The sequence below is a fragment of the Planktothricoides raciborskii GIHE-MW2 genome (genome assembly GCF_040564635.1).
Classification (GTDB): Bacteria; Cyanobacteriota; Cyanobacteriia; order Cyanobacteriales; family Laspinemataceae; genus Planktothricoides; species Planktothricoides raciborskii.
The window spans coordinates 4,213,009-4,328,351 of record NZ_CP159837.1; the positions used below are offsets into that span (position 1 = coordinate 4,213,009).

The following is a 115,343-nucleotide window of genomic DNA, read 5'->3' on the forward strand; positions in this document are numbered from 1 at the left end:
GTGACAGAAGTTGTCACCAATGTTCCTGATTCTTCCGTGGGAATGAGCCAAAATTTATCGGAGCGTGATGAGCAGATCCTCTCTGGATTTACGGGTAAACGCATTTTAATTGTGGAAGATCAACCGTCTAATCAAATTTTGATGGCTGAGTACCTAGAATCCTTGGGATATTTAATTGAGTTGATTTGTGATGGACAGACAATGGTGGAAACCATTGATTCAGAGCTAATCACCGAAGCATCTTTGCCCGATTTAGTCTTGATGGATATTCAATTACCACAGGTTGATGGGTTGGAACTGATCCGCCGAATCAAAGCTCATACCCTGTGGCAACGAGTCCCCGTGGTGGCAGTGACGGCTTTGGCAATGACCGGCGATCGCGAGCGCTGTTTGGCGGCGGGGGCAGCCACTTATTTGAGCAAACCGTTTAAGCTGGCTGAATTATCATCAACAATTGAATCGATTATCGATCGCAATTCACCGTAAATCCCAGTCACTTTATTGGTTATTTGTCCTGATGTCCGCCAGCCAGAAAAGTTGAATATTTGCAAGTCTGTCCTCGGCTCACCGCTCACAAATAACCAATAACCGATAACTGATAAAAATATGTCCCCTTTAATTTTGCTAGTTGATGATGACCCAACAAATTTACTCTTACTCGAAGAGTTATTAGGGTCTGAAGGCTATCACACTTGTTCCGCTAATTCCGGGATGGAAGCATTAGAAATATCTGGGACTCAAGTCCCAGATTTGATTTTATTGGACGTGATGATGCCTGATATGGATGGGTTTGAAGTATGTCGCCGTTTGCGAGAAAATCCTCAATTGCAAAGTACACGGATTATTTTTCTCACGGCGTTAGATGATGAAGCTTCTCAAATTCAAGGGCTAGAAAGTTTGGCAGATGCTTATTTCACCAAGCCGATTAGTTCAAATTTATTGTTAGCCAAAATATCCAGCTTGTTGCAGTTACAAGCCATCCGAGAAAAACAGCAAGCAGAAAAAGTTAAACCTCAGTTTGATTTGGCTTGGTCGGTGAATGCAGAATTAATCGAAAAGTTTCGTTTGTTTGTACCGGAGCAATTTCTTTGTCGGATTGCTCCTGAAGGGGTGGATTCAATTCGGTTGGGGAATGCCTTAGAAGAAGAACTGACAGTTTTATTTTGTGATATTCGCGGATTTACGGCATTGGCTGAATCCCAGGAAGCTTTAGCAACTTATGAATGGTTGAATGCTTTTTTTTCTCAAATGAGTGAGGCGATCGCTGCCAATTATGGATTTATTGATAAATATCTCGGTGATGCAATTATGGCTGTATTTGACCGTCCGGTATTTCATGGAATTGATGGGACTAATGCAGCCGTAGCGATGGCCTATTCTTTACAGAATTTTAATCTAAACCGGCACCAATTTAATCTAGAACATCCCCTGAAAATCGGGATGGGAATTCACACAGGCAAAGCAGTGATTGGCACCATTGGCTCAAATTCGCGGATGGATTCAACGGTGATTGGCGATGCGGTGAATACCGCATCTCGACTGGAAGAGTTAACCAAAATTTATGGCTGTGAAGTGATTGTCAGTGAGGCGGTAATTAATCAGATTTTTCAGTCTGGTTTGGCGGAAACTGTCTATGTGCGATCGCTCGATTGTCTGGTAATCCGAGGCAAAACTAACTCGATGAAAATTTATGAACTGTTGGGCAATCACCATGTTATTGTAGATGCACTTAAAGTAAAAAATAAAGCTTTATTTGAAGCTGCAATAAAATTTTGGTTGGCACAAGATTTTCCCCAAAGTATGGTCATTTTTGAGCAAGTTTTACAGGAAAATCCCCAAGATGCGATCGCCGAATTTTATCTTCAACGCTGCCGCGAACAACTTACTTAAATTATAGATAACCAGCATTAATTATCAATAATTATTGCTGCTTGTTCTAAAATTTGTAGAGACACATCTAAATTAAGAAACCAGATAATCAACCAGAAACGACCAGAAACAAAAACCATGAACAGAAAAATTATCCTCGATACAGACCCAGGGGGCGACGATATTTTTGCCTTATTTTGGTTACAAAGTTTAATCAAACAAGGGATCGCGGAATTGGTTGCTGTCACCACCGCTGGGGGAAATGTCAGTGCTGAATATACTTTTAGGGCTGCTAGTAAAATTATCCACTTAGGTGGATTAAATCAAATAGAAATTGGCCGAGGAGTTCCGGTCAAGACTGGGGAAATTGAAGATGCTGCGGCGATTCATGGAATGGATGGTATGGGCAATCTTTCTCAGACATTACCCAATGGCATTCATCGGTTTGATACCGCCCGATATTCTGATGAGATTATCGTAGAAAAGCTGAACCATTTTCCGGGGGAAATTACCCTAGTAGCGATCGCGCCTTTAAGCAACTTAGCTTCAGCAGAAACCAAAAGCCCCGGTATCTTAAAAAAAGCCAAAGAAATTGTCATCATGGGCGGGGCATTTCAGCACCGAGGAAATATCACTTCCCAGGCTGAATTTAATGTTGCCTACGATCCAGAAGCTGCCGCAACCGTCTTAGGCAGTCGGGATGATATTGTGATGATCACCCTGGATGTCACCCATCAGTTAATTTTAACTAATTTAATGGTTGAAACCATCACCGAGAAAAACCCAAAATCCGCAATTTCTCAGTTTATGCGGGCTTTATGCCAATTTATGACAACTACTTGTTTAAGTTATCGAGAAACCGGGGGAATTGAGGGTTTTTTAGTCCACGATGCGGCCACGATCGCCTATTTATTTTATCCCGAAACTTTGCACTTTCAGCGGGCAAAAGTTGAGATAGAAACTCAAGGCAGTTTCACCCGTGGACAAACTATTTTAGATCGCCGACATCTCCCCAAGCAATCGGTGAATGCTTGGGTATCTTCTCAAGTGGACGCGGTGAACCTTTTGGCTATTTTGATGGAAGATTTAAAATTAATTTGTTGATTGTTGATTGTTGATTGTTGTTTGGTATTTGTTATTTGTTATTTGTTGTTCGTTGGTCGTTATTTGTTGACGGTTGATGGGTACGGGCGAGAGTGACCAATCAACCATAGAATCCCTACCCATCAACCATCAACAATCAACCATCAACAAATAATAAAATTATTTCTCATCCAAAATAATCACCCCAGTCCATTCATTAGGAATATGCTTGATTTGAGACATTTTCTCACATTGGCTAATATAAAATTGAGCGGCTGGATCCGCTGGATTTATAGTTAAGATATCTTGGAAGATTTTTTTCGCGGATTTAAACTGTTTTTGCTCATACAAGGATAACCCTTCGGCAAAGTCAATTTTTGTTTGTTCTTTTAGCTGTTTAATTTCCGGGCGATCGCCATCAAAAATTTCCACCACCCCCACCGGCTGTTTTTTGCCTTTCACTTGCACTTGCCCCAAAAATCGACATTGATATAAAATCGGACGCTGCAAATTTTTCCAAGTTTGCTCGCTAATTAAAATCGAGGCGCCGTAAAGTTTAGTTAAACTTTCCAACCGTGAGGCTAAGTTAACCGCATCAGAAATCACGGTACTTTCCATCCGTTGTGATTCGCCAATGGTTCCCAGCATCAGGGTGCCCGTATGTAAGCCCACACCGATCGCGATCATTTCTTGACCCTGCGCTTGTTTTTCCCCATTAAATTTGGCCACTTGTTCCAGCATAGCGATCGCTGCTTGTACTGCATCATCAGCGGTTTGGGGAAACAGGGCCATCACCGCATCGCCAATATACTTATCAATAAACCCGTGGCGATCGCGAATCACCGGCCCAACTCGCTGCAAATAATCATTAATAAAATCAAAATTTTCCTTCGGAGTCATGTGTTCTGACAACGTAGTAAATGCCCGAATATCAGAAAATAAAATTGTCATCTCTTTCTGCACTTGGTCGCCCAACTGCACATCAATAATGCTTTCCCGTTCTAGAAATTGCAAAAATTCATAAGGTACAAACCGACCATAAGCAATATTAATTTTTGCCAAGCGCAAATGGGTTTTAATTCGGGCCAAGAGTTCATTCTTGAAAATCGGCTTAGTTAAATAATCATTCGCCCCAGATTCCAAGCCAATCACCAAATCAGACACTTGATTTTTAGCGGTTAACATCACCACCGGCAACTCCGTAGCCGGAAATTTTTGCCGCAATTGTTGACAAACCTCATACCCGGTCATTCCGGGCATCATCACATCCAATAAAACCAAATCAGGCTTAAACCCTTGTCCAATCAAATCTAAAGCTTCGGTGCCACTAGAAGCCCACACCACCTTATAATTTTGCACCGAGAGTTGATTCACTAACACCTGTAAATTCACGGGTTCATCATCGACAATTAAAATCTGGAAATGCTGATTTTGAAAAGCTGCTTCGGGAAACTGTTCTAAATCCACCACCCGATCTAATAAATTAGAGTCCATTAAATTGGATTGCCCTGAATGGTCTACCAGCCGTTCCACCCAAGGTAAACTTTTAGAGATGGTTTCTAATTTTTCCCGAAATAGAGGAACATCTTTTCCGGCTGTGGTTGCTTCTGCTTGACTGATGGGCAAGGTAAACGTAAAGCGCGAACCCACTCCAACCGTAGATTCTACCCAAATTTGACCGCCGTGGAGTTCTACGAGTTGCTTTGTCACCGCTAACCCTAACCCGGTGCCGCCATATTTTCGGGCAGTAGATCCATCGGCTTGTTCAAACTCTTGAAAAATTATGCTTAACTTATCTTCAGCAATGCCAATTCCTGTATCAGAAACCGTAATAGCCAGTTGAGGATTTCCCGGAGATGATTCGCTAGATGATTCACTGGTTTCTGGGATAATTTTTGCCGAAACTTCTACCACCCCACTTTCCGTAAACTTAATGGCGTTGCCGATTAAATTATAGAGAATCTGTTGTAAGCGATTTTCATCCGCCTCAATCGGTGGCAGATCCCGACTAATCTGATTAATCAGTTTCAGCGATTTTGTTTGAATCAGTGGTTGACATATCTGCAAAATTAAATCGGTAATTCCTCGGATACCTACAGGTTTAATTTGCAGTTTAAGTTGCCGATGTTTGAGTTCAGAAAAGTCCAGCAGATCATTGACTAATTGCGAGAGTCTACGGCCACTAGAAGCAATCATGGATAAGTTCGATGCCTGAATATCTGTTAGGGCACCTGTGGCGCCATCAATCATGGATTCAGCCAGACCAATAATCCCATTCAGGGGGGTACGCAGTTCGTGGGAAGTATTGGCTAAAAATTCATCTTTTAACCGATCTAGTTTTTGTAATTCTAAATTCTGGGATTCTAATTGTTTGGAATAAGTTTTTAGTTGAAAATTGGCTTGAGAAAATCGCGATTCTAAAATCAATCCCAAGCAGCCAATAAAAATAAACATTCCCCAGGGGTATAAGGTATAGTTGATGATATACAACCCTTCTGCATCCCGGAAAATATCGTGAACGGCACAAAGCAATAAAATTGTAAATCCGACGTTAAATAGTCGGCAGTCGCGATCGCCTTTTACCGAGGAGTTAATCACATGAATGATCAAAATCGACAATCCGACTAAAGCCAAAACATAAAAGACTTTTTTCAGCAGGAATCCGTCCACTAAGTTCAATACTTCTAGCCCGAAGGCAATAACGGCAAATCCAGCGTGAATTTGCCATAGTTTAGTAATGACTTTTTTGTACCCTGAACCAAAAATATGTTTGTAGAAATTATAGAAAAATACCGGAATAGCGTATAAGCTAAGGCTGCGAATATTATATAATAATATCGGCAATTTTATTAGTAAATAAATGGTTTCTGTATAAACAAGCAGTTGCAAGGCGATCGCGATCGCTGCAAAACCAAACGGTAAATATTCTTGGTGATTTTTATTTTTAGCCAGAATAAAAAGCGCAAAAATACCCACAGCAAGTAGAAAAAAACCTAAAACTAAATTATCAATATCTTTCCATAGCAAATCTTCTAAATGCTGTGATGGATTTCCGATTAAAATTTCATCATAATTAGCGATGATTATGGATTCAGTGTTAGCAACATTTAGCCTAAAAAATAAAGTTTTATTTTTTAAATAATTCAGCAATAAAATCGGCAGTTGATATTGATATATATCAAACTTAAATTCTCGTAAGGCTGACATGGGGATAAAGTCTTTAGCCAGTAATTTCGACCCTAAATAAATATCCGCTTCATAAGGCAATCCTCGCAGATAAATACTGGCATACCGCCAAACATTGTCGGGCAAAGGAACCTGCACCCAGACGGTTTCCACATTCGGCGGTTTAGAAATTTTTTCCTTCAGTTTAAATGACTGCCACTCTTGGGGAGAAGTATTGCCATTTTTCAGCGTCCAAATGGGCACCCCCGCATCATTCAAGGGAGAGTCACCCCAACGATACTTCCATCCGTCGGTTAAGGGTACAGCCTGGGGTTGATTACTGGGGTTTGCCCAGAGGCGATCGCCCATTCCTCCCCAGCATAATACCAGGAGTACACTGGCGAAAAAAGCACAAATGCTCAAAAATAGTTGGCGCTGGCGACCCATTAAAAAAGTCATAGATGCAACCTTGAAATTTACGGAGGTTTACCGATATTTTTTAATTATAATCTATAAAAGATTATACCCATTTTCTGCAATTAAATAAAAGTAGACTAAAAAATAGGCAGTAAATGCCTAGGTCAATTCAGGGTTTTTGGCTTCACCTTTCTGGAAATAGTCCACAACTGCTTGGGCGATCGCCTGCGATCCATCTTTAGCCAGCACATTAGATGTTTTCGGTGGTTCGGGGTCTTGGCGCAAAAATTCCCATTCGCTCTCAAAAAACTCTGCGGGGGTAATAATTTGATGGAAACCGTAGTTTTTGATACCCGAAATCAGTAATGGTGACTCGGCAAAACCTTCTCGCAACAAAGAAACTAGAGGCACTTCTAAGCGTAAAGCTTCCGCAAAGGTACTATATCCGGGCTTAGAAATAACCCGCCCACAAACGGGCATCAAATCCACCGGGCGATATTGATTACCGCTCACTTTCACCAAATTAGCTAAATCTGGGGCTTGGGGGTCAAAGGTGATAAATTGCCAGTCGGAAAACTGGCTTAAATTTTCATAAGGAATCCCCTGTAAGCCCAATCCGCCAAAGGTCAGTAAAATTGTCTTTTCTTTGGGGGCTGTCAAGGCAAATTTTTCCCGAATTTCGGCAGCAGAGTAGCGCGGATCGCCCCCAGTCAATCCCACTTCTGTGATTTGGGGAAACGCACTCATCGGTTCATGCAGCGGTAAACGAAATAGGCGATCGCACTGACTAAAACATTCGCCAATCCAATCAGCCATTGCCACAAATTCACCACCCCAAGGACGATAAATAAAATCCCAGCCAAAATTGCCCATCATCCAACAGGGAATTCCTGCGGCTTTAGCCAAAGGCGCCACTAAAGGGGGAATATCTGCCAAAATTAACCCCACCCGATTCAGTCGCAGAAAATCAATTTCTGAAGCAATTAAATAATTTTGTTTTTGGCGAATTTCTTTTAACTTCTGCAACGTCGCTGCTAAATCCATGTTCACACTATCACTTTGAATCACCCCCACATCAAACCCACGAGGACGCACAATAAAATCCCCAGGAATATAATTTTCCAGTAACCAACGGGGCGACGTTGTGACCATAATCAGCACAATTTCTGGATTCAACTTTTGAATTGCGGCGGCCACCGATGCCGCTCGCACCGCATGACCAAAACCATGATTCGTGACAAAAATTGATAAAACGGGTCTAGACTGTGACATTGACTTGAAAAATTATAATTTTACTGCTATAATTATAGCATTTAAACAAAAATAATCTAAAAAATAATCTAATTTTTAGATTATTTGGGACATTTTTACGCTGAATTTATGGTAAAATAAACTAGCTAATAATTGGCTAGTTATGCCAATGAAGTAACTGATTTTTTGGAGAAATTTTATGTATCCTTGGCCTAGTTTAGTCACGGTTCTGGCTTTATTAATGTACTTTGTGGTGACAATCAATGTGGGCAGAGCCAGAGCCAAGTATGGGGTAAAACCACCGGCTATGTCTGGAAATCCAGAGTTTGAGTGCGTAGTCAGAGTACAGCAAAATACCCTGGAACAATTGATTATATTTTTACCCGCTTTGTGGATATTTTCTCTGTTTATTAACGAGATTTGGGCCGCATCCGTTGGGGCAGTTTGGATTCTTGGCCGAATTTTGTATGCTTGGGGTTATTATCAAGCCCCGGAAAAACGCTTTGTGGGTTTCGGCATGGCTTCCCTGGCTACAATGGCGTTGCTGGGCGGGTCTTTGTTCGGAACGGTGATGACTGCGGTGTCCAGTTTTCAATAATTAGTTGTTTGTTGTTTGTTGTTTGTTGTTTGTTGTTTGTTGTTTGTTGTTTGTTGTTTGTTGTTTGTTGTTTGTTGTTTGTTGTTTGTTGCTGGTTGTTGGGTAGGGATTCTTTGGTTATTTGTTGTTGGTCAGGAAAAATTGGTAATTATTGATTGGTAATGATTAATTTATCTTTGGTAGTTACTGGCTAACCAATAATAAATAACCAATAACACATAATATCAAATTACGAATGATAAAACACATGAACCAATATTTTTTGTCAAAATTGCGATCGCTTTTAAGTATCAGTCTGTTTATTTTTCTGGTAAGTTTTATTGGCTATTCTTCTTGGCAGTTGTTGAATGCGCTGATTGGGAAATTTTCCTAAAAGTTGTTTTTTCTAGGGGTTATTGTTCTAATTACAGAGGTTTTGTGGATTCCCGCCTGCGCGGGAATGACAGTTTTTTTTGTCCTTCATAACTCTGACAATTGCTATAAAATTTGCCCGTAATTTCCGTCCCGAATCTTGATAGAATCAAAAAGTCAATCTCTGCCAGTAATGTAAGGAAAGTAAAGTATGGCCGATCCGATTACCAAAACCGTGAGCGATCGCATATGCAAACACATGAACGAAGACCATGCTGATGCAGTTTTAATCTACGCTCAAGCCTTTGGCAACTTACCCGCCGCCACCGCAGCCACCATGAATTCTATTGTACCGGAAAGCATGGACTTAGTGGCTGAAGTCAACGGAGAAACTGTGCCAATTCAAATTAAATTCGATCATGTCCTCCAAGACTCGGAAGACGCGCATCAAACCTTAATTGCCATGATTAGACAAGCGCGTCAACAGGCAAAATAGTTGGTTGTTGGTTGTTGGTTGTTGGTTGTTGATTGTTGATTGTTGATTGTTGTTTGTTTTTACTGTTGGCCCTTTACGAACAACTAACAACCAACTAACAACCACCAACCAACAACTAACAACCAACAACCAACAACCAACAAATCAATTAATTCCCGGTTTTCACACAATTCATCATGCGTAAAGTTGCCGCAGCCGCATAGTTGCGTTGGGCGGAACTATTCGGGAAAAATGAACTGCCGGTTTCATTCAACGGTGAAGCCACTTCACAATAAGAAGACATTTGACCAATCAGAGTGGACGCCCAATGCCCCGACGTATCGGCAAATCTGGTGGCGGTTCGGGTAGAAGTTAAGGCAACCGTAGCCCCTTTGCGAGACTTGGCGAACTCGGCGGCCCGTCGCAAAATTGCCATCAGTTCAGCACGGGTCACAGGTTGACCGGGCTGAAATGTCCCGTCGGGATAGCCGGTAATAATATTGTTATCGCGAGCAAATTGAATTTTTGCCGCACTCCAACGGGTAGACACCACATCTGGATAAGGTCTGACCGTGGCTTGAGTGGGAACTGAGATATTGGTTCCGGGAATCTTTTGTAAAGCTTCGACCACCATTGAAACCACTTGTTCGCGAGTCAGGGTTTCTCGTGGCTTGAAGGTATTGTCTGGAAAGCCAGAGATAAACCCTTCACCGATCGCCTGGGTAATTTCTTGGGCATAAATATCCCCAGTAATATCAGCAAATCCGGGGGTCGGAGTCGGAGTCGGGGTCGGAGTCGGGGTCGGAGTCGGGGTCGGAGTCGGAGTCGGGGTCGGGGTGCTACCAGCCACAGCCGCTAGGGTTTGGTCGTTGGTGACATAGACATGACCGAGGGTGGTGTTTTCGTAAGTTCTTTTGGTAAAACGCCAACCGGAATTCAGAAAAATTTTCATTGCCTGACTGGAAAGGCCGAAGGTTCTGCCAATCACCACTTCTGGTTGGCTGGCAAGACGGGACATCCCTAGTAAATAAACCTCACTGCCTCGTCGTACTGCTCTTAAGCTGTAATTAATTCCCAGGTCTTCATCAGCCATTCTAATTGAGTAGCCGTTACTGTCTAAACTGCGTCCGCAAATGCCCGTAAAGTCAAAGGTGAGCAGCAGTAAGTTGACGGTGACTGGGCTAGATCCGCTTTCGCTCCAGCAGCTTTTGGCGGTTGACTGCTGTTCGATAATCACTAGGTTGTAGTTCCCATCAGCACGAGGCTGGGCTACGGCAATGAAGCTATTTTGATCGACTTCTTTTTTGCCAAAAATCGATTGGGCGAAGCCCGGAAGCGCTACCGCCAGGGTTAAAAAGGTTGCGGTAGCGACTTTAGTAATGCCAGTAATGCCACTCTTAATTTTCATGGTCTTGTTTTAAGTAAATGAACTCAGTGTAATCGTGTATTAATCGTGTAGGTTGGGTCCACCGTCCACAAAACCCAACCCACAATTTTAAGTTTGCGCTTAGATCCCCGGCTTTTTGGCACAGCCGGAAACCTAAACTTGTTACTTAGCCTAACCGCTCCTTACCGCAGCGGCAGATTTTAAACTTGTTAATTTAGCCTACAACCAATTTCCCACTAAAACAAAAGCCGCCCAGTAGTAGGGATGAGAAAATTCTGGATTTTGAATCATGGCTCGTTGTGCGGCACTGAGGGCTTCGGCTTTGGTTTGACGACGGCCTAATGTGAGATTTGTGGTGACGAGTTCTTGATAAAATTGACTCATTAGTTCGGCGGTGGCTTCGTCGCTGACATACCACAGGGATGCTAGGGTGCTGCGGGCTCCGGCGCGGACGGCAACTCCCGCGAGTCCTAGGGCAGCGCGTTTGTCTCCCACGGCGGTCTGACAAGCACTGAGAATGAGTAATTCAATGGTGGCTCCTTGGCGTTCTTCTAAGCGCAGGAGGTTGTCTAGTTCGTTGGCGTTGATGCGATCGTCCCAGGTGAGGACAAAGGTGTCTTCGGCGTTGGAGGAAAATTCCCCATGAGTGCCGAGGTGAACGATGGGAAATTCAACTTCCTGGAAGATGGTTCTAAAATTCGGTTCGGTGAAGGATTCATTCAGGAGTTTATTGGTGTTGATTTTTTGCTCGATCCGGTCAAATTCGATCGCCACTCCAGGCAGGGCTGGGAAGCCTTGGCGGGCTTCGGTGAGTCCGGCAGTGAGGGCTTGGAGTTCTTCTTGGGCAATGGGTTGGGGGGGAAGGAGTTGTAGACCCGGAGTCAGACCAATGTTGTATTTTTCCGTGAGATATTTTTCTCCGTCATAAAGGGCGGAGATCGGGCTGCTACGCAAGGCGCCGTCTAAGACGAAGACTAGGGTTTTGATTTGGTTGGCGGCTAGGTCGGCTTCAAAGGGCCGAATTAACCAGTCATAGAGTTGCTGGGAGAAGGGGAGAAAGTAACGGACGCTGCGCCGTCGCCAAGGGGCGGTGAGGGCGTTCCGCATTTCTAGGAGGGTCTCTTCCACTTTTTCTTGGGCAACTGGGATGCTGTGACGGTGTAAGGGTTGTCCGGGAATGGTGACAATCACTTCTAGGCGATCGGGCAAAATAATCGGATAGAATACCGCAGCGGTTGGGTCTACTTGGTCAATTTGTACAGGTTTTGTATCTAAGCAAGCATCTTGAAAGAAGTTATCAAGTTCGGCCAGTTGTAACGCTTCAATCGCTTCACGAGCAATGATTAAGTCAGCCTGTGTCACCTCTTGATTCGGGGCTAATAATAAGCTGACCATTTCTCGGTAAACAGGTTCAACGGTTTCTTGAAATGAGAATTGGGCGTCGGAACTCATGGCCACTAAATCGCCGCGCAAAGATTGCAAGGTTTTGACAGACGCTTGATAAGAGATGATCGCTTTTTCCCGTTCTCCTTGGGCGCGGAGAATTCGGCCTGTTTGCCATTGCCATTGATAGGCAATATCATCGGCATTAATGGCTTGAGCAATGAGCAAGGCTTCTCTGGTGGCGGTTCTGGCTTCTTCCCATTGCTCATTTTGTTCATATAAATGTCCCAAATATCCTAGGGCATAAGCTTCGCCTCTTTGATCCCCTAACTGCCGAGATTCTTGAACTGAGACGGCTAATAGTTCGGCAATTTCAGATAATTTAGTGATTTGTTCTTTATCAGTGATATTTTGATTATTTTTTAGATCGATTAGCTGCAATGCAAAATTAATTTGAGCATAATTTTTTTGTTGAGATTTTGGCAGTTTTTCTAAAGTATTTTTGATGTTATTCGTCAAATTAAATAGAGATTCATTAGGTTTTGTTTGGCGGATTAATACGCGCATTTCATTTAGCTGAGATTCTATAATCACTCTGGGGTTATCAGAGGTTTGAGTCGCTTCTTGATAAAATTTTAATGCGGCGTCATCATCGTGGTTGAATTCTGCGTTATTTCCCAGGCTGATTAGCACTCCAGCAATCATGTCTTGATTGGATTTTTTTTTGGCGATCGCCAAACTTTGCTCTAATATTTTTGTGGATTCAGGTAATTTTCTCACTACTCTGAGCCCTTCGCCTAAACTTTGCAATGCTTGGGCTTTGACTAAGTTATCCGGTTCTTCGGCTAACACTTGTTCCATTGCGATTAAGTTTTCCAGGGCTGTGCGATAAAGTCCGAGCGATCGCAGGGCTTGGACTTGGGAAATTTTGGTGCGAATCGAATTTTGAATATCTCCAAGGCTGTCATACAGATTAACGGCTTTTTTCCAAGTTTCTTGGGCATCTTCTGCATTTCCCGAATAGTATTCTAGTTTACCCTTCACCTCTAAGGCTTGAGCAAAAATTTGGATATATTCTCTATTGGCATTTAACTTAGGTGCTGCACAATTAATATTTTGACAAATAATTTCTAAGCTTTGCTGAACTGAGTTTTCGGCTTTAGTCAATTCCCCATTTTCTAGATAAACTAAGCTGAGATTACGGAGAATTCTGCTTTGGTTGAAATCGTCTTCTAATGCCGCATATTGATTGGCTAAATTTTCTAAAATTTGAATTGTTTGGTGGAAATTACCTTGTTGATATAAAGCTTCGGCTTGGGCTTCTCCTTCCAGTGAAGCGTTGAAAAAACTCTGAAAATTTTCTCTAAAATTTTCTCTAATCGAATTGTGCATCGATTCTCTGGCTACAGATTGATGGATTCCTATGTTTAACCCTAAAGAAATGGTGGCCAACAAAATCCAAAGTGAAGTAGGTTTCATATTTTTCCTAAGATGATTTTTCTTCTTGTTTATGCTTAAGTTATTTGTAATTAATTTAGTTGTATCTTTCGCTTATGGGAAAACTCCCCGAATAATGAGTAGCCAGTAACAAATAACGAAATGCTGCTGATGAAGTAACATTTGTAGTTTAGCGTAAGCGTGAGAAAATCAGGAAGTTCTGCTTATAGAGTGGATAAATTAATTATTTGTTGTTTGTTGGTTGTTGGTTGTTGGGTAGGGATTCTTTGGTTGTTGTTTGTTACTTGTTACTCGTTATTCATTATTTCTTGTTTGTTATTTGTTTTTAGTTACTTGTTGTTGGTTATCTGTTGCTTGGTGTTTGTCTTGTTTAACTTATGACAAATGACCTGTAACCTATAACCAATAGCTGCCAACGAATGACAAATAGCAAACAACTAACAACTAACAACTAACAACTAACAACCAAAGAATCCCTACCCAACAACCAACAACTAACAACTAACCACAAATATGGAGTAAATATCAGTCATGCAATTTAAGAATCGTCAAAATTGGTGTATCGAACACGATGATAAAGTTTACTGGATTAGCCGCAGTGTAACGGTGTTGCCAGTGGTATTATTTGTGCTGTCTGGGGATGAAAGACAGCGCATTTTTGTCCCTTTAGGCAAACGGGGGAAAGATTTACCCGATGAAGTGGGTAAGTGGGGTCTTCCTGGGGGCTATCTGGATTGGGATGAAACCGCAACGGAGGCGGTGATTCGAGAAACTTATGAAGAGTTGGGGCTAAATTTACTGGAAATTCGCGATCGCTGTGACAAGTTTCACGGGAGTTTTGATCACCCTTATTTGGTTAAAAGTCTCCCCAGAGGGAAACAAAATGTCACGCTTTTATTTGCCCTGATGTTTTGGGTGGATAGTTTACCGGAACTGTCACCGCAAGTTTCATCCGGGGAGGTGGAAGAGGTGAAATGGGTTGATTTAGCAACCGCCTTGCAAACTGATTTGGCTTTTCAACATCATATCGTGATTCGCGATTGTTTGCAAGAGCAATTGGCGATAGATTTTGATGGATTTTGATGGATTTTGATGGATTTTGATGGATTTTTAATTTAATACAAGTAAAGGTTAATTGTCTGTGGATTTTCAAAAAATTAGCGAACTGTTGAACCAAGGGCGATCGCAGCATGAAGCCGGACGACGGCAGGAAGCAATCCAATTTTATCGTCAGGTGCTTGACTGTCAACCGCATAATTTGGAGGCGTTGAATAATTTGGCGATCGCCCTCAAACAAGAGAAACAATTTACCGAGGCGATCGCCTTGTTGCGACAAGCATTAACCATTGAACCAAATGCCCCTTATCTCCATAACAATTTAGCCAATATTCTCTGGCAAGAGAATCAGCTAGAAGCCGCGAAAGCCCATTATCAACAAGCTTTAACCGCTAATCCCAATTATGCGGATGCTTGGTATGGGCTAGGTAATGTATTCGCCTCTTTAGGTGAACTAGATCGGGCGATTAACAGTTATCAACAAGCATTAAGCCGTAATCCTAATTATCCCGAAACTTATAATAATTTAGGCAATGTGCTGCAAGCCCAAGGGAAGTTAAAAGAGGCATTAAATTGCTACAAAAAAACCCTAGAACTGAATCCAAATCATCCGGGTGCAAGGTGGAATCAAGGGTTTACTTTATTATTAGCTGGTGACTTACAACGGGGTTTTACAGAGTATGAATGGCGCTGGCAAATGCGGGGCGGCAATTTTCGTTCTCCCCGGAATTTTCCCCAACCCCTTTGGGATGGTTCAGACATATTGGGCAAAAGAATTTTATTACATTGTGAACAGGGATTTGGGGATACAATCCAATTTGTTCGTTATGTGGATTTAGTCAAACAACGGGTAGGGGAATTCGGGCGAGTAATTTTAGAATGTCCTAAGCCTTTGTTCCGATTATGCGAATCGCTGCTGCGTTTGGATCAACTAATTCTTGAAGGTCATGCTTTACCAGAGTTTGATGTTTATGCTCCGTTGATGAGTTTGCCGCGAATTTTGGGGACAACTCTGGCAACTATTCCCGCAGATATTCCTTATTTATATGCGGAAGATATACCCACCAGCTTCTATTTGTTCAAGAAGGAAGCAGCGGTGAGAGAAGTTCCGCTGAAAATTGGTATTGTTTGGGCGGGTAATCCTTTTTATCCAGGCGATCGCAGTCGTTATCGCGCCTGTTCGCCCCAGCATTTTTTGCAGTTATTGGATTATAAAATAGCGGCGAATCTTCCCATTCAGTTATATAGTTTGCAAAAGGAAGTCACCGAGGCAGAATTATCTCTTTTATCGGCTAATAATATCCGAGATATTGGCAGTAAGTTGAAAGATTTTGCGGATACGGCAAATGCGATCGCGCCCTTAGATTTAGTGATTAGCGTCGATACAGCAGTGGCCCATTTAGCTGGGGCAATGGGTAAACCTGTCTGGGTTTTATTGCCTTTTGCCCCAGACTGGAGATGGATGTTAAATCGTGTAGATAGCCCTTGGTATCCGTCAATTATGCGGCTATTTCGCCAACCTAAACCGGGAGACTGGGAGGGGGTATTCGATCGAGTGAAATTGGCTTTAAAAGATTTAATTAATCCGACTGGTAAAGGCGAAGTATTTGGGCAAAAAATAGATAACTCACCAGCGGAAATTAATCGCCATAATGCTTCCCCTTTAAAAAGTTTGCATATTCCTGGTTTGTCTGCGGATGAAACCGAAAGCGATCGCCTGCATAAACAAGGAGTAAGTGCTTATCAAGCGGGGAATTTATCAGAGGCGATCGCCTATTATAGCCAAGTGTTAGAAATTAACCCGAATTATGCCAAAACCCATAATAATTTAGCTGTTGCTTTAAAACAGCAAGGAAATTTATTAGAAGCGATCGATCATTATCGTCAAGCGGTTAAATTTGGTAATGCCAGTGAATTACCCTTACCCACAATTTATCATAACCTAGCCGTAACTTTAGAAGAAATCTGCGAATTTGCTGAGGCGATTAGCGCATACCAATCGGCAATTAATTTATCTCCAAATTTTGCCGAAGCCCATTATAATTTAGCCCGCTTATTAGAAAACGCTGGTCAGACAGAAGCGGCAATATGGCATTACCGAGAAGCCATCAAATATCAGCCCAACTTTGCCCAAGCTTATAGTAACTTAGGCAATATATTGAAAAATATTGACCAATTAGCGGAGGCAATTAACTGTTATGAACAAGCCATAGCTATTAAGCCCGATTATGCCGAAGCCCATTGGAATTTAGGCATTAGTTTATTAATTACCGGAGACTTAAGATGGGGTTTTGCAGAGTATGAATGGCGGTGGGAAACCGCAGATTTTCCGCGCCGTTCTTTCCCGCAACCGCTTTGGGATGGCACCCCATTAAACGGCAAAACAATTCTATTATATAGTGAGCAAGGATTCGGCGATCAAATTCAATTTATCCGCTATGTTGCCTTAGTTGCCCAACAGGGAGGACGGATAATTGTTGAATGTCCGCAACCTTTAGCCCGCTTATTTGAAACGGTTCCTTGTGTCCAGCAAATTGTGATTAAAGGAGAACCTCTACCAGAATTTGATTGGCATTGTCCTTTAATGAGTTTACCTCATATTTTCGGCACTACCTTAGAAACAATTCCCACGCAAATTCCTTATTTATTTCCCCCGATCGTCATCCCCCTCTTTTTGCAGGAAGGGCTAACACCTGTCATTCCCGCGAAGGCGGGAATCCAAGAAAGTCAGGGCGGCGAAGCATTCGCGGCTTTAAATTCCGAAGAAAGCAACAATTTTAATCGCGAATGCTTCGCCCCTACACCTGTCATTCCCGCGAAGGCGGGAATCCAAAAAAGTCAGGAGGGCGAAGCATTCGCGGCTTTAAATTCCGGAAAAACCAACAATTTTAACCGCGAATGCTTCGCCCCTACACCTGTCATTCCCGCGAAGGCGGGAATCCAAAAAAGTCAGGAGGGCGAAGCATTCGCGGCTTTAAATTCCGAAGAAAGCAACAATTTTAATCGCGAATGCTTCGCCCCTAAATCTAATTTTCAAATCGGCATTGTTTGGGCTGGTAATCCCAATCATAAACAAGATGCGTTGCGTTCTTGTGATTTGAGATATTTTTTACCATTGCTGAATTTACCAGAGGTTAAGTTATATAGTCTGCAAAAAGGCGATCGCGTTAAAGATATAGAAACCATAGCGTCGGAAATAAAAACCGATTTATGTAATATTGAAAATTTAGATAGTCAGTTAAATGATTTTGCGGATACTGCCGCTATTGTTGCCCAATTAGATTTAGTCATCACGGTGGATACAGCGATCGCGCATTTAGCCGGGGCAATGGGTAAACCCGTCTGGTTATTATTAGGAAATCATCAAGATTGGCGCTGGATGCAAGAGAGAGAAGATAGTCCTTGGTATCCCACCATGAGACTATTTCGGCTGTCAAAATCCGGTGACTGGGATGAGTTATTTCAGCGAGTTTTTGCTGCCATAGAAGCAACCCTGACGGAATGGCGCAATTCTCCAGATAGCTATGAAGTAGAGGGAAAAAATTTACAGCAAATTATTGCCCAGCAACCGGATTATGAAGAAATATCCGATCGAGGACTACCACGGGAGGATGAAGCGCGATCGCCGGAGGATCGCCCCTACAATTTATCACCAATTTATGCACATCTTACATCATCAACACCTATGAATCTATCATCTAATAGCCGGTTAAGACTAGGACTAGGTTGGCAATTAAGTCAAATGACTGGCTGGGGAATTTATGGGATGAATCTCACCCTACAATTATTAAAATCTCCCAGCGTTAGTTCTGGATTTTATCCGGTTCTGTTAACGCCCCCGGCCATAAATCCAGCGGAATTAAATCCCTTATATCGGGCATTATTACAGCCAGTATTTAGCAATTATCAAAAACTGCAAGAATTAATTTCCCGGAATCCGGGGAAACAAATTGCCTGTGATTTTCCCGTGATTCATGCCTTGGGCAAAAACCTGACTAGCTTAGATATTCCCAGGGGCAATAAAAATATCGGCGTTATTTTCTTAGAAGATACCAATATGACCGCAGAAGCGCGTCTAAATGCGGAAAAATACGATCTGATTATTGCTGGTTCTACCTGGAATGAAAAATTATTAAAGTATCACGGAATTAACCATGTTTGCACCGTGCAACAAGGCATCGATCCGACCATATTTCATCATGCACCAAAATCAAACTTATGGAGCGATCGCTTTGTAATTTTTTCCGGTGGAAAACTAGAATTTCGCAAAGGACAAGATATTGTCATTGCTGCATTTAAAGAATTTCACCGCCGCCATCCTGAAGCCTTACTTATCACTGCATGGCATAACTTTTGGCCGCAATATATGCAAGGCTTAGAACAAGCAGGCAATGTAGTTGGATTGCCCGAAGTTGGGGAAAATAACCAAATTAAAATTGCGGAATGGTTAATCGCCAATGGCTTACCCCCAGATTCATTTATTGACCTAGGAATAGTTCCCAATCATCAAATCGGCCAAATTCTCCGAGAAGCGGATGTAGCAATTTTCACCAGTCGTTGTGAAGGGGGAACAAACCTCGCAGCAATGGAAACTATGGCCTGTGGAATTCCCACTATTTTATCAGCAAATACCGGCCACTTAGACTTAATCCATGACCACCATTGTTATGCCTTATCTCGTCAGCGTCCAGTGCAACCCACCCCTCATTTTTTTACTGGGGTAGTTGGGTGGGGAGAGTCTGAAGTCAGTGAGGCAATTAGTGCCCTAGAAAGAGTCTATGTGAATCGTCGAGAAGCCCAACAAAAAGGCTTAAAAGCTGCCAAGTTTATGGAAAACTGGACTTGGGAAAAACAAGTAAAACGGTTTTTAGCCAAAGTTGAAGATATTTTATAGCAATCCTATTTCAATCGTAATATTTTTGTAGGGGCTTTTCCCAGGCGGTGGTTGCCCCGCAGCGTCTAGGGGTAAGCTCACCAAACCAAACCCTTTACCCCTACAATTATAGTCATTTAGGATTGCTATATAGCGATTGTCATAGTTATGAAGTACAAAAAAAATTTGTCATTCCCGCGAAGGCGGGAATCCAGAAAACTTCTGTAATTCGGACAATAACCGCTATATAGTCGCAACGATAAATAAACCGGGTTTCTGCGACAATTGCGGCAACAACAGCAAAAATTATGGAAAGAAACCCGGTTTCTCTATTTATACCATTTACAAAAATTTATAATAAGTATTTATATTGTAGGGTGGGCAAAAATTCACCATCATATATGGTAGGGTGCGTAAAATTTTTTGCCCACCCTACGGACTCTCCCAAAAAGGGAGAGGGATTTAGGGTGAGGGCAATGTTTTAAGCGAATGGCGAACAAGCTGTATCTGAGGTTATTTTCAGGAGTACAATCAGATTAATTCCTACAAATTATTGAAGCCATGCGCTGTCTCAATTGTCACACCGAGGGAATTCTCCCGCAAGCTCAATATTGCTTTAAATGTGGCGTTCACTTGCCGACCCTGCTGCGAGATGTGCTGCCTACTGGGACTCGTTTAAAAGCGGATACTTATGAAATCGACTATGCGATCGGTCGGGGTGGGTTTGGTATCACCTACCGGGCTCATCATACGATGCTGGAACAGACCGTAGCCATTAAAGAATATTATCCTCAAGAATTAGCCCACCGCCAGATAAATAACGGCGACCTTTCTGTACCCCAAAATAAACAAGATATCTATCAACGGTGGTTAAATCGATTTATTCGCGAAGGGCGGATTTTAGCGAAACTGAATCATCCTAATTTGGTGCGAGTGCAAGATTTATTTGAAGCTGGGGGTACGGCTTATCTGGTAATGGAATTTTTATCAGGAAAAACCCTGCGGCAAGAATTAGACGATCGACCGAATAAAAAGCTATCTCCTCAACAAGTGACAGAAATTGTCACCTGTTTAGTTGATGCGTTGGCGCTGACTCACGGCGCTGGAGTTTATCATTTAGATATTAAGCCGGATAATATTTTATTGACACCAGAAGGGCGAGTGATTTTAATCGATTTTGGGGCAGCAAAGCAAACAAATACCACGAATCAAACCCACAGCACTCGTGCTTTTACTCCTAACTATGCGCCAATGGAAATACAAGTTCCCGGTCAAGTTGTTGGCCCAGAAAGCGATATTTTTGAGTTGGGGATGATGCTGCATGAAATGCTGACGGGTACTCTACCAGAACCGGCACTCGGTCGAATGATTGGTAAAAATTGGCAAGCGAATTTAAGCGAACCTTGGCAGAGTATTGTCACGGCTGCTTTGCATTTGTCGCAAGAAGAACGACCGAAGAATATCCAGCAATGGTGGACAATAAAACCAGCCAGCAATTCTGCCCCTACGACCCCCGATCATACCGATTATTATCAGCAAGCAGTTGCCCATTTAGACCGTGAGGAATACCACGAGGCTATTATCTATCTGAATAAAGCGATCGCAATTAATCCTAATTTTGCCGAAGCTTATAGTCAAAGATGTTTTGCCCATTGGAAGCTTGAAGCGTATCAACTGGCATTGGTCGATGGTAATAAAGCCATTGAAGTTAATCCTAATTTAGCTGAAGGGTATAAAAACCGGGGTGTTGCTTACGATAATCTAGGTGAATCTGAAAAAGCGATCGCAGATTACACCAAAGCCATTGAAATTAATCCCCAGTTTGCTTCTGCCTACTCTAACCGGGGTCTTGCTTACGGTAAATTAGGTGAATATAAAAAAGCGATCGAGGATTGGACTAAAGTAATTGAAATTAATCCCCATTTTGCTGATGCCTACTTCGGCAGAGGTATTGCTTACAAGAAATTAGGTGAATCGCAAAAAGCGATCGCGGATTACACCAAAGCTATTGAAATTAATCCCCAGTTGCCTGGTGCCTACCGCAACCGGGGTGTTGCTTACCGGAAATTAGGTGAATATAAAAAAGCGATCGCGGATTACACCAAAGCCATTGAAATTAATCCCCAGTTTGCTAATGCTTACTTCGGCAGGGGTATTGCTTCCGATAATCTAGGTGAATCGCAAAAAGCGATCACAGATTTCACCAAAGCCATTGAAATTAATCCCCAGTATGCTGATGCTTACTACAACCGGGGTGTTGTTTACGGTAAATTAGGTGAATCTGAAAAAGCGATCGCTGATTGGACTAAAGCCATTGAAATTAATCCCCAAGATGCTGATGCCTACAATAACCGGGGTATTGCTTACGGTAATTTAGGTGAAGATGAAAAAGAGATAGCCGATTACACCAAAGCGATTGAAATTAACCCCCAGTATGCATCAGCATACAAAAACCGGGGTATTGTTTACCGGAAATTAGGTGAAAATGAAAAAGCAGAAGCAGATTTTCAGAAAGCTGATGAATTGCGGAAAAAATAAATCTTGAATTCAAAGAAACCGGGTTTCTGCCAAAAATATTGATTGTATCGCTAAATCGCTCAAGAAACCCGGTTTCTATTCCCCTGCCAATTCTAATCTTATCATCAATTTTGTAATCCTCTAAAAAATCACAGAGTATCTGGGTCAATATTTAATTCCCGCAATTTCGCCGCTAACTTCGCCGCTAATTCTTCTGGAGTAGGGACTAAGCTATTATCAGCAGTAAAATAGCGTAATTTCCCCTCATATACTCCCAAGTATAACTTGAGTGAATCACTCCATAAATAACCCAACTCATTCGGTTCTATGGGCTGATATTTGCCATCAACTAAATGAAAGCCTGCGAATTCTAAGCTGTATGGGTCAAACCAAAAATAATCCGAGGTACGAAAAGTGTCTTGATAACGCTGTTTCTTCAAATCTCTATCAGTTTTAGCGGTACTGTCCGAGAGAATTTCCACAATAATATCGGGATATTTTTCCTCTTCTTGCCAAACTACCCAACTTTTGCGGGGGGGATAACGGTGAGTGCCAATTACCACAAAAAAGTCTGACCCTCTAAAAGCCTCGGATTTCTTTTGATTGGGACTATAGTAAATGGTCAGGTTTCCCGCAGCAAAAAAATCATCCCGGTCTTGCCATAACCATTCTAAACATTGCATCAGTATGATAATCTGGAGTAGATGTAGTTTACTTTCCAAGGGCGGTTCATCACTGTATAAATCACTCCCTGGTATTATAACATTTTCGGAGATAATTGTCGGTTGTTTTTCTTGAGCAATTGTCATGGTTGATTACCTTTTAATTATAAACTATCTGGGTCGATATTTAATTCCCGCAATTTCGCCGCTAACTTGGCATTTTTTTCTTCAGCCCGCAGTTTTTCTTGTTCAAACCGCAGTTTTTCCTGTTCAAACCGCAGTTTTTCCTGTTCAGCCCGCAGCTTTTCCTGTTGGGCTAACTCTTTTTGCTGTTTTTCCCATAAAGCCGCTTCTTCTGGAGTCGGGACTAAGCTATTATCAGCCGTAAAATAGCGCAATTTTTCCTCATATACTCCCAAGTATAACTTGAGTAAATCACTCCATAAATAACCAAACTCATTCGGTTCTATGGGCTGATATTTGCCATCAACTAAATGAAAGCCTGCGAATTCTAAGCTGTATGGGTCAAACCAAAAATAATCCGAGGTCTGAAAAGTGTCTTGATAAAGCTGTTTTTTCAAATCTCTATCAGTTTTAGCCGTACTGTCCGAGAGAATTTCGACGATCAAATCGGGATATTTTTCCTCTTCTTGCCAAACTACCCAACTTTTGCGAGTTCGGTCAGGCTTAGTATTCAGTACCACAAAAAAGTCTGGACTTTTAAAATCTTCTGATTTCTTTTGATTCGGACTATAGTAAATGGTTAGGTTTCCGGCAGCAAAAAAATCATTCCGGTCTTGCCATAACCATTCTAAACATTCAATCAGCAGCATCATTTGCCGCAAATGTAGGTTACTTTCCAAGGGAGGTTCATCACTGTATAAATCACTCCCTGGTATTATAACATTTTCGGGAATAATTATCGGTTGTTTTTCTTGAGCAATTGTCATAGTTTTTGGGTATATTAGTTGACTACAAGCATTAACACTGATATTATTTATTATAGTGGGTATTCGGAAAAGTTGCTAGGAGCAATTCGCTTTAGCGATCCGCTTCGCGGAATCGCCCAGCGTCCAGGACTGTGGAGAAACCGGGTTTCTGCGATAATTTTGGCATCGTAACGGATTAACTTTGCCAAGAAACCCGGTTTCTTGGCATCGAAGCCGAAATTTGAATAAACCGGGTTTCTGAACCGCCCAGAAGAAACCGGGTTTCTTAGTTCAAGAATTATAAACTTTCCATAATAAGTTGGACAATCAGGCCACCAATTAAGGCAATTTAAAATAAGGGAACATAAACCATTAGTTTTACGCCAGTCGTTGACCAAGTAAAATTTGAAATCACGACTAATCATTTTTTGAGAATTAAAATTAACAAAATATGCTAAAATAAAATAAACTATCATTAGATCATAAATCAGATCATCAGATTCACGATGTTTGAACAGTTATCATTATTTTCTCCAGAAACCCGCGATTCGCGGCAGCGATCGGCTTTGCCGAATCGCACCAGGTCTTTTCACACAAATATCCAAGAGTCTGGTTTTGATTATCAAGAATTAGACATCGGCGATATTACCTTCAAAGGCGGACAAGTGGAATCGGTGCATAGATGGTATCGTCTAACTCCCAGCTATTCCCCCGGTTTAGTCAGATTTTTGCTCAAAGAATTGGGCATTTCCAGAAATCATTTTGTCCTCGATCCCTTTAGCGGTCGAGGCACCACCGCTATAGAATGCCAAAAACATGGCATAAAAACTATCGGCATTGAAATTAACCCAGTGTTAGAACAAGTGGGCAATAAATCTCTAAAATGGGATACCAGCCATCTAAATTTATTGGCAAAATATATCACGGAAGTCTCTAATTTAATCGAAGCTTATAAAAATTTAACCATCGAAGAGGTAGTCACGGAATTTCAAACCAGGATTCCGATTATTCATAACGTTTTTAGATGGTGGCAAAAGCCTGTGCTGAAAAACCTAATCATCTGCCGCGAAATTTTAGGAAAAGCAGAATACTTTCCCGTGCAGGATTATCTATGGCTGGCGGTAAATAAAGCCTGTTTAGACTGCGCCAATATTCACAGAAATCATCCCACAATAACTTTTGACGACAATCATCAAAGAGACATTGATGTTATGGAAGAAATTGCCAATAATTTAAAAATAGTTTATGATGATTTAATTAACCTAAATGCAGAACAAAGATTATTTTCACAACTCAACTCAATTCGCTTAGGCAATTCAACGGATGACTTAAAAACACTAATTAAGCATCCCGTTGATTTTGTCATTACATCACCGCCTTATCCCAATCGGTATAGCTACGTTCATCAAACTAGACCCCAATTACACTTTATGGAAATTTTAGAGAATGTTGGACAAGCTACAGAAATTGACTTAAAGGCGGTGGGAGGAACTTGGGGTCGGGCGACATCTATTTTGCAAAATGAATTGCTTCCGGTTCCCCGTGAGATAAAACCCTATCTTTGCTATTATGAACCCCTCCAAGAACAAAGTATTTTAATGTGTAATTATGCCACCAAATACTTTATTGATATGTGGAGACATATCAAATTACTCCAGCAGGTTAAAAGTAAAAATTTTCGGGGGGCTTATATTGTGGGAAATTCTAGACTTTCCGGGGTAGAAATATTTACGGAATCTATCTTAGGCAAAATTTTTGCCCACGAAGGGTTTGATGTGGAAAAAATAATCTGTTTTCGCAAGCGAGGGGGCAAAAAGCGATTGTATGAGACGGCTGTTTGCATTAGAGGATAGAAAGAATATTATCGATTTCTTGAGTCAGAATAGTAGAATTATTCTGCAAAAAGTTGTAAAGGTTAAAACCCGTAATTGATTCGACTAAGTTGAAACTGGAAATTCCTTCGTAAAGATGCCAACTTTTAGATAACCGGGCTAAAGGACTTCTCAGTGATGTGTTACAAAAAACCAACATGACAGGTAAAATGTCATAAGACTTCAATGCTAATGACATATCATAATCAGCTTGAATTCTCTTGGAATCGCCAATTTGATAACAAGAGCGAACTTCAAAACCGATTCCTTGATAAGACATCCAATCTTGAGGAATCCGCTGATTAAACTTATTTTTTTTGATTAAACCATCAGTAGAACGCTTTTGAATTCGTTCGCCAATTTGAACATCTACGCTGAAATACAAATCATTTTCATCTAAGTCAAAACTTTGTTTCAAAAGATAGCCAAACAAAGCCTGATACATATCACCCAGCTTACGATGTAGAGATGTGATCAGATTTCCGCCCACTCTGGCAATAATATATCTCTCATCGTCTAACCCTAAAGCACTAAATGCCGGATCCCGTGAAATGAGTTGTTGAAATTCTTCTCGACTATTGACACCCTGATAACTTTTGTAGGGGTCAAACTCTCGAACTTTGCTGATATGATTAATCGCTAGATTAAGTAATTCAGTTTCATCAATCATTTTAAGAAATCCTGGTTATTAATGTTTGCGTGTAACCGTCGATCATAAATTTACCGCCTCGGTCTTAAGGAAGAATTGATCATCCGCTATTAGCGGATTTTTTTATTGTAGGGATAGATTTTAATTCATCGGTGATTTAGCGGTTAACTTGCCCATGAGAAAGTCAATAAACTGACGGGCAGTACGTCCCGATCGCCCATTATGTTGGGTCGCCCATTGTAATGCTTCATAGTCTAATTCTGCCTGGTAAATGGTAATATTAGCTAAAGCAGCAAGATGATGCACAATGGTTAAATATTTGTCTTGATTCGCCGCTTCAAAGGTTAAGGTTAAGCCAAAGCGATCGCTAAATGAAAGCTTTTCTTGTACCGAGTCCCAAGCGTGAATTTCCTCAACACTGGGACGGGGGCGATCGCCAAAAAACTCTCGCACCAAATGGCGGCGATTAGAAGTAGCATAAACCACCACATTTTGAGGTTTAGCGGTTAAATTGCCTTCTAAAACCATCTTCAGCGCCTTAAAATCATCATCATCTTCTTCAAAAGACAAATCATCAACAAAAATAATAAACTTTTGGGGCAAATCGCGCAACTGTTCCGCGATCGCGGGCAAATCTTTCAGGGTAGATTTACTCACTTCTATTAACCGTAAACCGCGATCGCCATACTCATTTAATAAAGCCTTAACCAAAGAAGACTTGCCCGTCCCGCGAGTCCCATAAAGCAACACATTCAAAGCGGGTAAACCGGCTAAAAGACTTTGGGTATTATTAAGTAATGTTACTTTTTGGAACTCATAGCCCACTAATTCAGTCAACCGAACCCGGTCAGGATGTGGGATGCTAACTAACTCACCTGACTGCCAACGAAAAGCCCGATATTCTGTAAAAATTCCCCAGCCATACTCGTGATAATAGGCTGCTAAACTTTCCAGAAGATCGGGCCATTTCTTTGCTGATTTAAACGCCATCCATAATGGCACTTGATACTCTGGTAACGCCGCCGGATTTTCTATCTGATTCCATGCCACGGGTGGCTGAGACAACTTTGCCGCAAATTTCACCCATTGACTGACTTGTTCTCCGCTGCAATTATAAACCGTTTGTAGCACTTCTAAATCATGATTTACCGCTGCAATCAGTGACGGGGATAAATCCGCCAAAGGTTGTTTTTTTACCTGCTGGGTAAAAGGATTTTCTGCTGCGAGAATTTGCTGAATTAAATAATCTTGCCACGAGATATTTTGATCGGCTAAGGATCTAAACCAATGGCCATAGGCGGGCAAACAATTAAAATTTTTATCTGGGTCTTTTACCAACACATTTAACAAATTGACAAACGCTTGAACCCTCGCATCTTGAAGCAAATTTTCATAAATCAGCAATGAGGAAATTTGGGATCTCAGGAACTCAATTTCAGCAATCATTTCTTTTATTTGTTATTGATTCTTGGCTCTTGGTTATTTGTTATTTGAAAATATGGCCAAGAATCACGACTAACCACTAACCAATAACAAATAACCAAAAAAATTTACTTTTTCTTACTCGCAGGCTTCAGGACTTTTTTGACCAAGCTAGGAATATCTGAGGGACGTTCCGCCACCGGAATTTTTGCCGCTTTAAAGGCAGAGAGTTTTCTCTGGGCGGTTTCCGGGTCAGCCCCAATTGGTCTAACCTTATCCGGGTTGCCTACAGACAACTGGGCAGCAATCAAATCCCCCGCATGACCGAGACGTTTTCCCTTCGGGGCATAAGTACCTGCCAAATAAGCAATCACCGGCTTATCGATCGCCTCCTCAATATAAGCAGCGGCAGCTTCTTCGCCTCCACTGCCAATTTCACCCACCAAAACGATCGCCTCAGTATCATCATCCTCATCCAAAATTTGCAGCCATTGGGCGAAACTTGACCCAATAATCGCATCACTACCAATGCCCACCCCAATGGACTGACCCAAACCCGCCTTAGTTAACTCATTAGCAATTTCATAAGTCAAAGTCCCACTGCGACTAATCAAGCCGATTTTGCCCGGAGTATAAAACTCTTGGGGATGAGTACCCAGGAGGACTTTTCCTGGCACAATTACCCCAGGAGTATTCGGGCCAACCACCAAAGTTTCCGACGCTTCCGCTTTTCTAACCAAATGCACCATATCCAAAGGGGGAACCCCTTCAGTAATGATAATAATTTGCTTAATTCCCGAAGCGATCGCCTCTAAAGCCGCATCCAGCACCTGATAAGGGGAGACAAAAATCACGGTGGTGTCCACGGGGCCGACTTCCAGCAAAGCTTGTTCGACCATATCAAACACTGGCAGACCATTAATCTGCTGCCCACCATAGCCCGCACTAACACCGCCAACTACCTGAGTGCCATAAGCTTTCATCAATTGACTGTGAACTTTTCCCAAAGATTCTGTAATCCCCTGGATTAAAACTTTGCTATCTGCCTTAAAATTCATGCCGTTACCGATACCTTCTTGCTAACAAACTGCTAACAAACACAGAACTTACGCATGAACGCTATCTGTAGGGTGTGAAGCGCGAAGCGTAACGCACCAATACGCCATATATAGATTCGTTGCGTAAGTCCTAAAACATTAACAAATGCAAGATGCTGGCGCATCCATCAAAGCCTTATGTTAGCGGATGTAAGTAGATGTTGGTGAATCATCCACTGCTGAATAACCTTCTCCCCACCCTCCCCTTCCTCCTCCTTTTAATACCAATTTCAATAAATTATGCAACAAACTCCAGCTTAAGCCCCCCTTGAGAAGGGGGGTTGGGGGGATCGATGCTGGTTGATGTGTCGCAATGATTTTTCGGGCTTGGTATCATTACCGAAATTACCGAACCTTGATTAAGTTTTACTAACTATTTCCCTCAAACTCCTGGCGCCGCTTAAAAACCAGAATAAAATTGAGTAAGCATCAAAAGTCGCGCGTTCCCTTTCTCGCTCTCTATATATTCTCTATATTGTCTAAACCGGGCTGCCTCTACTTACAATCCCGATCTCAAAGAGGAATCAACAAACACAATGGCCGCAACCAAATTTGACGTAAGTTCGCTACTTGACAAAGATTTAATTGTCAACCAAGGCACCAACGGCACCGATACCACCCAAGATGGAATCGACTACATGGGTTCCGACTTCGTTACCCAGACCTTTGCCAGTAGCAAAGATGCAACCAATGGCAATGGACTACCCGACAATGGCATCTTTGCCGCGAACGGCTACCATCCTGAGATTCAACTCAGCTACAGCAACGATAATGATGGTACGAATGGCTACTTAATTAACAGCTTTAGCACTGCGGCACCAACCCAAACTTTTGAGTTTAGTGTCACCAGCGGACAGTATAACTACATCCACCTAGCCCTCAGTCCCAACGGACACGCACCGATGGATGTCAGCGTCACCTTTTACTATAGTGATGGCAGCAGTTCAACCAGCAACACTGTCACCGTTCCCGATTGGCAGGAGAAAGCTTCTGATGGCACTCACCAGCCTATTACCGAAAGCAAAGACCTTTATTATCTAGCCAGCGGTCTTGACTTGGGCGGAAATAATGGCAGCTATTTATCCCAAGACAGCGTGGCAATTTTTGGAGTTAGATTTGCCGCAGATGCCACCAAAACCCTGAATAGTATCACTGTCAACGCCACAAGTAACTATAACTATCCGGACAATGTGGGTTTAGCCTTTTTTGGCGCCACGGGAGAAAGCAACGCAGTTCCGACCATTACTTCCAGTAACACAGCCAGTATCGTGGAAAACACCACCGCAGTCCTGACTGTAGTCGCTACTGATACAGATAACGATACTCTGACTTATTCTCTGACTGGAGGCGATGACCAAAGCAAGTTTAGTATCAACAGCAGCAATGGTGCGCTGACCTTTACTAGCGCTCCTGATTATGAAACGCCCACAGACACCAATACCGATAATATCTATCAGGTGCAAGTAACTGCCAATGATGGCAAGGGGGGAACCGCAGCCCAAGCCATTAGCGTGACTGTGACGGATGAAGTGGAAAACCAAGCACCCACGGGGGTTGCTCTGAGTAACAGTACCACCACCTTGGCAGAAGACGCGGATACCACCAACGCCATTAAAGTTGCTGATATTGCCATTACCGATGATGGACAAGGCACGAATAACCTGAGTTTAACTGGTGCCGATGCAAGTTTATTTGAAATCGTTGATTCTGGTTTATATCTGAAAGCGGGGACAAGTCTGGACTTTGCCAGCCAAAGCAGCTACAGCGTAACAGTACAGGTAGACGACCCCACCGTGGGGAATACACCGGACGCCACTACAGGCTACACTCTGGAGATTACGAAAGCTGTTCCCACCCAGACCAATCAAGCGCCAGTGGTTGCTAGTGAAATTGCCGACCAAAGTCTGGAGACTGGAAAAAGTCTCAGTCTGGATGTTTCTGGGAATTTTAGCGATCCTGATGCGGGGGATACCTTAACTTATAGTGCAATATGGGCTAATTCGCCTTTAGCCAATTCGCCTTTACCCAGTTGGTTAAGTTTCGATAGTGTAACGGGGCAATTCAGCGGCACTCCGACTAATAGCGATTCTGGTCAACTTACAATCCAAGTTACAGCCACAGACAGCAGCGGGAAAAGCGTTAGCGATTCGTTTGGAGTGAGTGTTCAAGCGGCAGTGCCAACTCCCACACCCACACCAACTCCTACACCAACTCCCACACCAACTCCCACACCAACTCCCACACCAACTCCCACACCAACTCCCACACCAACTCCCACACCAACTCCTACACCTACAGGACCGGCAAATTCTACAACAGAGCCATTTAAGCTACCTTCTACATTACCGGAGGATTACATTGCCGTCACCAACGCTTTAGATAACGGCAAGGGAGATACCGAAGGAACTCTGAGTTGGGCGATTAAAACTGCTAACGAGAAAGCCGGAGCCGATACCATCAAACTCAATACGGATGTGCGTCTGAATTTTGGCGACGATGTGATTCGGATGTGGAGTTTGATTAATAGCGATATGACTATTGATGGGCAAGGATATACCATCAATGGGGATAGAAATAATAATGGCATCCCGGATAAAGATGACCGTCCGATTTTCTTTGTCAAATCAGGGAATGTGAGTTTTAAGAACCTCACCCTGAAAAACGGAGTCGCTAAGGGAGGCGATGGCTATAACTCCGGTGGTGGTGCGGGGATGGGAGGGGCACTGTTTATTTATGATGGCAATGTCACGGTTGATGGGGTGAAGTTTGAGGGGAATGAAGCTAGAGGTGGTGATGGCACAGGGGGCAACGAGCAGTTTGGTGGTGGTATTGGGTTGCAGAAGATAGCAGCTAACAATGGCAGCAATGGCAGCAACGGCGGCATCGGCGGCGACGGCGGCATCGGCGGCAACGGCGGCAGAGGCGGCATCGGCGGCAGAGGCGGCGGCACCGGCGGCATCGGCGGCAACGGCGGCTTCGGCGGCAACGGTGGCACCGGCGGCAACGGTGGCACCGGTACCAAAAACGGCGGCGACGGCTTCGGCGGCAACGGTGGCACCGGCGGCTTCGGCGGCAACGGTGGCAACGGTGGCAACGGCGGCGAGCGTGAGGCCGCCGGCAAAGGCAACGAACCCGGCTACGGCGGCAGCGGCGGCAGCGGCGGCTTCGGCGGCAGCGGCGGCACCGGCGGCTTCGACGCCAGCGGCGGCAACGGCGGCTTCGGCGGCAGCGGCGGCACCGGCGGCAGAGGCGCCGGCCTTGGCGGCTTCGGCTTCGGCGGCTTCGGCGGCGGCGGCTTCGGCGGCGGCTTCGGCTTCTTCAGTGGCGGCGGTGCTGGAATGGGAGGAGCCATCTTTATCCGCAGTGGCATCTTAAACATTAACAATGGTTCTAGCTTGACTAATAACCTTGCAGCCGGTGGATATGGCAGTGATGACCAAAAGACCACTGATGATGGACAAGGTTTTGGCGGAGCTATATTTGCCCTCACCCAAGCCACCATTGATGCTCAAAAGAAAATTAATGGCCAAGGTTTACCCGCATCCAATGAACTCCCCCCCATCCTTAATATCAGTAACGATACAACGTTCTCAGGGAACTCAGCCTCCCATGCAGCCACCAAGACCCAGCAGGTGACGGGGACAGACCTAAATACGGATGCAATGTTTGCTGCAACGACTCAGATAGCAGCAACACAACAGAAAGCGGGCACACCCCAAACCGTTCAAGCCAAAGCCCAAGACGGCCCCATCGCAGGCGGTACGGCTTTCTTCGATGCCAATGGTAATGGCTCTCAAGACCCCAACGAACCGAGTGCAACCACTGATGCGGCTGGGAACTTTACCTTAAATATTCCGGGTGAGTTCGACACCAATGGCAATGGTGTTTTAGACCCAGAAGAAGGCCAGTATGTGGTCATCGGCGGAACCGATGCCATCACGGGAGACTCCTTTAGCGGCATCCTCAAAGCTGTTCCCGGTTCTACCGTGGTTACGCCTCTGACCACCCTAGTCGCCAGTTTAGTCGATACGGGACTTACCCCAGAAGCAGCGCAAGCTCAGGTGAAAGCATCCCTGGGATTACCCAGTTCTGTCGATTTATCTACATTTGACCCCATTGCAGCCGCCCAAGCCGGTTCTAGTGAAGGGTTGCAGGTGTTGGCAGCACAAGTGGCGGTGCAAACCACCCTAACTCAACTCAGTGCATCGGCTGAAGCCATTGACTCCAGACTAGATGGGGTAGAGAATTCTCTGATTATCGGTTTAGCTGCGGCACTTCAAGAGGGGCCTTTAAATCTGAGCGATGCCAATCAAGTCGAAACCCTGTTAAAGAATGTCCTAAACGAGGTAGATTTAACAGGGCTAGATGCAGCCGATGTCGCCAAGATTCAAGAAGTCAGTAGTAATGTGGGCCAGCTTTCCCAAGTTATCGCTGCCAGCAACGCGCAAATCCTCACCGCCACCAGTGCCGAGGACATCTTCCAAGCGCAAAAAGTCGCCCAAACCAGTGTCACCGAAGACCTAACCGCCGCCTTCAGTGGCACAAAATCCTTTGACGAAGTGGTCGCCGAAAATACCGGAGAAGCTTTAACGGCGCAAGTTGATGCTGCTACCATTAACACTTCCGTCCTCACGGAAAACCAGAGTTTCTCCTCCTTATTCTTTGACTCGGACTACTACCTAACCAAAAACCCCGATGTGGCAGCGGCAGTAGAAAACGGTTCTTTTGCCACTGCCTTAGAGCATTTCGGCTTATACGGCGCTAAAGAAGGCCGGACTCCGAGTTACTTCTTCGGCGAAACCTATTTATTCGACAACCCCGACGTAGCAGCAGCGGTTGCCGACGGTGCATTTCCCAATGCTTTGCAACATTTCCTGGAATACGGATATAAAGAAGATCGCTTCCCCAGCGACAAGTTGGCGGACTTCGAGACTTTCTATTTGTCCCAAAACTCCGATGCTGCCGCAGGGGTGGCTAATGGCACTTATGCCAACGTCCTGGAATATCTGATGACGGAGGGATTGTCCCAAGGGGAAACTGTACTATCCCAATTTGATGTCGTTGCCGAAACCTTTGACCCAGAAGACTATCTGGCCAAAAATCTCGATGTGGCTGAGGCTGTCACTAACGGTCTATTCCACAATGCCTTAGAACATTTTGTCCGTTATGGAATGTTCGAGGGTCGCGACCCAAGCGAGGAATTTAGCAATGGCGACTATCTGGCCGAAAATGCTGATGTGGCCGCAGCGGTCGAGGGTGGTGCGTTCGATAGTGGCTACGAGCACTATATGATGTACGGCTTCAAAGAAGGTCGCCCAGGGACTGTTGAGTATGACCGACTCACGGGTGAACCGGGAATAGTGGATACTTTCACTCTCAATCTTGAGAATGAGAAAGACTATACGGCTATTTCTAATTTTGATGCCGCTGAAGATATCATTCAGTTGCCCGGTTCTGCTGCTGACTATCAGCTTGCCGCGTCTCCCACGGGACTGCCTCCGGGAACGGCGATTTATCGGCTAGATGGGGAGTTAAGTGACCTGGTTGGATTGGTTCGGGATGTTTCGTCTTTGAGTTTAGGAGAGGGTTATTTTAGTTTCGGGTAATCCCCCCAACCCCCCTTGGAAAGGGGGGCGAGAAGAGAATCCCCCCAACCCCCCTTGGAAAGGGGGGCTCAGAAACCCGGTTTCTAAGAATGGTAGGGTGTGTTAGGCTCGCCAATAATTTGGAGAAAAAATATTAACTTTCATGCGAGCCTAGACGCACCATTTTTATGTAGCTGATTGGCAGCGGATGGATTGGCAGCGGATGGATTGGCAGCGGATGGTGGCAGCGGATGGATTGGCAGCGGATGGATTGGCAGCGGATGGGTTGACTGATGGGTGAATAAATTGGCAGCGGATGTTAAATGATAACGAGAACAGAAACCGGGTTTCTATTAAGATATTGCCAAGATGGCCAAGTTTTTCTTCAGAAACCCGGTTTCTCGCATCCTTTCAAGGGTTTGGGTTAAGAAGCTAACAGTTCTTGAATTGCTTTGTCCGACATTGACCGCCGAAAATCTAAAATTTCTATTAAAACCAGCTTATTATTTTCAGAATAATGTAGGATAGTATCTCCTTCTTCTTCTGCATAGGCGATCGCCTCATCAGACAGTGAAATCAATAAAACATCTACATCTTGACTATACTGAATCTTGTTCATATCGAGTTCTCCTCCCCGGATAAAGAGTAATGACGAGGATAAATGAGCTAAAGTCTCTCTTGGCATCGCTCAACCGTTATCAATCCACTGTTTATGGTGCGTTACGGCTGGCATCAGAACCAATTATTTTCCCAAAAAATTAATTACCAGCCTAACGCACCCTACCAAATTTGGAAAACTGTTTATGGTGCGTTACGGCTGGCATAAGAACCAATTATTTTCCCCCAAAATTAATTACCAGCCTAACGCACCCTACCAAATTTGGAAAACTGTTTATGGTGCGTTACGGCTGGCATCAGAACCAATTATTTTCCCAAAAAATTAATTACCAGCCTAACGCACCCTACCAAATTTGGAAAACTGTTTATGGTGCGTTACGGCTGGCATAAGAACCAATTATTTTCCCCCAAAATTAATTACCAGCCTAACGCACCCTACCAAATTTGGAAAACTGTTTATGGTGCGTTACGGCTGGCATCAGAACCAATTATTTTCCCCCAAAATTAATTACCAGCCTAACGCACCCTACCAAATTTGGAAAACTGTTTATGGTGCGTTACGGCTGGCATCAGAACCAATTATTTTCCCCCAAAATTAATTACCAGCCTAACGCACCCTACCAAATTTGGAAAACTGTGTTAACTTTGGGTTGTATAACCAAGATTTAATTAAGAAACCCGGTTTCTATGCTCGATCGCCATTTTCTGTATCTGACTGGACTGCCTTGTTCTGGCTTAGGATTTTTAAGTCAGCTTTTGGCACAACATCCCGATATTTATAGCGATAATTTGCGATCGCCTCTATGCGATCTTCTGGTCAACTTCCGCTCGTTTATCACCACCAACCCCCAAGTAGCAAGCCATCTTCAGCAAGACTTGAACCCCACAATGGAGCGATCGCTCTTAGGAATGCAAGGATTTATTAATGGGTGGTATGGGCAAATTGCTCAACCTTGGATTATTGATATTCATCCCCAGTGGTTACAACATTTAGAGTTAATTCACTTGCTTGACCCCAACTGCCGCATGGTGGTCTGCGTCCGAGAACTGGGACAAATTTGTGCGGCGATCGAAAATCAACATCAAAAAACCCTGTTGTTAGATTTTCCCGAACAATTGGCTAACCTGTCCAGGGCAGAACGGGCACAAAAATTGTTTGCTCCCCAAGGGGCGATCGGTTCATTGCTCAAATCTTTAGAACAACTGCAAGATTTGGAAGACAGCTTACAACGACGAATGTTTTATGTAGTGTATGAGCATTTAGTTAGCGACCCAGAGGAAGTGCTAACAGAATTGCTAAAATGGTTAAACTTGTCGCCAATTTCACCAGATTTAACCCAAGTTAGTGGGTCAGTTCCGAATTATGCGGAATCTGCCGGTAAATATGTGGAAGAACCTTATAATTCTCAACAACCTTTAGTTTATTATACTCTCCCCAAGCGGTTTGAAATCACGATTCAACAAAATTTTCCCTGGTATTATCAACTTTTTTATCCCGGTCGATTGTAGGTAATTAAGGACACGGCAATGCCGTGTCCCTACACAAGTTTATTTTAAATTGGTATTATTTACATTATTTACTCTCACCTATTTGGCCAGAAAAAATGACTGTTAATCGATTGATTCTACACCAAGGTCGCTCCTTAACTTTAGTCCGAACCTGCCCGGATGATGCGCCGTTGCTGTTTGAAAAAATGTATTCACAGTATGAATTTATGCGGCTGTTTCGTTTGAACGATCGCGCAGAAACAGTGGAACAAGTCCGGCAAAAATTAATTCAGCGATCGCGATCGAATCCCGCTGAAACTGGTTATCTGGAATGCTTAATCATCCATAAAATACATGGGGCGATCGGGATTATCGCTGCCACCGATTATAGCCCATTACATCAAAAAGCTGAATTGTTAGTTGGGATTTTTGACAAAAAATATCGTTCTATTTCATTAGGGGTTGAAGCGTGCTTATTAATGGGTGATTTAATTTTTAATGCGTATCATTTGCATCGATTTTATGCCTATAGCTACGGTTATAATCATCCAGCCCATGCAGCTTTGACAGCCGGGGGATTTGAACTTGAGGGGATTATGAAAGAACATCTATACGATCCAGTCAGCCAACAATATGTGGATATGCACATTTATGGGATGAATGAAACTCAAATGCGGCAAAATCCTCGAATTGCTAGTTTATCTAAACGATTAGTCGGGCGAGATATTACTCAACCTTTGACGGCACCTCTTCCTCCTCCTGATGAGTCAAAAATCCCTAATTTATCCCATGTTCAACAACCGCCATTGTTTGTGAAATCAGGAGCGATCGGTCGGATATCCGATCCATTAACGGGTCGATCCACGGGTTAAACGTCGCCTTCGGGGACTAGAGAAAACATACAAAGGCGGCGATCGCTCGTTCGTAGTCAGGGCAGCATGAGGCTGCGATCGCTCCCTTCCAGAAATAAGAAACCGGGTTTCTGCGACAATTGTGGCAACAAAAGCGAAGAGCGTAGAGAGAAACCCGGTTTTTCTCCTGATGAGCATTCCAATCCGCATCTTGACCCCCATCCCAGCCTAACCCCAGCCAACTTATTGCACAATGGCCACAGTTTTTTTAATCGCTTCATCTAAATTGTCCATCAAGGGAACCTTAATGGCCGATAAAGTCTTTTTGGCTTCAGCAAAGCGATTTCCCACCAAACGAACAATCAGTTTAGGTTTCCCGGTTAAAAAGTCTAGAGAATTGTCCGTATCGGCGTCTGCCTCAGCCGATGCCTTGGGACTACTTTCTTGAGTGAGTGCCAGGACTTCTGGCTCCGCCTGGACGAAGGGGGCGATCGCACTGCGAGGAATCCCTTGCACATAAGCACTAATCACCTCAGCGGCCAACTCACAATCAATCGCCGAACCGATTAAATTCACCAAGATCACCTTCACACTGGGGTCTTTGCCAATCAGATTTAACCCTTGTTCCAAGCGTTCACAGAGGCGTGAAGCGAAGCTATCCCGAAGGGAATCGCGATTAAAATCCATCCTGGCATCTCCGCCCAAATTGACAAAATTGGCCAACTTGCCTCCATAAAGGTGGATAAGATCCAAAGTGGCCATCGTCAACCCCACACCATTACAGAGGATGCCAATATTCCCATCCAGGGTGACAAAATTCAAATCCGGCGAAGTATCTAAAGACAATTCACCATTCACCCGGCAACTAATTTTCTGAGACAACTTGGCTAAATCCTCATGGCGGCAAATCGCCTCATCATTAGCACTGACCTTGCCATCCAAAGCCATCACCTCCCCACTGCGGCTAATTCCCAACGGGTTAATTTCCACCAGATCCAAATCCTTGGCCACAAAGAGACGATACATCTTCTCCACAATGGCACTGACGGACTTCACCAGAATTCCCGACAAGCCCATTTTCAGCACCAAGCGGCGAGCGTAAAATGGGGAAAACTCGTCTGCCACGACCACCTGCTGCATTTTCTCCATCGCCGACTCGGTACTGGTTCCCCCTTGCTGAGAACCCAACAACACCGGCCTACGGACAGTTTGATCCAGCACCACCGCCAGATACAATTCTTTATCCGTATCATATTTAGCCTCAGCCAACAGCACTTCGGGATACTCACCCATAATCGGTAAATTAAAGATAGTTTGTGCAGCGGCCACCGCATCAATGGTATTTTCCACAAAATTAATCCCACCCGCCTTGCCACGTCCAGTCGCTCGGACTTGGGACTTGAGCACCACCGGGTAAGGAATTTTTAATCCTTTAAGGTCTTTGGGATGGTCAATTCTTTGGGAGGGCAAGACCGGAATGCCCATTTCTCTAAATAATTCCTTCGCTTGGTACTCCAACAGATCCATAACAAATTCCTCTAGAAACTATTCCGCTCCTGACAATTGGCAGCAGCATACCGTTTAAAATCAATCTCAATATGTAGTGTCTCTTACTTGTGACCCAAAGGCCAATGGTAATGGCCTGTTCATCTCGGTGGAAGTATAAGCTCTGCCGTAAGCTCCGATCGGAGTCGCTAACATTTGATATGGGATTTCGTTGCGCGATCGCGTCAACGTCACCCGTCTTTGCATCCAGGAAGAAAAAACCGGGACGCGGATGCATAATGGGAAAACAACCGTCAACCGTCCACAAACCTGTCAAAAATAATTTTATCAGTACATCTGAAGCCTTATGAATACAACACCCAAGCGGTCCTTACGCTCCCTAGAAAAGCAGTTGCAGCAATGCCTAGATGCTCAATTGTACGCCACTTGGCGCCAGTTGACGCCACTTGGCGCCACTTGCTCTACTTGGGGAGACCCCAAGACCGCAGTGGCTTCTTCACTTGGGGAGACCCCAAGACCGCAGTGGCTTCTCTACTTGGAGAGACCCCAAGATCGCACTGGCTTCTCTACTTGGGAAGACCCCAAGACCGCAGTGGCTTTAGAAAATTGTCCGATTCAAGTACGGTGTGCCATTAAGAACGCCGATTTATTGGTGTTAGCCCAACATAAAGCCGAGTTCAGACCTGACCTGCAACAAACCTTTAAAGCCATTCATCAAGCCATTTTAAGCTTGTCTCCAGAACTAGCGGGAGAACTGCGTCTTTATTTGCGAGTCTTGGGTCAAGTCCAGCCCTATGCCTATCATGCCTTTAAACTGCCCCAACCTTTGGGATCCGTGAAAACGGAGGCCAATGATGTCAACCCGTTGACCGCTTTTGCGTGGCTGGAAAAACTGATCGAAGATCATGAAAATCCTAGGGAGGCCATAGAAACCTCCCCCTCGGAGGCATCTGAGTCTTCGGATCTGGTACTGAGCAACGAGAATCGTTTGGCTTTAAGCTCAGAGGCGGAAGCCACAGAAAAGGGTGAATTGCGAAATCTCCAAGAACTTGAAGAGTTTCCTTCTGGTTTGTTTAATGAGTTGAACTTGTCAAAAGATGTTGATAGGCAGACCATAAAATTCAAAGAACTACCCTCATGGTGGGGACAGGTTTCGGCCTACTTGTTTTTGTCTATAGCCTTATGTTCCGTGGGTCTGTACGCTTTTACTCGTCCTTGTGTGCTGGGGAAATGTACAACCCTTGCTCAAGCCCAACAAGAGATTGACTCCGCCCAGAAAATTTTGGCCTCTGCCAAATATGCCCAAAATTTTGCCCAGGTGCAAAAGAAATTCAATTTAGCCACTGAGCAACTGGAACAAATTCCCGTCTGGTCTGGCAAATATTTGGCAGCAAGGCGAATGGTGAATAATTATGAAATCGAAGCGACTCAAATTGACCAAGTAATGAACGCCTTGGAAATTGGCGCTGCGGCGTGGAAAAAAGCCCAAAATGCGCCGTTGCCTTTAGAGCGTTGGCGAGAGATTGAAGCTTCCTGGTCAAAGGCGATCACCCTACTGGAAAAAATTCCCCCCCAGTCAGAAGTTTATTCTTTTGCCCAAAACAAATTATCTGAGTATGAAGCCAATTTGCAGGCGATCGCCGCACGAGTCCAGCAAGAAGAATATGCGGCTAAAACCCTGCAAGAAATCCGGGAAAAAGCCGACCTAGCCTACACTCGGCAAGGAGTCGCCAGTGGTTTAGAAAGTTGGCAAGGAATTTATGACTTATGGGAAGAAATTGTCAACTTAATCCCCAAAATTCCCCCTTCTACAACGGCTTATGTTCAGTTACAAGATTCAGTAGCGGAATATCGTAAACAACTGACCAAGGCTCGCGAACAGGAAGTTCAAGAACAAATCTCTCAAGAGACTTACGATATGGCGATCGCAACTGCGGAACAAGCCCAGCAACTAAGCGAACAAAAACAATGGTCTAATGCTCTCAATAGCTGGACTGATGCACTCACATTAGCGCGTCAAATTCCTGACAACACTTTCTACTCTGCCAAAGCACAATCCTTAGCCACCAGTTACACCAATGCTCGCAACGAAGCGGCAGTTAATCTCAAAAAAGCCACAATTTTACAAAAAACTCAAAACGATCTGAAAAAACTCTGCAACGGCAATCCCCTAGTCTGCGAATACACCGTTACCGAAGATGTGATTAATGTTTGGCTGACTCCTGCCTACATTCGTCATGTCAAACGAACTGCTTTACTTGCTGACCAAAAAGGCGATAATAAAGCTTTAGTTGGTATCGACAAACATTTGGATACTTTAAAAGTTGCCTTACAAACTATTAGTGATAACGCCAAAATTCCCCTAGTCCTTTATGACTCCTACGGTGGATTAATTGGGCGTCATCCGAAAAATTAGTTATCCGTAGGGTGGGCAAACTAATCCCAAAGATAATTTATGGCGAATCACGATGGAAGCCCAACCGACATTATGATCCGTAGGGTGGGCAAACTAATCCCAAAGATAATTTATGGCGAATCACGATGGAATTTGCCCACCCTACATTATGCTTATGCGTAGAGTGGGCAAACGAATCCCAAAAATAATTTATGGCGAATCATCATGGAATTTGCCCACCCTACACTACTTATGGATTCCCGCATTCGCGGGAATGACATATGACTTGATAAGCCCACCCGACATTAATCTTGTTCAAAAACTTTACCCAAAGCAGCCGGGGGTTGACTCCGAATTACTGGTAAAATCGCTCTGGCGATGGGATGGGGCAATTTTTCCAGTAACTTTTCTAACCAATTACTCTGAGTAATAACTAACAACAAAATCATTAAAACAAAAGGGGCAACATTAAAAATTTGCGTGGGAATTTCGGGAATTGAACTTTGGGCAACACTGGCCAAAGATTGCAAAATTCCAAATAAATAACAGCCCAAAGCTACTCGCAAAGGATTCCAGCCCCCAAAAATCACAATTGCTAAGACAATCCAGCCATATCCTGCGGTATGTCGGTGACTCCAACCGGCTTTAAAATCCAAAGAAAAAGCCGCCCCAGCTATGCCCATTAATGCCCCACCTAACAAGGTATAAATATAGCGCATTAAAATCACATTCGTCCCCCTAGCAAACGCTGCCGCTGGTTGTTCACCCAGGGATCTGAGCATCAGTCCGGGACGGGTGCGATAAAAATATATCCAGGTGAAAAAAATTAAAAAATAGCTGACATAAACCAGTAAATCTCCCTGAAAAAATATCTCCCCTAAAAAGGGAATATGTTGTAATACAGGCAGTTTAAAACTGGGAACCGTTGGCCCAGGAACTCGGACAAATTCGTTGCCCAAAAACGAGGATAAATCACTACATAATAACGCTAAAACAAAGCCAATGGCAATTTGGGATTGTTTTAGCGTTAACGCCCCAAAAGCAACAATGAAAGCGATCGCAGCCCCGACACAACCGGCGCCCAAAAAACCTAATAATAAACTATTGGTGGTTTTGGCGATCGCAAATCCTGTCATCGCCCCCATTAAAATCGTGCCTTCTGCTGACAGGTTAATCACCCCAGCCCGTTCAGTAATCGTTTCCCCAAGACAACCAAAAACCAGCGGGGTTGAAGTGGCGATCGCGGTGGCCAAAATAGCAATAATTTGAGTTCCTTCCACTGTCATCAATTGTAAAAATTTAACAATTTAATTATCCCCATAAGATTATGACCAAAACAGACTCATCGAACCGAAAAAAATAAATTATCTGCGGTAATAATTCAGAACATAGACGATAAAAAAATCAAACTAATCCAGAAAAAAATTATAGACAAACATAGCACCGCCGTGGCTTGAGTTAAACGGCCAGGAATGGGCGGAGAAATCGCCGTTCTCACCCAAATTGATGTGGCATTTCCTAAAACAAAACTGGCACAAAGCACCAAGTATGGCTACTGGTTCAGGTTCAGTAACCAAAAAATAGCCATTATAATCGCCAGAAAAATCATCACCCACTCAATAAATCGAGGCGGATCAAATTCAAAACATCGGATTAAATTCATCGGCCTAATATTTACTCAACGATTGCCAGAATACATTCATTAATGTCTATCCTTAATGTCTAAAATTGCCGCTGATTATATTTTTCCAAATAGGCTTGAGCTTCGCTTAAGTCTACTTGAGGAAAGTCAACATAAAATCGACTGACACTGATAAAAGGATCGGGAGTTGCTAGGACGATCGCGCGATCGCACCACTCCTCTAATGAGGACATTAATTGTAAGGGGGCTACGGGTACAGCAATCCAAACCTGGGCTGGTTTTTGCGCTTGCATCGCTTTAGCGGCCACTGCCATAGTCATCCCAGTAGCAATCCCATCATCAACCAAAATAGCAATTTTTCCCTCCGGGCTAACGTGCGGGCGAAATTTGCTCAACTGGGCTAACTGGGCTTCAGCTTTAGCTTGGGCGTGATGGACATCTTTCTCCCGAATTCGGCCATTATAAATCGATGAACCCATCTCCTGATGACCCCAAACAATCTCACCATCAGGAGTCAACGCCCCAATTGCCAACTCTGGATTAAACACCGTAGTAATTTTTTTCGCCACCACAATATCTAACGGACACTGGAGTTGTTCAGCGATCGGCACAGCCACGGGCAACCCCCCTCTCGGCAAAGCATAGACAATTGGTTTAGCTTGGGCGATCGCGGGATCGCCCCTACACTCGCTTCTCAGTTGGGTCAATTCTGCAACAATGGCAGCCGCCAGTTGCTTTCCCGCCTCGGCCCGTGAAGCGAAGCTATCCCGAAAAGAATCGCGGAAAATTGGTATCGACGACATCGCATCCTCCTACTGCCAGAAAAACAATAAAGCTTTTCTTATATTTTGGCTGATTTTTCCAGAATTGGCACCAATTCCCCTCTGGTTATTACGTTTATTTACATTTACCCTAAAACCACCATATCTGTAGGGTGGGCAAAACCCCACCATTCATCCTGAAACTTACAATTATTTATTAAAAAACCACCAAATTAATTTAATAAATATGTTTTATTTTGCCAAAAAACAACTTATGTTATAATTAAACAAAGCAAGGAAAACAAAACTATGGTTCAAGCTGTCACCAAAACACAAAGAGAGATATTAGACCTATTCACTTATGAAGAATATCTAGCTTATCAATCCGAACCGGGGATTATTTATGAATTATTTCGGGGACATCTAAAAAAAATGCCAACACCAACGGGTTTACACACTCGAATTTGCAATTTCTTAATCGCTCAGTTGCGCCGATATTTTGCCACCCATAATTTAGAATTAATTGCCACTGAATTTGTGGGTGTTAGAACCGAAAAAGACACCTCCAGAGTCCCAGATTTAGTGGTCTGCACCCAACAACTTTGGGAACAAGTCTGCAACCGCAAGGGTGCTGGAGCCTTAGACTTTGAAGAACAACCCTTATTAGTCGTCGAAATAACCAGCGAAAATTGGCGGGAAGACTATCTGCTGAAACGGGCTGAATATGCATTACGAGAAATTGCCGAATATTGGATCGTTGACCCCAAAAAGCAACGGATTCGAGTCTGTCACCATCCAGAAAATGAGGATGGCTATGAACACAGCGAATTTTTAGCCGGACAAGACCTAATCTCTCCCCAGTTTCCAGAATTAATTCTGCCCGTGGAGCAGATTTTTGCCCCACCTACCGTAGAATCAATCATTCTGGAAGAACAGCAACAGCGACAAGACCTAGAGCAACAGCTTCAAACCGAACGCCTTCGGGCTGAAACCGAACGCCTTCGGGCCGAAACCGAACGCCTTCGGGCCGATCGCCTTGCACAACGGTTGCGAGAACTGGGCATGGATCCCGATGCGCTCTAGAAAGCGATCGCCCGCCGGAAATTTTTTGCTACTCCATTGCTCCCGAACAAGTGAGACAATATTCAAAGCACGCATTTAGTCGATACGGATTAGAATTGTGGCTTATAAGCTCGGTTTATTAGGATTGGGAACCGTTGGCACCGGAACAGCGCAAATCATTCTGGACTCTTTGGGACGCCATCCCTTATTACAAGAGCTAGAAATTCATCGCGTGGGAGTCCGCAACCTGGATAAACCCCGTCAGGTGACATTTTCCGCTGACCAACTCACCACGGACTTAGAATCAATCGTCACTGACCCAGACATTGATATTGTAGTCGAGTTGCTTGGCGGTCTAGAACCCGCGCGATCGCTCATTCTCACTGCCATTAGTCACGGTAAACATATCGTCACTGCCAACAAAGCAGTAATTTCCCGCTATGGCAATGAAATTTTCGACGCTGCCAACGCCAAAGGGGTCTATGTCATGCTCGAAGCAGCGGTCGGTGGCGGCATCCCCGTCATCCAGCCCTTAAAAGAATCCCTAGGGGTGAACCGCATTCAATCGGTCATGGGGATTATCAATGGCACCACCAACTACATTCTCACCCGAATGCAAACAGAGGGCGCAGATTTTGCCGATGTCCTCGCCGACGCACAACGCTTAGGTTATGCCGAAGCTGACCCCACCGCTGACGTGGATGGATTGGATGCAGCGGATAAAATTGCGATTTTGGCATCCCTCGCCTTTGCCGGTCGGATTAAACTGGAGGATGTCCATTGTGAAGGCATTCGGCAAATCAGTGCCGCAGATATTGCTTATGCCGAAAAGCTGGGCTTTACGATCAAATTACTCGCGATCGCCAAACGGCAATCCAGCACAGAGAATCATGCCGTCGATCGCCTATCGATCCGAGTCCATCCGACCCTCGTCCCCAAAACCCACCCCCTCGCCAGTATCAATGGGGTGTATAACGCGATTTTGGTAGAAGGAGAACCCCTGGGTCAGGTAATGTTTTACGGCCCCGGCGCAGGTTCAGGCCCTACCGCCAGCGCTGTGGTTTCTGATATTTTGACCATTGCCGCCATCTTGAAAACAGAAACCGAACCAATTCCCCACCCATTGCTCAGTTGTACCCATCAGCACTACTGTGCGATCGCGCCAATGGAGGAATTGGTTACACGCTTCTACACTCGTTTTCTCACCAATGACACCCCTGGAGTCATTGGGCATCTGGGGACAAGCTTTGGCAATCATGGAGTCAGCCTAGAGTCTATTGTCCAAATTGGGATGCGCGACAACCAAGCCGAAATTGTCGTCGTCACCCACGATGTCTCAGAAGGTAATTTCCTCAATGCTTTAGCCGAAATTCGCCAACTCGATGCGGTAATGAGCATTCCCAGTGTCTTACGAGTCTTGTAAAGCGCAGTAGGGCACGGGCTTGCCCTCGGATGAGGGACCCGCCGTCGGCAGAGGAGCGGGGGAGCAGAGGAGCAGAGGAGCAAAGGGGGAAGAGAGGGAAGAGGGGGAAGAGGGGGAAGAGAGGGAAGAGAGGAAATTTCCCTCCCACACTCCGATGGCGGCTTCCCACACTCCACACTCCCCACTCCCCTGCACCCCCACACCCCACACTCCCGCTAAATTTAATCTAAATAGCTGAATCAAATTAGTCTCAAGGAGGAATTGATGACATCAGAAAAACAAGAATTAGCCACAAATCAAGCAGCAGATAAATGGTGGCCAAGATTGCGAGAAAATATCGTAATTTTAGCGATCGCTTTAGGATTAGCTTTCTTAATTCGTCTTTTCGTCGCCGAACCGAGATATATTCCCTCGGATTCCATGGCTCCGACCCTACAACTGGGCGATCGCCTAGTCGTCGAAAAAATATCCTATCGATTTCGACCCCCAACCCTAGGGGACATCATTGTCTTTGACCCACCCGAAACATTGCAATATCAGGGATATGGAAAAAACCAAGCATTCATCAAACGAATCATTGGCACCAGCGGTCAAGTCATTACCGTAGACAACAGTCAAGTTTATGTAGATAACCAACCATTAACGGAAGAATACATCGCCGAACCGCCCAACTACCAATGGGGACCGCACTCAGTACCCTCAGAGCAATTATTCGTCATGGGAGATAACCGCAATCATAGTAACGACTCCCATATTTGGGGCTTTTTGCCAATTGAGAATATTATTGGTCGGGCTACTTTTCGTTTTTGGCCACCTAATCGGATCGGTTTTCTGTAAATAGATTTCCAAATTACCGCATTCAACCCCAGATCCCTGGTAAAAATTGAGTCAACCCCCCCTCAAACTAGGTAAAATATGAATCAGCGAAGTGGCATATCCACTTCGTCAAGGAAATTAATTTAACAGAAAATGGGTGTTAACGATGAGTTTTTTTGAATCTGAAATCGTGCAGCAAGAAGCCAAACAGTTGTTTGAAGATTACCAAACCCTAACTAGATTAGGCAGTAACTACGGCAAATTTGACAGAGAAGGGAAGAAACTGTTCATTGACCAAATGGAAGCCATGATGGAGCGTTATCGGATTTTTATGAAACGCTTTGAACTCTCAGAAGATTTTATGGCTCAAGTCACAATGGAACAGCTTAAAACTCAACTCAGTCAAGCGGGAATGACCCCGCAACAAATGTTTGATCAAATGCATTTAACCTTAGAAAGGATGAAAGCCGAAGTTGAACGGCAAAAATAAATTGGTTAGTGGTTATTAGTTATTCTTGGTTGGCTGACGAATAACCAATAACCAATAACCAATAACCAATAACCACTAACCACTAACCACTAACCACTAACCAACAACCAATAACCAATAACCAATAACCAAGTTTATTTCGGTGGTTCAAAAACCCAAGGATTTGTGAAACTTTCTGCCGGGACTCCCTGAAGCGCTTGCTGCATAAAATCACGCCAAATCGGTGCCACAAATCCACCACCTGTGGTTCCCCGAGGCATAGGAGTATAGTCATCATTGCCCACCCAAACAGCGACAGTCAACTGGGGCACATAGCCCACAAACCAAACATCCCGTTCAGAGGAAGTCGTCCCCGTCTTTCCCGCCGCTGGACGCCCAATCTGGGCTTGGGTGGCCGTCCCTTGACTAATCACCCCTTGCAGCACATCATTAATCGAAGCCGCTGACCAAGGATCCAAAACCAGTCGCCGTTTAGGAGTATTGTCCAGTAAAATTTTACCGTTGCTATCCGTGACCTGAACAATAGACGTGGGTTCTGAATACCAGCCATTAGAAGCAAACGTGGCATAAGCGCCCGCCATTTCCAGCGGCGTCACATCCACCGCACCCAGTGGCAAAGAAATCACTGGGGTAATCGGACTCTTAAACCCGATAACACGACAGACTTCAACCACTTTATTGAGTCCCACCTCTTGTCCGATTTTCACTGCCGGGATATTCAGCGAGACTTCCAAAGCTTTGCGAATTGACACCGCCCCTGAGAAAGAACCGCCATAGTTCTGTGGGCTGTAATAACCATCCCCATCTCGGTAACTGACTGGACTGTCATACACAACAGAACTTGGCGCATATTTACCACTAGCAAAAGCGGTGTAATACACAAAAGGCTTAAAAGCTGATCCGGGCTGACGTTGGGCTTGAATCGCTCGATTGTACTGACTTTTTTCAAAATCAGCGCCCCCCACCATTGCTTTCACAAAGTGAGTCCGAGGATCGACTGCCACCAAAGCAATTTGACCATTATCTCGGTCGTAAAATACTCCTTGGTTGTAAAACTGTTCGTGCCAACCGCGAATCGTTCTTTCTGCCATCCGTTGGAAGTTCATATCAATGGTGGTTTGCACTCGCATTCCACCTTTGAGGACAGCCTCACGACCAAATCGCTGATTTAACTCTTGAACTACCGCTTCGGTGACATAAGGCAGTTTACTGCCCCCAAAGGAGGTAATACGTCCCAGCAGCAAGGGTTGCTGACGAGCCGATTCCGCCTCTTCAGCAGTAATCCATTTCAGTGTCACCATGCGATCGAGAACCGTAGCCTGTCTTTGTTTGGCCAGCTTATAGTTGGTAAATGGGCTATACTCTTCAGGGGCTTGGATAATTCCCGCCATCATTGCCGCTTCCGCTAAGTTTAAGTCCGCAGCCGACTTATTAAAATAGCTTCTCGCGGCGGTTTCCACTCCATACAAGTTGTGACCCCAATAGACCTGATTGAGATAAAGTTCCATAATCTGGTCTTTGGTGAAAATTTGCTCTAAACGAATCGAGAGAACCGCTTCAGCCGCTTTCCGACTTAAAGCCCGTTTCGGAGACAAGAACAAATTTTTCACCAACTGCATAGTTAGGGTCGAACCCCCTTCCACCGTGTCATTGGCTTCTAAGTTGGCAGCTAAGGCTCGCATCACCCCACCAGGGTTGATGCCGTGGTGCTGGTAGAAGTGGCTATCTTCGATCGCCATCACAGCCCGTTTCAGGTTAGGAGAGATTTTGTTCAGTGGCACCACTTCCCGGTTCGCCTCGTCGTGGAGACTGGTGAGTAATCTGCCTTTGATGTCATATATATGAGTGGTTTCTGCCGGAACGTAGCTGCGTAAAACTCTTACATCCGGCAGGTTTCGGAAGCTGATCGCCAAACCGACCAGTCCCCCAGCCACCACAGAAGATGCCAACATGGTTACACCCAACAGGGTGCCCGCAGTCACCTTGCTGATGTCTTGTAAGAAGTTAAAGACGGGTGCTGAGTCTCTCGGTGGATTTTGTGGAATTGTGTTTGTTGACACGGCGATTTCACTTCCTCACTAAAATAATCTTTCTTTACCTCTGTTGAACCAGAGTTGCTTGGTGGATAAATTTGGGGGTTGTGGACAGTAAGCTAATTAAAAGGCGATTACCCCCGTCGATCAAGAAATAGCCTTGAGGTTCGATTAAAGGGTCTAATCCACGGCTGTAAACTTGATTAACTATAGTTTGACCATCAGATCCGGAGAGCCTGACTGATGGCATTTGATCTGATCGAGTGTCATCGATAGATTTTACCGGGTTGAGCAGATAACATAAAAATAGTGCTTGGTTTTATATTAAGTTTTATCACTAATTTTTGCATTTTTTTGCATTATAGTAGTTTGGCGGTGCAGGATGCGACCTCACCCATCGTTATTTATCACACTTGGCACATAGCAACCATGTCTTCCGATCCATCCCAACTATCTTGGTTATATCGTGGCACCGAGGAAATTTTTCCCCATCGCCCTGATTCTGATGACAAAAATGAGAATTTACTGGCACGCTTGGCTAAATCGGAGCGTCCTTTGCGGGTTAAGTTGGGGATTGACCCTACTGGGGCAGATCTACATCTCGGTCATAGTATTCCCGTGCGTAAGTTACGAGCGTTTCAGGATGCGGGTCATACAGCAGTTTTGATTATTGGCGATTTTACCGCGCAAATTGGCGATCCGACTGGTAAATCAGAAGTCCGCCGTCAGTTGACTGCTGCCGAGGTGAAACAAAATGCTCAGACCTATTTAGATCAAGTTCGTTCTATTTTAGATTTTGATACTCCCGGACGGATAGAAATTCGCTACAACTCGGAATGGTTGTCTAAGCTAGACTTGGCAAAAATCCAAGAGTTATTATCCACGATGACTGTGGGTCAGATGTTAGCCAAAGAAGGTTTTGCCCTGCGCTACGAGCAAGGGACGCCGATTTATTTGCATGAGTTTCTCTATCCGTTGATGCAAGGTTATGATTCTGTGGCGGTACAGTCCGATGTGGAGTTGGGGGGAACTGACCAAAAGTTTAATATTGCTGTGGGTCGAGATTTACAACGCTATTTTGGTCAAACCCCTCAGTTTGGGATGCTGATGCCGATTTTAATCGGGACTGATGGGACTCAGAAGATGTCCAAGTCTTTGAATAATTATGTGGGAATGTCGGAAGACCCCTTGACTATGTATTCCAAACTGGAAAAGACCCCTGATGCTTTGGTGCGGCAGTATTTTGAATTGTTGACTAATTTGCCTTTGGATCGGTTGCCCGAAAATCCGCGAGAGTGTCAAAAGTTGCTGGCCATTGATGTGGTGTCTCAGTACCATAGCCCCGAAGCTGCCCAAGAAGCCCAAAAGTCGGCGCAAACTTTGGTGCAAGGGGATGCGAAGCAAGCGGATGCGGTGCCAGAGTTTTCTTTAAGCGGGGTGAATTTTCCTGCGCCTCTTTACTATTTGATTAGTGCGACGGGGTTATGTAAGACTTCTTCGGATGCCCGAAGACAGGTGCAAGGGGGGGCGGTGCGTTTGGATGGCGATCGCATTGATGATGTGAATATGTCCTACGAGTCTCCCACGGAACTAGACGGTAAAGTCTTGCAAGTTGGCAAGAAAAAATTTATTCGACTGGTCAAATAATTGTCAAATTATATTGTCATTCCCGCGAAGGCGGAAACAAAAACTAATCACCACTAACCCAAAATGCTCACTGCCGATCGCATTATTGTTCCTTTAGATGTACCCACCTTCGCTGCGGCGATCGCCCTGGTGGAAACCTTGCCCGATGTCAGTTTTTGGAAAGTTGGGCTAGAACTCTTTGTCAGCAGTGGCCCGGAGATTCTGGCGGAACTGAAACAACGACAAAAACGCATTTTTCTCGATTTAAAGTTTCACGATATCCCAAATACGGTGGCGGGGGCTTGCCGTTCCGCCGCCCAGTATGGCGTAGACTTACTCACCATTCATGCCACCGCTGGTCGCCGAGCCCTCCAAGATGCTCAAGCTGCTTTATCAGAACCCCCCCTAAATTCCCCCCCTTTTGAAGGGGGGGCAGGGGGGGTTCAGCCACCAAAACTCATCGCCATTACTCTACTGACCAGCCTAAGCTCGCGGGATTTAGCTTTTGATCTAAAAGTGCCGGTGGAGTTACCACAATTTACTCTGGAAATGGCGCTGATGGCTAAAGAATGCGGGTTAGCCGGTGCAGTCTGTTCTCCCCATGAAGCGAAACAAATCAAACAACTGTGCGGTCAGGATTTTCTGTTGGTTTGCCCTGGGGTCAGACCGCACACCATCTCAGTTACGGGAGATCAAAAACGGACAATGACTCCCGCAGATGCCATTAAATCCGGTGCGGATTATTTGGTGATTGGCCGACCGATTACGGCTGCGGAGGATCCGGTGGCGGCCTTTGCCCGCATTTGTGAGGAACTTGGCACTTAGAAATGGAGAAAAAAGCGATTCCCTGCGGGATAGCTCCGCTTCACGCCTCTTTAAAAGTAGGGGCGAACGGCTGTTCGCCCCTACCCGCCCCCTTATCAGTTGGCTTACTGGTTGTTTGCCTGCTGTTGTTTGAGATGTTATTACCACCAGGAACGAAAGATCCCCGGCTTTTTCCACAAGCCGGGGATCTGTTTAACGGTTTATTCTCTTTAAGGGCGAATGCATCGATTCCTGGTGAAGCGATCGCGCATCCGCAACCAGGCGCGATATTGCATCCGCAACGCTACGCGAACGCTCTCAACCGTTCTACTTGCCCAGAAAACCTGCAAGCCTTGATTGCCCAAATGCTACCCGACTTGCCCGGATATGCCAATCGAGTCCTGCGCCGTTCGTCGATTTCGGATCAAGTAGGGGCGAATCGCTCTTCGCCCCTACTCAACATTTATGTCATCACTGCCGGGAACCCTGAGTTTGAGCCTTTACCCCTCGGTGCGGGTCGGTCTACCACTGGTCGTCCCAGTACCAGGCAGGAAAATTCCCCCCCCAGTAGGGGCGAAGAGCGAATCGCGGGCGAACAGCCGTTCGCCCCTACTTTGCCTTCTTTGAATTCTGAATCGAATTCTGAATCAGAACCCGATTCATCTTCCTCCGATCGACCCCGGACGCCAAACGATGATCCACAACAAGTTTTTATTACTACTTTAGAACGACAATATCGCGGGAATCAAGTTGTAGAAATCCCGCGATATCATTGGTTATTTTTAACTAAAACCACTGAGGGTTGGCGTCTTGCCTTGATATTTTCTCGGATGGGTTCAAATCGACCCAGTAGGGGCGAACGGCCTTTCGCCCCTACCCCACCAGAAGAAAGTTCTGATAGTTTCATGGCTGAGGCGATTCGTTTGTGGTTACGAGATTTATGGTTAAAAAGCTGTAGCGATCGCCATAATTCTTAATCAAATATTTCTTGCAAATTACAGCTAAATACAGCAGTAATTCTTATTTTTTATCTTCTTTAAATCGGTTGCAGTTGACCAGGCGATCTCGTCACTGCCTTAGACATATTTTGTACTGGACAGAATAAATCAATAATTAACTCTAACTCATGGGGATAATGGGGCTTCGGATCGTTGACCAACCAAATCGGTGGCACCATCATCGGATCGTATTCAGCCACAATATAGAGTCTATCTGGTTTATTTTTTAGTTTTACCGGAGTTCCTTGCGCGTATTGTAAAGCTTCTTGGTTTTCGAGGTCGTTAGTCATCATAGTGTCATCAATATTTATCAACTGGAGATTTGTTATGTGTCGAATGTAACATAATCAATCAGCATATGGTAAAAATTGATACATTTTTTAACTAAACGTTGAGCTATATGTCTGATTCTGGCTAATCTGGGTGCGTGAAATGTTCAAATGCTGTCTGTATGATTCAGATGGGATCCGCATTTGCGATCGCAAGGAAATAGCTCCTTTGTGACTGTGAGTAAGTAATAAAACTTATCGAAGACATCAAAAACTACTCATCAACTATTCATACATAACTATCTGCTTAAAGAATAAATCTGTAAATATACAGATAATACCAAATCCGCTAATCCAGAGCGCGTTTTAGGGGATAATCGTAGGGGTCGGTTTCAATCCCCTACCCGATAAAAAGCGGATTTGGTATGAGTCCATCGTTAAAATTCCCATTCAGAGAAAAAAACCCTAAGAATTGTTGCGTAAGAGTACGCGCTGGCTCTGTAATTGTTTAATCCGTTCCAGTGTGCCACTGGGAATCGAAGCAATTAGCTTTTGGGTATAATCTTGTTGCGGTTGTCGATAAATGGTTTCCGCAGGCCCCATTTCTTCGATTTTCCCTTGATTCATCACCATAATGCGATCGCTCATAAACTTAACCACACTCAAATCATGGGAAATAAAAATATAAGTTAAATGGAATTCTTCTTGTAATTCCTTGAGTAAATTTAAAACTTGGGCTTGCACCGAAACATCCAAAGCGGAAACCGACTCATCACAAATAATAAACTTCGGATTCAAAGCCAAAGACCGGGCAATACAAATCCGCTGTCTTTGACCTCCAGAAAACTCATGGGGATAACGATTCATCACATCCCCACTTAACCCCACTCGTTCCAACAAATAAGCTGCCCGTTCGCGATGTTGTGCGTTACTTTTGCCCGGTTGATGAATCTTCAAAGGTTCCATCACCAAATTGCCCACATTCATCCGGGGATTCAAAGAACTAAAAGGATTTTGAAACACAATTTGCATTTCCCGGCGAATTGGTCGCAGAGTTTGTTCCGGCAAATGGGTAATCTCTCGGTCTTCAAAAAATACCTGTCCTCCTGTGGGTTGAATTAATCTTAACAAGGTTCTGGCTAACGTCGTTTTTCCACAGCCAGATTCGCCCACTAATCCCAAAGTTTCTCCGGGATAAACTTCAAAAGATACCCCATTCACTGCCATCATATACCGTTTAGTTTGGCCAAAAATTCCTCGGATGGGAAACGCTACTTGCAAGTTTTTCACCTGGAGAATTGGCGGTTTTGCTTGCAACTGTTTGAGTCTTTCGGCTAATGTTGCTTCAGTGACAGAAATCTGAGAATTATCTTGAATACTTTCCTCAATTTTCACCTCACCCGTATCACTGCTGACCACATTCATATAGTCTGCCACCGTGGGCAAATATTTCAAGCGAATTGTAGGTTGAGGGCGACAAGCTAATAACCCTTTGGTATAAGGATGTTGCGGCTGGGAAAAAATGTCCCACACCGACCCAGACTCGACAATTTTGCCTTGGTACATCACTGCCACGCTATCAGCAATTTCCGCAATCACCCCTAAGTCGTGGGTAATGAACATCATGGACATTCCACGGCGATCGCGCAACTCCCGCAGCAAATCCAAAATTCTTGCCTGTACCGTCACATCCAGGGCTGTGGTTGGTTCATCGGCAATCAACAAATTCGGATTACATGAAATTGCCATCGCAATCATCACCCGCTGAATTTGTCCCCCAGAAAGTTGGTGGGGATACCGTTTGAGAATTGCCAGTTTTTGCTGGTTAATTTCCTGGAGAATTTCTCGTTCCGTTTTATTCCCTTTCACCGTTGCCCGCAATTCCTCATCACTGGGAATTAGTTTCACCTCTTGTAAACTAGCTAAGGCTTGTCTGCGGGCTTGTCTTAAGGTGACTTGTTGATGCAGCATAATCGCTTCCGTCATCTGGAAACCGATGTTATAAACGGGGTTGAGAGAACTCATCGGTTCTTGGAAAATCATCCCCACATTCCCACCCCGATATTGCTGCTTTTCGGTTGGAGTCAGATTCATTAAATCGATGGGTTTGTCCTCGGTGTTCCCCTGAAACCAAATTTCTCCCCCGCTGATTTTTCCCGGACTGGGGACTAACCCCATCACCGCTAGAGATGTGACTGATTTCCCCGAACCCGACTCACCAACAATGCCAAGGGTTTGACCTCGTTTCACCTGAAATGATATGCCGTCAACAGCCTTCACGAGTTTTTCCTCGGTTTGAAATTGAACCATTAGGTTACGAACATCTAGAACTCTGTCATTCATGGAAAAGCTCTTGCAAATTTTAAGTTGACTTTAACAGTTTATCGAGTTTGACCTCTGTGAATATCTCTGTAAATCTACAGACTAGATCCTACAGACTTGTTTCCGGAGACAATCCGTAGGCAGTGAAGAATCTACTAAAATATCTATGTTCAACTAGATATCCGGGGATTATCAGGGCGTTCAGCTTGCTTTAGGGCGAGGGAATCGCTTTCTCATCAGTTCCGTAACAAATAAAGTAACAAAAAAGTAACAGACTTATTGTAACCAAGTTACTGTCCGCAAATTTCCTCAGATAGTTCCGGGGATCGATCCGTTACGATTGCGCCCAAGTGTTGTTGATTCCTAACTTGTTATTTTTTTACTCAATAGGTAAAATTAGCATTAACCCCAGGGAACAATTGCAATTGTATCAGAATCTTTGAAAGCAATTTTTGGCCGAAAAATCGCGGTTAATCTCCAAGAAACACTCCCAAACCTCATTCATAATTAGGACAACCCAAAGAAAAATTTATGAACTCAACTCAAGTGGATTTAATGTTTAACTCGTTGCCATTAGGGATAATAGAAAGTCCCATAGAAATGAATCAATTTACCGGATCGCTTTCTAGCTTGCCATCAAATATTCAGAACGATCCGATGATTCAACTCGGTTTTAGAGATTTAATTGGTAGAGTCGTTGGAGGGGTTGGAAATTTAATCGGTTCAATTAACTGGAATAATATCGTTGATGGGGCGGCGAATTTAATCACCTCCGTTGATTGGAATAATGTAGCCGGTTTCGTGACTAATGTAGTGGGGAGCATCAACCCGCTTTCAGTCGTGAGTGTGGCGGGGAATGTGGCCGACTCTGTTAGTGATATTGTGGGGTTTTTTCTGCCCCAAAATGAATTGATTAATTTAGTTAGTACCGTAGGCAGAGAAACCGTTAATTTAATCAATGGCAAAGATATTAATCTGGACGTTTTGGGTCGGGATTTTGCTAATGTAGGTTTGGGTCTGTTGAATTTGCAATTTAACCGAAATAAGCTTTATTTCGATCTGATTAATCTGGCTGCATCCGGCGCTGCTGCCGCTTTATTTGATGATGCGGGTTTCGCTGGAGATATCGTTGATTTAAGTACGCGGTTGGATGCCCGCAACTCCGGGGGCTGGCGTTTTCTCGATGGGGATGATTATGTTAAAGGTAGCCTTCTCGGTGATATTGTCAATGGGAATCAAGGCATGGATTATTTAGTGGGTTTGGCGGGGTCAGATTTTCTCCGAGGAGGCAGGGATAACGATCGCGTCGATGGTGGTGATGATGATGATATTTTAAATGGCAATATCGGCAATGATGAAGTCCGAGGTGGTGCCGGAAATGACTTTTGTCGCGGTGGTCAAGGGGATGATTTAATTGATGGCGGCGCCGGGGATGATATCCTGATCGGCGATCGCGATTTTGATATTTTAATTGGCGGTTCTGGGGCTGATTTCTTTGTCCTACAAATGCAGAATGCCAGTGAGGATGCCGGTCGCGCCGATCGCATTGCTGATTTTAATGCCGCAGAAGGCGATCGCATTAAAATAGTGGGCTGCGAACGCATTGAAGACCTAGGACTGGGATCCGTGGATGTGAATGCTGACGGACAGGTGGACACCGCCATCCTTTGTTCTGGACAGGTTTTGGGGGTCGTCATGGGAACAAATCCGACCGTCGTTAAAGATTATATTGACCTGATTAGTTCAGAAGAGCAAATTTTCAATATCGTCGGGTAGGCAAAGCCAGAAACCGGGTTTTTTGAAAAAACCCGGTTTCTAGAGTGGGTCAGTCCCGATCGAGATAAACTTAGATATTAGGCAAAATACTAGGCAAAATACTAGATTCTTCAAGTAAGCCCCGATCTGTTTGCCCCGATCTGGTGGCGACGATCTCAATTTAAAAATTTAAATATTATGGTTTTAATTCGCGTTCCCAAAATTTGGGACATTCCCGAAAGTCAAATTACCCCAGAATCCGTTTTTAGCAATCGGCGCAAGTTTCTCAAACAGGCGATCGCTGCTGGAATTGGCGTCAGCATTTTACCGATCATGGGCTGTCAACAGCAGTCCGAAGGGGGCAACGACCCCACAGCGGGAACCATTTCCCTCGGTCAAGTTCCCGTCAACCCTGATTTTGCCACAGCCGGACGGTCGATCACCGATCGATCCCTCAGTTCTCGCTACAATAACTTCTATGAATTTGGCGGCACCAAATCCATTTGGCGGGCAGCCCAAGCCTTACCCACAGACGATTGGAAAGTCGAAGTCACCGGCTTAGTCAACCAGCCCAAAACCTACGACCTCGATGACCTGCGGAAAAAATTTCCCATTGAAAAACGGGTTTATCGCTTTCGTTGCGTAGAAGCTTGGGCAATGGTCGTCCCTTGGATTGGATTTCCCATGAAGAAAATCATTGAAGATGTCAATCCCACCAGCGCCGCAAAATTTGTCCGCTTCTCCTCTTACTACGATCCGGAAGTCACCCCAGGACCAGGTTTTGCCTTTGGTTCCTTGCCTTGGCCCTATCAAGAAAGCTTGCGGATTGAGGAAATGGCTAATGACCTCGCTTTCTTTGCCACGGGAATTTACGATCGCACCTTACCCAAACAACATGGCGCCCCCATCCGCATGGTGGTGCCTTGGAAATATGGTTTCAAAGGGGCGAAATCGATTGTCAAAATTGAATTTTTAGACCAGCAACCGGCGACTTTCTGGCATACCTTGGTGCCGAATGAGTACGATTTTGAAGCGAATGTCAACCCCAATAAGCCTCATCCCCGTTGGTCTCAAGCGAAAGAACGGTTAGTCGGGCCAGGTCCTGCATTAAGTTGGGAAACTGTCCCCACTCAGCCTTATAACGGTTACGGTGAATATGTCGCTGGGCTGTACCAAACCTAAAAGTTATTGGTTATTTGGCATCACCCACAAATAATTTTGAAATTACTGACTTACCATGAATCACGATCCAGAAAAACGCCATACATCTTCCGAAGATGAATTGATCGATGCCTTGGAAAAATTAGAAGCAACTTTAGAGTCCAGCGATCTCCCTCTATCCCCCAAAACCCCCGCCACACCAGCGGCTAAAGTGGCCTCACCCCCGAAAAAACCTAAACAGGAATTCCTGTTGAGTGCTTTAGAAGATGCGGCAGCGGATATTGATCAATTTATGGCGGCAAAACATTTGGATAGCGATCGCATTTGATTTGTTATTTGTTATTTGTTGGTTGTTGGTGGTTGGTTGTTGTTTGTTATTGATGGGTTTCTTTAAATAACGAATAACTAATAGCAGGTAAATAACAACTAACCAGCAATCAACTAATAACTAAATAATAACTAAATAAATAAATAACTAATAACTAATGATTAATAGAAAACCTGAGCAATAACCCACAAATTACCCCAAAATGTCAAGATTTACTGACTTTTTGCCGCTGCGCTTCGTAGAGAATTAGGGCAGCAGCGATCGCCACATTCAAGGACTCCACTCCCCCACTCAGGGGAATCGTCACTGTTTTGTCAGCAAGCGCTGACAATTCCGGGGATAAACCATTGCCTTCATTTCCTAACAAAATTAGAGTCGGTTGACAATAGTCAAGTTCCCAATAGGTGAATGAAGCATGAGCATCCGTGGCCACAATTTGCCATCCTTGATTTTGGCAATGTTTCACCTGAGTTACTAAATCCGCACTCACCGCTATTGGCAAACGAAACCATTGCCCAGCGGAAGAACGCAAAACTTTCGGATGATCTAAATCTACGCTATCGGCACTTAACCATAAACCCGCTGCATTAGCCGCCGCTGCGGTTCTAATAATTGTCCCCAAGTTGCCCGGATCTTGAATTGTTTCTAAAGCTAAAGCGATCCCCGTTTTGGGCATCTGTTGGGGATCGAGGGTAGGACGGGGCGCGGTAGCTACGATCCCATCAGGATTCACCGTAGTGGCGATCGCTTCTAGTACCAATTGACTCAGCACTTGGCACTTTTTTGCCTGGGTGGAAATTCTTTGCCAAAGGGATAAATTTTGGGCAATCCATTGGGGAGTTGCACAAACATTAAGCAAGGGATAATTTACTTCACAGGCTACTTCCAGTAAATGGGTGCCTTCTAACAAACATTGATTTTCTCGGTGTCTTCCTTTGGCGTCATGTAGCTTACGAATTTGCTTGACTAAAGGATTTTGCCGACTGCTGATTTCAATTACTATTGAAGCGGATGGTGGTTGTGCCAAGGCTGCTACAGGTCTCACAGACTTAAAAAAAGTGCTTTTCCTATTGTACCATAATCATCCTAGAGGAGAATAGTCAGAGACGATTTTATAAATTAATTAAATTTTTTACGGATTGCCTGAATAATATTTGTGAAATATAGTAATAAGCGTTGAGGATTTTCTAGATTAATTGCTACATCATTGCCATCATCATTTTATGACAAGAACTTATGACAACAACTCTCGGTGAAAACAAGATTCAAGGCGATTTCGGTCAATGGGCGATCGCACCGAAAAAAAATATTCCTCAAGGCTTGTTTTTTTACCCAGAGGAAGCTAGTTGGTATCTGTTAATAAATATGCGGAACCCGGGACTTGAACCCGGAAGTCTTTGCAGACACTAGAACCTGAATCTAGCGCGTCTACCAATTCCGCCAGTTCCGCTTGTTGACCTTGTGATTTCAGACAATCTATCCTTTCATAAATATTTGCTAATGTCAAGTACCTCAAAGAAAAATTTTTTAGGTGACTTGCCAGGGGGCAACGACACCAGTCAGATGAGATCGCGGAAAAATAGCCCAAGTAGAATATCCAGAATTGTCAATTGACCGCAAAATAAATCAAATATATCTGGACAATTACCATCTTTCCGCTAGAATCTAAACCAACTTAAAAAACTGTAATATTATCCATATCGGAGGATACCCCTATTACTCTCTCTCTTGCTTCGCTAAACAAAAAAGCTTCACCGGAAGCGTCTTTTGCCACTGCCCTAGAAATTCAAGGACAATACCCCCTCAAAGGTCATGTCAACATTAGCGGGGCGAAAAACGCTGCGTTAGTTGTAATGGCTGGAACCATCCTCTGTTCAGGGGATTGCCGCCTACGCAACATCCCAAATCTCTCAGACGTTCAGCGTATGGGGCAAGTGCTCTCATCCTTGGGCGTCCAAGTCAGCCATAACCCTGATGCATTGGAATTCAATGCGCGGGATTTCCACTGCACCGAAGCACCTTATGAATTAGTCAGTCAGCTACGGGCCAGTTTCTTTATTATTGGGCCGATGTTAGCCCGGTTGGGAGAGGCTTCTGTACCCCTGCCCGGAGGCTGTGCCATTGGCGCTAGACCAGTGGATCTCCATGTGCGAGGTCTGCAAGCAATGGGTGCCCATGTACAGATTGAGCATGGCGTAGTCAAAGCAGCGGTTCCCGGCCCCAATCGACGCTTAAAAGGAGCCAAAATCTATTTAGATTATCCCAGTGTGGGTGCTACCGAAACTTTGATGATGGCGGCAACTTTGGCTGACGGGGAAACCATGATCGAAAATGCAGCCCAAGAACCGGAAGTTGTGGATTTGGCTAATTTCTGCAAATCAATGGGCGCTCGGATTTGGGGCGCGGGCACCAAGAAAATTGTCATCGAAGGTGTTGCTCGATTACATTCCACTGATTACGAGATTATTCCCGATCGCATTGAAGCGGCAACATTTTTGATCGCTGGGGCGATTACTCGTTCCGAGATATCGTTATCGCCGATCGTTCCCGATCATCTGACAGCGGCGATCGCCAAATTGGGCGAAATTGGCTGCAAGATTGTCATCGAATCCCCAAATCACCTGCGGATTATTCCCGCTTACGAAATTAAAGCCAGCGATATTACCACCATGCCTTATCCCGGATTTCCTACGGATATGCAGGCACAATTTATGGCCTTGTTGACCCTGAGTAATGGCGACAGCACCATCTCAGAAACCGTGTTTGAAAATCGGATGCGCCATGTGGCGGAGTTAAATCGCTTGGGTGCTAATATTCGGGTCAAAGGTAACACCGCGATCGTGCGTGGAGTCCCCCTGTTATCGGGAGCCCCCGTATTAGCCACCGACTTACGAGCCTCTGCGGGACTGATTTTAGCCGGACTCGCCGCCGAAGGAACTACCATTGTCCAAGATTTACAACATCTCGATCGCGGCTATGAAAGGTTGGATCTGAAACTGCAAAAACTTGGTGCGAGATTGCGCCGATTGTCAGTAAATGATACAACCGCAATTGCTACAGCCACAATCCCACCTTTACAAGTCGCGGCTCAATAAGCCCAAAAAACCCTTGATGGTGCGGATGATTGGCAATCGATCGACCCTCGATCTATCTGCGGTAAAATAGCTGAATTTCCTAAGTCCCAAGTTCTGAGTCCATAACTGGCATGGCTGTCTCTAAGGTACAACTGATTGGTTTACGAGCCGACGCCTTTCGTCATCCGCTCGATTTTGAAGCAACAAATTCACTCAAACAGTTGCCCGGACTAGATTTAATAGTGCGGCAACTGCTTGGATCCCTGGGAGAGCAATTTTTTTACTTAGAAAATATTGCCTCTAGTGTTCTGGTGAACGAGCAGCAGTTACCCGAACTGCATCAGGCGCTGTTAGAAGCCTGCCAGATACTGGATCTGGAACCCCCACAATTGTATGTCCGCCAAAATCCCGTCCCAAATGCTTATACATTTGCGATGCGAGGCAAGCAGCCTTTTATCGTGCTACATACATCACTGATTTCTATGTTGACACCGGCAGAGATTCAAGCAGTGATGGCTCACGAACTGGGACACTTGAAATGCGAACATGGGGTGTATCTCACTTTAGCCAATTTGATTTTATTGGCCGCAGGGCAGTTGCCGAATTTAGGCGGGTTAATTGCCCAAGGTTTACAGAGTCAAATTCTCCAATGGTTGCGCTGTGCGGAGTTTAGCTGCGATCGCGCGGCTTTATTAGCCACCCAAGACCCCAGAGTCGTCAGTTCTGTACTGATGAAACTGGCCGGAGGCTCTCCCACTCTGGCTCCGCAATTAAATTTAGATGCATTTCTTGCACAAGCGAAAACTTATGATATAATAAGCGAGACTGAGATGGGACGAATCTTTAAAGAAGCACAGTCCTCCCAGTTGACGCATCCCTTGCCAGTCCTACGTGCTAGAGAAATCCAGCGATGGGCCAGCAGCAAAGATTATGAATCAGTGTTGCAAAGGCAAGAAATCGTGTATAATAAAAAAGTCAAGCCCAATCCCAAGGGCGAGTGGCGAAATTGGTAGACGCACCACACTCAAAATGTGGCGGTTTCGGCCTTGCGAGTTCGAGTCTCGCCTCGCCCATATCTCTTATAATAATTAAACTCTTATAGGCTAAGGCTTATAAGAGTTTAATTTTATGTTTATTTCAAAAGCGGAGCTTTCAGAGCTTTCTAAAGCCCCTTACACAATATCTGGTGGCTTGGCATCTGTAGGGGTGCGGCGGAAAATCCCCCGCGTTGGCGTTGGCAATGCTTGCCACGATATTTTGGGGGCGCCTAGCTGTATCAAGCTTAATTGAAATGGCTAGATGGCTAGATATATAGATATAAGGTTTTACATATAAGGCGGCACCCAGATTCGAACTGGGGGTAAAGGATTTGCAGTCCTCTGCCTTACCACTTGGCCATGCCGCCTTGGTTCCAATTTGTTTTGGTTCCGGCTTATTATTGTAGCAGAGCGATCCAGAAAAAGGCAAGGATTTGGGTAAAAAAGTTTTCTGGAGAGCGCATAAGCTGATATATAAATATAGTTGCCGGTTTTGGAAACGCATCAATGGTTTATCCTGCCCCCCTGCGAATTGCTCAATTGACAGATTTACATTTGTTTGCCGACCCTGGGAAGAAGATGATGGGTCTGGCAACGGCTCGGTCTTTCCAAGCAGTGATTACACATTTGCAACAGTTAGAGCATCAGCCTGATATCTTGTTGCTGACTGGAGATTTGTCTCAGGATGAGACCCCGCAGTCTTATGAGTATTTGGGTAATGTTTTACGTCCTTTGGGGATTCCGACTTATTGGATACCGGGCAACCATGATGATTTGTTGGCAATGGAGCGGATTTTGTCTCAACCACCGATTTATCTGAATAAGTCGGTGCAGGTGGGTAATTGGCATTTTATTCTGTTGTGTTCTAATATTCCGGGTCGCGTGGATGGGGAAGTTTCGGCAACGAGTTTGAGTTGGTTGGAGAAGCAGCTAAAGTTGGCAGGAGATCGCCATGTAGCGATCGTGATGCATCATCCCCCGTTGGAGATCGGGTCAGAATGGATCGATCGCCTGCGCTTGAAAAATGCCGATGCTTTATTTGCCATTCTCGATCGCTATCCGCAAATTAAAATTATGCTCTGCGGTCACGTTCACCAATCATGGGACACGAAGCGAGAACAAATCCGCTATTTCACCACCCCCTCTACTTGCGTGCAGTTTCTGCCCAAGAGTGTGGATTTTGCGATCGATCCCGAAGCATTTCCCGGATATCGGTTATTAACGATTTATCCTGATGGCGGTTGGGAAACCAAAGTTGAGCGCGTGGCTTTTGCTTATCCCCCTCACCTGGGAAAAGACTGATAAATTATCGGAGATGTTAATTACAGCCTTTTTCAGAATAATCGATCGCCTCTGTAGGGGCAAAGCATTCCGGTAAAAACTTCCGGTTTTTCACCACAAATTTATCTGCCGGAATGCTTCGCCCTTACCAATAAAAAATTTACGCAGTCTTTTTGATAAAGGAGATTCTCCGGCTTCTAAGCGTAGTTTCTCGCTATACTCAAAGCGACGTTTCATATCCTCATCAATTTCTGCTTTGTGTTCCCAATAATAAGCTAAAGCTGAATGAATCTGACTCATATTCAAATGAGGATACTGAAAATGTAGTTCTTCTGGACTCGATCCATAAGCCTGAACAGAAGTCACTAATTCTACAACTTTCATCGATGTTCCGTTAATAAATGGCACTTGATGCTCATCAAGGAGAATATGTTTATACTCAGTGGTTGTTACTAGGGTCATAATCTTAACTAACTATTTAATGAATATTTTTCATGCTATTTCCGAATAAATTTTACCATTTAACCGTCCTCTCTGGACGGAATTTTGTAGCGCTTCTGACAAACGACTGTAATATTGCGGATATAGGGGCAAACGGGGGACTAATTCCCAACCCCCTGGGGCTAAAATTTCCGCCAGTTGTTGATGGTGGGGATGGGGATAATCAGGGTTTACTTCGTCCCACGGCCCGATTCCTCCTAAGTCTCTAGCCCCTGCGTCTAAACAAGCAAGTAATATTTGGGGTTGGGTGACAAGGTTGGGGGGAATTTGAATAGTTATATTATTCGGGAGAATTTGACGGGCGATCGCTACTACTTCCGGCAATTCTTCCAGATTAAAACCCGGTGCATCTGAGATTTGTTGGCTGCCTAAACTATAAGGTTGCAGGATAACTTCTTGGATATGTCCCCATTTTTCCTGGATATGCGCGATCGCCTCTAAAGTTTCTTGCCGATCGGCATCACATTCGCCAATTCCTAATAATAATCCCGTCGTAAAAGGAATCTCTAATTGTCCCGCCCATTCTAACTGTTCCAGTCGTAAAGATGGCAACTTACTAGGTGCATATTTATGTACATTTGTCAATAAATTAGGATTGATTTGTTCCAACATTAATCCCATTGACACATTCACCTCCTTCAGTTTTGCCATTTCCGCAAAAGTCAAAATACCAGCATTAGTGTGGGGTAAAAATCCCAGATTTAAAGCTAATTCTCCCAAGTCATAAATTATTTCAAACCAGGCTTTGCGGCGAGAACTTTGGGGATGAACTTCCCCACTGAGGATCAAAATTTCTATGGTATCTTTATTTGCTAAAGACTTCAGCAATGCTTCAGCTTCAGATAAACTTATCCAAGGACTTTTACCCGGTTCTTCCCGAAAATTACAGTAACTACAACGATTAAAACATTCGTAAGTTGGCACCAGGGTATAGGCTGGACTATAGGTAATAAGCTTAGATGTTAAACTAGGGATTAGCATTTATTGATTTATTTTATATTTTGTATAAAAATATATTAAACGATATAATTTTTATTATGGGAGTATTTATGAGCTTATTTCTAAGCGGTTTTTTTGTCTGATTTTTCTCTATATATGTTTTGATTTCTAATCATTCTTAGAATTATTTTTTAGAATTTATAATTATGTGAGTTTATTTGATTTTTGAGTAATCAATCTGATGTGATTCAGGCTACCTCCAAAATTACGCCCCGGATAATAATTAGGCATGAAGGACACAGTAATGCTGTGTCCCATAATATATTGAATAGCTGATTGAACAGGTGAAAAAACAACCTAGTAACTGTCACGATATTCCAGGCATATCAGGTTGTTCTTAGAAATATCTTATCAATAAAATATCAAGCTTTGCAGGATTATTTTTGGGCTGCAGGTTATTAGTCATTATTCATTATTCACTGGTCTTTTTCCTGATAGCTGATCCGCTATCCACTGTTCGCTATCTGCTGTTCGCTGATAGTTGATTAAAAAAAAGCGATAATTAGCTGTATGATTAACCATGAATGATATCTAAAATCAAGCCTTCTCGTGCCATCACTGAGTTAGGAAATGCTTCTTTAACTTGTGCCCCAATACCATCAAGCACTTGATCGCCGTGGGTGGGTTCGTGGTGAAAAATGACTAATTTTTTCACTCCGGCTGCTTTGGCAATTTTCACCGCTTCTTGCCAGGTAGAATGTCCCCATCCATGTTTAGGGGATTTAGGGTTATTGTACTCTTCGTCGGTGTACATTGCATCATAAATGAAAACATCAGCATTTCGCGCCAGATGTAGTACATTTTCGTCCATGCGATCGGGAAAGTGTTCGGTATCGGTACAATAAAATACGGAATGCCCTTGCCAAGTAATCCGATAGCCCATTGCGGTATTTGGGTGATTCAATGGCCCGGTTTCAAAGTAAATATCATCAATACTGAACGGTTCCCCACAGATTAATTCATGGAAAGTGATATCAGCTTTCATTCCCGAGAGGGGAACCGGGGAATTGGGATGAAGTACCCGTTCGAGAAAATGCTGTTTCATGGATTCGCCATTGGGGGGAACCGATCCATAAATGTGAAAGCGATTGCCAGAGATAAATACTGGTTTAAAAAAGGGAAAGCCTTGAATATGATCCCAGTGATAATGGGTAAAAAACATATAGGCTTCTAGGGGCTGTGCTTCGAGCAAGCTTTGACCGAGAACTTGTAAGCCGGTTCCCCCATCAAAAATTAGGTGTTTGCCACCGATGTACATTTCCAAACAGGAAGTATTGCCACCATAGCGAACGGTGTCTTTTCCTGGAGTGGGAACGCTGCCACGTACCCCCCAGAATTGAACGAAAAAGTCAGAAGAATGGCTCATGGTTTATTTGACGATTCCCGCTAGGTGAGCATACGCTTCCCTGGTTTTCCTTTGAGGAAAATATATTGAGGAAGGGATGAGAGAAAAACGGGGCGGGTCTTACCGTTTTTCTATCTATATTATTCGTTATTCGTTGTTTGTTGTTTGTTGTTTGTTGTTTGTTGTTGGTTGGGTAGAGATTCTTTGGTTGTTTGTTGTTTGAACCCAACTTTACCCCAAATAACAAATAACAAATAACAAATAGCAAGCAACAAATAACAAACAACAAATAACAAACAACTAACAACTAACCACTAATTTATCTTTAATGCACCACATTGACCCTGATGACGCAAAAGATGATCGCACAAGACAAGTGCAACCATTGCTTCTACCATTGGCACTGCCCTGGGTAGGACGCAAGGATCGTGGCGGCCTTTGGCAGCCAGCACGGTTTCTTCTCCGGTGCTGGTGACAGTACGCTGCTCTTTCCGAATTGTAGCAGTTGGTTTAAAGGCTACTCGGATAATAATGTCCTCACCGTTGGCAATGCCACCTTGAATTCCCCCGGATTGGTTGGTGGCGGTGCGAATATTGCCAGTTTTATCTATATAGAATTCATCGTTATGTTCTTTGCCGGTAAGGAGGGTACCCGCAAACCCTGAACCAATTTCAAAGCCTTTTGAGGCCGGTAGGGACATAACTCCTTTGGCTAGGTCGGCTTCGAGTTTGTCAAAGACCGGAGAACCTAAGCCTTTGGGGACTTTTCGGGCGACACATTCCACGACGCCGCCCAAGGAGTCCCCTTCGCGGCCAATTTGTTCGATGAGGGCGATCATTTGTGCTGCGATCGCAGTGTCAGGGCAACGCACGATGTTGCTTTCTACTTGTTCCAGGGTGACGGTGGCTGGGTCGATCTCCCCTTCTAGGTCTTTGATGCGTTTGACATAACCAATGATTTCTACCCCGGCGACTTGGGCGAGAATTTTTTTGGCGATCGCCCCGGCAGCGACTCGACCAATGGTTTCTCGCGCCGAAGATCGCCCCCCTCCTTGCCAGTTTCTAATGCCATATTTAGCATCGTAAGTGGCATCCGCATGAGAGGGGCGATATTTAGTCGCCATGTCGTTGTAGTCTTGGGGTCGAGTGTCCTGGTTCCGCACCAAAATGGCGATCGGTGTCCCCAGGGTTTTACCCTGAAAAACCCCCGAAAGAATTTCACAAGTATCCGTTTCTTTGCGCGGGGTGGTGATTTTACTTTGTCCGGGACGGCGCCGATCTAGCTCAAACTGGATTTCGGCGGCGGAAATTTCGAGTTGTGGAGGACACCCATCAATCACAACGCCGACGCCACCGCCATGAGATTCGCCAAACGTGGTAATTCTGAAAAGATGTCCGAATGTGTTGCCCATGATTTATGAAAAAGCCTGTGAAAAAAAGCCTCTGGGTCTAGTATTTTAGCCGAATTTGATCCAATCGGCTGCCCATAGGTTGCTTTGCATTATAGCGGCTTGTTTGTCAGACAATAATCTGGATGGTATGACAGGGGCGATCGCGAGTCCCCGGTATTTGTCCCTGACATTTGTCCCTGGCATTTGTCCCTGGTATTTGGCTATTTGTAGATGTGATCGCCAATGGATTAAAGAAACTATCTGTATGCATCAACAGGATTAATGTCTGACAATGTTATTTAACATGGATATTTAACATGGATATTCAGCATTGATTTAATACTGAAGTTGCGGCGTATGGGGGGGTCGGGAATTAGATGTGCGATCGCGATCGCTTCCAGAGTGAAGCAAACTCAAATAAGCGGGCTGTTGCCCACCAGGGGGATAATGGGGAGAAGCCTGACTATCCATCGGATGTCTTTCCATCGGCGGCGATTGATATAAACCGATCGCCCCATCCAACTTCACCTGAGCCAAATTCGCCCCCGTCAAATCTGCCCCGCTTAAATTTGCCCCGCTTAAATTCGCATTCAGTAAATTAGCATTTCTTAAATTTACCCCAGTCAAATCCGCATCACTAAGATCCGCATCCACCAACCGAGCATCGGTCAGTTGAGCATTACTGAGATTCGCGCCTCTCAGTTTACTTTGCCCCAAGTTAGCCCCGGTCAGGTTTGCTCCAGTCAGCTTGCTGCCATTCAAAGTAATCCCAATCAGGTTCGCCCCTTCCAGGTTGGCTCCACTCAGGTCAGCATTGGTTAAATCGCTATTAACTAAATTCGCAAACACCAAATCCGAACCCCCCAAGTGGGCTTGGATCAGTTTAGCATCCAAAAAGTTCACCCCTTGAGCATCGATGCCACTTAGATTTGCTCCCTGCAAATCCGACCCGACAAAATTGGCAAAACTCAAATCAGCCCCACTGAGATTGGCATGACCTAAGTTCGCCCCATTCAGGTTAGCAAAGATCAGATGCGCTCCACTGAGGTCAGCCTTACTTAGATTGAACCCTGCCAAGTGAGCATCGCGCAGATCCCCCCCTTGACATTGTTTGGTGGATAATAAGCGTTTAATATGCGTGGGATTGCTGGCCATATTCTGTTTTTATACTCCTACTTCGTTTGGTTGGTTTGGTTGCTCGAAGGTTTTCCGTCACTGTCAGGCGATCGGTATCTGGCTACTGCTAAAACGCCAACATTTACTAGGATGTACAAACCAACTCTAGGCAAGTCAGGATAATTATTTTGCAGCAGAGGGGCAGAAGGGCTTGTAGGGGCGAAGCATTCCCGCAGAAATTCTATGGGTAAGAAGCGTCAATTTTTTCCGGGAATGCTTCGTCCTTGCAGACGGGCAGAAGGGCTTGTAGGGGCGAAGCATTCCCGCAGAAATTCTATGGGTAAGAAGCGTCAATTTTTTCCGGGAATGCTTCGTCCTTGCCAATATTTGTGGTTCACTCATCAAACAAACGCTGTAACCGGCTGACTGACTGGCTGATAGGTGGCAAAAATCTTTCTTACTAAGGGCACATGAGCCGCCGCTTCAATCCACAGCCGAGCACCGCATGGGCCGGTTTCGTGGGGAGTGTACACAATTCGGCATGAGCCATTTATCTCTAATTCATGGCATTCATGCTGGTTTTTGCCTTCTTTGACCACAATCGGCGGCTCATTCTGTCCTTCTTTGGCGTTTTTGCCAATAGTTTGCCGGTTGACCAGGATGCAGGTTTCGACTTGGCGGGGGCGCTTGTACCAGGTGCCTTTGGGTCCTTTGCCGCGTTCTTCGATGACCGGCATTCCGTTAAATAAGGGGATGATCCAGGCGCGGCCTTGTTTTTCGGCACCTTTGACTCTGCCTTGCTGGAGGAGAATGCGGAGTCTGACGGTGGAAATGCCTAGGTAGTGGGCGGCTTCGGTGGTGCCGATATGGGTGGGGCTGCTGGTTGGGTTGCTCATTTTTCCTGGCTTTTTACTACATCGCAATAGTAATTTAGCAGGGATAAATCAGAATGTCAAGAGGTTTTTTATTTTTTATTTTTTGTTGTTTGTTGGTTGTTTTGATTTACTACATCGTAATAGTAAGGATTGGCAGCGGATAGCTGATGGGATAACGGATTGGCAGCGGATGAATTGGCTATTTTATTTTCGGATAGCGATCGCCTCCAAGACCAAGAAACCGGGTTTCTTTCGGGCATCCCACAGATAACTGTGATTTTCACCACAGAAACCCGGTTTCTTGGGCGATCTGCGAGGATCAAGAAACCGGGTTTCTTGTTTGTATCCCGTAGATGCACTGTGATATCCCGAAAATAAACTCGGTTTCTGCCCGGTTTTTGGGGTATCTCTGAGGACTAAGAAACCGGGGAAACTGGTTTTTATCCGACAGATAATTGTGATATCCCGAAAAGAAACCCGGTTTCTGAATCCTCCCAAATAGTAAATACGAATCATTATTTGTTAGTTGTATGCCGAGTACATAGTTATTTTATTTATTTTTTAAATAACCATTTTTATTACTTTTAATAAATTATCAAATATAATTATAAAATTAACCTTTATTGGGTTTATCACTGAGCATAGCCGCGCATAAGTTTATATCAGAGATGAGTTATTTTGGCTCAGTTGCGGCTCAATTGCGGCTCAGTTGCGGCTCAGTTAGGACTCGGTTAAAGCTCATTTAGAGCGAGTTGCGGCTCAGTTTCGGCTCAGTTGCGGCTCAGTTGCGGCTCAGTTAGAGCGGTTTTTGGCTCAGTTTTTAGTCGTTTTAGATCGTCGATAGATCAGTTTTGTCGAAAAATAAATCAGCCAAAAATATCAGTAAAAAATATGTAAATTTTTGAAAAAGTATTGGCATTTTTGTGATAAATGATTAAAATATAAAAAGCAAAATTTATTTTGCAACGATCGCCCCGAACAACTGAATATATCATTCAAAACTTAGGAGCATATATATGATGAATACGCGATCGTTAGCCAGCTTTTTCACTACAGCCGCGCTAACTTTAACGACCGTAGCCGCCTTCCAGTCACCGAGTAAAGCGGATAACACTACTTTCCACTGCGGAGTTTGGGTGACAGGGCCAAATGCAGGTGTTCCCGTCACTTTCGCTCAAACCCCTATCGGCGCGATTCCGATTATTAATTGGGTATCCCATCAGTTCAGCGATTCTGGCTATACCCCAGAACGCCGTTGTCAGGAAGTTTCAGGGCGATTCCAAAGTGCTTATAACCAGGGGACTTTGAATTACATCACCACTGGGTATAAAAACGGGCAGCCCGTGGTTTGCACCAGCAGCAATAATGGCGGACCTTGCAGCATGGTGTTATTCACTCTGAAACCGGGTAGCGACGCCAGTCGGACGGTTCAGCAGTTATTCGATATCCGCAACTTGGCCGCTGGCCCTTTGAATGAATCAGAAGGAAAGGTTTATCTGGATATGAACGCCTTCTTGGAAGGGTCGTCACCAGTAGATGCCAGTCAAATTCAAGGGGCTGGTGGTTCAAACGCTTCGTCCCCAACTCCTTCGCCAGCACCAGGGGCGACTTCTCCGAGTCCGATGCCTCAGCCCAGCAGTGGGGGTGGTGGAACAGCTTGGTAGATTTCGTTTTTTGTTTTGCTATGTCGCAAAAAAGATCCTCTGCTTGTGCCACCAAGCGAGGATCTCCAGAGATGAAAAGCAGAGGATTTAGGCCGCTCGGATATGCCAACGAATTCCTCGGCTTTTCCTAGAAGCCGGGGAATTCTGATATCCCAGCGAAGTCCCCGGCGGTGCCAAAACAGAACTTACGCATTATTTCTATATATCGAAGATATCGAAGGCTTGGTATTGAAGGTTTGACTCGCGATCGCTCCTAAAATTCAGCGCTTGATAGTTAATACGGCGTAAGTTCGGCAAAAGCCGGGGGCTTTTTTATGTTGAAAGTAACTTATCACAGTTTAATGATGAATTTTCTTTGGCTATCGACAGCGGCTTGTTTGGGTACGGTTTGCTTGGCTTGGCCATCACAGGCACAACCATCGGTTTTTCCTGAAGGCTTTTCGGAATCGACAGAGACAGAGCTTGCGCTTGGGGAAACTTCGGCGCAGGCAAGCTTTGATGCTACTAGGCTTTACCAGGTCGCCCGGTCTATTTCGGTGAAGGTTTATACCGGCTCTACCAATGGTTCCGGGTTGATTATTCAGCGCCAGGGGTCGGTTTATACGATGGTGACAAATCGTCATGTGCTGACTCCAGGGGCTCCTTACCGAGTGGAGACGGCGGACGGTCGGGTGTATTCGGCTGAGGTGCTGGAAAATGTGGCTTTCGGCGGCAATGATTTGGCGCTGTTGCAGTTTTCTAGTACCCAGGATTATCCCGTAGCTTCTCTGGGGGCGGGGGCAAGTTTGACAGTGGGCGATCGCGTCTATGCCGGGGGATTTCCCAATGGGGTCGATCCGTCTCAGGCTGGGGGCTTTGTGTTCCGGGATGGGACGGTGACGTTGTTGCCCGATCGCGCCTTGGAAAAAGGCTATCAACTTGGGTTTAGCAATCGGATCGATAAGGGGATGAGCGGCGGGCCGTTGCTGAACGATCGCGGTGAAGTCGTGGGGATTAACGGAATGCACGCTTATCCTCTGTGGGGCAATCCTTATATATATATAGACGGTTCCGAACCGAGCGCGGCAACTCGTGAGGTAATGGTGCGCTCTAGTTGGGCGATTCCCATGGAAACTTTGGTGCAGTTGGCAGCGGGTTTGTCCTTAAGGCATTCTGGCTTATCCGCAAATTTGCCCACTAATCCCTCCGCAGGGTTATGGCCAAATTCATCAGGCAACCTACCAGCAAATTCATCGGCCAATTTGCCGCCAGTAGCTTGGGGAGGTTTTGGTCAAGGAATCGGGGGAGATACTGGATTACCCACTGAGGATGGCTTTTTGATTCAGCCGTTGGACGAAACATTGGGGGGAGATAACGGGACTGGTCTGGGGGCAATTTCGCCGTCAACCAGTAACGGTCAACGGTCAATCATGAACAATCAACCATTGGCACCATTACCTCCCAACCCAGATAGTTTCTTGAATCCACAAATAAATCCGCAACTCAGCCCGCAATTAAGCCCGCAACGGAACTCGCAGCTAAACCCACAACTAGGGGGAACGCTTTCTACGTCCGATGGCTTGTTAATTATGCCCCTGGAGTCGGGAACGGAGAATAATTTCTCTAATTTTGCCCCAGAGGTGGCGTCTCCTCAGTTGGCAAATCCATCTGGACAGACTGCTTGGTAATTAGGGGGAGATGAGGGGATGAGGAGACCGCCGACGGCGGAGGGGCGGAGGGGCGGAGGATCTGAGGAGATGAGGAGATGAGGAGATGAGGAGATGAGGAGATGAGGAGATGAGGAGATGAGGAGATGAGGAGCAGAGGGGAGAGTGAATAGTGAATAGTGAATAGTGAATAGTGATATTTTTTCAACTTTTAACTTTTCACTTTTAACTTTTCACTTCTCCCCCGCTCCTCTGCTCCCCCGCTCCCCCGCTCCTCTGCTCCCCTGCACCCCCTGCTCCCCTGCACCCCGTCCCTGGGAATAAAAGAAGAAAAGTAAGAATAAGAATGAAAAAGAGGTAAGCCATGAGATTTCCCTACGAACTTTCTGCCGCACTGATGGGAACTACAGCGGCGATCGTGATGTTTCAGCCGCAAATCGCCCAAGCTTTAACTGTGGAAGAACTGTCTCAACGAGCTCGAGAAATTACGGTTTTAATTAGAAATAATGAATCGGCGTCTGGGTCTGGGTCTGGGGTGATTATTGGCAAAAGTGGAGACAGTCCCCAGGTCTATTATGTCCTGACTGCTTATCATGTGGTTCAAGATCGAGAGTTAGGAAAAGAAAGGGGATATACAATTGTCACCCCAGGCAAAGAAGATAAGGCAACTGAAGAAGTTATCCTCGATTATGCTACGGTTCAACAGTTAACGGACGAGAATGGGGAACTGGTGGATTTGGCAATTTTGCAATTTACCAGCGATCGCGATTATCGCATAGCGACCTTGGCTAATTATGACTTAAAATCTCAAGTAGGCAGCAATACTTCTCAATTGGTTTTTGCCTCTGGTTGGCCTGCAGGAAGAGAAGAAGCACAGCGATTATTTAGCCCAGGATTACGAGTAGGCAAAGATTTGGCTGCGGCTTTAGCAAATCGTTCAAGTCAATTAGGTTATGAGTTACTTTACACCAGTATTACTTACCCCGGTATGAGTGGTGGCCCGGTATTGGATGCTAATGGCTATGTGATTGCGATTCATGGTCAGTCAGAAGGGGATCGAGTCAATGAAGTTGAAGCCGGAACTAATGATTTTCGGGTTCGTTCAGGATATAGTATGGGAATTCCCATTCAAACTTTTTTAGGTCATCAAACCGCCCAAGAAATTCAAACCGTTTTACAAACAACTACGGAAGCACCGAGGAATGTAAGTCGGGAAGATGTAGCAGCGTCTTTGACTTCTCTTGTGCCAGAAACTCCTGAAGGTGAACGAGCAGAAGATCCTCGCGTATGGGTGAATTATGGGAATGAATTGTGGCGCATTGGGGATGTTTTTAAGGCTACAGGAAATCAAGAAGGGATTAAATACCAAAATTATGCGATCGCGGCTTATGATAAGGCGGTAGAAAAAGCCCCATCTTTCTATCAAGCTTGGTTGGCGCGAGGCAATGTGTTTACTGATTTAGGAGACTTTAAAAATGCGCTGATTTCTTATGAAAAAGCTATTGAGACTTTTCCTTATGAGCAAACTCGTGAAAATTACCAAAATCCGAAGAAAGAAGAGGAGAAAACTCAGGCTGAACGGGATTTAGATTTATATGCTAGTCTGTGGCGCTATAAGGGCTTAGTTTTATCTAAGTTAAACCGCTATGATGAAGCATTGGGTGCTTTTGAAAAAGTATTAGAAGTTAATGAAACTGACTTTGTGGCGGTAGATTTAAAAGGCTTTGCCCAGATGGAGTTAGGAGAAAATGAGACAGCTTTAGCATCTTTTGAACGGGCAATTGAGCTTAACCCAGAATATCTTTTCGCTTGGGTTCACAAAGGTGATGCTTTAGCTAAGTTAGACCGTTTACCTGCCGCTGTTGCCGCTTATGAACAGGTGTTAAGAATTCAGCCAAATTATTATAATGCTGCTTTCCAACGGGCTGATGTTTTGGCCGAATTTTTACGACAAAATGGAGAGACTCCAGAGGCGTTGGCGGACATTTTGGCGATTAATTTGGCACAGTCTGATGGTTTACACCGGCTGGGTTTAGCCCAATTTGGTTTAACAGACCGAGAAGGGGCGATCGCTACTTTTAGCGAAGCAACTAACCGTAATCCTGATGATGCCGCTGCTTGGGCAGCGAAGGGGTTAACTTTAATTGTGGATAACCGCTATGCCGAAGCCCGATTAGCTTTTGAAAAAGCCCTAGAAATTAATCCTGAAAATGCAGCAACTTTAGATGCTTTAGCAATATTAAAGCAGCTAGAAGAGTTAGATGATTCACAGTCAGGTTTGGGAGGGGTATCGCAATGATATTTAAGCCTGTTTCCCGTGAGACGGGAAAACTTACCGAGGGCGCGATCGCCTTTATATCTATTTTGGCGATGCAAATGTTTAGTCAGATGTTTAGTCAGAGTATTTGCGCCCAAGAATTAGGCCAATTTGTTCAATTTGCTCCCCCAGATCCTCCGAATGTAGAAACTCCTACCAGGGGCGAAACATCACGGGAATCATTAGAACAAGAGTGGTTATTGCCTCTTCCTCCTAAAGTAGACGTTACGGTGCCCCAACAAGTTCAAGGAGTTGGTTCACAACGTCGCGTTGCCCCCAGTTCCAGTATTCTTTCTCCCACCGCTTTTACTGCGCGTTGGGGTCAAGCTTTTACCGGGGCAGGGTTTCAAGAAAGAACCAGATTTACTGATAGTTCTGATGGGGCAATATCCACAGGTTTTGGGGTCGGCGATCCTCGGAAAAACGTAGCTTTTCAAACCACAATTACGGTCTTGGATTTATTTAGTAACCGGGATTATGATGACGGTTTTATGAAGCGAGGTAGTTTTAGCTTTAAAGCCGGTCGAATCGTTGCTAATAATTGGATGGTTGCTGTGGGCATAGAAAACGCTATTGTCTGGGGTTTTACCGATGCGGGAACTAGCGTTTATGGGGTCGCTTCGAGAACATTTAACCTTAAAGAAAGTACCGCCGACCCTTTAAGTAGACTGACGGTTTCTCTGGGATTAGGTAATGGGCGATTTCGCACGGAAGATGATTTTAACGATGATACAAATACGGTCAATATTTTTGGCAGTGTTGGTTTAAGAATTGCCCAACCTGTTTCCGCGATCGCGGACTGGTCGGGGCAAGATTTATCGTTAGGATTTTCTGTTGTTCCATTACCAAATATTCCCCTGGTAATTAGTCCAGCATTTACCGATATTACTGGCAGTGCGGGGGACGGAGTTCGGTTCCGGGTGGGAGTTGGTTACAGCTATTTTTTCTAGGAATAAACCTTCAAAAACCGGGTTTCTGTTGTTTAGGCAAAAATACACTTTTTTACCCAGAAAAAACCCGGTTTTTCTAAAAAGCCGATGGCGGTTTTAAGGGGGGTTGGGGGGATCGATCCGTCCTGTTTGCCAATGCAGGGGCGAAGCATTCCGGGATAAAAGTTAATCGGTTAATCCACAAATACCTGCGGGAAAGGGCGAAGCATTCCGGGATAAAAGTTAATCTGCTAACCGATAAATAACTGCCGGAATGCTTCGCCCCTACGGGTTGGAAATTTTGAAATTATTGTCGCGACTCATAAAGCCATGAAAATGCAATTATTTTTATTTAGAATAAGTTTGGTTTTACTGTTAGGAAATATTAGCCTGTTACTACTGGTATCAAAAGCATTGTCTTCAGATGCAGGAAATTGTTCTGATTGTCCTATTCCAATTATTGAACCACCACCGCCACCACCACCACCACCAGTAAAACCAATACCAGTAACTAACCCAGTAACTAACCCAGTAATTAATCCAGTAACTAACCCAGTAACTAACCCAGTAACTAACCCAGTAACTAACCCAGTAACTAACCCAGAAATTAAGCAGCCAAATGTAAACAACAATGGTACTGAAGATTATCCTTTTGAACTGCTGCCTGAAGCAGACTCAGAGGGATCAGAGGGAACAGAGACAGAAACCGCCGAAACCGCCGAAACAGAAACCACAGAGGCAACCGAAACCGGCGAAACTTCACAGGCAACACAGCCAACTCCAATAAACGCCCCAGGAGATACTGTTTCCGCGCCGCAAGTGGAATTTGCCCCCGTTGGAGAAGTGGGCTCACCGACACAAGTTGTCGCAGAAGCCGCGATCGCGCAATTAGGGGCGGGGACTTTTGGCAGCGGTGACGGTGCGGGTGGTGCTGGGGGTGCCTCCATTCCGGCTTCCGTGCAACAGGCGTTAAGCACCTTGTTAACTGGAGACCCTACCACTAAATCCTTATTTGGCGATCCACTACTAAACCCTTTAATTCGGGCGTTAGGACAGGGAGGGGCGGGACAATTATCCGCGTGGAAACTGGCAGAAAGTTTGCTGGGACTATTGCGCGGTGGCAGGGTAGATGCAAAAAAACTTTTGGCGGCTGTAGCTGCTTACAATGCTTTAATCAAAGCCAGTAATGACGAATTCTTGCTCAACCCACCGGCAGAATTAGTCGCCATTCGAGCGGTTCTGGCTGAATTAGTCAGTGCAGCGGAGGCGGAATTCAGAACCCCCGACTAAGAGGACTTAGAAACCGGGTTTCTGGTTTGCATCCCAGAGATAATTGTGATATCCCGAAAAGAAACCCGGTTTCTGGGCGATCTGCGAGGACAAAGAAACCGGGTTTCTTGTTTGCCACCCACAGATAACTTTGATATCCCGAAAAGAAACCCGGTTTCTGAACCCCCACGAAGAACCTAGAAACCGGGTTTCTTGCTTGGATCCCACCGACAACCGTAATTTTCACGACAGAAACCCGGTTTCTGAACCTACCCCAAGGACCTAGAAACCGGGTTTTTTTTGCCGCCCACAGATAACTTTGATATCCCGAAAAGAAACCCGGTTTCTAGACTATATCTGTTATCCTAAAATTTCCGCTACGGTGAGAGCAATATCGGGAAAAGCTAGGCTAGAAATGCTGTCATTTTTACGGCAATATTTAATTTCTTGATATCCATTGGCTGCCGGTTGCCGATAAATTTCTAATCGCTGTTCAATTAAATTTACTAACCAAAGTTCAGTGATTGCCGCTGCTGCATATAAGGGTGCTTTTACTTCGCGATCGTAAACTACGGAAGAGTCAGCAATTTCGATTAATAGTAAGATATCTTGGGGTTGAGGATGAGCATCAAGATAAAAATCATCCCGATAGGAAACTATGGCTAAGTCCGGTTGCGGTTCTGATATATCATCCCCCAAAAATATCGGGTTTTGAACGCTAATTAAAGCATTTTGTCCTAACTTTTGAGAAAAAAGTTGGGTGAGTCGGCGCACAGAAGCAGCATGACGAGAACCAATGGGGGACATTTGGATAATTTCTCCTTTAATTAATTCAATCCGCTCATCTTCTAATAAAATACCTTTTTCAGCTATTTGATGATATTCGCTGATGGTAAATTTGCGGGTGTTAAGTTTAATTGCCATGACTATGTTCTCTTGTTTTTGTGATATAATAAAGAGAGGAAAAAAAACCCGTTTTCTGGTTTTTATCCCATAGATAACTGTGATATCCCGAAAAGAAACCCGGTTTTTGCCCGGTTTCTGGGTTATCTGCGAGGACTAAGAAACCGGGTTTCTTTTATGCCACCTACAGATAACCGTAATTTTCACGACAGAAACCCGGTTTCTGAACCCCCACGAAGAACCTAGAAACCGGGTTTCTTTTATGCCACCTACAGATAACTGTGATATCCCGAAAAGAAACCCGGTTTCTGCCCGGTTTCTGGTTATCCTACTTTTCTAATAATAATGTAACCGGCCCGTCATTTTCAATTTCTACATTCATCATTGCCCCAAATTCGCCAGTTTCTATTTTTAATCCACTCTGTTTTAAGCGGTTGACAAAATTATGATAAAGTTTTTCTCTGAACCCCCACGAAGAACCTAGAAACCGGGTTTCTTTTATGCCACCTACAGATAACTGTGATATCCCGAAAAGAAACCCGGTTTCTGCCCGGTTTCTGGTTATCCTACTTTTCTAATAATAATGTAACCGGCCCGTCATTTTCAATTTCTACGTTCATCATTGCCCCAAATTCGCCAGTTTCTATTTTTAATCCACTCTGTTTTAAGCGGTTGACAAAATTATGATAAAGTTTTTCGGCGATTTCTGGAGGCGCGGACATATCGAAGGAGGGACGGCGACCTTTGCGACAGTCTCCATAGAGGGTAAATTGACTGACTACTAGGATTTCTCCACTAATTTCTAATACGGATTTATCCCACCTGCCTGCGGGTTTTTCTGGGTCAGGAAATAGCCGTAGTTCTAAACATTTTCGCGCCATCCATTCGAGTTCTTTTTCGCTGTCAGTTGGGGCAATTCCTACGAGTAAGTTTAATCCTTGGCCAATCTTACCAATGATTTGGCCGTTGACGGTGACTTGAGATGATTTGACTCGTTGAAGGATAACGCGCATGGTTGGTGGTTGGGGAACGGGGAACGGGGAACGGGGAACGGGGAACGGGGAACGGGGATAAGGGGCAGAGGGGATAAGGGGCAGAGGGGATAAGGGGCAGAGGGGATAAGGGGCAGAGGGGATAAGGGGAAAAATTCTCCCCTGCTCCCCTGCTCCCCTGCTCCCCTGCTCCCCTGCTCGATTGGCGGCTACCTTTAATTATTATTTACCAAAGCCTTTTGCCCGGGTTTTTGAGGGGAGACAAATGCAGTTTTCTAGCTGCGATCGCAGGGTGTCATGGTCGAGGTTTTGACCAATGAGAACTAGCTGATTTTTTGGGGCATAAGGCCATTGATCGTCATCCATTGTAAAGCGTTTGCCGCTGAGGTGGAAAATATGGCGGCGATCGCTTTCATCAAACCATAAAATCCCTTTCGCCCGAAACACTGATTCTGGCAATTGGTTATCCAAGAAATATTGGAATTTACGCACAGAAAGGGGGCGATCGCATTGGAAAGAAAGGGAAGTAAACCCATCCATTGCCAAATGATCGGAATGGTGATGATGGTGATGATCATGGTCATGGTCATGGTCGTGAACGCAATGGCCGTGGTCATGGTCGCATTCAGTATGATCCTCATGGTCATGGTCGTGGGCGCGATCGTGGGCATGGTCATGGTCATGGTCATGGTCGTGAACGCAATGGCCGTGGTCATGGTCGCATTCAGCATGATCGTGATCGTGGTCATGGTCATGGTCATGGTCATGGCTATGACTGCGATCGTGGGCTTCTTTTTCTTCGGCGGCATCGAAATATTTATCCGACTCAAATAAACCCACACTCAAAATCAAAGGCAAGGGAACTTTTGCTTGAGTGGTTCGCAAAATTCTGGGGTCTTTTTTAATCTCATGCAGTCGGGTTTCTAACGCATCTAATCGGCTGGGTTCAACCAAATCAGATTTGTTTAATAAAATAATATCACCGTAGGCAATTTGATTGTAAGCGGCTTCACTATTAAATAGATCCACACTGAAATTTTCCGCATCGACTACAGTAACAATAGAATCCAAGCGAGTTAAATCTCGGAGTTCGGTGCCTAAAAAGGTTAAAGCTACCGGCAACGGGTCAGCTAACCCGGTAGTTTCTACTACTAAATAATCGATTTTTTCCGAACGTTCTAAAATGCCGTAAACCGAATTCAGCAAATCCTCATTAATGGTGCAGCAAATACAACCATTACTGAGTTCTACCATATTATCTTCGGTGGCTACAATGAGTTCGTTATCGATGCCAATTTCCCCAAACTCATTAACTAAAACGGCAATTTTTAGGCCAGTTTGGTTGGTTAAAATATGGTTCAGTAGGGTAGTTTTACCACTGCCCAAAAATCCGGTAATAATAGTGACAGGTAAGCCTTGTTTGGGGGCATCCATTGTCAGAGGTTCTGTCAGGGTCGTTTCGGGTTTAATTGCTGATTGCATAGGGTTGTTATTTGATGGTTCTGGATATCTCAAGAGTTGACTGTTGAACGAGAAGCCGAGAATGGGGAACAGCTAAAAAAGTGTTCACTGATTCATTTTAATTGAATCAGGAGGCATTGTCAGGGATTGATTTTGAATTCTTGGCGAAATGTCTTGATGGTGTGGGGCCCCCATCGGCCGCCATCGGCCGCCATCGGTGTGTGGGGTGTGTGGGGAGCCGCCATCGGAGCCGCCATCGGAGTGTGGGAAAGAGAGAGTGTGGGGTGTGGGGGGAAGAGAGAAAAGAGAATAGAGAAAAGAGAATAGAGAATTTTCCTATGCATCCTATGCATCCTATGCATCCTATGCATCCTATGCATCCTCTCTTCCCCTACACCCTACACCCTACACCCTACACCCTACACCCTACACCACCGCTTCCCTTACAGAACAATACCTGGCCAATTTTCCATCGGTTGAGTAGATTTTACTAGGTTCATTCCGGCTTGGGCAAAGCGCTGAAATGCGGCATCCGCTTGGTCGGTGAAATCAATCACCCCAGGGACAACTACCGGGGAGGTGCAATCTTCTAATAAATAGACTTTTTTGGCTAAATTTGGGTCGATCGCTGTGATTTCTGTGAGTAAATCATCGATTGTCCAGGCTACACAGTGACTTTTGGCTTGACCGGCAATAATTATTACATCAAAGTCTAATATTTTTTGGATCAGACGAGTATTTTTTTGCGCGATCGCCTGACCATCGGGTCCTTGCAAAACCTCTGGACGGAGTACGGAATAATTCTCGGTTAAAGGATTGTTCCCTTTAATTTCAAACATAGTTTGACTTTGCCGTGCAATATTGTGGAAAAATACCGCTTCTTCTACGGCGGAGACCAGGGCGTGACCAATGCCCCCTAACATAGAATGATAAGGCCAAATAGTCAGAGGAAACTTACCATCTTGACTCAGCTTTTGCACATAATGTAAAGCATATTTTTGCAAGAGGGAATAATTGTCCTCATTCAAGCTACCAGCTAAACTATAGGCGACGGCTGGATTAACTTGCCAAACTCCTGTTTCTACATCGGCTAAAGTAATCATCGTGGCAGCGGGTGTGGGATGTTCTCCGGCATGATTTACCCAAAAAATTGGATGAAAAATCTGCATGGCGGTGTGAGTATCTAGGGTGGGGACAATACTGCTAATAAACCCTAAATTACGATAAATAAACTCACACAAACGGACATTATCGTCTACTGCCCCAGTACCACTGCGATCGCCCACAAATAATTCAAATTGGGGAATACAAAAGGTGTTTTGCACATCGATCGCCACTAAACAAATCCGAGTTTTATCTTCGGCTGCGGGTTTAATTTCATGGTCTTTTGCCCAAGTTTTTGCCGCCGCTGCCAGGTCTTGATAATTTACCCGCCAAACTTCACCAACTTGGCGGCGATCGAAGTGAGAGGGTATGGGTAATTGAGGTTGATTTGTCATGGTTTTTACCTGTTCCTAGTTATTTTTAGTTCTTGGTTGTTGGTGATTGGTTCGCTGGAGGAAAATAATTACAGGAAATAAAAGGCGATCGCGTTAATGATCGATTATAAATGATTAAATAACTGATAATATTTTTATCTTGACGAGATTTAAAGGTAATTTTATTGTACAGGCAGCTTGATTGTTTATTGGTAATTGGTTATATATTTAAATATTGCTAATTACTAATTGCCAATATTTATTGGGAAAAAGACGGCTTTCTAGAACACCAAAAAGTTAGCCGTGACCACATATTATTAAAATTCTTAAACTAAATTATTAAAATAACAAATTTTTCTGAAAAAAGGATTATAATAGAACTAAAAATAAATCTATTAAATTTTCTGGGGGCTAACGGCCATGACTAAAGTTAAACACCCAGTGGTTTCTAAGCTATCGCAAATAAAAGATCGGTTAATAAAAAATCCAGTGGTTCACGGCATGGGAAATATAGTCATTGCTTTAATAACTCTTTCTCGTGAATTTTATATTGCCAATCACACCTTGCATCAAGATCATTCATCTGGGAATCATCGCCGGATGCGACATACTTAAGGGACAAGAAACCGGGTTTCTTTAAGAAATGCCTGCCTACCCACCGAACCCTACATAGAAACCAGAAACCCGGTTTCTAACCTCTCCCGGTTTCTAAACCCCAGGGACAAGAAACCGGGTTTCTTTAAGAAATGCCTGCCTACCCACCGAACCCTACATAGAAACCCGGTTTCTAACCTCTCCCGGTTTCTAAACCCCAGGGACAAGAAACCGGGTTTCTGCGTAAACTTTTCGCCCTCAAGCAGAGATTTAATTAAGAAACCCGGCTTCTAAACCCCAGTGGTGCGTTACGGCTGGAATAGGAGTTAATTGTTTATCCCTAAAATTGTTTGCCAGCCTAACACACCCTGCATTTAAGAAACCGGGTTTCTGGAATCGCGCAATATAAACTCCGCGATCGCTAAATCAACCGGCGTTGTCACCTTTAAATTAGTCTCTTCTCCGGCCACAATTTTTACTGGTAAACCGCACTTTTCAAATAACGCCGCATCATCGGTGACTTCCCAACCGTTTTGTCGCCCGCGATCGTGGCAATCTTTTAATAATTTCACGTCAAAACCTTGGGGAGTTTGGGCAGCCCATAAGTGGCTACGGTCAGGGGTATCCACAATTACATCCCGGTCATCGACTACTTTTATCGTATCTTTCACCGGAATCGCCGCAATCAAACCGGGACATTGGCGCAAAGCGGTCGCACAGCGATCGAATAAGCCCGGACTGGCCAAACACCGCGCCCCATCGTGAATTAATACCCATTGGGCGGCTTCCGGCAGCGCTTGCAAGCCGTTATACACCGACTCTTGGCGGGTGGCACCGCCGCGAATCAGTTTTACCGGCTTGGTCAGGGATAAACTGGCCAAAATTTCCTGAAAATCCGGTTCATCCTCCGGTTGACCCATAATCCCAATCCAGGTAATTTGCTCGGAAGCCTCCGCAGCTTTTAAGGTCCAAGCCAAAATCGGTCGATCCAGTAACTTCAGCAGTAATTTATTGCGGTTACTGCCCATCCGCCGTCCCATCCCCGCAGCGGGAATTAATAAATGCACAGCGATTCCTCAAAAGCAAAACTATCACGATCAATATATCAATACAGAATTCGCTTAAAATGTAACCGATCAGTCGGAAAAACCTATATCAGATGCGAATACTAGCCCTTGTCCCTGGCGGGATTGGCGATCAAATTCTATTTCTGCCAACGATACAAGATATCAAGCAATTTTACCCCAACGCTCAAATTGACGTGGTTGTGGAACCGCGATCGCTGGGCGCTTACAAGGTATGTAAGCATTTCCATGACAAGTCTCTCAGACCGATTAAGTTCGATTTCAAAGATCGAAACAGTCTGGCAGATTTTGCCAACTTGCTGGGGATATTGCGTGATGGAGAATACGATGCAGTCATTTCTTTAGGACAGCGGTGGGCGGTGGGGTTTCTCCTGTGGTTGACGGGAATTCCCACCCGCGTTGGTTATGCAGAAGGAGGCAGCGATCGCTTCCTAACCAACCCGGTGCCCCTCAAAACGGAACAATATGCAGCGGCAATGTATCACGATTTGCTGCAAGGTTTTGACATTACCTGTCCCACCCCTGAATTGTCGGTGACTTTGCTCAAAGAGGATCTGAAATGGGCGGAAAACGAACAAAAGACCTTGGGAATTGCGGAAACTGGCTATATTTTAATTCATGGCGGTTCTAGCCAATTGGCTTTAACCAAAGGATTAAATAAAATTTATCCGGTGAAAAATTGGCTAGAGATTTTGCAAAAGTTGCAGCAATCTCAACCCCAATTACCGATAGTTGTAGTCAAAGGTCCAGAAGATGAGCAATTTGTCAATGAACTGGTGAAATCTTTGCCCGGAATTAAGGTAATTTCGCCCCCAGATATCGGTAAATTAGCCGCTACAATCGCTGGGGCTAATTTAATGATATGTACCGATAGTGCGCCCATGCACCTCGCCGTAGCGGTAAAAACTTACACCGTAGCCTTGTTTGGACCCACTGACCCCAGCAAACTTTTGCCCAAAAATGAGCGGTTTGTGGCCATTAAATCTCCTACGGATAACATGGCTGATATTCCGCCAAAAACTGTCTTGCAAAAGATTTTAGGCGGTTAATCCCAGATTTCTTGAGTTAGAAACCCGGTCTCCAGAAACCGGGTTTCTTGCGTTAACCTTTGCGAAAAACCCCAAATAAAATAGAAACCCGGTTTCTTTTTGTTCCTTGCGTTAACCTTTGCAAAAAATCCCAGAAACCGGGTTTTTTCCCAAATAAAATAGAAACCCGGTTTCTTTTTGTTTCTTGAGTTAACCTTTGCGAAAAAACCCAAATAAAATAGAAACCCGGTTTCTTGAGAAACTGTTCCTAGTAAATTTGCCAGTCTCAGCTTCATTGAGTTAGTATGGTAGATGCGATCGCTTCTCAGGAAACTGGCAATTTGTTGAAGACCGATTCACTAAAGTAATTAGATAAATTCTCAACAAAGGCGATCGAGGCTTTTTCCCTTAACCCAGTAAAGATGCCATGACTAAATCAAACGAAACACCAGAATCCAAAATTACTATGAACTTTAATCGTCCCGTCTCTGGAGTCGCGGGCTTTAGGGCGACCAAATAATTTATAATTGCCAAAACTTAAATGGAAAAAACGGAGCAAAGTAAAAAAATGCCTAAAAAACCAGAATTTTTTGATTGGGGTGATACTTGCAGTGATCCTTATATATTCAGTTATGATGATGAAGACGCAAAGAAATCTTTGATTGAACGAATTAAAAGAGGTCAGAAGTGGAACCTGAGTCAGGCTGACCTGAGCGGGGCTGATCTGAGCGGGGCTGACTTGAGTAAGGTTGACCTGAGTGAGGCTAACCTAAGTTGGGCTGACTTGAGTAATGCTAATCTGAGTGAGGCTAACCTAAGTTGGGCTGACTTGAGTAATGCTAACTTGAGTGATGCTAACCTGAGTAGGGTTAATTTGAGTAGAGTTAGTTTGTATATGACTAACATGAATAAAGTTAACCTGTGTATGAATAACCTGAGTGAGTTTAACCTAAGTGGGTTTAATTTAAGAGAGGCTAATCTGAGTGAGGCTAACCTGAGTGGGACTGACCTGAGTAAGGCTAATCTGAGTGAAGCTGACCTGAGTAAGGCTAATCTGAGTGAGGCTAATCTGAGTAATGCTGACCTGAGTGAAGCTAACCTGAAAGAGGCTAACCTGAAAGAGGCTAACCTGAAAGAGGCTAACCTGAGTGGGGCTAAACTGAGTCGGGCTAAACTGAGTCGGGCTAACCTGAGTGGAGCTAAACTGAGTCGGGCTAAACTGAGTCGGGCTAAACTGAGTCGGGCTAAACAGCATCTGGCTTACCTGAGTGGGGATCACCTAAGTTGGAATGACTTGAGTAATGCTGACTTGAGTAATGCTGACCTGAATGGGGCTAATCTGAATAAAGCTGACCTGAGTGGAGCTAACTTAAAAGAGGCTAAACTGAGTGGGGCTTACCTGAGAGAGGCTAATCTGAGAGAGGCTAATCTGAGTGAGGCTAATCTGAGTGAGGCTAACCTGAGTAAGGCTAATCTGAGTGAGGCTAATCTGAGTAATGCTGACCTGAGTAATGCTAATCTGAGTGAGGCTAATCTGAGTAATGCTGACCTGAGTAATGCTGACCTGAGTAATGCTAATCTGAGTGAGGCTAATCTGAGTGAGGCTAATCTGAGTAATGCTAATCTGAGTAATGCTGACCTGAGTAATGCTGACCTGAGTAATGCTGACCTGAGTGGGGCTAACTTAAAAAAGGCTAAACTGAGTGAGGCTAATTTGAGCAATGCTGACCTGAGTGGGTTTAATCTGAGTCAGGCTAACTTGAGTGGAGCTAACCTGTGTGGGGCTAACTTAAAAAAGGCTAACCTAAGTGAAGCTAATCTGAGTAAGGCTAATCTGAGTGAAACTGATCTAAGTGAACTAAGTGAAACTGATCTGAGTTGGGTTAACTTGAGTGGGGCTAACCTGAGTAAGGCTAATTTGAGTAAAACCGATTTGCGTAATGCTAATTTGAGCAAGACTGACTTAAGTGAGACTCGTTTGAATTGGGCTGACTTGAGAAAAGCTAATCTGAGTGAGGCTGACTTAAGAGGGGCTAATCTGAGTAAAACTGACTTAAGAGAGGCTGACCTGAGTAATGCTGACCTGACTGAGGCTGATTTAACAAAAGCTGATTTAAAAGGGGCTAATCTTGAAAATGCCACAGTTACTCAAGCCCGATTTGGATCTAACAAAGGTATTGATGAAGCGCTAAAAACTGCTCTCCTTGAAAAAGATGCAATCTTTGGTATTGATGAAGCGCTAGAAACTGCTCTCCTTAAAAAAAGATGCAATCTTTGAAGATGTTTAACTTTCGCTTAATCCACCATTTCCATTATTCACATGGTTTGTTAGGAAGTAAACCGCTTTTCAGATAACTGCCGCAGTCAAGCCTTATTGGACAAACCCGACAACCAGATTGAAGCGTGCTTGCCTGACGGCATAGCGAAAGCTTACCGCACACAGAAAAAGGGCGATCGCGAAGCGTCCCGGAGGGAATCGCCTCCCTGAACTCAGAAACCGGGTTTTTTTTTGGTTCCACGGTAGGGGCGAATGGCCATTCGCCCCTACATATTCACAACAGAAACCCGGTTTCTTTGCTTCGAGGGACAGAAACCTGGTTTCTTTGCTTGGGACAAAAAAGCGCGATCGCACACAGAAAAAGCGCGATCGCTTTTTAATTACTGATTAATAAACTTCTCTTTCTCCCCAGAAACCGGGTTTCTTGCGTTAACCTTGGCGAAAAACCCCAAATAAAATAGAAACCCGGTTTCTTTTTGTTTCTTGAGTTAACCGCCCCCCCAAAAAATGGTGCGTTACGGCTGGAATAAACATTAATTGTTTATGTCAAATTTTGTCGCCAGCCTAACACACCCTACATTTTGCCGTGTGCGTTACGGCTGGAATAAACGTTAATTGTTTATGTCAAATTTTGTCGCCATGTTCTTTGGCGATCATTCTCCCCCTCATTTTCACGCTATTTATGGTGAGTATAATGCGTTAATCAGTATTGAGTCTCTAGAAGTTATTGAAGGAGATTTACCAGGACGTGCCGAAAAAATGGTGCTAGAATGGGCAAAATTGTACCAGAAAGAACTACTCCAGATTTGGAATAGCCAAGAATTTATTAAGCTGCCACCTTTAAAATGATTTAATTTTATGAAGCCGCCTCGGATTATTTCTGCTAAAGTTATTCAAGATTATAGTTTGCTGGTTAAGTTTAGTAATGGAGAAATCCGGCAATACGATGTCTCTAGGTTGTTAGACAATCATACATTTGCTCGGTTAAGAAATCCTACATTTTTTAAGAATTTTCAAGTTGAACCGGGGGGATATGCTCTAGTTTGGAATGAGGATATTGATATTAGTGAATACGAACTTTGGCACAATGGCATCTGTGTTGCAGATGAAGATTTTGCTGGTGATCTTGAGCCTATCCATTCTTAAAAAGGGCTAGATCCCACACAGAAGAAGCGCGATCGCGAAGCGTCCCGGAGGGAATCGCTTCCCCTGAACTCAGAAACCGGGTTTCTTTTTTGGTTCCACGGTAGGGGCGAATGGCCATTCGCCCCTACATATTCACAACAGAAACCCGGTTTCTTTGCTTGGAGGGACAGAAACCCGGTTATTTCGGGGACAAAAAAGCGATCGCTTTTCATCAGTCACTTTTCCTGAAAAATATCCGACAAATTTCGATAACCACTAATCACGCGCACAATTTCAATGCCGTCTTCAATTACCTGATAAAAAATAATATAACCCATTAATGGAATCCCTCGTAGATTCTGACTAAATTGAGAGTAAGAACGTCCCAAATAGGGAAACCGGGCTAACTGCTGACATTTTTTGTTAAAACCCTCAACAAAAAGCTCTCCAGCTTCGACATTTTTCTCCAGAAAGTAACTAGAAATTTCTTCTAAATCCCTACAGCAACCGTGATGAGAAAACGGTTCATGCCTGTACCTATGAAGCTAATTTAACTTTTTCTCTCAATCGAGCAATCACTGCTTCTCCATCCAAAGACTCTCCGCGTTTTGACTGCTCTAATCCTTCCTCTATTTTCTGGCGCGTTTGTGCCAGCCAAGCTAAGTATTCTGGATTTTCTGTTGACTCATTGAATGAAATTTCATCGGTGAGAAGTATTAATGCGGTATTTATAGCAGCTTCCAATGAAGGATACCGACCTTGTTGTACTAATCGTTCCAGGACTTGCGTTTGTTCTTGACTTAATGTAATTTGCATCACGGTTATCTCCTTTTTTTAAATTCCTATCAATTGTTTAAGCATATCTATATTGGTATTATAAGGGTTTTGAGTTTGATCGGGCTTTGGGGAGGAAAGTTGATTCTCGCGCCTCCCGTCTTCCCAAAAAAAGGATTCCCTCACCCGATCTGCGCGATCGGCCTTGACTACAGATTATTTTTCGTCGTCCCAATCTTCAGGGGTTAATGGGGCTTGTCTACCATGACGGACATGAAGTACATATACTTTCTCGTCCCGAATCACAAACAGACGGGCGATAACTCTGCTGTCTTTTGCCGTAGAGAAGTTGCCGAATTTCTTCAGGAAAAACATCATTTTCTATGGCTAAAGGACAACGCCGAGGTTTTTCCTGTAAGGTTGCCAGGGTATCCATCAAATCTCGTAACCATTGATCGGCATAATCTGGGTTTCGTTCCTTTAACCATTGGTAGGCTGTTTCAATTTCAATTTCTGCTTTGCGCGTCAGCTTAACTTGAAATGCCACGTTTTTCCTGCATTGCTTGTTGAAAGTCTGCTAAGGAACGAGTTCTACCCGCGTTCACATCCGCTAGTCCTTCTTTAATGCCCGCGATCGCTTCTAGGTATTCCATCATATCTATTAATTTTTGGTAAGACACGGCATCTTGGACAACCACTTCAGCTTTACCGTTGACAGTTAAGACGATCGGTTTCCCGGTTTCTTTCATCTGTTGGATAAATTCAGCAGATTTACGCTTGAAGCTCGAAAGGGACTGAATATCACGACTCAGGTTGATCATGGTGATATTAGCACTAAATTTACATTAAATTTAATGTTAGCACAAGTCAAGAGAAGGGAGGTGGGATTTTGGCGATCGCCTCCCTGAACTCAGAAACCGGGTTTCTTTCTCGCTTTCACGGTTAACTTTAATATTCACAACAGAAACCCGGTTTCTTTGCTTGGAGGGACAGAAACCCGGTTTCTTTGCTTGGGACAAAAAAGCGTGCTTGCCTGACGGCATAGCTCCGCTTACCGCACACCCCCCAGAAACCGGGTAATTAACGTTAACCTTTGCCAAAAACCCCAAATAAAATAGAAACCCGGTTTCTTTTTGTTCCTTGAGTTAACCTTTGCCCCCAGCAACCGGGTAATTAACGTTAACCTTTGCGAAAAACCCCAAATAAAATAGAAACCCGGTTTCTTAATAAAACTGTAGGGTGTGTTAGGCTGGCGAAAAAATTTGACATAAACAATTAACCTTTATTCCAGCCGTAACGCACCTTTTGCCAGCTTTTGCCAAACACCCAAAATAAAATAAAAACCCGGTTTGTTTTATTTTTTGGGTTAACTTTTGCACCCAAAAAATATGATGCGTTACGGCTGGAATAGCAGTTAATTGTTTACAAAAAAGTTTCCGCGAACACACCCTACATTTTGCTGTGGTGCGTTACGGCGGGAATAGAAGTTAATTGCTGACAAAAAAGTTTCCGCGAACACACCCTACATTTTGCTAAAATATATCTTATGTTTATCTTGCTTAAGGATTATGGGACGGGATAAGTATATTTATCTACATGGGTTTGCTTCTTCTCCCCACGGGGGAAAAGCGGAGTATTTCCGCCAAGGATTTGGCCAATTGTCAATTAACCTACAAACTCCTGATTTGAATCAAGGGGATTTTTTCAATCTTACCTTAACCAGACAATTAAATTTCATTAAAGCCGAATATTTTGATAAAATATCTATCTCAGACACAACAGAGAAAACTCTCACTAGCTTACCAGAAATTACCTTAATTGGTTCTAGTTTTGGCGGATTGACTTCAGCAATTTTGGCTCAAGGAAACTTTAAAGTAAAACGCTTAGTTTTACTAGCCCCCGCTTTCCAATTTCACCGACATTTATCTCGCTTGTTGGGAGAGGCAGCCATGCAGCAATGGCAAAGGGATGGATTTGGGCTATTTCCCCATTACGGGGAAAACCGGGATTTGCCCCTCAGCTATCAATTTTGGGTTGATTTACTCCAGTATCAAAATGAACAGTTTCCTAGAGAAATTCCTACTTTAATTTTTCATGGGATTCACGATGAGGTAATTCCCATTGAGTCGAGTCGAGCTTTTGCCAGCGATCGCCCTTGGGTAAAACTGCAAGAACTCGACAGCGATCATGGGTTGACTAATGTTTTGCCACAGATTTGGCAAGCAATTCAATACTTTTGTCAAATTTAATGATTTCCTAACAAAGTAATTGAGCTTTTCAGGATAACTGACAATGAAAAAAAGTGTATTTTTGTTAACTATAATATCAGCGATCGCCCTTAGTCTAATTCCGGCAATTCCGGCAGCTTCTCAAAGTCAGCAAGAATCAGAATTCATCCCCTTGGTTTCGCAATTTTCCGCTGAAGCGGATAATATAACAGAAACGATGCCGCAAACCGAATTCCCAGAGGCGATCGCCCAGGAATCGCCGGATGTTCCAGTTCCCGTCCCCGTCCCAGAACCGGGAACACCGCGACGACGTTCCACATTACATCGGCAAAGCGGTTCAGAGGATGTATTTCGACCCCAAAGAGTGCCTTTGCGTTCTCAAAGTATCCAAAGAGAACAACGAAAACCCCCGGCAGCATCCCCAGGGGTGAGTATTATGAACCCCTCTGGTTATGGGTCGTCTTGGGGCAGGGCAGGATTTGGGTTAGGAGTCCAAGAACGCACCCGGTTTACGGAAGACGCGGATGGGGTGATGGGATTTGGGATTGGATTTGGTAATCCCGTCAAAACCGTTGGAGTTAGTTTGGGCATTACGGCAACTGATTTATGGGGAGATGCGTTTCAGGATGGTACGGTCAGCGTGAAATTACATCGGCGCCTACCTTACGATCTGAGTGTCGCTGCGGGAGTCCAAGGGGCAATCCGTTGGGGGGAAACCGACGGAGGGCGATCGCTTTATGGGGTGGTGACGAAACGGTTTATTTTCGATCCCGATCCTTCGGAGTTGTTTAATCAGCTTCATGTATCTCTGGGAGTCGGTAGCGGTCAATTTCGCACCGAAGATCAGATTAATAATGATGAAGGAACCGTGGGGGTATTTGGTTCAATGGCCCTGCGGATTAATCAACCCATCAGCGCGATCGCGGAATGGACTGGTCAAGACATGACCGTGGGTCTTTCCATTGCCCCATTTAAAAATATTCCCGTAGTCATTTCTCCGGCCTTAACGGATATTACTGGAAGTGCTGGAGATGGCACGCGATTTATTTTAGGAATTGGTTATGGGTTTTCTTTGCCCACAAACTTCTAAATAGCCGATTTTCAAGTCCCGATTTTTAAGTCCCTATTTTCCAAGGTGAAATATCTACCAATGAATCAACGTTTTTTTCAAAAATTTCAGATATTATTCGCGATCGCCTGGGTTTTAATTGTGGCAAAACCTGGGATAACTCAATCTGGTAATCAGTCCGGTATTACTGGGCCGAACACAGACGCGATCGTCCCGGTTGCCCCACCCCCTTCAGATAATCAGCCGGTATTGCCTTCTTCTCTACCAGGTTCAGAAGATTCGAGCCAACCTGCACCCACAGAACAACCTCAACCGGGACAACCTCAACCGGGACAACCTGCACCCACAGAACAACCTCAACCGGGACAACCTCAACCGGGACAACCTGCACCCACAGAACAACCTCAACCGGGACAACCTGCACCCACAGAACAACCTCAACCGGGACAACCTCAACCGGGACAACCTCAACCGGGACAACCTCAACCGGGACAACCTCAACCGGGACAACCTCAACCAGGGCAACCGGGACAACCTCCCCTTGGCGATCGCAACATCCCCTTAGAACCTTTACAGGTTCATGGTTTTCAGTCGCCACCTTCTCCTCCTACATCAGGTCCCCCGACCCCGAATCAGATCGGTAATCGACCGGGAGAAAAACCCCCGCAAGAAAAACCTGGCCCGGAAATGCCTAGAGGAGAACAACAGGTCGATCGCCCTGCTTATGAAGCACAATTACAACAAGTTGATGTGGATGTAGCGGTTCAGTTAATTGAAGAATATCAAGCGGTAGAATTTAGCGATTATTTAGGACTGGAACTGTTTGGCAAAGCCCCGTCTTTTGATGAAATTTCTGCCACCTTATACGACCTGTGGCAAGTCACGGGACAAAAATCCGCATTTATTTATGTCTCAGCCAGCGAGAGTCAACTGGATTTATTTACTGTCGTCCCCAGTCCTGATGGCAGAATAGAAAATACCGCACAACTGTTAGCTTCAACTCGGCAAATTCCTGGAGTAATAGTCGCCCAGACTCAAGGCCCAGTTCAACATATACAATTGCCAGAGGTGAAGGGGCAAGAACTGCGCGAAACCATCCAACAATTTAGAAATGAAATTACCGATCCAAGATATCGGCGATCGCAGAAATATCTGGAAAATGCCCAAAAACTTTATCAAACCCTGATTGCCCCGATAGAACCCCAATTACAAGCAGAAGGCATTGATATTTTAGTCTTATCAATGGACTCTGGTTTACGCAGTCTGCCCATTGCCGCATTGCATGATGGCAAACAGTTTTTAATTGAAAAATATGGCGTTGCCCTAGTTCCCAGTTTTGGATTAACTGATGTCAGTTACGCTGACGTGAGAAATACCCCAATTCTAGCAATGGGTGCTTCAGAATTTACCGACCTAAACCCCTTACCTGCCGTTCCTATTGAACTAAACAATATTCTCAGAGAATCTTGGCAAGGGGAGTTATTTCTGAATCAAGAATTTACCGTAGATGAGTTTAAAACTGTGAATCAAACAGAACAATTTGGAATTATTCACTTAGCCACTCACGGAGAATTTAAAGCAGGAGACTTGAATGAATCTTATATCCAGTTTTATGACCGCAAAATGAATCTGGGTGAACTCAAGACAATCGCCAATGAACTCGGATGGAGTCAAGTCGAAAATACCCCCATTGAACTATTAGTTTTATCCGCTTGTAAGACCGCAGTAGGTTCCCCCGAAGCAGAATTAGGTTTTGCTGGTTTAGCGGTTCAAGCAGGAGTCAAATCAGCTTTAGCCAGCCTATGGTATGTGAGTGATGCGGGTACTTTGGGATTAATGAGTGATTTTTATCAAGAATTAAGTGAAAACCCCATTAAATCTCAAGCATTGCGTGCGGCGCAAATCGCCATGATTAAAGGAAAAACTAGAATTGAAAATGGCCAATTAAGATTATCAAATGGGGAAATGTTGCCTCTTTCTGAAGAATTAGCCGAACTGAGAAATCTTAATTTATCTCATCCTTATTTTTGGTCAGCGTTTATGATGATTGGCAATTGGAATTAATTTGGTTATTTATTGTTAGTTGTTGGTTGATTGTTGGTTGTTGTTTGTTGGTTGTTTGTTGGGTAGGGATTCTTTGTTGGTTGATTGTTGGTTGTTGTTTGTTGGGTAGGGATTCTTTGTTGATTGATTGTTGGTTGATTGTTGGTTGTTGTTTGTTGGTTATTTTCTCCCCCGCTCCTGAAGCTCCCCCGCTCCTGAAGCTCCCCCGCTCCCCCACTCCTGAAGCTCCCCCACTCCTGAAGCTCCTCAATCAACAATCAACAAACAACAATCAACAAACAACAATCAACCAATAACCAATAACCAATAATTAATAATTAATAATTAATCAGTTATTTTATGTGATAAAAAAAGCCGGTTTTTTCTCGCAACTTTTTTGTCACTTAGCAAATACATAAAGGCGATCGCTCAGAACCCATACTGCTGTAGGGAAAAAATTCCTTTGGGTTAGCACAATCCTAAAAATAGTTAAGCAAAGGTAAAAGACACGGATAGACAAAATTAATTTATGTGCTATTCTTAGCGATCGATGTGGATTGATTTTTCTTGAGGAGTGTTCCATGAAAGCTAGATACTTTAAAACTCTTGTTGCTGCTTGTATCCTAAGCGTAGGATTGTTAGCTGGCTGTTCTAAGCCGGAAGAAGGTGCAGCCCCGACGGATACCAATGAAGCGGCACCGGCTGATACCACCACAACTCCAGGGGCAACCACTCCTGATGCTACCACAACTCCAGAGGCAACCACTCCAGGTGGCACGGGCACTGATACCACTACAACTCCAGGGGCAACCACTCCAGGGGCAACTGGCACTGATGCTACCTCCACTCCCGGCACCGGCACTGATGCCACTACAACTCCGAGCATGGGTACTGATGCCACCTCCACTCCCGGCACCGGCACTGATGCCACCTCCACTCCCGGCACCGGCACTGATGCCACCTCCACTCCCGGCACCGGAACTGAAGGCACCACTCCAGGGGCGACTACCGAAGGCACCGGAACTGAAAGCACCACTCCAGGGGCGACTACCGAAGGCACCGGAACTGAAAGCACCACTCCAGGAAACTAGCAGTCATTTCTAGGCAACTTATACAGATATATACATAAGGGAAAGGCAATAGAGATGTGAGAAATTCTGTCTCTATTCCAAGACGGCGGAATGTGAGGTCTTAATTGTTTGCGGATCTTGCTCCGCCGTTTTTGTCTTTTTTTGGAGATCGCCCAAATGTGGTGATTAACTCAAATACAAGGGGTCAACATCAATGCTAAGACTGACCCATTTCGGGCAATGCGATCGCAACTGTTCCAAGGGGGGCAAGTCCACGGGAATTCCTGGGGCAAATTTGAGCAATATCTGCCACCGATAGCGATCGCCGATTCGCATAATTGGCGCTGGGGCAGGGCCGAGTAATTCAAAATCATTGGTAAATAAATCATCGGTAAATAAATCATCGGCGGTGGGTTCTATCGGTTCTCCACGGTTAACTAATGTAGGGGTCAACGGTTTGCCCTCTGTTAGGGATTTACCGTTCCTTAATATTGTGGCTAAACGTTCCGCAGTCGCCGCCACTTCTCCTTCATTGCCCCCAGAAATGCGGAGTAAAATTAATCGACCATAAGGGGGATAATTCAGGGCTGCCCGTTCCGCCAGTTCATTAGCAATAAATCCGTCCAGGTCATGCGATCGCACCGCCGAAATCACGGGATGGTCTGGAGTATAGGTTTGAATAATCACTCGTCCAGGGTCGCGACCCCGACCGGCCCGACCCGCCACCTGAGTTAAAGTCTGAAAAGCCCGTTCCGAAGCCCGATAATCCGATAAATTCAGCAATCCATCCGCAGCCACCACCCCCACCAAAGTCACTTGGGGTAAGTCCAACCCCTTAGTCAACATTTGCGTACCAATTAATAGATCCGCTTCCCCTTGGGCAAAGCGAGAAATCAGGGCGCGGTGGGCGCCTTTGGTGCGCGTAGTATCGCTATCAAAGCGAATTAACCGCAACTGGGGAAAATGCTGCGCTAAATGTTGGGCAACTTTCTGGGTGCCGCTGCCAAAATGCTTAAAATAAGGAGAATGACATTCCGGGCAACGGGTCAAGGGCTGCTGAGTATGGCCGCAATAGTGACAGCGCAACAGTTCCGCCGCGTTTTCGTGGGGGTGATGATAGGCCAAGGAAACATCACAATGGGGACATTCCATCACATAGCCACAACTGCGACAAGAGATAAAACTGCTATGTCCCCGACGGTGAATAAATAAAATCCCTTGTTGCTTGGTTTCGATCAGATCGTTTAAAGCCTTTTGCAAAGACTGACTAAAAATTGTCCGGTTGCCTTGGCGCAATTCTTCGCGCATATCCACTATTTCAATGGGGGGCATGGCTTGCCCGTGAATGCGTTCTGGTAAGGAGAGGTAATAAGTGGGAATGGCGGCGGTTTCTTGGGCTTCGGCGACTTGTACCCAACTTTCTAAAGAAGGAGTGGCAGAACCGAGGATTAGAGGACAGTTGACCAATTCCGCCCGCCATTGGGCAACGGTACGCGCATGATAACTTGGGGCGGGTTGGTCTTGTTTATAGCTGTCGTCGAATTCTTCATCGAGAATAATCAGCCCTAGGTTGGGGAGGGGGGCAAAAATAGCCGACCGGGTGCCAATGACGATTTGCGGGGTGCCGGTGAGCATAACCCGCCAACTATCGTATCGTTCGCCGTCCGATAGTTGGCTATGATAAATGGCGATTTGGTCGCCAAACCGCGCCCGGAAACGGTCTGTGAGTTGTGGGGTGAGGCCAATTTCTGGGACGAGTACCAGGGCGGATTTTCCCTGGGCAAGAATAGGCGCGATCGCCTGCATATAGACTTCGGTTTTCCCGGAACCCGTGACCCCATGCAATAAAACCAGGGCAAATTCATGCAGAGATTTGATCAGTTCTAATGCCTTAGTTTGATAACGGGTCAAGGTTTTGGCTTGGTCGGGTTTCTGGGTTGGTTCTGCCAGGACGCGCAACCGTTCCTGAAGCGAAATAGCTACATAGCCTTTTTCTTCCAAGACTTTGACTAGGGAGGAACTGGTTTGACAAATTTGCAATAATTCGGTCATCCAGAGTTCACCCCCCCGACGCCGCAAAATTTCTACTACTTCTTGCTGCCTGGGGGTGAGGTCATGGGATAGACCTTCTCCGATTAATGTCACCGCTTGACGCATTTGCGCCCTAGGGGGTTTAGGGGATTCTAGATAACTTTCCACCCAACCCCGTTTGAGTAATTCTTTGAGTCCCGATGTAGCTTTGGGTACTTGACGGCGGATATACTGCCAAGTATAGTCTCCGGTTTTGGCGGTTTGCAGTAAATTTAGGATTTGACGACCGGCTGCACTGAGGAAAATATCAGCCCCCGGAGGAATTTCCCCGTTGAGTCTAATCCGGCGTTGCGATCGCGCCAAAAGTCCCGGTGGCATAGCGGTGCGAATTACCTGGATTAAGGGAGTATAGTAATAAGCCGCTACTCGTTCCAGCAGTTGCCAATAACTCCGAGGAAAAAAACTGGCGACTACCACATCTTCGACATTTTTTACCTGAGTCGCCGCTAAATCATCGGGTAATTTGTCCAGAAATTTAATCGCGATCGCGCCGATTTGCTGTGGACCAAAAGGCACGGATAAAATATCTCCTGGTTGCACTGGTAAATCGGGAGGTATCCGATAAGTAAAGAGTTTTTCCTCCGTTCCCGGTGCATCGACCAACACAGAAATCCACTGCGGTTGAGCGCTGGGGTGTTCACGGACTTTACCGAAATCGTAACTACCCCCAGGTTCGGCCACCCCCCAGGAAAGTAACGGTAATTCTGAGGTGTTGGTCTGGTAATTCATCGCGGACTATTAACCCTGTAGCTGAACACTCTAAATGTATAACATTCAGGGTGTTGTTTTTGTTGGTTGTTGGTTATTGGTTATTTATTGGTTGTTGCCCCCCTTTGAAGGGGAGGTTGGGGGGTTGTTAGTTGTTGGTTGTTGGTTGCTGGTTAGATAGCGTTTCTCATAAACGCACTTATTTCTGTCATTCCCGCAAATCTCTGTCATTCCCGCAAATCTCTGTCATTCCCGCAAATCTCTGTCATTCCCGCGAAAGCGGGAATCCAACGTTCTCCCTAAATAACGACTAACCAGTAGCCTCATCCCTTGCCGTCCGTGATAATACGGTATTGTCATCAAATCTAGACTTTTCATGCCAATTAGATACATTTTTGGAAAATTTAGGCAGATTAGAAATATTAGAAACATTATAAATATTATATTTATTAGTAAATTAAAAAATTTTTTAAGCAAATTAATTGATAGTAAATTTAATTAATTTGGTCAAAAAATAAAATCTTAACCGGTTTTTATTAAGAAATAAAACTTAAGCCTTAATTCGGTTTTTTCGTAGTTAATTAAAATTGTAAAAAATGTTAATTAGATAATTTTAAATATTTATTTTTTTGGCAAAACAAGAAATAACATTATTTATTTTTTGTAAAAAATAAATAATGTTATTTCTTGTTTTTTTTTGCTAATTAATGTTAGTAATTGAAAATGGGCAGCGGATGACGGCTCAGATTTGGCAAAAAACGGCTCAGATTTGGCAAAAAACGGCTCAGTGGATCCGGGTCAAATTGATCCAATTAAAGCAATTTTTAAACCTATATATAGTGGTTTAAATTATTTAAGCGCTACATTTAGGTTTTTAGTCAAATTCTTGGCGTCACTCTTGACGGTCAGTTTTAGATCGGTTTGGGTTTTTACTGGTATTTACTTACGTAAATTTACTGATCCGCAAGTGATCTGGATCTTTCCTGAAAAATAGGCGATCGTAGAAATTAAGCAGGTTTGAGAACGGTTGGAAAGCAGAAACCGGGCAAGCAAAGGTCAACCCCCATCTTCACGGGGGCGAACCCTAATCTCGATTTCCGCCACCCAACATCGACGAAAAACCCGGTTTCTACATAATTCAGGGGGTGCTAAACCATGCCTTAACTTGAAGATACGACCTATACCACCAGCCCTTTTGAGCAGACTTTCGGAATCAGAGTTTTTCCGAAAAATCCCATCTTTTTCCATCTTTATTTATTGAATGGTGCAATCATCATGTCTCCAGATTTTCGGTCAGATCGTGTCATAGTAAAACTAAAGCCCGGAGCTAATTCCAATGAGATTAGCAACTTACAGGCGCAAATCGGGGTCACAAAAGTTAGCACAGCGTCACAACTTGGCATTGACATTTGGCAGATTCCCGACGGAAACGTAGAACAAATCATCTCGACTTATAAGAATGATCCCCGCTTCGAGTACATCGAGCCGGACTATATCATCACCCTGGAAGATACCTCAAAAACCAGAAATCCTGAAGAAAGCTTAAGCATAATTACTCCCCAAGCCACCACTCCTAACGATCCTGGCTATTCCCAACTTTGGGGACTCAATAACACCGGTCAAAGTGGGGGTACAGCCGATGCCGATATTGACGCTCCCGAAGCGTGGGATATTCAAAAGGGCAACCAAAACTTAGTTATCGGTGTGATTGATACCGGCGTTGATTACAACCACCCGGACTTATCGGCGAATATCTGGACAAATCCAGGGGAAATCGCAGGCGATGGCATTGATAACGACAATAACGGATATATCGATGATGTCCGGGGTTGGGACTTTGCCTATAACGACAATAACCCGATGGATGTGCAGGGACACGGAACCCACGTTTCGGGAACCATTGCCGGAAAAGGCAATAACGGCATTGGGGTGACAGGGGTGGCTTGGAATGCCAAAATCATGCCACTTAAGTTTTTAGATGATAGTGGTTCCGGCTCTACATCCAATGCCATCCTAGCGATTAACTATGCAACAGCCAAGGGAGTCAAACTGACTAATAACTCTTGGGGAGGCGGTGGCTATAGTCAAGCTCTCTACGATGCCATCAATACTGCCGGACAACAGGGAGCTTTATTCATTGCGGCGGCGGGTAATAGTTCGCAAAACACAGACACAACCCCTGCTTACCCGGCCAGCTACAACCTATCTAATATTATCTCTGTTGCCTCAACCACCCGCACCGATGGATTGTCCTGGTTTTCTAACTACGGAGCCACCACTGTAGATTTAGGAGCCCCTGGTTCGGATATTTATAGCACTCTTCCCAATAGTAGCTACGGGACTCTTAGTGGGACATCAATGGCATCTCCCCATGTCACCGGGGCGGCGGCTTTGCTGTGGTCTCAAAATCCCACTTGGACAGCACAGCAGGTTAAGAATAGCCTCATGTCAACTGGGGACTCGATTTCTGCCCTCAATGGCATAACTGTCTCAGGGAAGCGGTTGAATATTTATAACGCTTTAGCACCTGCTGATACCACCCCACCCACAGCCAGCAGTTTCACTCCTGCCGATAATGCCACAGGCGTTGCCGTTGCTGCTAACTTAGTGGTTAACTTCAGTGAAGCGATTCAAAAAGGTAGTGGCAATATTGTTATCAAGAAAGTCTCGGATAATTCTGTTGTCGAAACCATTGCGGTTACTAACAGTAATGTCACCGTTAGTGGCAGTCAACTGACAATTAACCCAACCAATGACTTAGCACAAGGTACAGATTATTATGTAGAAATTGCCAACGGTGCGATTAAGGATATTGCGGGGAATAATTATGCCGGTATTACTGGTAATAGCACTTGGAATTTTACCACCACCAGCCAAAGTTCAGGCTCTTTTACCGAAGATACTTCTATTTCCCTTCCTGGTGTTTACGTCAGTTCCGTAGCTTGGGCGGACTACAATGGGGACGGTAAACAGGACTTCCTGTTGACGGGTTACTCAAGTTCAGGCTACATCTCCAAACTGTACAAAAACACGGGCAGTGGGTTCAGCGAAGATACCACTATTTCCCTTCCTGGTGTTTCCTATGGTTCCGTAGCTTGGGCGGACTACAATGGGGACGGTAAACAGGACTTCCTGTTGACGGGTTACTCAAGTTCAGGCTACATCTCCAAACTGTACAAAAACACGGGCAGTGGGTTCAGCGAAGATACCACTATTTCCCTTCCTGGTGTTTCCTATGGTTCCGTAGCTTGGGCGGACTACAGCGGAGACGGTAAACAGGACTTCCTGTTGACGGGTTGGTCAAGTTCAGGCGGCATCTCCAAACTGTACAAAAACACGGGCAGTGGCTTCAGCGAAGATACCACTGTTTCCCTTCCTGGTGTTGGCTATAGTTCCGTAGCCTGGGCGGACTACAGCGGGGATGGTAAACAGGACTTCCTGTTGACGGGTTACTCAAGTTCAGGCTACATCTCCAAACTGTACAAAAACACGGGCAGTGGGTTCAGCGAAGATACCTCTGTTTCCCTTCCTGGTGTTTACTACAGTTCCGTAGCCTGGGCGGACTACAACGGAGACGGCAAACAGGACTTCCTGTTGACGGGTTGGTCAAGTTCAGGCAGCTACATCTCCAAACTGTACAAAAACACGGGCAGTGGGTTCAGCGAAGATACCACTGTTTCCCTTCCTGGTGTTGGGGGCAGTTCCGTAGCCTGGGCGGACTACAGCGGGGATGGTAAACAGGACTTCCTGTTGACGGGTTACTCAAGTTCAGGCCGCATCTCCAAACTGTACAAAAACACGGGCAGTGGGTTCAGCGAAGATACCTCTGTTTCCCTTCCTGGTGTTTCCTACAGTTCCGTAGCTTGGGCGGACTACAGCGGGGATGGCAAACAGGACTTCCTGTTGACGGGTTCCTATAATTCAGGCAGCTTCATCTCCAAACTGTACAAAAACACTGCCACACCTGCTGATACCACCCCACCCACAGCCAGCAGTTTCACTCCTGCCGATAATGCCACAGGCGTTGCCGTTGCTGCTAACTTAGTGGTTAACTTCAGTGAAGCGATTCAAAAAGGTAGTGGCAATATTGTTATCAAGAAAGTCTCGGATAATTCTGTTGTCGAAACGATTGCGGTTACTAACAGTAATGTCACCGTTAGTGGCAGTCAACTGACAATTAACCCAACCAATGACTTAGCACAAGGCACAGATTATTATGTAGAAATTGCCAACGCTGCGATTAAGGATATTGCGGGGAATAATTATGCGGGTATTACTGGTAATAGCACCTGGAATTTCCAAACCGTCGCCCCCACTGACACCACCCCACCTACAGCTAATAGTTTCACTCCTGCCGATAATGCCACAGGGGTAGCCGTTGCTGCTAACTTAGTGGTCAACTTCAGTGAAGCGATTCAAAAAGGTAGTGGCAATATTGTTATCAAGAAAGTCTCGGATAATTCTGTTGTCGAAACCATTGCGGTTACTAACAGTAATGTCACCGTTAGTGGCAGTCAACTTACCATTAACCCAACCAATGACTTAGCACAAGGTACAGATTATTATGTAGAAATTGCCAATGGTGCGATTAAGGATATTGCGGGGAATAATTATGCGGGTATTACTGGTAATAGCACCTGGAATTTCAAAACCGTCGGCGGACTACTACAGACCATTACCCCAGACTTTGATAGTGCTACCGCCGGAAATCAAACCACTAAAGCCTTCAGACCTAATAACTCCGTCGGAGTCGATGTCAACTATTCCACATCGGATAACAACAGCAGTCTAACATCCTCCTTTGGATTTAAGCTGCACTACGACTCCTCCCAGTTAACCTTTGTCAACCTTACCAATCCCTTATCCAGTCCGATAGCACCCACCATCGGCAGTCCAGAGGCGGACACCGCCAATGAAGATAACGACCCCCTCACTGATAAAGTGATTAATGTAGCTTGGCTGAATATTAGCGGTGTGAATTGGCCGAATACTACTTTACCCGCCAATCTATACAAAGCCAACTTCACCACGTCCTCTACCTATACAGGTACAAACGTTAACTTTAGCAGTAATAACACCTCCCCTGGATACAGCCTTTCACCCACATCGGCAGTTTTGACCCTAGCACCCCCCGTCAGTTTAGATGCGGATGGCAATAGTTCTGCCCAGGGTGCCACTGACGGCATTTTAATTGCCCGCCATCTGTTTGGCTTTACGGGTAATACCCTAACTACTGGAGCGATTGGTACTGGTGCGACTCGCACCACTGCTACAGACATCCAGAACTATTTGCAAAATGGTCAAGCCACGATGCTAGATGTGGATGGCAACGGTTCTGCTCAGGGAGCCACCGACGGGATTTTAATTGCTCGCTATCTGTTTGGCTTTACTGGCAATACCCTAACTACTGGAGCGATTGGTACTGGTGCGACTCGCACTACTGCAACTGAAATTCAGCAATTCTTAAGTACCTATCTGCCCACGACTCCTGCATCTAGTAAGAGCGTAGTTACCAATAGTGCTACCCAAAATATTACCGCTAGTGCCAGCACTCAGAATGTAGCTCCGGGTAGTTCAGTCTCAATTGACGCCAAGTATTCCACATCGGATAACAGCAGCAGCCTACCATCCTCCTTCGGATTTAAACTGCACTATGACTCTTCTAAGCTTAATTTTGTCGATTTTGCCAATCCAGGGGTATTGTCAAGTCCTTTAACACCGACTATCGGCACTCCAGATGCGGACACTCTGAATGAAGATAACGATACCTCCACTGATAAAGTGATTAATGTGGCTTGGCTTAATCTAAATGGTGTGAATTGGCCGAATGTGGCTGCACCCACGACCTTATACAAAGCCAACTTCACCGCCTTACCCACTTTTACTACAGGTAGTGCCAAGGTTAACTTTAGTAGTCAAAATGCTTCTCCTGGTTACACCTTCCAAGGAACAGGAACAGTTATCTCTGCTGACTCAACTGCACCCACAGCCAGCAGTTTCAGCCCCGTTGATAATGCCACAGGAGTTGCCGTTGGTGCTAACTTAGTGGTTAACTTCAGTGAAGCGATTAAAAAAGGGAGTGGCAATCTTGTTATTAAGAAAGTCTCGGATAATTCTGTTGTCGAAACGATTGCGGTTACTAATAGTAATGTCACCGTTAGTGGCAGTCAACTGACAATTAACCCAACCAATGACTTAGCACAAGGCACAGATTATTATGTAGAAATTGCCAACGCTGCGATTAAGGATATTGCGGGTAATAATTATGCGGGTATTACTGGTAGTAGCACTTGGAATTTCAAAACTCAGGGAACTTCCACCATTAATGGCACTGCTGGCGCTGACAACTTAATCGGCACTGCTAATCCAGATATCATTAATGGATTGGCTGGTAACGATACTCTCAATGGTGGTGCCGGTGTCGATACCCTGGTTGGTGGATTGGGTAATGATATCTATGTTGTCGATAATACTGGGGATATTGTCACTGAATTAGCATCCCAAGGCACCGACTTGGTACAATCTTCTGTCACCTATACCCTGGGAGCGAATGTAGAAAACCTCACTTTGACGGGAACGGCAGCAATTAACGGTACGGGTAATACTCTGAATAACACCATTACCGGCAATGCGGCGAATAATACCCTCAATGGTGGTGCGGGTGCTGATATTCTTAATGGCGGATTAGGCAATGATATCTATGTTGTCGATAACGCTGGGGATATCGTCACTGAATTAGCTTCCCAAGGCACCGACTTGGTACAATCTTCTGTCACCTATACCCTGGGAGCGAATGTAGAAAACCTCACTTTGACGGGAACGGCAGCAATTAACGGTACGGGTAATACTCTGAATAACACCATTACCGGCAATGCGGCGAATAATACCCTCAATGGTGGTGCGGGTGCTGATATTCTTAATGGCGGATTAGGCAATGATATCTATGTTGTCGATAACGCTGGGGATATCGTCACTGAATTAGCTTCCCAAGGCACCGACTTGGTGCAATCTTCTGTCACCTATACCCTGGGAGCGAATGTAGAAAACCTCACTTTGACGGGAACGGCAGCAATTAACGGTACGGGTAATACTCTTAATAACACCATTACCGGCAATGCGGCGAATAATACCCTCAATGGTGGTGCGGGTGCTGATATTCTTAATGGCGGATTAGGCAATGATATCTATGTTGTCGATAACGCTGGGGATATCGTCACTGAATTAGCTTCCCAAGGCACCGACTTGGTGCAATCTTCTGTCACCTATACCCTGGGAGCGAATGTAGAAAACCTCACTTTGACGGGAACGGCAGCAATTAACGGTACGGGTAATACTCTGAATAACACCATTACCGGCAATGCGGCGAATAATACCCTCAATGGTGGTGCGGGTGCTGATATTCTTAATGGCGGATTAGGCAATGATATCTATGTTGTCGATAACGCTGGGGATATCGTCACTGAATTAGCTTCCCAAGGCACCGACTTGGTGCAATCTTCTGTCACCTATACCCTGGGAGCGAATGTAGAAAACCTCACTTTGACGGGAACGGCAGCAATTAACGGTACGGGTAATACTCTTAATAACACCATTACCGGCAATGCGGCGAATAATACCCTCAATGGTGGTGCGGGCAACGACATCCTCAATGGTGCTGCGGGCCGAGATATTTTAACTGGTAGTACGGGTGCGGATACCTTTGTGTTCCAGTTTGGTCAATCCACAGTAGCAGCGTGCGATCGCATTACCGACTTTGCCATTGGTAGCGATAAGATTGACCTCCTCACCCAAGCGGGAGCGGCGATGAATGCCCCCACCAGCTTTAGCCGTGCTGCTAATAATGCTGCCACCACCTTAGCCACTGTTGTCACTCAAGTCTTTACTGATGCTAATGGGGCGTCTGCTGGCAACCAAGCTCTCGGACTTAATAGTGCTGCTTTGGTTGTGGCGACAAATGCCGCGATTGCTGGTACTTACCTAGTGGTGAATGATGCTACTGCTGGTTTTCAATCTGGTAACGATTTAGTTATTAACTTAACCGGATATACTGGGACGTTACCGGGTTTGGGCAGCATTACACCGGGCAATTTCTTTATCTAACCTTCCAGATAACCCAGAAACCGGGTTTCTTCTGTGAAAATTACAGCTATCTGTGGGTGGCGAAAAAGAAACCCGGTTTCTTAGTCCCCAAGCAAAGAAACCGGGTTTCTGTGGTGAATATGTAGGGGCGACGAGCGCATTCGCCCCTACTGTGGAACCAAGAAAGAAACCCGGTTTCTTAGTCCCCAAGCAAAGAAACCGGGTTTCTGTGGTGAATATGTAGGGGCGACGAGCGCATTCGCCCCTACTGTGGAATCAGAAAAGAAACCCGGTTTCTGAGGTTTCTTAAGGGGGCGATCGCTCATTTCTCCCAACAAAAGAAACCGGGACCCAAGTTGTGAATATGTAGGGGCGACGAGCGCATTCGCCCCTACTGTGGAATCAGAAAAGAAACCCGGTTTCTGAGGTTTCTTAAGGGGGCGATCGCTCATTTCTCCCAACAAAAGAAACCGGGACCCAAGTTGTGAATATGTAGGGGCGACGAGCGCATTCGCCCCTACTGTGGAACCAGAAAAAAAACCCGGTTTCTAAGGTTTCTTAAGGGGGCGATCGCTCATTTCTCCGAACAAAAGAAACCGAGACCCAAGTTGTGAATATGTAGGGGCGACGAGCGCATTCGCCCCTACTGTGGAATCAGAAAAGAAACCCGGTTTCTGAGGTTTCTTAAGGGGGCGATCGCTCATTTCTCCCAACAAAAGAAACCGGGACCCAAGTTGTGAATATGTAGGGGCGACGAGCGCATTCGCCCCTACTGTGGAATCAGAAAAGAAACCCGGTTTCTGAGGTTTCTTAAGGGGGCGATCGCTCATTTCTCCCAACAAAAGAAACCGGGACCTAAGTTGTGAATATGTAGGGGCGAATGCGCTCGTCGCCCCTACTGTGGAACCAGAAAAAAAACCCGGTTTCTGAGGTTTCTTAAGGGGGCGATCGCTCATTTCTCCCAACAAAAGAAACCGGGACCCAAGTTGTGAATATGTAGGGGCGAATGCGCTCGTCGCCCCTACTGTGGAACCAGAAAAAAAACCCGGTTTCTGAGGTTTCTTAAGGGGGCGATCGCTCATTTCTCCCAACAAAAGAAACCGGGACCCAAGTTGTGAATATGTAGGGGCGACGAGCGCATTCGCCCCTACTGTGGAACCAGAAAAAAAACCCGGTTTCTAAGGTTTCTTAAGGGGGCGATCGGGGTAGATGGGCGAGCTAATGAGTGGTATAATATAAAGAAACACACAACCAGAAACTCAAGTATGTTAGAAAAAGTAACAGTCACTTACGATGGTTCAGCGTTTTATCCAGAAACTCACCTCAATCTAGAACCCAATACCCGTTATACAATCCAGATTATTTCTCAAGAACAACAGACTGAACCAACGGATAAAAATGCTTGGGATTTGCTAGAAGACATGGCTGGAACTTATGAAGCACCGGAAGATTGGTCTAGCGAACACTATCATTATTTATATGGTACACCCAAACGAAACAGTAAAAACCGTAAAATATGAGCAAAGATAGACTTTTTTTAGACACGGTGTTCATTCAAGCAATTCTTAATCCCCGTGACCAATATCATTCTCCAGCCATGCAACTACTCCCTCGGGTCAAAAATGCACAATAAGTCTGGATCACCGAAGCCATATTCATGGAAGTTGGTAATGCACTCAGCACCTACGATCGTCATAAAGTGGCTGCTTTTATTCAAAAATGCTATAAAACTGATAATATTTCAATTGTAAATATCACGCCTCAACTCTTTGAACAAGGATTAAGCCTCAACTCTTTGAACAAGGATTAAATTTATATGAGTCCAGATCCGACAAAAAATGGGGATTAGTCGATTGTCTTTCGTTTATCGTTATGGAACAGCAAAACTTAATTGATGCTGTCACCTCAGATATTCATTTTATTCAAGCCGGTTTTCGGACATTATTACGATAAAAGATCGAGCGAGACGCTATTAGTGGGCGGTAAGCTTTCTCTATGCCGTTAGGCACAAGCAAAGAAACCGGGTTTTTTTTATGAATATTTAGGGGCGAATGCGCTCGTCGCCCCTGCTGTGTCACCAAAAAAGAAACCCGGTTTCTAAGTCACTTGAGAGGGCGATCGCCTGTATCGAATTTAGATCAAAAAGCACGCCGTCTTTTTTCTACAAAGCAAACACGGTTCGGAGAGCATTATCAATTTTTAGCAAAAGTTCTGGTTCCAGTTCACCTCGAATTGCCACCAAGCGAGAGCGATAATCAATCGGGCGGGTTTGCAAGCAATCGGCAATAGATTGTTTAGTCAATCCATTCCCTGACGAAGGCAAAATCTCGACATTTGTTGTAATTTTAGCTTTTTTGTCGCTCCATGCGGTAATTGGGACAACTTGAATCACCGGAACTCGCTCGTTGTAAGTGTTATTTGTCACCACAATACAAGGTCTAATTTTTCCCGTTTCTGAACCTTTAGTGGGGTCGAAATTAACATCAATAATTGTCCCACGCTTGAGCTTTATTCTTTCGGCCATTCTTCTAACCCGGCTTCAGTTAGTGCTTGTAACTCTGGCTCCTCTTCATAGATTTCCGCATAGAGGGTGGCTGATTCCTCTAATTTAGAGGATTCTAAAGCCGAGCGCAATCTTTTAAGCGCTGCCATAACCAGTTCCCTCGAATCTTGAAAACCATAGTCTTGGAACTGTTCAACAAATTGACCGATTGAATCATCCAGTTTAAATGTATATTCTTTCACCTTTGAAATCCTATCCTCTAGAGCGTAAATAAAAATCACGCTGTCTAAAGCAACAGCAACACCCTCCAAGTATTCTAATCGCGCTATGACTCCCGTTCCCCCCGGACGTATGCGATCGCATCAACTCCATCCCAGAGATGGCGATGCTTTGCAAACAGACGGGAAGTATGGCTGGGAACTGGCAGCATCACCACTACACCATCTACTATAGGACTTACGCAACGAATCTATATATGGGGTATTGGTGCGTTTGCCTTATTTTGCGGGAATCGCTTTTTTTCCAACAAAAGAAACCGGGTTTCTGTGGTGGATATCACAGTTAAGTGTGGAACCAAAAAAAAACCCGGTTTCTAAGTCCCCAAGAAAAGAAACGGCGGCGATCGCCCGAATATTTTATCACTTATATTTTATAGATATCTTATAATTTAGGGTGTTCGTTTAATCGAGCTTTCATGCCATTTTCCTAAAAGTAAGTTTGAGAAAGCGGTCAAAATCAAAAAAATCAAGATTCCCAGCCCACTAATCATCACTAAAGCCGCAAACATACGAGGAATTTGTAAATTATAACTAGCGATGAGCATTTGATAAGCTAATCCCGAATTCGTGCCTCCGGTTCCGGCGACAAATTCGGCGACGACGGCGCCAATTAATGATAAACCACCGCTAATCCGTAAGGCGGATAAAAAATAGGGTAACGCACTAGGTAGTCTTAAATACACCATCGTTTGCCAGGGATTCGCTTTATACAGACGAAACAGATCCCGCAAGTTCGGATCGATGCTATTCAGACCAAAAGTGGTATTAGAAATGATGGGAAAAAAGGCGACGATCCAAGCACAAAGTACCAAGGCAGCAAAGGTATTGTTTCTCAGCCAAATAATGATTAAAGGCGCGATCGCCGCGATCGGCATTGTTTGCAGAATCACCGCATAAGGATATAAGCTTTTTTCAATCCATTTGCTCTGAGCCATAAGCATGGAAATTAATAACCCTAAACCGGCTGCATAAAAAAAAGCTATTATAGTAATTTTTATGGTAATCAGCAAAGCGGGGAATAAAAGAAACCAGTCACTAATTAAGGTTTGGATAATTCGACTGGGAGAGGGTAGAAGATAGGGAGGTATCCCAGTAATATTTACCAAAAACTCCCAGGTAAATATCATCAAAATTCCTACTCCAATCGGGGCGATAATATCTAGAGATAGTAAATCTTTAACTCTGATTTTTTCCCGGAATAATTTTTTCAACAAATTCATACAATCCTTTCTACAGTTGTTGTAAATAACCGTCAAATCGACTCTTGACCCATCATTCCTTGAGATAATTCATGGGCTACTTGCTGACAATATTGGGAATAGAGAACGGAAGTACGAAATTCTTCCGAACGGGGATAGGGTTGAGCGATCGCAATATCCGCCACCACTCGACCGGGACGGGGTGCCATGACCACCACCCGATTGGATAAATAGACCGCTTCATAAATATTGTGGGTGACAAAAATAATTGTCCAACTTTGTTGACTCCATAAATTAAGTAACTCCACATTTAATTGAGTCCGGGTAATATCATCTAAAGCCCCAAAAGGTTCATCCATAAGTAACACCGTGGGAGAGGTCACTAAAGTTCTGGCAATGGATACCCGCATTTTCATCCCTCCAGAAAGCTGACGGGGATAAGATTTAGCAAACTTTTCTAACCCAACCAATTGCAGGGATTTGTTAATTGCCGGATCCGCAATATTTTTCGAGATTCTGGCTAATTTTAGGGGTAAACGGACATTTTCCCGCACCGTAGCCCAAGGCATCAATGCCGGTTCTTGGAAGACAAAGGAGAGATTTTCTTGAGCAGTAATATCATGCCATTGAATCGTGCCTGAACTGTGATTAGTCAGTCCGGCAATAATCCGAAGTAGGGTACTTTTTCCACAACCGGAAGGCCCTACCAAACTAACAAATTCACCGGCATTAATTGCCAGGTTTAAGTCAGTCAGGGCGACGGTGCCATTGTCGAATAACTTATTCACCTGACTTAAGGTAATTAAAGGTTGAGAATTCATCGGTGATTCACTCACTCTATAGATCGGGTATATATCCAGTATATATCGGGTATATTGGCCTAGGAATTTTGATAATAATCCACGCCCTTATTCACAAACTGGAGGGTATAAGCCTGTTTATAATCCGTGTTCGCATCAAAAACACCCACCGCCACTAAATTTTGAAATAAATTTTCCCAGCGTTGGTCGGTCATCGCCCCAATGCCCAGAGTTTTGGCATCTCCTGATATAATTACCTCATATTCTTTTAACTTATTGAGTCCATAATCGATCAAATCGTCGGTCATTTCCGGGTTATCTTTTTTAATCAGTTCATTTGCGGGTTGAGGATTTTCCAGATAACTATACCATCCTTTAATTGAGGCATCAACAAAGCGTTGCACTAAATCTGGATTGGTTTCGACTAATTTTTTGGTGGTTTCTATGGTAAAGGCATAAGGATTATATCCCGCATCGGCTAAAAGTAAGATATTGGGTTTAAATCCGCCTTCTTTTTCAATGGTATAAGGTTCAGAAGTTAAAAGACCTTGTTGGGCGGAGTTTTTATCCACTAAGAACGGGCTTACATTAAAATTGTAAGGGCGTTTTTGGTCATCACTTAACCCATACTTAGTTTTGAGTATCTGCCAATAATAAGCGCCAATAGTCAGATAAATTGGTTTTCCTTTTAATTGCTCAAAAGAATCATTGCCGACTCCGGGATGAGTTAAAAGAACTTGGATTTCTTTTTGAAAAATAGCCGCCACTGTTATTTTCGGAATCCCTTCTTGTACTGCTTTAATAGCATCAATACCACCTCCGATCGTAAAATCAATCACCCCTCCCATCAACAACTGGGTTGTATTAGTTTGCGGACTCCCCGGTTGAATGGTGACATCTAGTCCATGTTGGCGATAAATTCCCGTTGCTAATGCTTGATAAAAGCCGCCATATTCTGCTTCGGCTTTCCAAGAAAGCAGAAATTTAATTTTATCCAGTTTTTCGGTTGATTCTGAACTGGAGGATGGAGAATTTGACTGAGTACAAGCGGTGAAAAGGCTACTGCCTAAAGCTAAAGAACTCAGTTTTATGAATTGGCGACGTTTGATTGGATACGATTTGTTCATAGTGGGGCTTGGCTCCCATAAGTTTTCACGGATTTATACAACTATAACTATTGTTAATGGTTTAGGGTCGTTTTGGCAATAGCCAACTCGGTAATTTCATGGCTTGCTCATAATTAAATTCCCTGATTCAGGTAATTAGTGTTTGCTCAGAGGGTTCAGAACCATATATGAAGCATATATATTTAGTATATTTAGGTTAATGTAAAGATATGTTAATTTTTGGCGATCCCCCGTTGAATTGTATAGTTAAATATCTTATGTATCTTGAAGAATTACCGGGGCGATCGCCTCGACCAATCATCAGCAAAACTCTTGATTAGGATTGATTGATGAGGATTTCGGAATTTTAATTCTTCTGAGTACAATCCGATGACTAAATTTAATCTTAATTCGCGATCGCTCGGTGAATGTCCGTTGTGAACGGTCAAAATCTAACCACAATTGCAAAATCATCAATGTAAAAACATCAATGCAAAAACATTTTCCATTGACGACTGTAGGCGCACTCGTCGTGAATTCTCGCGGACAAATTTTGATTGTCAGAACTACGAAGTGGCGCGGCACCTGGGGAGTCCCAGGAGGGAAAGTAGAATGGGGGGAAAGTCTGATTGACGCTGTGATTCGAGAATTCCAAGAGGAAGTGGGTCTAGAGTTGACCCAAGTCCGCTTTGCCTTGTTACAAGAAGCGGTTCTCGATCCACAGTTTTTTAAAGAAGCCCATTTTATCATGGTGAACTATTATGCACTTTCGACCCAGGAAACGATTATTCCCAATGAAGAAATCGAAGCATGGGCTTGGGTGACTCCCCAAGAAGCAATGGAGTATCCTCTTAATACTTATACTCGGATTTTAATTGAGGACTATCTCCATCAAAATATTGCTCAGTTATATCTGAATTAGATCGATTACCTTCAGCAGAGTTTAATTGCTCTAAAAGTTGCGCGATCGCCATACCGGAAACGGGTTCGATCCAATGCGGAGCAATTTCCGCTAATGGCCTCAAAACAAAATCTCTCTGAGTCATGCGGGGATGGGGGATCTGCAACGTTGGACTTTCCAGAATTAATTGATCAAATAGTAATAAATCTAAGTCTAAAGTTCGGGGTCCCCAATGCTCTAGGCGAACTCTCCCAAACTGACGTTCAATTCCCAGTAAAGTTTCTAGCAATTCTTCTGGAGTTAGCTGCACTTCTAAAATAGCACAACCATTGAGATAATCCGGTTGTGGCGGCCCAACGGGAGCGGTTTGATACCAACTGGATTTGGCTTTAACGGTAATCCCAGGAGTTTGATCAAGATTTTTCAGGGCGGATTCTAGTATCACTAGAGAGTCACCCAGGTTGCTGCCAAGGGCGATCGCACTAAGCATAGGTTCTGTGTCCAATTTTTCAGTGTGATCAACCATAAACTCAAAAATAAAGCAGCTAAATTGACCACATAATTTTATTGTATCGAGATTTGTCAAAAAGCTCATTTTCTGGTTTGGTAGATTAATAGACATCATCTAAAAAAGACAATGGATTTAAATAGAAAAGTCGCCCTGGTTACAGGGGGTGGCATTCGGATAGGACGTGCGCTGGTGATTGCTCTAGCTAAAGCTGGGTGCGACGTCTTTATTCATTACGGCAACTCTGCGGATGCGGCAGCAGAAGTTAAAGCCCAAGTAGAATCCTTGGGACGGCGTGGAATTACCTACTCCGCAGATTTGGCAGACCCCTCTGCCACGGATATGGTAATGCCCAAAGCTGTTGAAGCCTTTGGTCAAGTTGATATCCTGATTAATAGTGCTTCTATTTTCCCAGAAGAAGATAGATTTAACCAGATTGACGTTGCTTTGTGGGATAAAATTTTGGCGATTAACCTGCGTGCGCCATTTCAACTTTCTCAAGTCTTTGCCAAGCAAATTCCCCCAGACAGTCAAGGAAAAATCATCAATATTAATGATGCTCGCATTCCCCACCCCAATACAGACCATTTTGCCTATCGTTTGACCAAACGGGGCTTGTGGGATATGACACAAATGATGGCTTTAGAATTAGCTCCCCGGATTACCGTAAATGCTGTCGCACTCGGACAAATTCTTGAAGACCCGATGGCCCCAGACCCTAAAAAGTTTATGGAAGATTATGCACAGCAGCATATTCCATTAAAAATTCCTGGTAATACTAAGGTTGTGACAGATAGCGTGCTGTTTTTACTCGAACAAGATTTTTTGACGGGTAGCACAATCACTCTGGATGGGGGTGAATATATTAGACCTCTTGCCTAAATTACCATAAATTAGGTTTAAACATATTGATTTTGCCTGTAAAATTCGACGACAAGAGCTAGATTTATAGGGATGTTTCGGTTATTTCTGTGGCAAAACATCTTGAAACCATTGCTCTAATCTATCTCCAAAGATTGATAAAGAATATTCCATCTCTGCCCGTTGGCGACAGATATGGCGATCGATTTGGTTAATCCCCTTGATGGCTGCAATTAATTCATCTAGGTTATCAGGTTCTACTAACCAACCCGTTCGACCATCTACCACAAT

94 protein-coding genes, 3 tRNA genes and 1 pseudogene (2 of these 98 only partly in view) are annotated in these 115,343 nt (G+C 44.5%); 48 read left to right on the top strand and 50 right to left on the bottom strand.

All coding sequences use genetic code 11. The annotated features are described in order from the left end of the window. The 3 genes from ABWT76_RS18040 to ABWT76_RS18050 form a co-directional block, all read left to right on the top strand. Window positions 1-486: the end of an ATP-binding protein gene (locus tag ABWT76_RS18040; RefSeq protein WP_054468793.1), read on the top strand. 1,704 nt of this gene lie to the left of the window's left edge; the window shows 486 of its 2,190 coding nt (coding positions 1,705-2,190); its start codon lies off the left edge, out of view; it ends in the stop codon at window positions 484-486. 120 nt (window positions 487-606) lie between these two features. Beyond that, window positions 607-1,890: a response regulator gene (locus ABWT76_RS18045; RefSeq protein WP_190880108.1), complete on the top strand. Its 1,284-nt coding sequence runs from the start codon at window positions 607-609 to the stop codon at window positions 1,888-1,890. Between the two features lie 117 nt (window positions 1,891-2,007). After that, the gene (locus ABWT76_RS18050) at window positions 2,008-2,973 is read left to right on the top strand and encodes a nucleoside hydrolase (protein WP_054468790.1); all 966 of its coding nucleotides are present in this window, start codon (window positions 2,008-2,010) and stop codon (window positions 2,971-2,973) included. 159 nt (window positions 2,974-3,132) lie between these two features. Here the strand turns inward: ABWT76_RS18050 and ABWT76_RS18055 are convergent, their stop codons facing one another. Beyond that, a complete protein-coding gene (locus ABWT76_RS18055; protein ID WP_354634722.1) occupies window positions 3,133-6,576 on the bottom strand; it encodes an ATP-binding protein in 3,444 nt (1,147 codons plus the stop codon). A gap of 117 nt (window positions 6,577-6,693) precedes the next feature. Next, window positions 6,694-7,806, bottom strand: a complete 1,113-nt coding sequence (locus ABWT76_RS18060) for a glycosyl transferase (protein ID WP_354634723.1) — start codon at window positions 7,804-7,806, stop codon at window positions 6,694-6,696. A gap of 178 nt (window positions 7,807-7,984) precedes the next feature. On the opposite strand from ABWT76_RS18060, the gene ABWT76_RS18065 reads away from it, so the two are divergent. Together ABWT76_RS18065 and ABWT76_RS18070 are read left to right on the top strand one after the other, a co-directional pair. Beyond that, window positions 7,985-8,383, top strand: coding sequence for an MAPEG family protein (locus ABWT76_RS18065; protein WP_054468783.1), 399 nt, complete (start codon window positions 7,985-7,987; stop codon window positions 8,381-8,383). A gap of 562 nt (window positions 8,384-8,945) precedes the next feature. After that, window positions 8,946-9,230: a DUF2470 domain-containing protein gene (locus tag ABWT76_RS18070; RefSeq protein ID WP_054468781.1), complete on the top strand. Its 285-nt coding sequence runs from the start codon at window positions 8,946-8,948 to the stop codon at window positions 9,228-9,230. A gap of 148 nt (window positions 9,231-9,378) precedes the next feature. Here the strand turns inward: ABWT76_RS18070 and ABWT76_RS18075 are convergent, their stop codons facing one another. Both ABWT76_RS18075 and ABWT76_RS18080 read right to left on the bottom strand, forming a co-directional pair. Further along, window positions 9,379-10,617: a DUF3747 domain-containing protein gene (locus ABWT76_RS18075; RefSeq protein WP_054468779.1), complete on the bottom strand. Its 1,239-nt coding sequence runs from the start codon at window positions 10,615-10,617 to the stop codon at window positions 9,379-9,381. A 198-nt stretch (window positions 10,618-10,815) separates the two neighbouring features. Continuing rightward, window positions 10,816-13,458, bottom strand: coding sequence for a CHAT domain-containing protein (locus tag ABWT76_RS18080; RefSeq protein WP_354634724.1), 2,643 nt, complete (start codon window positions 13,456-13,458; stop codon window positions 10,816-10,818). Window positions 13,459-13,968: 510 nt separating this feature from the next. Here ABWT76_RS18080 and ABWT76_RS18085 point away from each other — a divergent pair. The 3 genes from ABWT76_RS18085 to ABWT76_RS18095 all read left to right on the top strand — a co-directional run bounded on the left by ABWT76_RS18085 (window position 13,969) and on the right by ABWT76_RS18095 (window position 21,904). After that, on the top strand, window positions 13,969-14,520 hold the full coding sequence (locus tag ABWT76_RS18085; protein ID WP_054468774.1) for an NUDIX domain-containing protein: 552 nt from the start codon (window positions 13,969-13,971) through the stop codon (window positions 14,518-14,520). Window positions 14,521-14,578: 58 nt separating this feature from the next. After that, window positions 14,579-19,387, top strand: coding sequence for a tetratricopeptide repeat protein (locus ABWT76_RS18090; RefSeq protein ID WP_354634725.1), 4,809 nt, complete (start codon window positions 14,579-14,581; stop codon window positions 19,385-19,387). A gap of 540 nt (window positions 19,388-19,927) precedes the next feature. Then, window positions 19,928-21,904: a tetratricopeptide repeat protein gene (locus tag ABWT76_RS18095; RefSeq protein ID WP_354634726.1), complete on the top strand. Its 1,977-nt coding sequence runs from the start codon at window positions 19,928-19,930 to the stop codon at window positions 21,902-21,904. Window positions 21,905-22,032: 128 nt separating this feature from the next. Here the strand turns inward: ABWT76_RS18095 and ABWT76_RS18100 are convergent, their stop codons facing one another. After that, window positions 22,033-22,692: a Uma2 family endonuclease gene (locus tag ABWT76_RS18100; RefSeq protein ID WP_354634727.1), complete on the bottom strand. Its 660-nt coding sequence runs from the start codon at window positions 22,690-22,692 to the stop codon at window positions 22,033-22,035. Window positions 22,693-22,709: 17 nt separating this feature from the next. After that, a complete protein-coding gene (locus tag ABWT76_RS18105) occupies window positions 22,710-23,495 on the bottom strand; it encodes a Uma2 family endonuclease (RefSeq protein WP_054468768.1) in 786 nt (261 codons plus the stop codon). 18 nt (window positions 23,496-23,513) lie between these two features. Between ABWT76_RS18105 and ABWT76_RS18110 the strand changes: the two genes are divergently transcribed. After that, complete coding sequence (locus ABWT76_RS18110; protein WP_197285351.1) at window positions 23,514-23,666, top strand: hypothetical protein; 153 nt, start codon at window positions 23,514-23,516, stop codon at window positions 23,664-23,666. Between the two features lie 314 nt (window positions 23,667-23,980). Then, window positions 23,981-25,327, top strand: coding sequence for a DNA methyltransferase (locus ABWT76_RS18115; protein ID WP_054468763.1), 1,347 nt, complete (start codon window positions 23,981-23,983; stop codon window positions 25,325-25,327). Here ABWT76_RS18115 and ABWT76_RS18120 read toward each other — a convergent pair. The 3 genes from ABWT76_RS18120 to ABWT76_RS18130 all read right to left on the bottom strand — a co-directional run bounded on the left by ABWT76_RS18120 (window position 25,317) and on the right by ABWT76_RS18130 (window position 28,474). Further along, window positions 25,317-26,015: a hypothetical protein gene (locus tag ABWT76_RS18120; protein WP_054468761.1), complete on the bottom strand. Its 699-nt coding sequence runs from the start codon at window positions 26,013-26,015 to the stop codon at window positions 25,317-25,319. The two genes, ABWT76_RS18115 and ABWT76_RS18120, sit on opposite strands and share 11 nt — an antisense overlap. A gap of 120 nt (window positions 26,016-26,135) precedes the next feature. Continuing rightward, the gene (locus ABWT76_RS18125) at window positions 26,136-27,440 is read right to left on the bottom strand and encodes an ATP-binding protein (RefSeq protein ID WP_054468760.1); all 1,305 of its coding nucleotides are present in this window, start codon (window positions 27,438-27,440) and stop codon (window positions 26,136-26,138) included. Window positions 27,441-27,544: 104 nt separating this feature from the next. Continuing rightward, entirely contained in the window at window positions 27,545-28,474 is a 930-nt protein-coding gene (locus ABWT76_RS18130; protein ID WP_054468759.1) for a succinate--CoA ligase subunit alpha, read from the bottom strand. Between the two features lie 575 nt (window positions 28,475-29,049). On the opposite strand from ABWT76_RS18130, the gene ABWT76_RS18135 reads away from it, so the two are divergent. Next, entirely contained in the window at window positions 29,050-34,119 is a 5,070-nt protein-coding gene (locus ABWT76_RS18135) for a putative Ig domain-containing protein (RefSeq protein ID WP_354634728.1), read from the top strand. 403 nt (window positions 34,120-34,522) lie between these two features. Here the strand turns inward: ABWT76_RS18135 and ABWT76_RS18140 are convergent, their stop codons facing one another. Then, window positions 34,523-34,717 (bottom strand): DUF2283 domain-containing protein, encoded by a 195-nt coding sequence (locus ABWT76_RS18140; RefSeq protein WP_054469838.1) that lies wholly within the window; start codon window positions 34,715-34,717, stop codon window positions 34,523-34,525. Between the two features lie 686 nt (window positions 34,718-35,403). Here ABWT76_RS18140 and ABWT76_RS18145 point away from each other — a divergent pair. After that, entirely contained in the window at window positions 35,404-36,225 is an 822-nt protein-coding gene (locus ABWT76_RS18145; RefSeq protein WP_354634729.1) for a sulfotransferase, read from the top strand. 95 nt (window positions 36,226-36,320) lie between these two features. Continuing rightward, window positions 36,321-37,076 (top strand): GNAT family protein, encoded by a 756-nt coding sequence (locus tag ABWT76_RS18150; RefSeq protein ID WP_354634730.1) that lies wholly within the window; start codon window positions 36,321-36,323, stop codon window positions 37,074-37,076. Here the strand turns inward: ABWT76_RS18150 and ABWT76_RS18155 are convergent. Both ABWT76_RS18155 and ABWT76_RS18160 read right to left on the bottom strand, forming a co-directional pair. Beyond that, complete coding sequence (locus tag ABWT76_RS18155; RefSeq protein WP_354634731.1) at window positions 37,053-37,253, bottom strand: hypothetical protein; 201 nt, start codon at window positions 37,251-37,253, stop codon at window positions 37,053-37,055. The two genes, ABWT76_RS18150 and ABWT76_RS18155, sit on opposite strands and share 24 nt — an antisense overlap. A 45-nt stretch (window positions 37,254-37,298) precedes the next feature. Beyond that, window positions 37,299-38,582, bottom strand: a complete 1,284-nt coding sequence (locus ABWT76_RS18160) for a succinate--CoA ligase subunit beta (protein WP_054469833.1) — start codon at window positions 38,580-38,582, stop codon at window positions 37,299-37,301. A gap of 325 nt (window positions 38,583-38,907) precedes the next feature. Here ABWT76_RS18160 and ABWT76_RS18165 point away from each other — a divergent pair, with 325 nt between their 5' ends. Beyond that, window positions 38,908-40,977, top strand: a complete 2,070-nt coding sequence (locus ABWT76_RS18165; RefSeq protein ID WP_054469832.1) for a hypothetical protein — start codon at window positions 38,908-38,910, stop codon at window positions 40,975-40,977. Between the two features lie 284 nt (window positions 40,978-41,261). Here the strand turns inward: ABWT76_RS18165 and ABWT76_RS18170 are convergent, their stop codons facing one another. Then, the gene (locus ABWT76_RS18170; protein WP_054469831.1) at window positions 41,262-42,242 is read right to left on the bottom strand and encodes an ABC transporter permease; all 981 of its coding nucleotides are present in this window, start codon (window positions 42,240-42,242) and stop codon (window positions 41,262-41,264) included. Between the two features lie 436 nt (window positions 42,243-42,678). Further along, entirely contained in the window at window positions 42,679-43,401 is a 723-nt protein-coding gene (locus tag ABWT76_RS18175) for a phosphoribosyltransferase (protein ID WP_054469829.1), read from the bottom strand. A gap of 267 nt (window positions 43,402-43,668) precedes the next feature. Here ABWT76_RS18175 and ABWT76_RS18180 point away from each other — a divergent pair, with 267 nt between their 5' ends. The 4 genes from ABWT76_RS18180 (at window position 43,669) to ABWT76_RS18195 (ending at window position 47,150) form a co-directional block, all read left to right on the top strand. Then, window positions 43,669-44,442, top strand: a complete 774-nt coding sequence (locus tag ABWT76_RS18180; protein WP_054469828.1) for a Uma2 family endonuclease — start codon at window positions 43,669-43,671, stop codon at window positions 44,440-44,442. 97 nt (window positions 44,443-44,539) lie between these two features. Then, a complete protein-coding gene (locus ABWT76_RS18185; protein ID WP_054469827.1) occupies window positions 44,540-45,844 on the top strand; it encodes a homoserine dehydrogenase in 1,305 nt (434 codons plus the stop codon). A 264-nt stretch (window positions 45,845-46,108) separates the two neighbouring features. Continuing rightward, window positions 46,109-46,681, top strand: a complete 573-nt coding sequence (gene lepB, locus ABWT76_RS18190; protein ID WP_190877889.1) for a signal peptidase I — start codon at window positions 46,109-46,111, stop codon at window positions 46,679-46,681. 145 nt (window positions 46,682-46,826) lie between these two features. Then, the gene (locus tag ABWT76_RS18195; protein ID WP_054469824.1) at window positions 46,827-47,150 is read left to right on the top strand and encodes a DUF1825 family protein; all 324 of its coding nucleotides are present in this window, start codon (window positions 46,827-46,829) and stop codon (window positions 47,148-47,150) included. A 134-nt stretch (window positions 47,151-47,284) separates the two neighbouring features. Here the strand turns inward: ABWT76_RS18195 and ABWT76_RS18200 are convergent, their stop codons facing one another. Beyond that, window positions 47,285-49,210 (bottom strand): transglycosylase domain-containing protein, encoded by a 1,926-nt coding sequence (locus ABWT76_RS18200; protein ID WP_054469823.1) that lies wholly within the window; start codon window positions 49,208-49,210, stop codon window positions 47,285-47,287. Between the two features lie 402 nt (window positions 49,211-49,612). Here ABWT76_RS18200 and tyrS point away from each other — a divergent pair, with 402 nt between their 5' ends. The 3 genes from tyrS to ABWT76_RS18215 all read left to right on the top strand — a co-directional run bounded on the left by tyrS (window position 49,613) and on the right by ABWT76_RS18215 (window position 52,590). Continuing rightward, on the top strand, window positions 49,613-50,830 hold the full coding sequence (gene tyrS / locus ABWT76_RS18205) for a tyrosine--tRNA ligase (RefSeq protein WP_054469822.1): 1,218 nt from the start codon (window positions 49,613-49,615) through the stop codon (window positions 50,828-50,830). Window positions 50,831-50,893: 63 nt separating this feature from the next. After that, window positions 50,894-51,634: an orotidine-5'-phosphate decarboxylase gene (gene pyrF, locus ABWT76_RS18210; protein WP_354634732.1), complete on the top strand. Its 741-nt coding sequence runs from the start codon at window positions 50,894-50,896 to the stop codon at window positions 51,632-51,634. A gap of 2 nt (window positions 51,635-51,636) precedes the next feature. Beyond that, complete coding sequence (locus tag ABWT76_RS18215) at window positions 51,637-52,590, top strand: hypothetical protein (protein ID WP_054469820.1); 954 nt, start codon at window positions 51,637-51,639, stop codon at window positions 52,588-52,590. Between the two features lie 59 nt (window positions 52,591-52,649). Here ABWT76_RS18215 and ABWT76_RS18220 read toward each other — a convergent pair whose 3' ends face one another. Then, entirely contained in the window at window positions 52,650-52,904 is a 255-nt protein-coding gene (locus ABWT76_RS18220; RefSeq protein WP_054469819.1) for a hypothetical protein, read from the bottom strand. Between the two features lie 441 nt (window positions 52,905-53,345). Next, window positions 53,346-55,223, bottom strand: a complete 1,878-nt coding sequence (locus ABWT76_RS18225) for an ABC transporter ATP-binding protein (protein WP_190877892.1) — start codon at window positions 55,221-55,223, stop codon at window positions 53,346-53,348. A gap of 510 nt (window positions 55,224-55,733) precedes the next feature. Between ABWT76_RS18225 and ABWT76_RS18230 the strand changes: the two genes are divergently transcribed. The 3 genes from ABWT76_RS18230 (at window position 55,734) to ABWT76_RS18240 (ending at window position 58,446) form a co-directional block, all read left to right on the top strand. Next, a complete protein-coding gene (locus ABWT76_RS18230) occupies window positions 55,734-56,978 on the top strand; it encodes a calcium-binding protein (RefSeq protein ID WP_354634733.1) in 1,245 nt (414 codons plus the stop codon). Between the two features lie 177 nt (window positions 56,979-57,155). Continuing rightward, window positions 57,156-58,139, top strand: coding sequence for a protein-methionine-sulfoxide reductase catalytic subunit MsrP (gene msrP, locus ABWT76_RS18235; protein ID WP_354634734.1), 984 nt, complete (start codon window positions 57,156-57,158; stop codon window positions 58,137-58,139). A 55-nt stretch (window positions 58,140-58,194) separates the two neighbouring features. Beyond that, entirely contained in the window at window positions 58,195-58,446 is a 252-nt protein-coding gene (locus ABWT76_RS18240; protein WP_054469708.1) for a hypothetical protein, read from the top strand. A gap of 205 nt (window positions 58,447-58,651) precedes the next feature. Here ABWT76_RS18240 and ABWT76_RS18245 read toward each other — a convergent pair whose 3' ends face one another. Beyond that, window positions 58,652-59,491: an RNA methyltransferase gene (locus ABWT76_RS18245; RefSeq protein ID WP_231636944.1), complete on the bottom strand. Its 840-nt coding sequence runs from the start codon at window positions 59,489-59,491 to the stop codon at window positions 58,652-58,654. Between the two features lie 321 nt (window positions 59,492-59,812). Next, window positions 59,813-59,896: transfer RNA gene (locus tag ABWT76_RS18250), tRNA-Leu, on the bottom strand. Between the two features lie 265 nt (window positions 59,897-60,161). Between ABWT76_RS18250 and murA the strand changes: the two genes are divergently transcribed. The 3 genes from murA to ABWT76_RS18265 all read left to right on the top strand — a co-directional run bounded on the left by murA (window position 60,162) and on the right by ABWT76_RS18265 (window position 62,593). Continuing rightward, window positions 60,162-61,541 (top strand): UDP-N-acetylglucosamine 1-carboxyvinyltransferase, encoded by a 1,380-nt coding sequence (murA, locus tag ABWT76_RS18255; RefSeq protein ID WP_354636423.1) that lies wholly within the window; start codon window positions 60,162-60,164, stop codon window positions 61,539-61,541. A 110-nt stretch (window positions 61,542-61,651) separates the two neighbouring features. Next, window positions 61,652-62,533 (top strand): M48 family metallopeptidase, encoded by an 882-nt coding sequence (locus tag ABWT76_RS18260; RefSeq protein ID WP_354634735.1) that lies wholly within the window; start codon window positions 61,652-61,654, stop codon window positions 62,531-62,533. Then, a tRNA-Leu gene (locus ABWT76_RS18265) sits at window positions 62,512-62,593 on the top strand. Before ABWT76_RS18260 ends, ABWT76_RS18265 begins: the two co-directional genes overlap by 22 nt. Window positions 62,594-62,854: 261 nt before the next feature. Here ABWT76_RS18265 and ABWT76_RS18270 read toward each other — a convergent pair. Next, window positions 62,855-62,925 (bottom strand) — tRNA-Cys (locus ABWT76_RS18270). 139 nt (window positions 62,926-63,064) lie between these two features. Here ABWT76_RS18270 and cpdA point away from each other — a divergent pair. Further along, complete coding sequence (gene cpdA / locus ABWT76_RS18275) at window positions 63,065-63,859, top strand: 3',5'-cyclic-AMP phosphodiesterase (protein ID WP_354634736.1); 795 nt, start codon at window positions 63,065-63,067, stop codon at window positions 63,857-63,859. Window positions 63,860-63,949: 90 nt separating this feature from the next. Here cpdA and ABWT76_RS18280 read toward each other — a convergent pair whose 3' ends face one another. From ABWT76_RS18280 to ABWT76_RS18315, 8 genes are all read right to left on the bottom strand, one after another. Continuing rightward, window positions 63,950-64,300 (bottom strand): DUF433 domain-containing protein, encoded by a 351-nt coding sequence (locus ABWT76_RS18280; protein WP_354634737.1) that lies wholly within the window; start codon window positions 64,298-64,300, stop codon window positions 63,950-63,952. 30 nt (window positions 64,301-64,330) lie between these two features. Continuing rightward, a complete protein-coding gene (cofG, locus tag ABWT76_RS18285; RefSeq protein WP_190877896.1) occupies window positions 64,331-65,320 on the bottom strand; it encodes a 7,8-didemethyl-8-hydroxy-5-deazariboflavin synthase subunit CofG in 990 nt (329 codons plus the stop codon). Window positions 65,321-65,852: 532 nt separating this feature from the next. After that, window positions 65,853-66,704: an MBL fold metallo-hydrolase gene (locus tag ABWT76_RS18290; RefSeq protein WP_054469704.1), complete on the bottom strand. Its 852-nt coding sequence runs from the start codon at window positions 66,702-66,704 to the stop codon at window positions 65,853-65,855. Between the two features lie 293 nt (window positions 66,705-66,997). Continuing rightward, the gene (aroC, locus tag ABWT76_RS18295; RefSeq protein ID WP_190877898.1) at window positions 66,998-68,095 is read right to left on the bottom strand and encodes a chorismate synthase; all 1,098 of its coding nucleotides are present in this window, start codon (window positions 68,093-68,095) and stop codon (window positions 66,998-67,000) included. A gap of 106 nt (window positions 68,096-68,201) precedes the next feature. Next, window positions 68,202-68,345, bottom strand: a complete 144-nt coding sequence (locus ABWT76_RS18300; protein ID WP_190877900.1) for a hypothetical protein — start codon at window positions 68,343-68,345, stop codon at window positions 68,202-68,204. A gap of 65 nt (window positions 68,346-68,410) precedes the next feature. Continuing rightward, a complete protein-coding gene (locus ABWT76_RS18305) occupies window positions 68,411-69,229 on the bottom strand; it encodes a pentapeptide repeat-containing protein (protein ID WP_054469702.1) in 819 nt (272 codons plus the stop codon). Between the two features lie 362 nt (window positions 69,230-69,591). Beyond that, a complete protein-coding gene (locus tag ABWT76_RS18310; RefSeq protein ID WP_054469701.1) occupies window positions 69,592-70,086 on the bottom strand; it encodes a helix-turn-helix domain-containing protein in 495 nt (164 codons plus the stop codon). 183 nt (window positions 70,087-70,269) lie between these two features. After that, the gene (locus ABWT76_RS18315; protein ID WP_354634738.1) at window positions 70,270-70,581 is read right to left on the bottom strand and encodes a hypothetical protein; all 312 of its coding nucleotides are present in this window, start codon (window positions 70,579-70,581) and stop codon (window positions 70,270-70,272) included. A 500-nt stretch (window positions 70,582-71,081) separates the two neighbouring features. Between ABWT76_RS18315 and ABWT76_RS18320 the strand changes: the two genes are divergently transcribed. From ABWT76_RS18320 to ABWT76_RS18340, 5 genes are all read left to right on the top strand, one after another. Next, complete coding sequence (locus ABWT76_RS18320) at window positions 71,082-71,729, top strand: COP23 domain-containing protein (protein WP_072160922.1); 648 nt, start codon at window positions 71,082-71,084, stop codon at window positions 71,727-71,729. Between the two features lie 314 nt (window positions 71,730-72,043). Beyond that, on the top strand, window positions 72,044-73,396 hold the full coding sequence (locus ABWT76_RS18325) for a serine protease (protein WP_354634739.1): 1,353 nt from the start codon (window positions 72,044-72,046) through the stop codon (window positions 73,394-73,396). 343 nt (window positions 73,397-73,739) lie between these two features. Further along, complete coding sequence (locus ABWT76_RS18330) at window positions 73,740-75,674, top strand: tetratricopeptide repeat protein (protein WP_354634740.1); 1,935 nt, start codon at window positions 73,740-73,742, stop codon at window positions 75,672-75,674. Then, a complete protein-coding gene (locus ABWT76_RS18335) occupies window positions 75,671-76,642 on the top strand; it encodes a hypothetical protein (protein ID WP_354634741.1) in 972 nt (323 codons plus the stop codon). Before ABWT76_RS18330 ends, ABWT76_RS18335 begins: the two co-directional genes overlap by 4 nt. Window positions 76,643-76,951: 309 nt before the next feature. Beyond that, on the top strand, window positions 76,952-77,911 hold the full coding sequence (locus ABWT76_RS18340; protein ID WP_354634742.1) for a hypothetical protein: 960 nt from the start codon (window positions 76,952-76,954) through the stop codon (window positions 77,909-77,911). Window positions 77,912-78,250: 339 nt separating this feature from the next. Here ABWT76_RS18340 and ABWT76_RS18345 read toward each other — a convergent pair whose 3' ends face one another. The 5 genes from ABWT76_RS18345 to ABWT76_RS18365 all read right to left on the bottom strand — a co-directional run bounded on the left by ABWT76_RS18345 (window position 78,251) and on the right by ABWT76_RS18365 (window position 82,745). Then, window positions 78,251-78,814: a Uma2 family endonuclease gene (locus ABWT76_RS18345; RefSeq protein ID WP_054469695.1), complete on the bottom strand. Its 564-nt coding sequence runs from the start codon at window positions 78,812-78,814 to the stop codon at window positions 78,251-78,253. 307 nt (window positions 78,815-79,121) lie between these two features. After that, window positions 79,122-79,295, bottom strand: a complete 174-nt coding sequence (locus ABWT76_RS18350) for a D-aminoacyl-tRNA deacylase (RefSeq protein WP_375341527.1) — start codon at window positions 79,293-79,295, stop codon at window positions 79,122-79,124. Window positions 79,296-79,359: 64 nt separating this feature from the next. Further along, window positions 79,360-79,806, bottom strand: coding sequence for a D-aminoacyl-tRNA deacylase (gene dtd / locus ABWT76_RS18355; protein WP_354634743.1), 447 nt, complete (start codon window positions 79,804-79,806; stop codon window positions 79,360-79,362). A 201-nt stretch (window positions 79,807-80,007) separates the two neighbouring features. After that, window positions 80,008-81,267: a GTP-binding protein gene (locus ABWT76_RS18360; RefSeq protein WP_190877908.1), complete on the bottom strand. Its 1,260-nt coding sequence runs from the start codon at window positions 81,265-81,267 to the stop codon at window positions 80,008-80,010. Window positions 81,268-81,689: 422 nt separating this feature from the next. Next, window positions 81,690-82,745 (bottom strand): isochorismatase, encoded by a 1,056-nt coding sequence (locus ABWT76_RS18365; RefSeq protein ID WP_190877910.1) that lies wholly within the window; start codon window positions 82,743-82,745, stop codon window positions 81,690-81,692. 399 nt (window positions 82,746-83,144) lie between these two features. On the opposite strand from ABWT76_RS18365, the gene ABWT76_RS18370 reads away from it, so the two are divergent. Next, window positions 83,145-83,339 carry a hypothetical protein gene (locus ABWT76_RS18370; protein ID WP_156332052.1) on the top strand — a complete coding sequence of 65 codons (195 nt, stop codon included), beginning with the start codon at window positions 83,145-83,147 and terminating at the stop codon, window positions 83,337-83,339. A 353-nt stretch (window positions 83,340-83,692) separates the two neighbouring features. Here ABWT76_RS18370 and ispD read toward each other — a convergent pair whose 3' ends face one another. After that, a complete protein-coding gene (gene ispD / locus ABWT76_RS18375) occupies window positions 83,693-84,385 on the bottom strand; it encodes a 2-C-methyl-D-erythritol 4-phosphate cytidylyltransferase (RefSeq protein WP_354634744.1) in 693 nt (230 codons plus the stop codon). A 92-nt stretch (window positions 84,386-84,477) separates the two neighbouring features. On the opposite strand from ispD, the gene ABWT76_RS18380 reads away from it, so the two are divergent. The 5 genes from ABWT76_RS18380 to ABWT76_RS18400 all read left to right on the top strand — a co-directional run bounded on the left by ABWT76_RS18380 (window position 84,478) and on the right by ABWT76_RS18400 (window position 88,855). Continuing rightward, a complete protein-coding gene (locus tag ABWT76_RS18380; RefSeq protein WP_354634745.1) occupies window positions 84,478-85,452 on the top strand; it encodes a glycosyltransferase family 9 protein in 975 nt (324 codons plus the stop codon). Window positions 85,453-85,999: 547 nt separating this feature from the next. Beyond that, window positions 86,000-87,709, top strand: a complete 1,710-nt coding sequence (locus ABWT76_RS18385) for a pentapeptide repeat-containing protein (protein WP_190877922.1) — start codon at window positions 86,000-86,002, stop codon at window positions 87,707-87,709. 252 nt (window positions 87,710-87,961) lie between these two features. Then, window positions 87,962-88,096 carry a hypothetical protein gene (locus tag ABWT76_RS18390; RefSeq protein ID WP_255353280.1) on the top strand — a complete coding sequence of 45 codons (135 nt, stop codon included), beginning with the start codon at window positions 87,962-87,964 and terminating at the stop codon, window positions 88,094-88,096. A gap of 234 nt (window positions 88,097-88,330) precedes the next feature. Next, window positions 88,331-88,558 (top strand): DUF4160 domain-containing protein, encoded by a 228-nt coding sequence (locus tag ABWT76_RS18395; protein WP_054470004.1) that lies wholly within the window; start codon window positions 88,331-88,333, stop codon window positions 88,556-88,558. A 9-nt stretch (window positions 88,559-88,567) separates the two neighbouring features. Continuing rightward, window positions 88,568-88,855: a DUF2442 domain-containing protein gene (locus ABWT76_RS18400; protein WP_054470003.1), complete on the top strand. Its 288-nt coding sequence runs from the start codon at window positions 88,568-88,570 to the stop codon at window positions 88,853-88,855. On the opposite strand, the gene ABWT76_RS18405 is transcribed toward ABWT76_RS18400, so the two are convergent. The 5 genes and pseudogenes from ABWT76_RS18405 to ABWT76_RS18425 all read right to left on the bottom strand — a co-directional run bounded on the left by ABWT76_RS18405 (window position 88,852) and on the right by ABWT76_RS18425 (window position 90,429). Further along, complete coding sequence (locus ABWT76_RS18405) at window positions 88,852-89,067, bottom strand: hypothetical protein (protein WP_190882996.1); 216 nt, start codon at window positions 89,065-89,067, stop codon at window positions 88,852-88,854. The two genes, ABWT76_RS18400 and ABWT76_RS18405, sit on opposite strands and share 4 nt — an antisense overlap. A gap of 3 nt (window positions 89,068-89,070) precedes the next feature. Beyond that, a pseudogene (locus tag ABWT76_RS18410) lies at window positions 89,071-89,322 on the bottom strand (type II toxin-antitoxin system RelE/ParE family toxin); the annotation flags it as partial. 49 nt (window positions 89,323-89,371) lie between these two features. Then, window positions 89,372-89,650, bottom strand: coding sequence for a hypothetical protein (locus tag ABWT76_RS18415; RefSeq protein ID WP_354634746.1), 279 nt, complete (start codon window positions 89,648-89,650; stop codon window positions 89,372-89,374). 217 nt (window positions 89,651-89,867) lie between these two features. Continuing rightward, window positions 89,868-90,155: a type II toxin-antitoxin system RelE/ParE family toxin gene (locus ABWT76_RS18420; protein ID WP_354634747.1), complete on the bottom strand. Its 288-nt coding sequence runs from the start codon at window positions 90,153-90,155 to the stop codon at window positions 89,868-89,870. Next, window positions 90,139-90,429, bottom strand: coding sequence for a type II toxin-antitoxin system Phd/YefM family antitoxin (locus ABWT76_RS18425; RefSeq protein ID WP_354634748.1), 291 nt, complete (start codon window positions 90,427-90,429; stop codon window positions 90,139-90,141). Before ABWT76_RS18425 ends, ABWT76_RS18420 begins: the two co-directional genes overlap by 17 nt. 747 nt (window positions 90,430-91,176) lie before the next feature. On the opposite strand from ABWT76_RS18425, the gene ABWT76_RS18430 reads away from it, so the two are divergent. The 4 genes from ABWT76_RS18430 (at window position 91,177) to ABWT76_RS18445 (ending at window position 96,039) form a co-directional block, all read left to right on the top strand. Then, window positions 91,177-91,857 (top strand): YqiA/YcfP family alpha/beta fold hydrolase, encoded by a 681-nt coding sequence (locus ABWT76_RS18430; RefSeq protein WP_354634749.1) that lies wholly within the window; start codon window positions 91,177-91,179, stop codon window positions 91,855-91,857. Window positions 91,858-91,900: 43 nt separating this feature from the next. Then, window positions 91,901-92,926: a hypothetical protein gene (locus ABWT76_RS18435; RefSeq protein WP_054469998.1), complete on the top strand. Its 1,026-nt coding sequence runs from the start codon at window positions 91,901-91,903 to the stop codon at window positions 92,924-92,926. A 60-nt stretch (window positions 92,927-92,986) separates the two neighbouring features. Beyond that, window positions 92,987-94,969 (top strand): CHAT domain-containing protein, encoded by a 1,983-nt coding sequence (locus ABWT76_RS18440; RefSeq protein WP_354634750.1) that lies wholly within the window; start codon window positions 92,987-92,989, stop codon window positions 94,967-94,969. A gap of 560 nt (window positions 94,970-95,529) precedes the next feature. After that, window positions 95,530-96,039: a hypothetical protein gene (locus ABWT76_RS18445; protein ID WP_054469995.1), complete on the top strand. Its 510-nt coding sequence runs from the start codon at window positions 95,530-95,532 to the stop codon at window positions 96,037-96,039. 165 nt (window positions 96,040-96,204) lie between these two features. Here the strand turns inward: ABWT76_RS18445 and priA are convergent, their stop codons facing one another. Beyond that, window positions 96,205-98,838 carry a primosomal protein N' gene (gene priA, locus ABWT76_RS18450; protein ID WP_054469994.1) on the bottom strand — a complete coding sequence of 878 codons (2,634 nt, stop codon included), beginning with the start codon at window positions 98,836-98,838 and terminating at the stop codon, window positions 96,205-96,207. A gap of 1,254 nt (window positions 98,839-100,092) precedes the next feature. Between priA and ABWT76_RS18455 the strand changes: the two genes are divergently transcribed. Further along, window positions 100,093-106,917, top strand: coding sequence for an Ig-like domain-containing protein (locus ABWT76_RS18455; RefSeq protein ID WP_354634751.1), 6,825 nt, complete (start codon window positions 100,093-100,095; stop codon window positions 106,915-106,917). A gap of 146 nt (window positions 106,918-107,063) precedes the next feature. Here the strand turns inward: ABWT76_RS18455 and ABWT76_RS18460 are convergent, their stop codons facing one another. Both ABWT76_RS18460 and ABWT76_RS18465 read right to left on the bottom strand, forming a co-directional pair. After that, entirely contained in the window at window positions 107,064-107,348 is a 285-nt protein-coding gene (locus ABWT76_RS18460) for a hypothetical protein (protein ID WP_354634752.1), read from the bottom strand. 96 nt (window positions 107,349-107,444) lie between these two features. Beyond that, window positions 107,445-107,978, bottom strand: a complete 534-nt coding sequence (locus tag ABWT76_RS18465; RefSeq protein WP_354634753.1) for a hypothetical protein — start codon at window positions 107,976-107,978, stop codon at window positions 107,445-107,447. A 183-nt stretch (window positions 107,979-108,161) separates the two neighbouring features. Between ABWT76_RS18465 and ABWT76_RS18470 the strand changes: the two genes are divergently transcribed. Further along, window positions 108,162-108,416 carry a hypothetical protein gene (locus tag ABWT76_RS18470; protein WP_354634754.1) on the top strand — a complete coding sequence of 85 codons (255 nt, stop codon included), beginning with the start codon at window positions 108,162-108,164 and terminating at the stop codon, window positions 108,414-108,416. Window positions 108,417-109,057: 641 nt separating this feature from the next. Here the strand turns inward: ABWT76_RS18470 and ABWT76_RS18475 are convergent. Beyond that, window positions 109,058-109,420 (bottom strand): type II toxin-antitoxin system PemK/MazF family toxin, encoded by a 363-nt coding sequence (locus ABWT76_RS18475; protein ID WP_054466429.1) that lies wholly within the window; start codon window positions 109,418-109,420, stop codon window positions 109,058-109,060. Next, window positions 109,405-109,641: a hypothetical protein gene (locus ABWT76_RS18480; protein WP_054466447.1), complete on the bottom strand. Its 237-nt coding sequence runs from the start codon at window positions 109,639-109,641 to the stop codon at window positions 109,405-109,407. The genes ABWT76_RS18475 and ABWT76_RS18480 overlap by 16 nt, the downstream gene beginning before the upstream one ends. Before the next feature lie 85 nt (window positions 109,642-109,726). Here ABWT76_RS18480 and ABWT76_RS18485 point away from each other — a divergent pair, with 85 nt between their 5' ends. Then, on the top strand, window positions 109,727-109,852 hold the full coding sequence (locus tag ABWT76_RS18485; RefSeq protein WP_255353191.1) for a hypothetical protein: 126 nt from the start codon (window positions 109,727-109,729) through the stop codon (window positions 109,850-109,852). Window positions 109,853-110,066: 214 nt separating this feature from the next. Here the strand turns inward: ABWT76_RS18485 and ABWT76_RS18490 are convergent, their stop codons facing one another. From ABWT76_RS18490 to ABWT76_RS18505, 4 genes are all read right to left on the bottom strand, one after another. Then, window positions 110,067-110,897: an ABC transporter permease gene (locus tag ABWT76_RS18490; protein ID WP_354634755.1), complete on the bottom strand. Its 831-nt coding sequence runs from the start codon at window positions 110,895-110,897 to the stop codon at window positions 110,067-110,069. A gap of 32 nt (window positions 110,898-110,929) precedes the next feature. After that, window positions 110,930-111,697, bottom strand: coding sequence for an ABC transporter ATP-binding protein (locus ABWT76_RS18495; protein ID WP_054466426.1), 768 nt, complete (start codon window positions 111,695-111,697; stop codon window positions 110,930-110,932). A 59-nt stretch (window positions 111,698-111,756) separates the two neighbouring features. Continuing rightward, the gene (locus ABWT76_RS18500) at window positions 111,757-112,803 is read right to left on the bottom strand and encodes an ABC transporter substrate-binding protein (RefSeq protein WP_054466425.1); all 1,047 of its coding nucleotides are present in this window, start codon (window positions 112,801-112,803) and stop codon (window positions 111,757-111,759) included. A gap of 272 nt (window positions 112,804-113,075) precedes the next feature. Further along, window positions 113,076-113,231: a hypothetical protein gene (locus ABWT76_RS18505; RefSeq protein WP_156331724.1), complete on the bottom strand. Its 156-nt coding sequence runs from the start codon at window positions 113,229-113,231 to the stop codon at window positions 113,076-113,078. A gap of 41 nt (window positions 113,232-113,272) precedes the next feature. Between ABWT76_RS18505 and ABWT76_RS18510 the strand changes: the two genes are divergently transcribed. Further along, window positions 113,273-113,704, top strand: a complete 432-nt coding sequence (locus ABWT76_RS18510; RefSeq protein WP_054466424.1) for an NUDIX domain-containing protein — start codon at window positions 113,273-113,275, stop codon at window positions 113,702-113,704. Here ABWT76_RS18510 and folK read toward each other — a convergent pair. Further along, the gene (folK, locus tag ABWT76_RS18515) at window positions 113,634-114,209 is read right to left on the bottom strand and encodes a 2-amino-4-hydroxy-6-hydroxymethyldihydropteridine diphosphokinase (RefSeq protein ID WP_082348863.1); all 576 of its coding nucleotides are present in this window, start codon (window positions 114,207-114,209) and stop codon (window positions 113,634-113,636) included. The genes ABWT76_RS18510 and folK overlap by 71 nt on opposite strands. Window positions 114,210-114,320: 111 nt before the next feature. Between folK and ABWT76_RS18520 the strand changes: the two genes are divergently transcribed. After that, window positions 114,321-115,073, top strand: a complete 753-nt coding sequence (locus tag ABWT76_RS18520) for an SDR family oxidoreductase (RefSeq protein ID WP_054466423.1) — start codon at window positions 114,321-114,323, stop codon at window positions 115,071-115,073. Between the two features lie 81 nt (window positions 115,074-115,154). Here the strand turns inward: ABWT76_RS18520 and ABWT76_RS18525 are convergent, their stop codons facing one another. Beyond that, window positions 115,155-115,343, bottom strand: the 3' end of a protein-coding gene (locus ABWT76_RS18525) for a glycosyltransferase family 4 protein (RefSeq protein ID WP_354634756.1). It continues 873 nt past the right edge of the window; only the last 189 of its 1,062 coding nucleotides appear in the window; the start codon falls outside the window, past its right edge — the gene reads right to left on this strand; it ends in the stop codon at window positions 115,155-115,157.

Excerpts from the sequence above, each read along its gene's own strand:
- ABWT76_RS18045 (WP_190880108.1), top strand. The coding sequence starts at position 607 with ATGTCCCCTTTAATTTTGCTAGTTGATGATGACCCAACAAATTTACTC.
- ABWT76_RS18050 (WP_054468790.1), top strand. The coding sequence starts at position 2,008 with ATGAACAGAAAAATTATCCTCGATACAGACCCAGGGGGCGACGATATT.
- ABWT76_RS18055 (WP_354634722.1), bottom strand. The coding sequence starts at position 6,576 with ATGACTTTTTTAATGGGTCGCCAGCGCCAACTATTTTTGAGCATTTGT.
- ABWT76_RS18060 (WP_354634723.1), bottom strand. The coding sequence starts at position 7,806 with ATGTCACAGTCTAGACCCGTTTTATCAATTTTTGTCACGAATCATGGT.
- ABWT76_RS18065 (WP_054468783.1), top strand. The coding sequence starts at position 7,985 with ATGTATCCTTGGCCTAGTTTAGTCACGGTTCTGGCTTTATTAATGTAC.
- ABWT76_RS18070 (WP_054468781.1), top strand. The coding sequence starts at position 8,946 with ATGGCCGATCCGATTACCAAAACCGTGAGCGATCGCATATGCAAACAC.
- ABWT76_RS18075 (WP_054468779.1), bottom strand. The coding sequence starts at position 10,617 with ATGAAAATTAAGAGTGGCATTACTGGCATTACTAAAGTCGCTACCGCA.
- ABWT76_RS18080 (WP_354634724.1), bottom strand. The coding sequence starts at position 13,458 with ATGAAACCTACTTCACTTTGGATTTTGTTGGCCACCATTTCTTTAGGG.
- ABWT76_RS18085 (WP_054468774.1), top strand. The coding sequence starts at position 13,969 with ATGCAATTTAAGAATCGTCAAAATTGGTGTATCGAACACGATGATAAA.
- ABWT76_RS18095 (WP_354634726.1), top strand. The coding sequence starts at position 19,928 with ATGCGCTGTCTCAATTGTCACACCGAGGGAATTCTCCCGCAAGCTCAA.
- ABWT76_RS18100 (WP_354634727.1), bottom strand. The coding sequence starts at position 22,692 with ATGACAATTGCTCAAGAAAAACAACCGACAATTATCTCCGAAAATGTT.
- ABWT76_RS18105 (WP_054468768.1), bottom strand. The coding sequence starts at position 23,495 with ATGACAATTGCTCAAGAAAAACAACCGATAATTATTCCCGAAAATGTT.
- ABWT76_RS18115 (WP_054468763.1), top strand. The coding sequence starts at position 23,981 with ATGTTTGAACAGTTATCATTATTTTCTCCAGAAACCCGCGATTCGCGG.
- ABWT76_RS18120 (WP_054468761.1), bottom strand. The coding sequence starts at position 26,015 with ATGATTGATGAAACTGAATTACTTAATCTAGCGATTAATCATATCAGC.
- ABWT76_RS18125 (WP_054468760.1), bottom strand. The coding sequence starts at position 27,440 with ATGATTGCTGAAATTGAGTTCCTGAGATCCCAAATTTCCTCATTGCTG.
- ABWT76_RS18130 (WP_054468759.1), bottom strand. The coding sequence starts at position 28,474 with ATGAATTTTAAGGCAGATAGCAAAGTTTTAATCCAGGGGATTACAGAA.
- ABWT76_RS18135 (WP_354634728.1), top strand. The coding sequence starts at position 29,050 with ATGGCCGCAACCAAATTTGACGTAAGTTCGCTACTTGACAAAGATTTA.
- ABWT76_RS18140 (WP_054469838.1), bottom strand. The coding sequence starts at position 34,717 with ATGAACAAGATTCAGTATAGTCAAGATGTAGATGTTTTATTGATTTCA.
- ABWT76_RS18145 (WP_354634729.1), top strand. The coding sequence starts at position 35,404 with ATGCTCGATCGCCATTTTCTGTATCTGACTGGACTGCCTTGTTCTGGC.
- ABWT76_RS18150 (WP_354634730.1), top strand. The coding sequence starts at position 36,321 with ATGACTGTTAATCGATTGATTCTACACCAAGGTCGCTCCTTAACTTTA.
- ABWT76_RS18155 (WP_354634731.1), bottom strand. The coding sequence starts at position 37,253 with ATGCTCATCAGGAGAAAAACCGGGTTTCTCTCTACGCTCTTCGCTTTT.
- ABWT76_RS18160 (WP_054469833.1), bottom strand. The coding sequence starts at position 38,582 with ATGGATCTGTTGGAGTACCAAGCGAAGGAATTATTTAGAGAAATGGGC.
- ABWT76_RS18165 (WP_054469832.1), top strand. The coding sequence starts at position 38,908 with ATGAATACAACACCCAAGCGGTCCTTACGCTCCCTAGAAAAGCAGTTG.
- ABWT76_RS18170 (WP_054469831.1), bottom strand. The coding sequence starts at position 42,242 with ATGACAGTGGAAGGAACTCAAATTATTGCTATTTTGGCCACCGCGATC.
- ABWT76_RS18175 (WP_054469829.1), bottom strand. The coding sequence starts at position 43,401 with ATGTCGTCGATACCAATTTTCCGCGATTCTTTTCGGGATAGCTTCGCT.
- ABWT76_RS18180 (WP_054469828.1), top strand. The coding sequence starts at position 43,669 with ATGGTTCAAGCTGTCACCAAAACACAAAGAGAGATATTAGACCTATTC.
- lepB (WP_190877889.1), top strand. The coding sequence starts at position 46,109 with ATGACATCAGAAAAACAAGAATTAGCCACAAATCAAGCAGCAGATAAA.
- ABWT76_RS18195 (WP_054469824.1), top strand. The coding sequence starts at position 46,827 with ATGAGTTTTTTTGAATCTGAAATCGTGCAGCAAGAAGCCAAACAGTTG.
- tyrS (WP_054469822.1), top strand. The coding sequence starts at position 49,613 with ATGTCTTCCGATCCATCCCAACTATCTTGGTTATATCGTGGCACCGAG.
- pyrF (WP_354634732.1), top strand. The coding sequence starts at position 50,894 with ATGCTCACTGCCGATCGCATTATTGTTCCTTTAGATGTACCCACCTTC.
- ABWT76_RS18215 (WP_054469820.1), top strand. The coding sequence starts at position 51,637 with ATGGAGAAAAAAGCGATTCCCTGCGGGATAGCTCCGCTTCACGCCTCT.
- ABWT76_RS18220 (WP_054469819.1), bottom strand. The coding sequence starts at position 52,904 with ATGATGACTAACGACCTCGAAAACCAAGAAGCTTTACAATACGCGCAA.
- ABWT76_RS18225 (WP_190877892.1), bottom strand. The coding sequence starts at position 55,223 with ATGAATGACAGAGTTCTAGATGTTCGTAACCTAATGGTTCAATTTCAA.
- ABWT76_RS18230 (WP_354634733.1), top strand. The coding sequence starts at position 55,734 with ATGAACTCAACTCAAGTGGATTTAATGTTTAACTCGTTGCCATTAGGG.
- msrP (WP_354634734.1), top strand. The coding sequence starts at position 57,156 with ATGGTTTTAATTCGCGTTCCCAAAATTTGGGACATTCCCGAAAGTCAA.
- ABWT76_RS18240 (WP_054469708.1), top strand. The coding sequence starts at position 58,195 with ATGAATCACGATCCAGAAAAACGCCATACATCTTCCGAAGATGAATTG.
- ABWT76_RS18260 (WP_354634735.1), top strand. The coding sequence starts at position 61,652 with ATGGCTGTCTCTAAGGTACAACTGATTGGTTTACGAGCCGACGCCTTT.
- cpdA (WP_354634736.1), top strand. The coding sequence starts at position 63,065 with ATGGTTTATCCTGCCCCCCTGCGAATTGCTCAATTGACAGATTTACAT.
- ABWT76_RS18280 (WP_354634737.1), bottom strand. The coding sequence starts at position 64,300 with ATGACCCTAGTAACAACCACTGAGTATAAACATATTCTCCTTGATGAG.
- cofG (WP_190877896.1), bottom strand. The coding sequence starts at position 65,320 with ATGCTAATCCCTAGTTTAACATCTAAGCTTATTACCTATAGTCCAGCC.
- ABWT76_RS18290 (WP_054469704.1), bottom strand. The coding sequence starts at position 66,704 with ATGAGCCATTCTTCTGACTTTTTCGTTCAATTCTGGGGGGTACGTGGC.
- aroC (WP_190877898.1), bottom strand. The coding sequence starts at position 68,095 with ATGGGCAACACATTCGGACATCTTTTCAGAATTACCACGTTTGGCGAA.
- ABWT76_RS18300 (WP_190877900.1), bottom strand. The coding sequence starts at position 68,345 with ATGCATACAGATAGTTTCTTTAATCCATTGGCGATCACATCTACAAAT.
- ABWT76_RS18305 (WP_054469702.1), bottom strand. The coding sequence starts at position 69,229 with ATGGCCAGCAATCCCACGCATATTAAACGCTTATTATCCACCAAACAA.
- ABWT76_RS18310 (WP_054469701.1), bottom strand. The coding sequence starts at position 70,086 with ATGAGCAACCCAACCAGCAGCCCCACCCATATCGGCACCACCGAAGCC.
- ABWT76_RS18315 (WP_354634738.1), bottom strand. The coding sequence starts at position 70,581 with ATGATTCGTATTTACTATTTGGGAGGATTCAGAAACCGGGTTTCTTTT.
- ABWT76_RS18320 (WP_072160922.1), top strand. The coding sequence starts at position 71,082 with ATGATGAATACGCGATCGTTAGCCAGCTTTTTCACTACAGCCGCGCTA.
- ABWT76_RS18325 (WP_354634739.1), top strand. The coding sequence starts at position 72,044 with ATGTTGAAAGTAACTTATCACAGTTTAATGATGAATTTTCTTTGGCTA.
- ABWT76_RS18330 (WP_354634740.1), top strand. The coding sequence starts at position 73,740 with ATGAGATTTCCCTACGAACTTTCTGCCGCACTGATGGGAACTACAGCG.
- ABWT76_RS18335 (WP_354634741.1), top strand. The coding sequence starts at position 75,671 with ATGATATTTAAGCCTGTTTCCCGTGAGACGGGAAAACTTACCGAGGGC.
- ABWT76_RS18340 (WP_354634742.1), top strand. The coding sequence starts at position 76,952 with ATGAAAATGCAATTATTTTTATTTAGAATAAGTTTGGTTTTACTGTTA.
- ABWT76_RS18345 (WP_054469695.1), bottom strand. The coding sequence starts at position 78,814 with ATGGCAATTAAACTTAACACCCGCAAATTTACCATCAGCGAATATCAT.
- dtd (WP_354634743.1), bottom strand. The coding sequence starts at position 79,806 with ATGCGCGTTATCCTTCAACGAGTCAAATCATCTCAAGTCACCGTCAAC.
- ABWT76_RS18360 (WP_190877908.1), bottom strand. The coding sequence starts at position 81,267 with ATGCAATCAGCAATTAAACCCGAAACGACCCTGACAGAACCTCTGACA.
- ABWT76_RS18365 (WP_190877910.1), bottom strand. The coding sequence starts at position 82,745 with ATGACAAATCAACCTCAATTACCCATACCCTCTCACTTCGATCGCCGC.
- ABWT76_RS18370 (WP_156332052.1), top strand. The coding sequence starts at position 83,145 with ATGACTAAAGTTAAACACCCAGTGGTTTCTAAGCTATCGCAAATAAAA.
- ABWT76_RS18380 (WP_354634745.1), top strand. The coding sequence starts at position 84,478 with ATGCGAATACTAGCCCTTGTCCCTGGCGGGATTGGCGATCAAATTCTA.
- ABWT76_RS18385 (WP_190877922.1), top strand. The coding sequence starts at position 86,000 with ATGCCTAAAAAACCAGAATTTTTTGATTGGGGTGATACTTGCAGTGAT.
- ABWT76_RS18390 (WP_255353280.1), top strand. The coding sequence starts at position 87,962 with ATGGCCATTCGCCCCTACATATTCACAACAGAAACCCGGTTTCTTTGC.
- ABWT76_RS18395 (WP_054470004.1), top strand. The coding sequence starts at position 88,331 with ATGTCAAATTTTGTCGCCATGTTCTTTGGCGATCATTCTCCCCCTCAT.
- ABWT76_RS18400 (WP_054470003.1), top strand. The coding sequence starts at position 88,568 with ATGAAGCCGCCTCGGATTATTTCTGCTAAAGTTATTCAAGATTATAGT.
- ABWT76_RS18405 (WP_190882996.1), bottom strand. The coding sequence starts at position 89,067 with ATGAAAAGCGATCGCTTTTTTGTCCCCGAAATAACCGGGTTTCTGTCC.
- ABWT76_RS18415 (WP_354634746.1), bottom strand. The coding sequence starts at position 89,650 with ATGCAAATTACATTAAGTCAAGAACAAACGCAAGTCCTGGAACGATTA.
- ABWT76_RS18425 (WP_354634748.1), bottom strand. The coding sequence starts at position 90,429 with ATGATCAACCTGAGTCGTGATATTCAGTCCCTTTCGAGCTTCAAGCGT.
- ABWT76_RS18430 (WP_354634749.1), top strand. The coding sequence starts at position 91,177 with ATGGGACGGGATAAGTATATTTATCTACATGGGTTTGCTTCTTCTCCC.
- ABWT76_RS18435 (WP_054469998.1), top strand. The coding sequence starts at position 91,901 with ATGAAAAAAAGTGTATTTTTGTTAACTATAATATCAGCGATCGCCCTT.
- ABWT76_RS18440 (WP_354634750.1), top strand. The coding sequence starts at position 92,987 with ATGAATCAACGTTTTTTTCAAAAATTTCAGATATTATTCGCGATCGCC.
- ABWT76_RS18445 (WP_054469995.1), top strand. The coding sequence starts at position 95,530 with ATGAAAGCTAGATACTTTAAAACTCTTGTTGCTGCTTGTATCCTAAGC.
- priA (WP_054469994.1), bottom strand. The coding sequence starts at position 98,838 with ATGAATTACCAGACCAACACCTCAGAATTACCGTTACTTTCCTGGGGG.
- ABWT76_RS18455 (WP_354634751.1), top strand. The coding sequence starts at position 100,093 with ATGTCTCCAGATTTTCGGTCAGATCGTGTCATAGTAAAACTAAAGCCC.
- ABWT76_RS18460 (WP_354634752.1), bottom strand. The coding sequence starts at position 107,348 with ATGAGCGATCGCCCCCTTAAGAAACCTCAGAAACCGGGTTTCTTTTCT.
- ABWT76_RS18465 (WP_354634753.1), bottom strand. The coding sequence starts at position 107,978 with ATGAGCGATCGCCCCCTTAAGAAACCTCAGAAACCGGGTTTTTTTTCT.
- ABWT76_RS18470 (WP_354634754.1), top strand. The coding sequence starts at position 108,162 with ATGTTAGAAAAAGTAACAGTCACTTACGATGGTTCAGCGTTTTATCCA.
- ABWT76_RS18475 (WP_054466429.1), bottom strand. The coding sequence starts at position 109,420 with ATGGCCGAAAGAATAAAGCTCAAGCGTGGGACAATTATTGATGTTAAT.
- ABWT76_RS18485 (WP_255353191.1), top strand. The coding sequence starts at position 109,727 with ATGACTCCCGTTCCCCCCGGACGTATGCGATCGCATCAACTCCATCCC.
- ABWT76_RS18490 (WP_354634755.1), bottom strand. The coding sequence starts at position 110,897 with ATGAATTTGTTGAAAAAATTATTCCGGGAAAAAATCAGAGTTAAAGAT.
- ABWT76_RS18495 (WP_054466426.1), bottom strand. The coding sequence starts at position 111,697 with ATGAATTCTCAACCTTTAATTACCTTAAGTCAGGTGAATAAGTTATTC.
- ABWT76_RS18500 (WP_054466425.1), bottom strand. The coding sequence starts at position 112,803 with ATGAACAAATCGTATCCAATCAAACGTCGCCAATTCATAAAACTGAGT.
- ABWT76_RS18510 (WP_054466424.1), top strand. The coding sequence starts at position 113,273 with ATGCAAAAACATTTTCCATTGACGACTGTAGGCGCACTCGTCGTGAAT.
- folK (WP_082348863.1), bottom strand. The coding sequence starts at position 114,209 with ATGGTTGATCACACTGAAAAATTGGACACAGAACCTATGCTTAGTGCG.
- ABWT76_RS18520 (WP_054466423.1), top strand. The coding sequence starts at position 114,321 with ATGGATTTAAATAGAAAAGTCGCCCTGGTTACAGGGGGTGGCATTCGG.